We start from the raw sequence: 115,343 nt of genomic DNA on the forward strand, positions 1-115,343 counted from the left end.
CCGCCGACTCGCCACCGCCAGTGGGAAGACGGCGCGGGTATGGCAACTAGAGGAGGGCGACGATGGCTGAGCCGGACCGCATGCGCGCAGACCTCGTCGTTGACCACCGGATCACACGCGAACAGGAACAACTACTGACCGACGCACTGACCGCCCTCGGCTTCGCCCCCAGCGTTCGGGTACTGCCACCACGCCGGGTGGTTGAGCCGCTTTCCTTGCTGATCCTTGTCTCTCTGCCACTGCACGCCTTCCTGACCACTGTGGGAACCAAGGCGGCTGAGGCCGCCTACCACCGCCTTCAAGACGCCGTCCGCAACCTACGCACCTCCTCCGCTACTGCTATCGCAGCCGCACCACCGGAGCCGTCAAGCCCCGTAGTGCTCCAAGATCCGGCCACCGGCTTGCGCATCGTCCTGGATCCCGACCTGACCACCGGCGCCTACCAGCAGCTCCTGTCCCTTGACCTGACCCGGTACCGCCTCGGCCCACTGCACTACGACCACACCGGCAACCGCTGGCGCTCCCCACTCGACGAAGCCCAGCCCACTGACTGAAAGCGAACGCGTTGGTTCCGTCCGTCTCTCAGCAATGGATACGACGCAGGGGCCGACGCGGCGATGCCTACCCAACCTGAAGCCACTCGGAAGGGCGGTCACAGCCAGGTGAGTTCTGAGAGCCCGTCTTGATACCCCGACCCGAATTGAAGGTGCTCGTCGCCTTCTTTCAAGCGTCCGTCCATGAAACGGCCTGCTAGCCCGCATGAGGGAGCCAGACGGAAGGCAGGACAACCGTTTCGGGAACAGGACTGCCGAGGGCAGCGAGGAGCCCCTGGGGAACCTGGCCTGTCACGCCGTGGAAGGGCACGGTGGCGCCGGAGAACTCCGCCTCGGTGAAGTACACGGAGCGGCCGGGAAACTCCGCCTCTGTAAAGGACACGGCGCCGTCGGCGAACTGCGCCCCGCGGAAGGACACGACGCCGGGGAACTTCGCCTTGTCGAAGGACACGGTGGCACCGGCGAACTGCGCACCGTGGAAGTACACGGCACCGTCGTGGAACTTCGCCCCGGTGAAGGACACGGCGCCGCCAGGGAAATGCGCCCCCCGGAAGGACACGGTGGCGCCAGAGAACTTCGCCCAGCGGAAAGACACGGTGCCGCCGGAGAACTTCGCCTCGTCGAAGGACACAGTGCCGCCGGAGAACACCGCCTCGTCGAAGGACACAGTGCCGCCGGAGAACACCGCCCCGCGGAAGGACACTGTGCCGCCGGGGAACACCGCCCCGCGGAAGTCCATGTTGCCGTCGATGGTGATGCCAGTGAGGTCGAGATCGCAGCCCTGCCAGGAGCGGTGGGTTTCCTTGGGGCGTCGGTAGTGGTCGCCGATGAGGCGCAGGATGGTGTGCCGGACTTTGCGCAGGGCCAGGTAGCGGTGGTGTTCCTCCTGGTGGTCGGGGTCGGCGCCGGGGTCAGGAGTGTAGGGGAGCTGGAGGTAGGCGCACAGGACGTCGATGCATGTCTGGCGCAGGCTGTCGTCCGGGGCGTCATCGGCGAGGCCGGCCAGGGCGTGGACGCCGCCCAGCCTGACGGCCGGGGAGTCGGAGCCGAGTTTGTCGACGGCCTGGGAGAAGCGTTCGGTGTGCAGACGGGTGGCCTCGCGGTGGGCTCCGGCCTCGTCGACACGCTGGCGGCGGTAGGCGACGACCAGGGCGACGAGCGCACCGGCCCCGGCGACCACTCCGAAGGAGAGCTTCACGAGGTCGAAGAGCGTCTTCGCGTCGAGCTTCGTGCTGCGGTCGATCTCCTGGAAGTCCAGCAGTTCCACCAGCCCGTAGAAGACACCGCCCGCGGCCAGAACCGCAATGACGAAGGCGACCATCAAGGCCCGGCCGACCTTCCACAGCCGCAATTCACGATCACCCGGGCCGGAGCGAGGCCTCTTCTTGCCTGTCATGGAGAGGGAGACTCGGCAGACAGACCCGCGGTTGCAGACCCAGCCGTAGGGCCAAGGCCGCAAGCCCACCTGCGCCACGCACAGCTCCCGCCGTTGGGAAGGCGGATTCGGAGGGATCGAGACGGGTTCTGACCGCCCTTCCACAGAGGTTCAGCCTGTCACCGCCCCCGCGAGTGCCTTCAGCGACGAAGTCCGGCAATGCTCAGACGATTGAGGCGGCTTCCTGACCTGGACACACGCCGTCTCTCTGGCGTAGCCGTCACGGACGAGCGGTCAGAACCAACTGCGGCACTCAGTCGCAGTGAGACTGCCCGGTGCCACTGTGAACGGTGGCTGCCGGCCAGACACTTGGTGGGTGGATCACGGGGGTCTTGTGCCCGCCGATTCGCTGCGCCCCCGTGCGGGGTGGTTCCGAGGTCAACACCGTCGCGTGGTGCGGGCGTTGGCCTAACCGGCCCTGCTAGCCGCGTACGGGCAGCACACGCTCCACCGTGTCCTGATCGCCGCGTTCGGCATCGACGCCACCATGGACCACGACGAAACATGCCGACTGGTCGCGGAGGTCAACGGTGAACTTTTTCAGCGTTGCCGCTCCAGTGTGAGGACGGCTTTGGTGATTGACGTCATGCGGTGGGGGCTGCAGCGGGATCTACGGAAGATGCGCCAGGACTTCAGACGCGCGACGCCGCGTTCGACCGGTGCCCGTGCCGCCGCCAGGGTCTGGTTAAGAGTCTTTTCGGTGAGAGTGGGTTCCTGCAGGGGCTTGCGTTTGATGCCGGTGGTCAGCCAGGGGCCGCCGCGCTGGTAGGCGAGATCGGCCAGGATGGGAACGCCTTGGCGCTCTCAGATCCGGATGATCCGGTGGGTGCGAGCGGCGGTCAGGTCGTGGGTGCGGCCCGGCAGGGCGGGCGAGAGCCACAGGAACCGGCCGCCGGGGTCGGTGGTCACCTGCACGTTCACGCCGTGGCGCCGGTGTTTGTGGGAGTAGTCGCCGACCCGGTCGCACTCGGCGAGGGTCCCGTCGAGCAGGACGAAGTCGGGTTCGTGCTCGCGCGGGACCTTCAGCAGACCCGGTGCTCGTTCGGCGAGCAGGTGGACGACCGCACTGGTGTAGGCGTGGGCGGTGGACTCGCAGATCCCGAACCCGGCAGCGATCTTCGCCAGGGTGGTGTGTTCGCGCAGGTACACCAGTGCCACCATCGCGCGCTGAAACGGGCGGAGCTTGCAGCGCCGGTTGCCCTCGCGGGTGACGATCAGCATGGTGACCCACTCCACGAGTGCATGCGGAAGGTCGGGGGCGGCAGGATGGATGACCAACGAGGCCCCCGAATGGCGTGATGGAGATGTCAGGCATCTCGCTCAGCAATCCGGGAGCCCGCTCAATGCGCTTCACGATCCGTCACCGGATCGGTGGCCGACTCAGCGAGGCTCGCCCTCGCGTCTGTGTGTGCATGGGAACTGCAGTGCTCACACGATGTAAATGGAACTGATGCGGTCGTTCCAGGGAATGGTGACATTCTCCCAGTGGTTCGGCCCGGTGTTGCCTGGATACCAGTACCCACCGCCACCGGCGTTCTCAGCCAGATGCGCACTGCACGCGCCCGTCCAATAGGAAGACGTCTTGTTGTCAAATCCGTAAGCCGAGAGGTTCTGCCAGTATCCCCGGTCATAGAACTTGAGGTCTCGGCCAGTTCGGTTTGAGTGCTCATATACGTCAAGCGGCGTGGAGCACGATGCGGCGGCCACCCGGGGAGTTGCCTTCGCTTCGAGTCTGGCCGCAGCGACGTCGCGTTCCGCGGCAGTACGGAAGCATGACACGCCACCCTGACTCTTCCACACTATGCAGGATTTGGCGGCACTCCAGTCTTTCGACAGGTCTATCGTTCTCCCTTCGAAACTCGCCAGCACAGACGTGGCGGTCGATTCAGGTGCTGCCTGCGCGGCACCCACGCCGACCACGGACGCTCCCGTGATCAGTGCGGCGGCACTCAAGATGGAAAGAGTGGACCTTTTCACGAAGCTCTCCGGGAGTAGTCGTACGGCAAGGCGATTTACCTCGACAACTGTCGGTCTACCAGCAATTTGAGGTTGCCTGGAGAGGATCATCCAATTCAGGCCAACAAAAAGAGTGCCATCAACTCGATGCAGCAGATTACAGCGCTGACCACCAGCCAATGAGAAGTGCCGCGATCCGCCGCCAGGCCGATCCGCAGTCCCGATGATCATGCGGGTGTGCAGGTCGGAGCGCGTCAAGCGCAACCAACACTCGACCAACCGGCATGAGTCACATAAGTCGTCCGGAACCACGTGATTTCTTAGAAGTCATCTCATTTGGTGAGCCTGCGGTAGCAGATGAGAGTGCAGGCGATGCTCGTAAAGGTGAGGAAGTGTTCGGCTTTACGCTCGTAGCGGCGATGGAGTCGCCGACATCCGACGAGCCAGGGCATGGTGCGTTCAACGGTCCAGCCGCTGCGGGGACTCGACTCCCTTGCGGGCGATGCGGTGGGTGATGCCGCGCTCGCGTAACCATCGCCGCAGGTGGGCGTAGTGGTAGCCCTTGTCGGCGTGGAGCTTGCCGGGCTTGCGCCGTCGCCTGCCACGGCGCGAACGGATCGGCGGGATGCCCTTCACGAGCGGGACCAAGGCTGTCGTGCAGGCTGGCCCCGGAAACACCGACCCGACCGTTCCGCGCTCAGGTGTATCTTCGAGCCGTACTTGCCCCGGTCGACAGGATTCGGCCCCGGACTTCTTAGCGGACGTTATGTCCGATCTTCCTCGGTTCGTGATCGCTCGATCGCGGTACTGCGCGTCACGCAGGCCGCCTGGCGGGCATGTCCATGTTGAGATGCCCGGCATGGAGCGAAAGCCGTACCCGAGCGACCTAGAACGGCCAACTCGACACTCAGGCACACGGCCATCAGGACCAACCCACCTCATTGTGTTAGCCGTTCTAAGCCGATCTCCTGAGAGCCCTTATCCACAACAGTCCATCAAGGGTGACTGATGACGAGTTGAGCCGCCGTGCCACGATCCCCGACGGCCCAGCACCCCGCGCTGGGCAGACAGTTGACTCCAAGGAGGCGGGTGCGGTCGAAGAGCGTCCAGGATATTCCGCTGTCGTTGCTCACGTCGCTGCCGTTGGGGCCGACCGCGACAGCGGTGTGCCCGCCGCCGGGAACCCAGGCCACGCTGTTGCGGAACCCGCTGGGAGCGTCACCGAGCGACCAGGACGAGCCGCCGTCGGCAGTGGAGGCCGCCGCACCCGAATCGATCCCGCTATCCGGGTCGAAATCGCCACCGACGGCCACGCCGTGCCGGGGGTCCCGGAAGGACAGCGAGGCGATGCTCGCTGTCTCGCCGGGAATCGGGGTGTCGGCAGCACTCCAGGTCTTTCCGCCGTCGCTGGTATGGAACACCTGAGGGTTGTGGCTGGCTCCTCCGCGGGTCCCGGTCGTCCCGAACCAGGCGTTGCGCCGGCCGTGCGCGACCATGCACGTGCCAGTAGCCAGGGCACCGTCGTCGGGTGTCGCGGCAGGCATTCCGTCGGCGGGTGCCGGGCGCCACGTCCGGCCGCCGTCCTCTGTGGCCAGAATGGGGAACTTGCCGCCGACGGGGTCACTGACCGCAGGGCCGTGGCGGTCGTCGAAGAACGCCATGCAGTCGTAGAAGGCGTCCGGAACCGAGTTGCGGAACACCAGTTGCCATGTGATCCCACCGTCAGCGGTGCGATAGATCCGCGAGGGTTCATCCCCGTTGGGAAGTGTCAGGACGAGGGCGTGATCACGGTCGAACGCCTCGACGTCCCGGAACCTGTCGACGGCCCCGCCCGGCGGAGTGACGTTCCGCCAGGAACGTCCACCGTCCACCGTCCGCACCACGGTCCCGTCGTTGGTGGCGCCTCGGAATCCGCCACCCGCGGCCCACACCACTTCCCGGTCCACCACGTCGAGCGTGATCAACGCGTTACTCGTGGCGGTCGGCGTGAAGCGCCAGGACGGCAGGTCAGCCTGTCGAGCCGCCGGAACGGACTCGGCAGCCATCCCGGGAGCGACCAGAGCAACCACGAGTCCGACCACCACGAGCATCCGGACCGCGATCCCACGAACACCAAGTCCCATTCCAACAAGACTGGTTCGCCCTAGCGGGATCACCCACCCCTGTAACAGGCCATTCCTGGCGAGCGATTAGGGCACCGCTCGTGTCCCTTAGGCCGTTTCCTACACGGTCTAAGGGGACGTTGAGTCCGATCTTCCTCGGTTCGTGATCGCTCGATCGTGGTACTGCGCGTCACGCAGGCTGTCTGCCAGGCATGTCCATGCCGAGATGCTCGGCATGGAGCGAGAGCCGTACCCGAGCGACTTACAGGATCATCCGGATCTGAGAGCGCCAAGGCGTTCCCATCCTGGCCGAACTCGCCTACCAGGGCGGCGGCCCCTGGCTGACCACCGGCATCAAACGCAAGCCCCTGCAGGAACCCACTCTCACCGAAAAAACTCTTACCCAGACCCTGGCGGCGGCACGGGCACCGGTCGAACGCGGCGTCGCGCGTCTGAAGTCCTGGCGCATCTTCCGTAGATCCCGCTGCAGCCCCCACCGCATGACGTCAATCACCAAAGCCGTCCTCACACTGGAGCGGCAACGCTGAAGAGGCTCCGTATCTGGGACGGACAGCCGTTCCTATAGATCGGATCCAGCAGAAAGAAAGTGGGCAGCCTCAAAGGCCACCCACTTTCTCACCATGCTCGAATATGAATTACCGTCACGAAGCGCTAACGGCGCACTCGCGGCATCCCCAGTCCGATCCAGGAGATGATCTCGCGCTGGATCTCGTTGTTCCCGCCGCCGAACGTGAAGATGACCGCCGAGCGGTAGCCGCGTTCGAGTTCGCCGTGGAGGACCGTGCCCGCCGAGCCCTCCTTCAGGGCGCCTGCCGCGCCGACGACCTCCATCAGCCAGGCGTACGCGTCGCGGCGTGCTTCCGAGCCGTAGACCTTCACCGCGGAGGCGTCCTGCGGGGTGAGGGTGCCTTCCTGGACGGCGTTCACCATCTGCCAGTTGAGGAGTTTCATCGCGTCGAGCCTGGTGTGCGTCTTCGCCAGGCGTTGCCGGACCCAGCCGAGGTCGATGACGCGGCGGCCGTCGGCCAGCTTGGTGTCCATCGCCCAGCGCTGCACGTTGTGGAAGGCGCGAATCGCCATCGTGCCGTGGGCGGCGAGCGTGACGCGCTCGTGGTTGAGCTGGTTCGTGATCAGACGCCAGCCCTTGTTCTCCTCGCCGACGCGGCGGGAGACGGGGACGCGGACGTTCTCGTAGTAACTGGCGGTCGTGTCGTGCGAGGCGAGGGTGTTGATGAGGGTGCAGGAGTAGCCGGGGTCGCTCGTGGGGACCAAGAGCATGGTGATGCCCTTGTGGAGCGGGACTCCCTCTTCGGGGGTGGCGGTGCGGACGGCGAGCCAGACCCAGTCCGCCGTGTCGCCGTTGGTGGTCCAGATCTTCTGCCCGTTGACCGTGTAGTGGCCGGTCTCCTCGTCGCCCTCCCGTACCGCCTTCGTCTTCAGCGACGCGAGGTCCGTACCGGCGTCGGGTTCGCTGTAGCCGATGGCGAAGTCGAGCTCACCGGAGAGGATCCGGGGCAGGAAGTAGGCCTTCTGCTCGTCCGTGCCGAACTGCATGATCGTCGGGCCGACGGTGTTCAGGGCCATGAGCGGCAGCGGTACGCCCGCCTGCGCGGCTTCGTCGAAGAAGATGAACTGCTCCATGGGCGAGAGCCCGCGCCCGCCGTACTCCTTGGGCCAGCCGACTCCCAGCCATCCGTCCGAGCCCAGGCGACGCACGGTCTCACGGTAGAACCGCTTCTGAGCGGCGGGTTCGCCGTACCGCGCATAGGCGTTGTCCGGCACCAGCTCGGCGAAGTACGCACGCAGCTCGGTGCGCAACTGCTGCTGCTCGGGCGTGTATTCGAGGTGCACGGCCCCTCCAGGCTCTACTGGCTCCACTGGCTCACTGCTTGGCTCGCCACTCGGCTCGCTCGGTCCCGGACCTGACGGCGCACAGAGTAGAACCCGTTTCAGAAATAAGGAATGGGCAGCGCCTGGCTCTGGCTCCGACTGTCTGGCTGACTGGCTACGGCCCTGAGCTCTGGCTCTGGCTCTGGCTCTGGCTCTGGCTCTGGCTCTCTAGGTTCGGCTCCGGCTCCTGCGCAGAGCGCGCAGCAACAGCGGTGGCAACAGCGCGCATTGTGCCGCGACCCCCACCCAGAAGAGGCCCGCGTGGCCGGAGCCCTCGGCCCAGGCATAGCCCTCGCCTCCCGCGATGCCGCTGGCGAACGCGCCGATTCCCGCCGCCAGTCGCTGGCGGCCGAAGACGACGGCGGGCGAGCGGTCGGACCGGGACAGGGCTTCGAGGTCGTTCTTCAGGAAGAGGACTACCTCGCCGAGGCAGATGAGCAGGGCGCCGCCGAGGATTGCGGCGGGGTGGCCGAGGGCCAGCGCGGCCATGCCGGTGGCCAGCGCGGTGAAGCCGATGCGGAGGGCGCGGGGGTAGGGCAGGTGGGCGATCCAGTCCGAGAGGAGGGGCTGGGTGACCACGAGGAGCAGGGCGTAGAGCGCGAGGACGAGGCCGTAGAAGAGCGTCGAGGTCCTGCCCACGACGTAGAGCGCGAGGTAGTGCTGGAAGAACATGAAGACGTACACGCTCAGCGCGGTGATGGCGAAGGGGAGGAGGGGCAGCGTGGTGAGCGGCGGTTCGTCTTCACGGGGGCCGCCCGGCGGTGCGTCTCCGCGGTCGCCGCCCGCCTGCTTGCCTCCATGGCCGCCGCCCGCCTGCTCACCTCCATGGGCGCCGCCCGCCTGCTCATCCCCAGGTGCGCCACCCCGGCGCTCACCCCCACGTGCACCGTCCGGCCGCTCGTCCCCGAGGTCGGCGCCTGCCCGCATGTCACCAGGGTCGGCGCCTGCCCGTACGCCGCCGGGAGCCGCACCCGCCCGTACGTCGCCGGAGGCCGCACCTGTCCGCACGTCGCCGGAGCCCGCGCCCACCCCCTCGTCGCCGGGACGCCGACTCCCGGGCCGGTCTCCCTCTCCCACCTCCCCCACCGGACTCGCCCTCGGCAGCACCGCATGCCCCGCCGTGATCAACCCGAACAGCACGGTCACCGCGGCGAAGAGCCCCGCCGACGCCGTGAGCACGAACGGCGCGGCGGCGATCGGGCCCAGCGCGATGCCCGCGTTGAATGCCGAGCTGCTCGCGGAGAGGAGCGGGGCGCGGCGGTCCTCCTCCACGCCCGTGACCAGGTACGCCTTGTTCGCGGGCAGATAGAGCGCGGCCCCGCAGGAGACGAGGAACAGCGCGGCGACGGCCCACGTCGGACGGTTCAGCCCCGGCAGGAAGGTGGCGAACCCAGCCGTGCGGATCACCAGGGCCAGCAGCATGGTGCGCTGCAGGCCGATCCGCTCCGCCAGGGCCGCTCCCACCACCCCGCCCGAGAACTGCACGAACGAGGCGACCGCCAGTACGACGCCGACGGCACCGAGCCCCATGCCCAGCCGTTCGTGCAGCAGCACCGCCATGAAGGGCAGCACGGCGAAGCTGCCCAGGGGTATGAGGAACGATCCGGCGAGGAGGAAGTACTGAGGGCCCGTGAACTCGGTGAACGGTGTGAGGCGCGAACGCGAACGGGGCTGCAGTCGTGTCGTTCCCGTCATTCCCGGTCGTCGTCGCCGTCGTCGTCGCCCGCGACAGTCGGCCGTACGCTCCCGGCCGCACTGAGCGCCCTGTGCAGCGCCAACTCCGCGGTCGCGGCCTCGGTCAGCACGATTCCCGTGCAGCCGCGCTGATCGCTCAGGTGTTCCAGGCGCCGCCCGGGGACAGCCGTGGGGTACCACTCGGGCGAGCCCGGGAACGCGGACAGGCCGTCGATGCCGGTCCAGCCGGTGAGGGTGCCGGGGCGGTCGGGGTAGACGAGCACGAAGGCCGTCGCCGGGCCGGGGGCGGAACCGGCAGACACGGCGTCCAGCAGGGCGGGGCGCCTACCGAGTGCCGTGTCGACCATCGCGTCGTAGACGTTGGTGCCCAAGGCGCGGCACAGGGCCTCGCCGACGAGCGCGCCGCCGATGCGACGGTTGATCTCCACCAGTTCCGGGCCGTCCGCGGTGAGGACGAACTCCACGTGTGCGAAGCCGCTGTCGTGTCCCGCGGCGGCCAGCACGCGGCCCGCCCAGTCCTCGATGAGGCCGAGTTCGGGGAGGGGGAAGGCGACGGGGAAGGCCGCGGCCTCTTCGCGGACGGACGGCTCGGGTGACATCTGGCGGCTGAGGACACCGAGCAGCTTCGTCTCACCCTCCCAGCCGAGGGTTTCCGCGCTGTAGACGGGTCCGGAGAAGAAGCGCTCGGCGAACAGCTTCCCGTTGAAGGGGCGTTGGGACGCCTCGGCGAGCGCGGTGCGGAGCTGCCGCTCGTCGCGCACCGGCCAGACGTTGCGGGAGGAGGTGCCCGCGGAGTCCTTCAGGATGGCGGGCAGGCCGACCTCGCGGAGGATCTCGTCGGCCGAGGAGACATCGGCGGGCACGGCCAGCGCACGGCTGCCGCTCAGGCCCCGCTCGTGGAGAAGGGCGCGCACCCGGCCCTTGTCGCGCAGGATCCGTACCGCGCTCGGATCCGGGCCGGGCAGGCCGAACTTGGCGGCGAGGTCGGCGCCGGGCACGCTCCAGGTGTCGGTCGAGTTGATGAGCCCGCTGAGGTCGGGCAGGGCCGACAGGGCGGCCGCGCAGGCCCCGGCATCGGTGGTGTCGATGTCGACGATGTCGAGTGCCCCGGGGTCGAGGTGGGCGAGTTCGTGACGGTAGACGTCGCGGTCGCCGGTGAGCAGGCACAGGCGGTGCCCGGCGTTGTCCGCCGCCTCGACGAGGCGGGCAAGCCCGAAGGTGAGTGCTTCCAGTGCGGCGATGGTCACGGTGTCTGGTTCTCCCGGTCCGGTACGCCGAGCGGGCCGCTCGCGTGTGTGAGTGGTGAGTCTGTCGCCCGGCCGAGCTGGGCCTTCGCCGATGCGGGTGCGGATCCGGATGCGGGTGCCGATGTCGGTGCGGCTGCCGCACCGCCGCGTCGTACGTCATACGACCGCCGGTTCCACTCCATCGCCGACCACGGCGGGGTGAGGTCGGCCAGGCCGGTGATCTGGTGCGGTTTGAGGGTGCGCGGGTCGAGCGCCTCGCGGTGGCGGGCGAAGACGCGGTCGGTGTAGCGGTGTCCGGTGTCGGCGCCGATGACCAGATGGGTGCGGCCGGGGTCGCGGGCGGCCTCCCAGCCCGCGACGAGGTGGGCGGCGCCGGTGGACAGCCCGGCGAACACGGCGTGCTCGCGCAGCAGACCAACCGCACCGGCCATGGCGTGCCGGAAGTCGAGCCAGTGCAGGGTGTCGTAGAGGTCGTGGTGCACGTTGTCGAAGGGGATCGAGCTGCCGATCCCCGCGATGATCGCGTCCGGGTCGCTGAACCCCTCGCTGCCGAAGGTGACACTGCCGAAGGGCTGCACGCCCAGCAGCCGGACGTCGCGGTCGCGCCCGCGCAGCGCCTGGACGAGGCCGCCGCTGGAGGAGCCGGTCCCCACGGCCCCCACCACGGTCAGCGGTACGTCGGGCAGCGCGCGGTCGACGAGGGCGGCGAACTCCCGGTAGCCGGTGTAGTGGACGGCGTCGTGGTACTGCCGCATCCAGTGCATGCCGGGCCGCTCGGCCAGCAGCCGACGGACGCGCCGGACCCGGCCCTCCTGGTCGAGCCGCAGGTCATCGGAGGGCGGCATCTGGTCCACGGTGGCGCCGAGCACCTCCAGTTGGGCGCGCATCGTCGCGTCGACGGTGGTGGAGGCGACGATGTGGCAGTGCAGTCCGTAGCGGTGACAGGCCATGGCGAGGGCGAGGGCGTAGATGCCGCTCGAACTGTCGACGAGGGTCTGCCCCTGTTTCACCGTCCCCCGCTCCAGCAGGGTGCGGACCGCGCCGAGGGCGGCGTAGACCTTGAGGGTCTCGAAGCGCGCGAGTACGACGTTGCCGGACAGCCGGAGCAGGTCCGGGGCCTTTATCGCGTCGGTGATGTGGTCGTGGACCGGGGCGGTTTCGGGTGCGAAGTCCGGTTCGAGGAGGCGCTCGTCGAGCGGCGCGGCGTCGGCGGCGTGCGCCGTGTGCGTGGGGGTCACGGTCGCCGTCACCGCCCGACCGAACGCAGGTAGCGGCCCAGGTCCTCGGCGCCCGCGACATTGCGCGGGCCGCTGACGACATCGCCGTACGACATGATGTGGAAGCGGTTGTTCTTGACCGCCGGTACGGACTTCAGGGCGGGCAGCTTCTTCAAGTAGGCGATCTTTTCCTTCGCGGGCTGGTCCGCGTAGTCGACGATCACGATGACCTCGGGCTTGGCCTTGATGACCGGCTCCCAGCCCACCGTCGTCCAGCCCTTGTCGAGGTCGCCGAAGACGTTGGTGCCCCCGGCAGCGGTGATGATGTCGTCCGGCGCGGCATGCCGTCCCGCGGTGAACGGCTGGTCGGTGCCCGAGTCGTAGACGAAGACCTTGGCCGGGTCCTGGTCGGCCTTGTCGGGCCAGGTCTTCTTCAGCGCGGCGACCCGTTCCTTGAGGTCGCCGACGAGCTTGTCCGCCCGCTTCTCCACACCGAAGATCTTGCCCAGGTTGTCCAGGTCCGTGTAGAGCGCCTGGAGCGGTGACACGTCGACGTTCTTGTTGCCGTAGTCCCAGCAGGTCTCGGTGTGCAGATAGCTGTCGACGCCGACCTTGTCCAGCAGGGCCGGGGTGATGCCGCGTTCCTCGCTGAAGCCGGAGTTCCAGCCCGCGAGGACCCAGTCGGCCTTGGCGTCGACGACGATCTCCCGGGTGATGCGCTCGCTGCCGAGGCGGTCGACCTCGGAGTACTTCTTGCGCCAGGGCGAGCCCTTGATGGACGGGTCGCCGAGCTTGTTCATGACGTAGCCGCGCATGCGGTCGGCTAGGCCGAGGGCGAACATCTTCTCCGCGCCGCTCACGTCGTAGGCGACCGCGCGCTCGGGGCGGGTGTACGTGACGTCCTTGCCGCAGTTGGAGACGGTGACGGTACGGGGGTCGGACTTGCTGTCCGCCGTCGACTCGACCTCGGCGCCGCAGCCGGTGAGCAGGAGCCCGGTGGCCAGCACCCCGGCGGCGAGGGCTCGGGGGAACGGTGGTCTGGTCACGAGTGGGGTCCTTCCGGGGAAGCTTCTGCGGGGGACGGGCCGTCGGCGGTGGCCGGGGCGAGGTCGTAGAGGAGTTGGGGGATGCCGGTGCGCGGATGCGGTACGACGACGGCGTCGACGCCGAACACCTTGCGGACCAGCTCGGGGGTCAGGACCTCGGCCGGATCACCGGCGGCGACCAGACAGCCCGCGCCGAGCACGGCGATCCGGTCGCAGACCTGTGCCGCCAGATTGAGGTCGTGCAGGGCCGTGAACACGGTCAACCCCGAGCCGCGCAGGAAGGACAGCAGCTCCACCTGGTGGCGTACGTCGAGGTGGTTGGTGGGTTCGTCGAGGACCAGGAGGCGGGGCTCCTGGGCGAGGGCACGCGCGACGAGCACGCGCTGCCGCTCCCCGCCGGACAGGCTCAGCACACTGCGGTCCACGAGGTGCGACACGTCGAGGCGGTCCATCGCCTCCTCGCAGAGCTCCCTTTCGCGAGCGGTCAGGGGGTGGTTGCCCTGCGCGTGCGGGGCGCGTCCCAGGGCGACCACTTCCTCGACGGTGAAGTCGAGTTCGGTGTGGCTCTCCTGGGTCAGGGCGGCCACGGAGCGGGCGCTGTCGCGCAGTTTCAGCGCCGTCAGGTCGGTGCCGTCGAGCAGCACGGCCCCTGACGTCGGCTTCAGTGCCCGGTAGACGCAGCGCAGCGCGGTCGACTTGCCGCTGCCGTTGGGGCCGACGAGCCCGACGATCGAACCGGCGGCCACATCGATGTTGAGCCGGTCGACGAGGGCGCGCCCGGCCGCCTCGACCGTCAGGTCACGGAGGGAGAGGACCATTTACCGGCCTCCGAAGAGATAGCCGCGGCGGCGCATCAGGACGACGAACACCGGCACCCCGATCAGCGCCGTGATGACCCCGAGCGGCAGTTCCTCGGGCGCGAAGGCGGTACGGGCCACGAGGTCGACCCACACCATGAAGCAGGCTCCGGCCAGTGGCGCGACCGCCAGGACCCGTCGGTGCGTGGAGCCGACCCAGATCCGCACCACGTGCGGCAGCACGAGACCGACGAAGCCGATCGCGCCGCTGACCGCGACAATCAGCCCGGTGACGGCCGCGGTGAGCACGAACAGTCCACGGCGCAGCGCGTCCGCGTCCACGCCCAGGCTGGCCGCGGTCTCGTCGCCGAGCGACAGCACGTCGAGGGACCGGCTGTGCCGCAGCAGTACGACGATCGCGACCAGCACCGCCGCCGTCACCAGCGGCAGGGACTCCCAGGTCGCCGAGCCGAGGCTGCCGAGCAGCCAGAACAGCACGGTCCGCGCGGCCTGCCCGTTCGGCGCGAGGAAGACCAGGACGCTCATGAGCGCCTGGAAGCCGTACGCGAGCGCCACCCCGGTCAGCACGAGGCGCAGCGGCGTCAGCCCCAGCGGTCCGCGCGCGGCCAGGTACACCAGCACGGTCGCGCCGAGGGCGCCGAGGAACGCGGCGGCCGACAGGGCGTACACCCCGAGACCGGCGAAGATCCCGAACACGACGACTGCGGTCGCGCCCACGGAGGCGCCGGACGAGATGCCGAGGACGAACGGATCCGCGAGGGCGTTGCGCACCAGCGCCTGGATGGCGACGCCCACGACGGAGAGCCCGGCTCCCACGACCGCGGCCAGCAGGACCCGCGGGGTGCGCACCTGCCAGACGATGGAGTACCCCGTCGCGTCGTCCGCGCCGATGGTGCCGCCGGTGAGGGCCGCGGTGAGGAAGTGCACGACGTCGCCGAGTGGTACGACGGTCGGTCCCAGCGCGACGCCCGCCAGGACGGAGAGCACCAGGGTCACGGAGAGCGCCACCAGCGTGGTCAGCAGCCGCCCGCGGCCCGTAGGGCGCTCTCCCTCTACCCCTTGCCCGGGTTCGCCGCGCGAGCGGGCGGCGCGACGCGTGGGCGGCGTCGCGGACGCGGCCTCGGTCATGAAGTCCCCTCGTTCACCTGCGCGTTGGCGTGCGGGCCGTGCCCGGTGCCGCCCAAGGAGAGTTCCGGACGGGTGCCGCTCACGATCAGCCGCTTCGAGTGGTTGTCGTACGGGCCGCCGTCGAAGTCCCCGTAACAGCGCACGTCGGTGAAACCGGCCGCCTCGAAGAGCGCGCGCAGCTCGGCCGCGCTGTAGAGGAATGAGGTGATCGACGCCTCGCGCGCCTCGCCGTCCCGCACCAGCGTCCAGTCGGTGCGCAGCCGGGTCCAGCTGTCCAGGACGGTGTCGCGCTGCAGCACGTACGCGCCGCCGTCGAGCTCGACGACCTGAGGGCGGCCGATCCAGCCCGCGAGGACCTCCTTGCCCATCACGTCGATGAGCAGTCGTCCGCCCGGCACGAGCGAGTCGTGGGCGTTGCGCAGCACGCGCTCGTTGTCCCGCGGGTCGTCGAAGTAGCCGAACGAGGTGAAGAGGTTGAGCACCACGTCGTACGTCTCCGGCTCGACGTGGGTCAGCATGTCGCCCCGCACCAGCCGGACGTCCACCCCGGCCGCCTCGCACGCGGCGTCGGCCCGCTTCAGCATGACCGGGCTGAGGTCGACCCCGGTCACCGCGCAGCCGCCGCGGGCCAGCGGCACGAGGTACAGGGCGGGCCCGCAGCACAGGTCGAGGACCCGGCTCCCGGCCGGGAAGCGGAGCAGCGACGACTCGGCGACGAGGCTCTCGACCTCCGTGCGCCTGCGCTCGGAGAACATGGTCTCGGCGAAGTCCGACCAGAATTCGTCGTCCTCGTACCAGTTCATGCGGCTGCTACCTCGTTCCGGTGCGTGCTGCGCGGGGCTGCGCAGGGGGCTCTGGTGCAGTGGTCGGACGGAGATCCGTTCTGGTTCCCGGCCGGTGGCGGCCGTGTCCGGATGTGACAGGGAATCGTCATTGCGGCCATCGGGCGGGGCGGTGAGGATGGGGGCATGCCCCTCACCCACCGGGTGGTCATCACGGTCTTCCCCGATGTCGACCTCCTCGACGTCACCGGGCCCGCCGAGGTCTTCGCGCTGGCCAACCGCGAGACGGCGGGCCGCGCGGGCTACGAGGTCCGGCTTGCGGGACCCACCGCCGGTGCGGTCCGCACGTCGGCAGGTGTCCGGCTCCTCGCGGACCTCTCCTTCGAGGAGGTCGGCGCGGACGTGGACACCTTGTTGGTACCGGGCGCGGTCGACATGACCGACGAGGGGCCGGTGGCGCGTGTCGATCCCACCGTGGTGGCGTGGGTGAAGGAGACGGCCCCGCACGCCCGGCGCGTGGCGTCGGTGTGCGTGGGCGCGCATGTGCTGGCCGCGGCGGGGCTGCTGGACGGGAAGACGGCGACCACCCACTGGTCGACCGCCGCCCAGCTCGCCGCCGACCATCCGGGGGTCACCGTCGACCCCGACCCGATCTTCGTCCGCACCGACCGGGGGCGGCTGTGGACCGGGGCCGGGATCAGCGCCTGCCTGGATCTCGCGCTGGCCCTGGTCGCCGAGGACCAGGGCGAGCAGACCGCGCTGACCGTGGCCAGGCAGCTGGTTCTCTATCTGAAAAGGCAGGGCGGCCAGAGTCAGTTCTCGGTACCGCCGAGCCGCTCGGCCACCACGCGTCGTGACATCGACGAGCTATGTCTGTGGATCACCGACCACCTCGACGCCGATCTGTCCACGGGAGCCCTGGCCGCCCGGATGTGTCTGAGCGAGCGGCACTTCGCCCGTGTCTTCACGCAGGAGACGGGCGCGAGCCCGGCGTCCTACGTGGAGGCCGCGCGCATCGAGGTCGCCCGTCGTCTCCTGGAGACCACCGATCATCCGCTCGACCGGGTCGCGGCCGCGGCCGGGCTCGGCTCGGTGGAGACCCTGCACCGGGCGTTCCGGCGCAGGCTCGCCACCACACCGGTGGCATACCGCCGCCGCTTCCGCACGCAGGCCGACGCGGGACGGTGAGCCGGTGATCGCGAAGACGTTCCCCGACTCCTTCGAGACCGTCGCCTTCACCGCGCAGGGCCGTGAACCACGGCTACCGGCCGACCACCCCGCCCAGCCCTCAGCCCAGCGTCGTCAAGAAGGTGTCGCACGCCTTCGCGCAACGACGGCACGCCTCCGCGCAGCGGGCCGAGGCGGGGTACGGGTCGCACAAGGAGGCGCACTGGAGGCAGACGGCACGGCACCACTCGACCTGCATCCGGACCCGCTGCTCGTCCTGGTCGCTCTGTTCGGCGAGGACGCGGGAGGTCGCGTCGCAGACGTCCGCGCAGGCGGTGTTGAGGCGGGCCACCCCGCCGGGCTCGGCCGGGCCCGGTCGCCTGGCACACACGTGTACGCACTCGTCGCAGGCCTGCGCGCACGCGAAGCGGTCCTCCAAGTAGCGGACGAGATCCTGCTGGTTCAGTTCCTGGGGCCCTCTCTTCAACGGGGTGGCGGACGCGGTCGTGGTCGTGTCGTACGCGGTTCTCACGGGGCCCTCCCTTCGGATCCCGGACGGGTAGCCGCGGCGGGGCGGGCCAAACCGGTCGCCCGCGCCGTCCTCGTCCACGGCTCCCACCGAGGTAGAACGAGCGGCATGACGACTCACTCCGGAAGCCGTTCCGTGCCGACCTCGGAGATCGGTGACCGTCATCCGCTGTCACTGGTCCTCGTCACCCTCACCGCCGTCAGCGGCCTCGTCGACGCCATCTGCTACCTCGGTCTCGGCCGTGTCTTCACGGCCAACATGACGGGAAACGTCGTCGTCATCGGCTTCGCGCTGGCGGGGGCGCCGGGGTTCTCCGTGACCGGCTCGCTCGTGTCGCTCTCGGCCTTCCTGGTCGGTGCCGTGGCGGCGGGCAGGCTCGCGGGCGCCTTCCGCGACCGGCACCGTGTGCCGTGGGTCCGCACCGCGGTGTGGGTCGAGGCCGCGCTCCTCGGCATCGCCACCGCCCTCGCGTTCGCGTCGGGGGGCGAGCCGCCCTACCCGGTGATCGTCCTGGTGGCCCTCGCGATGGGGATGCGCAACGGCACCGTGGGCAGACTGGCCGTGCCCGCCATGACCACGACGGTCCTCACCGGCACCCTGGCGGCACTGGCCGCCGATTCACGCATCGCGGGAGGCACCGACCGGCGCGCCGTCCGCCGGGTCGTCGCCGTGACGGCGATGACCGCGGGCGCGATCCTGGGCGCCTGGCTCGTCCTCCACCACGGGATCGGCTGGCCCCTGCTGCTGAGCACGCTGACCGTCGCCGCGACAGCCGTCGCCTACCGCGAACACGACTGAAAAGGACCGGGGTACGCAGGTGGGCCCCGCCGCGACGGGGGAGACACGGCGGGGCCCACCCATCGAGTGCCCGCTGAGAAGACCCTCACACCCACGTGTCGTATCGATTTTCGAGCGCGCCGACCAACGCCCCGCGCCGGGCCCCCGTCACCGGGCCGTCGCATCCACCCGTGGCAAGTTCACGCCCACGCACCCCTCCAGGCGTCCCGACCGCACGGCCTCACTCGCACGCACGCACCCCCGTCGGGTCAGAAAGCCCCTGCGAACTCGTACTTGCAAAGCCTTTCTGGCCACGATTCAGACGAATGTGGGTCGCCCTTCCCGCACGCCTCTTGGCTCATTGACGCTGTTGTGCTGCGGGAGTAGGAATCCAGTAACATCCCGGGCCCATCCGGCGGTGGTCAATATTAGGGGGTAGCCCATGGCCATCGATCAGAAACAGCTGCTCCAAGGAATTTACGACGCGATCTTCGACGCACTCACCACCACTCCTTCCGGAATCGGTGGCGGGCAGCCAATTTTGCGGCGGGCACAGACTTACATGTCGCTGCAACTACCCGGAAACCCCGTGGACGCGGCGCAGTTCGCGAACCCGTGGTCCCCGAACAATCCGACCGGTTCCGTCGCGGCAAGCGAGAACTTCGCGACCCTGGTGGACCCCGTCCCCCTCCTGACACCGGCCTACGCGGTCGGCGGCGTCAGCACCGACAACGTCTACGGCGAGATCGTCCGCGCGAACGTGAATCCGCCACCCGCGGACCCCGAGGGGCAGAAGGCGTACGAGAAGGCGTTCAAGCTGCTGTTCGTGGACGGCCAGGACTTCGACCAGGACGGTCTTCCCGTCACGGTGAAAGTCGACTCTCCGCTGTATCGCAACTACAAGAACAAGATGCAGCTGTACACCGCCGCCCTGCTCAGCTACACGACGAACTTCCTCCAGTACGACCTGAGCAAACCGGAGGACCAGCGGAAGTGGGCCATCCTGGCGCCGGTGCTCAGGGCGCCCGTGGACCTCGCCTACCAGGACCTTCAGGCGGCCAGCCCCGGTGTGGTGGAGAGTGCCCTCGCCACCCTCGGGCAGTTCCAGCAGTCGAGTCTCGCGGGAATCTTCTCCCGGGCCCGCCAGACGTATCTGCAGACCAGGCGCGGAAGCCTCGTCGACGCCAACATCTTCTGGCACCTGTGCGAGGCGTTCCCCGGCAACTGGTTCACCGAATCGGGAGCCACGAACTTCTCGGCCTTGACGCTGACGTCCAACAGGCTCCGCATCAACGAGGAGTCGCGATTCTCCCGCTATGGCGCGGGCGGCGGGATCAATCTCGGTCTGTGGCGGGTCGGTGCCGCCGGATCCACGGAAAGGACGCAGTACAGCCTCCACACCGAGACATCGAACATGAACATCTCCTTCCGTTTCGGCCGGATCGAAATACGCCGCCGCTGGCTGGACTCATCACTGACGTCCTTGCGCGGCTGGAGCACGGCAGGCCGTCGCCCGGGCGACTATTCGACCGGCGAGATCAGCGACAAGAACGAGGGAGTCTTCTCCCTGCTGCCGACCGCCTTCATCGTGGCCAGGGACATCAAGATAAGCGCGGACTGGGGAACCACGGACCTGCAGCGTGCCACACAGGCCACGTCGATACGCAGCAGCGTCGGAATAGGTCCCTTCTCCCTTTCGGGCAGTTACCAGAACAGCTCGTCGACCCGTCGATTCGCGTCGTCCTTCGACGGCACGACACTCACGGTCCCCGGCATGCAGATCGTCGCCTGGCTGAGCAGTCTGGTTCCCTACTCGCCGCCGACCGACGGTCCGCCTTCGGCCAGGGCGGAGCAGTTGGCCCTGGCGGCGGCCCGGCAGCCGACGCGCACCAACGTGTACGCCATTCCGTGGCTGGAGCGCACGGGCAGTGGAGACGGCGAAGCCACCTCCGGCCAAGGCGCTTCGCCCGCTTCGGGCACCGAAAGCGTGCGGGAAGACGCGACCGAGGCAGCAGGTGTCATGGCCGCGCCCGCCCCCGACGCTCCCGACAGTCAGTTCATCTCGGCGGAATCATGAGCACCGTCGCCACTCCATAGCGACCCGCTCACACTGACCGCAAGGCCACGGCGGCCTTGCGGTCAGCTCTGCTCGATTCAGGTCGCGTGCTCACCGGACCGCTGCCTGATCGTCTGCACGATCGCGGAGAAGTCGCGGTCGGCCCCTCCCTCCTTGGCGAACTCCTCGTACAGTTCGGCGGCGCGCAGGCCGAGTGCGGCGTCCACGCCCGTCGCGCGCGCCGCCCCGGCGGCCAGGCCGAGGTCCTTCGCCATGAGAGCGGCGGCGAAGCCCGGCCGGTAGTCGCGGTTGGCCGGGCTCGCGGGGACCGGCCCCGGCACCGGGCAGTTGGCAGTGAGCGCCCAGCACTGGCCGGAGGCGGTGGAGGCCACGTCGAAGAGTGCCTGCGAGGTCAGGCCCAGGCTCTCGCCGAGTACGAAGGCCTCGCTGACGGCGACCATCGAGATGCCGAGGATCATGTTGTTGCAGATCTTCGCCGCCTGCCCGGCACCGGCGTCCCCGCAGTGCACGGCGCGCTTTCCCATGGCGGCCAGCAAGGGCTCCGCATCGGTGAACTCCCCCGTGCCGCCGCCCGCCATGAAGGTCAGCGTGGCGGCCTCGGCCCCGACCACCCCGCCGGAGACCGGTGCGTCGAGGGCACGGTGGCCCGTGGCGGCCGCGGCCTCGTGCGCGGCGCGGGCATCCGCGACGTCGATCGTGGAGCAGTCGACGAACAGCGTGCCCGGCGCGGCCGCGGCGAGCAGCCCCTCGTCCTGGTAGAGCGCGAGGACGTGCCGCCCGGCCGGAAGCATGGTGATCACCACGTCGGCGTCCGGCACCGCCTCGACGGCCGAGGCGGCGGGCACGACCCCCCGCTCCGCCGCGGCGGCGAGGGCGTCGGCCGACAGGTCGTGTCCGACGACGCGGTGCCCCGCCGCGACCAGGTTCGCGGCCATCGGCCCGCCCATGTTGCCGAGGCCGATGAAGGCGATGGTCCTCGCCTCCTGCGCCCCCGCGCCCGCGGTCCCGCTCACCACGCCACCTCCTGTGTCACGGCGCCGCCGTCCAGGGCGAGTTCCCCGTCTCCGGGCGGCGCGAAGAAACGTACGACGTCGTCCGCGCCCACCTCGGCGAGCGTGCCGGGGTGCCAGCGCGGCGAGCGGTCCTTGTCGATGACCTGGGCGCGGATGCCCTCCGCCAGGTCGGGCGAGGTGAGGGCAGCGGACGAGACGCGGTAGTCCTGGCCCAACACCGCTTCGAGCGAGCCGAGTTCACGCGCCCGCCGCAGCGCCTCCAGCGTCACTTTGAGGGCCGTGGGCGACCGGCCGAGCAGTGTCTCGGCGGCCTCCTTCGCCGCGCGCGAGCCGTCCGCCTGGAGTCGGTCGACGATCTCCTCGACGGTTCCGGCGGCGTAGCAGTGGTCGATCCACTCCCGCTCGTCCGCGAGTCGGCCGGGCGGCGCGTCCTGGACGTACCGCGCGAGGACCTCTCGTACCGGCACATGGGAGATGTCGGCGAGCAGGCCGGGCAGGGACGACGATGGTACGAAGTGGTCGGCGAGGCCGCACCTGAGCGCGTCGCCCGCCGCCACCTGCGCCCCGGTGAGGGCGAGATGGGCGCCGAGACCGCCGGGCGCGAGGCCAAGCAGGTAGGTGCCGCCGACGTCGGGCACGAACCCGATGCCGGTCTCGGGCATCGCGACCCGGGAGCGTTCGGTGACCACGCGCACGCCCGCATGCGCCGAGATGCCGACACCGCCGCCCATCACGATGCCGTCCATGACGGCGACGAACGGCTTGGGGTAGCGCGCGATGCGGGCGTCGAGGCGGTACTCGTCGCGCCAGAACTCCCGCGTTGCCGCGCCGTCGCCCGCCGTGACGTCCTGGTGGATGGAACGGATGTCGCCGCCCGCGCACAGGCCCCGCTCCCCCGCACCCGTGAGGACGACGGTCTCGATGGCGGGGTCCTGCTCCCAGGCGGTCAGCGCCTCGTCGATGCGGAGCACCATCGCGTGGGTGAGGGCGTTGAGGGCCTTGGGGCGGTTGAGGATCAGATGGCCCGCGCAGCCCTCGACGCGCAGCAGCACGGAGTCGACGGCGCCCTCGGCCGCCGTCATCGGACGGCCTCGGTCAGTCCGCGGGCCACGATCAGGCGCATGATCTCGTTGGTTCCTTCCAGGATCTGGTGGACCCGCAGGTCCCGGACGATCTTCTCGATGCCGTACTCGCTCAAATAGCCGTATCCGCCGTGCAGTTGGAGGGCGCGATCGGCCACGGAGTAGCCGGTGTCGGTGGCGAAGCGCTTGGCCATGGCGCACAGCTGCGGGGCGCGCGGGTCGCCCCGGTCGAGCGCGTCGGCGGCCTGGCGCACCAGCGCGCGGGCGGCGGACAGCTCGGTGGCCATGTCGGCGAGCCGGAACCGCAGCGCCTGGGCGTCCAGAAGGGACGCGCCGAACGCCTCACGGTCGGCGAGGTAGGACACGCTGCGGTGCAGTGCGCTCTGGGCGCCGCCCAGGGAGCAGGCCGCGATGCCGAGCCGTCCGCCGTTGAGGCCGGTCATGGCGATGCGGAACCCCTCGCCCTCGTCCCCGAGGCGGCGGTCGGCCGGTACGCGCACGCCGTCGAGGAGCACTTGGCGGGTGGGCTGGGCGTTCCAGCCCATCTTCCGTTCGTCGGGGCCGAAGGTGAGGCCGGGGTCGTCCCGTTCGACGACGAACGCGGAGATGCCGCCGGGCCCCTCCTCGCCGGTGCGCGCCATGACGACGTACACGTTCGAGGTGCCCGCTCCGGAGATGAACTGCTTGACGCCGGTCAGGACGTACGCGTCACCGTCGCGCTCGGCGCGGGTCGTCAGGGCCGCGGCGTCCGATCCTGCACCCGGCTCGGTGAGGCAGTAGCTGCCCAGGGACGCGGCGGTGCACAGCTCCGGCAGCCAGCGGGCGCGCTGGTTCTCGTCGCCGTACCGGTCGATCATCCAGGCGACCATGTTGTGGATGGAGAGGTATCCGGCGATGGAGGGGCAGCCGGTGGCGAGGGCCTCGAAGACGAGGGTTCCGTCGGTGCGACTGAGGCCCGAACCGCCGTGCTCCTCGCGTACGTAGACACCGCCGAGGCCCAGTTCGGCGGCCTTGCGGAGCACGTCCACGGGGAAGTGCTTGTCGCGGTCCCAGGCGACGGCGTGCGGTGAGAGGTGTTCCTCGGCGAAGTCGAGCGTCACCTCGGCCAGTGCGAGCTGGTCCTTGGTGAGGGCCGTGGCCATCGTGGTCATCGCCGTCATCCCATCGTCGGGATGGTGAAGTTCGCGCCTTCCCTGGCTCCGGAGGGCCAGCGCGAGGTGACGGTCTTGGTGCGGGTGTAGAAGCGGACGGCGTCGGGGCCGTGCTGGTTCAGGTCGCCGAAGCCGGACCGCTTCCAGCCGCCGAAGGTGTGGTACGCCACCGGGACGGGGATCGGCACGTTGACGCCGACCATGCCGGCGCCGACGCGGCGCGTGAAGTCGCGGGCGGTGTCGCCGTCCCTGGTGAAGATCGCGACGCCGTTGCCGTAGGGGTGTTCGCTGGGCAGGCGCAGGGCCGCCTCGTAGTCCGCGGCGCGGGCCACGCACAGCACCGGGCCGAAGATCTCCTCGCGGTAGATCCGCATGCGCGGCGAGACGCGGTCGAAGAGGGTGGCTCCGGCGAAGAAGCCGTTCTCGTGTCCGGGCAGGGTGAAGTCGCGTCCGTCCACGACGAGTTCGGCGCCTTCGTTGACGCCGATGTCCACGTAGCGGCGGACCCGGTCGAGGGCGTCCCGGCTCACCAGCGGCCCGAAGTCGGCCTCCGGATCGTCGGACCGCCCGATGCGCAGCTCGGCGACGCGTTCCTTGAGCCGGGTGACGAGCGCGTCGGCGGTCTCCTCGCCGACGGGGACGGCGACCGCGATGGCCATGCAGCGCTCCCCCGCCGAGCCGTACCCGGCGCCGATGAGGGCGTCCACGGCCTGGTCGAGGTCGGCGTCCGGCATCACGATCATGTGGTTCTTGGCGCCGCCGAAGCACTGGGCGCGCTTGCCGTGCGCGGCGGCGGTGGCGTAGATGTGCGCGGCGATCTGGGTGGACCCGACGAAGCCGAGCGCCTGGACGCGCGGGTCCTCCAGGAGGGTGTCCACCGCTTCCTTGCCGCCGTTGACGACGTTCAGGACACCGGGCGGCAGGCCCGCCTCCAGGAACAGCTCGGCGAGCCGGAGCGGCACGGAGGGCGCGCGTTCGGACGGCTTGAGGATGAAGGAGTTGCCGCAGGCCAGCGCGGGAGCCGCCTTCCACAGCGGGATCATCGCGGGGAAGTTGAACGGGGTGATGCCCGCGGTGACGCCGAGCGGCACCCGCAGGGAGTGCACGTCGATGCCGGTGCCTGCGTTGTCGGTGAACTCCCCCTTCTGCAGGTGCGGGATGCCCGCGGCGAACTCCACTACCTCAAGGCCGCGTTGCAGGTCACCGTGGGCGTCGGCGACGGTCTTCCCGTGCTCGCCGGAGAGCGTCCGCGCCAGCGACTCCCGCTCCCCTTCGACGAGTTGCAGGAAGCGCAGCATCACGCGAGCGCGCCGCTGCGGATTCCACTCGCCCCATTCACGCTGGGCGGACTCGGCGTCGGCGATCGCCGCGGCCGTCTCCGCCCGCCCGGCCAGCGGCACCTGCGCTTGTACGGAGCCGGAGTTGGGGTCGTACACGTCGGCGAAGAGCCCCGACGTCCCGGGGACGTGCTTGCCGCCGATGAAATGTGTCAGTTCACGGACCATGAGAGCCTGCTCTCGTCAGGTGAGTCCGGGGATGGCACGGCAGGCCGACGGCGCCACCGGGTGAGGTGGGCGGGCGGTTCTGTCGTGGGACGCGAAGGCCTAAGAGCCGTCGTGGAGTCGAGCGCCGACCGGGGCCGTCGCTCGCTTCGCCGGTTCACCTGGGTCGTGGGTACGGACCGGTGCCATGCGTGTCTGCTCCATCCTCGTGGACAACACGGAACACCCCACGGCCGGTATCCTGACTCCCGGATCAGCGCGCGTTCTCCCGCCTTCCCGACGGAACTTCTCCGTCAGTGGCGTATCGCTCGGCGAGAACGCACTCCCCGGTCACAGTGGCGGGACCGCGCCGGATTCACACCGGCTTCCCTGCACCGCGGGCTCTGGTCACGAAGATATAGTTGGACGTCCTAGTAAGTCCACCCCCACCTTTCGGCGACGGCGGCGGTTTCGTCGCGCGGGCGGCCTACGCGGCGGTCACTGACCGTCCTTCAGCTTGATGATCTTCCCGTTCTCGTCGAGCGTGTGATCGCTCCAGTACGTGTCCCACTTGTCCCCGACGTGCTCGGGGACCTTCCCCTCCGGGTAGCGGGCGTAGCCCTTCGGCGGCTCTTCCCCGTCGGGCTGGCACGCGGACCCACTGCTGCCCACCTGCAGAACGGGATACTCGCCGCCGCCGCAGATCGCGTCCTCCATGGAACAGCCGGTCAGCGCCGCGGCCGCCGCCGCGCCCGCCAGCGCGAGCCCCACGAGGGACCGCGCCGACCGCCTACCGGAGACACGGGACGCCGGGCGAACTCGGATGCTGCTGCGCACAGTCCTCTTCCTCTCATCGACCTGTGCGTCCAGCTTGCGCGAGCGGTGGGGTGCGGATCATGAGTACGAGTACTCAGACGGCCTGTGCGCCCTACTTGATCACGCCCGTTGGACACCCCGATGACGTAGTGGTCGATGAGCTGGTCACCGAGGTCTGGGCGCGCGGCCGCGCCTCACTGACGCGGGTCGGTTCGTTGCCCTCGGGGAGTTCCTCGTCGCTCGGATGACGGTCCGTAGAGTGCGGCGATCCCGGCGGCGCGGTCGTGCAGGGAGGTACGCAGCCACTGCGGGGCCAGGACTTCCGCGAGCGTGGAGAGCTGCCAGAGGGCCCAGGTGGCGTGCCGGGCATCCTGGAAGACCACGCTCAGCCGCAACCGGCCGTCCGCTTCGGCCCCTTCGGCTTCTTCATCTCCTTCGTCGAAGACCGCCAGCGCGGTGCCCACCAGGTCCTTCCGTCCCGCCGGGTCCACCCGTACCCGCACGGTGACTTGGTCGTCGCCACCGTTCCGGAACCGTGTGTTGCGCTCCTGCCAGGCCCGGTCCAGGTCGACCGTGGCCGGTCGCTGCGCGGGTTCGCCGAGCGCCTCGGCGCCCAGCACCCGGGACAGCCGGTAGGTGCGGTCGGCACCGGCGCGCGTGGCCAGCAAGTAGCCCTGGTTGCGGACGGTGACCAGGCCGATCGGGTCCACCGTGCGCCATTCCGGGGGCCGCCCCGGAGGCGCGTAGTGGATGCGCAGCTTCTGTCCGGCGAAGACCGCGCGCCGGACCTCCGCCACGGTCGCGTCGGGCACCTCCTCGGCGTCCACGCGACGCGCGAGGAGGTCCAACTCCGGGTCGATGAGCAGTCGCTGGGCCGCGCCTGCCGCAGTGCCGCGGAGGTCTTCGGGCAGCGCGTCGAACACCTTGAGCATGGCCGAGGCGAGCGCCGAGCCGAGGCCGAACAGCTGCGCGCCGCGCCGTGATCCGGCGACCAGCAGGGCGAGCGCCTCGTCGTGGTTCAGTCCGGTCAGCGCCGTCTGGAAATCGGGCAGCAACGAGAAACCGCCGTGTCGGCCGCGTTCCGCGTAGACCGGCACGCCCGCCGCGGACAGCGCCTCGATGTCGCGAAGCACCGTGCGGGTGGACACCTCCAGCTCGCGGGCCAGCGTGTCCGCCGTCATCCGACCGCGCTGGCGCAGAAGCAGCACCAAGGAAACCAACCGGTCGGCGCGCATGCGAAAACACTAGCGAAATACATGACTGGAGATGTCATGTATTGCTGGAAGGCTCCTTCACACGACGTCAGCGCGCGGCGATTGCCGGGCCGATGGACGTACGTACCGTCAGCGAACCCACTGAACCGAACGGAGCCAAAGCGGCGATGGAACGAATGGCAGTCAACCCGGTGTCCTGGTCGACGGAGCTGGGCTTCAACCAGGGTGAGGTCGTGTCCGGGCACACGCGCACCTTGTACATCTCGGGGCAGACCGCGATGAGCAGCGAAGGCAAGCCCGAGCACGACGGTGACATGGCGGCGCAGCTGGCGCTGAGCATCGACAACGTCAAGGCCGTGCTCGCCGAGGCCGACATGTCCCTCTCGGATCTCGTCCGGCTCAACGTCTACACGACCGACGTCGACCTGCTCTTCCAGCACTTCGGCGTGCTGGCCGGGCAGTTGGGCGCCGCAGGGGTCGCGCCGACCACCACGATGCTCGGGGTGACGCGGCTGGCGATACCCGGCCAGCTGGTCGAGCTGGAGGGCACGGCCGTCGCGTGAGGCGGCCTCCTCAGGAGAGCGTGCCGACCACGTCGCGCACCTGACCGGCGACGGATTCCGGCAGCGGCGCGTAGTTGAGCCTGGACAGGTCCTTCTGCCCCACCTTGCTCGCGGTGTAGGTCAGGAACGACTTGAGCCCGGGCAGGGTCGCCTTCTGGTTCCCCTTGTCGCAGACGATCTCGTAGGTGACCTGGACGATCGGATACGCGCCCGGGGTCGATGCGTCGTAACGGAACTTCAGCTTCATGTCGCTGCCCTGGCCCGCGACCCGGGCGGCGGCGATGCCTGCCGACGCCGTGGCGGGAGTCGGTGCGACCGGGGCGGGCGCGCCCGTGTCGATGCTCACGGTCTTGATCTGGCGGGCCCGCGCGAAGGACAGCTCGAAGTACCCGATCGCCCCGACTCCGGAGGTCACTTCCGAGGCGACGCCGCTGGACCCGCTCGCGGACGCGCCGCCCGTCCCCTGCCAGGCCTTGGCCAGCGGGTGGGTCCAGACCTCGGGGGCCGCGCCCGCCAGATAGGCCTGGAAGTTCTGTGTGGTGCCGGAGTCGTCCGACCTGTGCACGGGGCGGACGGGCATGGACGGCAGGTCGGCGCCGGGGTTGAGCCGCCGGATCTCCGGGTCGTCCCAATCAGTGATCTTCCGGTCGAAGATCTTGGCGAGGGTCTCGGCGTCCAGCGTCAGGTCCTCGACGCCCGGCACGTCGTAGCCGATCGCGATGGGGCCGCCGACCATGGGCAGGTCTATGGCCCGCCCGCCCCGGCAGACGTCCTTCGAGTGCTCGACCTCATCGGGCTTGAGCGCGCTGTCGGAACCGCCGAACGCGGTCGCACCCCGCAGGAACTGCGCGCCGCCCGCCCCGGACCCGATCGGGTTGTACGCGATCCGCACCCCCGGGCAGGCACTCTGGTAGTGCTTGATCCAGTACTGCATCGCGTTCTGCTGCGCGCTGGACCCGGTCCCCTGGACCTTGCCCGCGTCGGCACAGTCGATCCCGGCGACGGAAGCGGCATCGACGGACGACCGCGCGTCCCCGCCCCCGTCGTCACCTATCCCCGCGACACCGCACCCAGTCAGTGCCAGCGACAGCAGAGCCGTGAGGGAGACGACGACCGCGCCGCGTGCTCCCCCTGATTGGTGGTGCGTACGTCCTGGACGTGGGTGTTGCAACGTTGTCCCCTCGGGGTACCGCGAAGTGGAACTCGACCGGACCTCAGATGCTGGCCCATCCACGACGTCGGCGGGTAACACCGGGGCGAACATCGGACGACTTCCTGCTGTACGGCGGTGGGGCGGAGGCAGGGTTTCACTGTTGCGGCGTCGGCGCCGCTGCAGCCAGGGCGGCCGCCAGCTCCAGCAGCTCAGTGGCCTGCTCCGGACAGTGCTGGGCCATCCTGCGGAGACGAACCGCACCGGCGCCGCGCTGTACTTCGGAACCCTGCTCTGCGGCTTCCGCGATGAGATCGGCGGGAGTCGGGGCATCCGCGTCGGCACTAGCCGCACTCGCCGCGGAGAACACCGCACGTACGGCGAACAGATATGGAGTGACGAACGGTGTCTCTGTCAGGACCGGGGCGACGAGGATCAGGGGGACGAGCGCCTCCGGCCGCCCCTCCCCCACGAACGCCATGGCGGTGTCGACCGCCGTCGTGGGGTCGGTGATCGCGTCGTAGACGTCGGTGGCGGGAAGTCGGCCGACGAGTTGGAGGATGCCCAGGTGTTGGAGGGCGGCCGGGTCGTCCCTCCGGGCGGCGAGTACTTCGCGGATCAGGGGATCCGCGGTCAGTTGCTGGTGACGCTCCAGGAAGTCCAGGTCTTCCGGCCACGTGGGGGTGGCGAGCCACTGCTCGACCAGATCGACTCGGGAGTTGCTCTCGCCGAGTGCGTCCAGCACCTCCGCAAGTCCGTGCTCGCGGGCTGCGTACAGAAACTCCGCGAGCGCTTCGAGCCTTTCGTCTTCCGGGTACAGCGTGCGGGCGGCGGCCAGAGCGGCCTGCCCTTCCGGCGCTGAGAGAAGCGGATGTGCCTCGCGGAGGAAGGTTTCCCGGTCGGACCAACTCCGCAGGGAAAACCACTGGTCGAAGCGGTCGCGGAGCTCGGAGGAGAGCGGGGTGTTCGCCCATGCGGGGAAGTCGGGGAGAGCTGAATCCAGGTGGGGGCGCGCCGGTTCGCTCCGGCCCAGCTCCTCGACAACGCCTCGGACGGCGCGACGGGAACGTCCGGCCCAGGCGGGATCGGAGGTCGTATCAGCGCACTGAGCGGCAGCGAGCAGGACCGACACCGCTCCTGCGTGATCGTCGTGCTGGTGGAGCCACCATGCGCGCGAGGCGAGGAGTTCGGCTTGCGGTCCGGAGGGAAACTCCGAGATCACTTGATCGGAGGTGTGCCGTGCTTCGCCGAGGCTCTGACGCTCGTGCCCCTGGTGAAAGAGATCGTTCAGGGACACGGCGAGGTCGGCGAGGAAGGCTGCCGGATTGCTCCGGGCGAGACCACGACGGATCTCGACCGACTCGGTGATGGAGGCGTGGGCAGCCTCATGATCGGTCGCCTCGTGCTGCAGGACGGAGAGATTGGCGAGGGCCTTGGCAAGGTCGGGGAGGAAGGCTCCCGGGCTGCTCCGGGCGAGGGTTCGGTACAGGCTGACGGCCTCGCTGATGGCCGCGAGGGCGCCCGCAGGGTCTCCGGTGGCGCTCAGTCGACCCGACAGGTTGTTGAGGGTTCCGGGAAGGTCAGGGAGGAAGGCTGCCGGGTTGGTCCGGGCGAGACCACGACGGATCTGTAACGCCTCGTTGATGGAGACAAGGGCGGCCTCGTGGTCGCCGATCGTGCTCAGCCGGTTGGAGCGGTTGCTGAGAGCCGAGGCCAGGTCCGGGAGAACCCCGGCGGGGTTGGCCTCGGCGAGGGTGCGATACAGGTCGACGGCTTCGGTGATCGACGCAAGCGCCGCCTCTCCTTCGCCGACCTCGCCCTGTTGGACCGAGAGGTTGTTGAGCGAACCGGCCAGACCGTCGAGAAACGCGGCGGGGTTGGCCTCGGCGAGGGCGCGGCGGATCGCCACCGCCTCGCTGATCGAAGCCAGCGCCGCGTCGGGGAGCCCGGCCTCCCCCTGCTCGACCGAGAGGTTGTTGAGGGACGTGGCGAGGTCGGGAAGGAAGGCGCCCGGGTCGGTCCGGGCGAGGGAGCGGAAGGCGTCCGCTGCCTCGGTGGCCGCGGCAAGCGCGGCCTCACGGTCTCCGACCGCGCTCAGCCGCCCCGAGAGGTTGCTGAGGGACCCGGCCAGATCGGGGAGGAAGGCGGCTCGATTTGTCGCCACAAGAGCACGACGGATCTCTACCGCCTCCATCGCAGAGGTGAGGGCAGCCTCGCGGACACCCATTTCGCCCTGCCGGTTGGAGAGATTGTTGAGCACCATGGCGACGTCGGGCAGAAACGCAGCGGGGTTGGCCCGGGCGAGGGCCCGATAGAAGTCGACCGCCTCGGTGATCGCAGCAAGCGCCCCTTCGCGGTCCCCGGTATCACTCAACCAGTTGGAGAGATTGCTGAGGGAGCCTGCGAGGTCGGGAAGAAAGGCACCCGGATTGGCCCGGGCGAGAGATCGTCGGATCTCCACCGCCTCGGTGACCGAGGCAAGAGCAGCCTCGCTGTCGCCCATGTCGCCCTGCTGGTTGGAGAGGTTGTTGAGCACCATGGCGAGGTCGGGCAGAAAGGCAGCAGGGTTGGCCCGGGCGAGACCACGACGGATCTCGACCGCCTCGGTGATCGCAGCAAGCGCCCCCACGCGGTCCCCGCTTTCGCTCAACCGATTGGAGTGATTGTTGAGGGCCGTGGCAAGCCCGGCGCAGAAGACGATGGGATCGGCCCGGGCAAGGTCGCGAAAGAAATCGACGGCCTCAGTACTCGCTGCAAGGGCCTCGCCACGCCGGCCGGTCTCGCTCTGCTGGACCGAGAGGTTGCTCAGGGATCCGGCGAGATCAGGGAGGAAGGCGGCTCGATTTGTGCCCACGAGGGCACGGCGGATCTCGACCGCCTCGGTGATGGACGCAAGGGCCGCCGCACGGTCTCCGACATCTCTCTGCTGATTGCACAAGTTGTTCAGAGAGGAAGCCAGGTTGGGGAGAAAAACTGCCGGGTCGGCTTCGGCGAGGGTGCGATAGAGGGTGACAGCTTCGGTGATCGAAGCGAGCGCCGCCGCACGGTCTCCGGCATCGCCCTGCTGGTTGGAAAGGTTGTTGAGGGACCCTGCGAGGTCGGGGAGATGGGCGGCGCGGTCCCCTTCAACAAGAGCACGGCGGATCTCGACCGCCTCGGTGATGGACGCGAGGGCGGCGGCGCGGTCCCCAGTCTCGGAAAGCCGATTGGACAGGTTGTTCAGACAGGTGGCGAGGCTGGGAAGGAACGCGCTGGAATTGGTCTCAACGAGGGTCCGGTAGAGCTCGACGGCCTCCGTGACCGAAGCGAACGCCGCCGCATGGTCTCCGGTGTCACTCAACCGGTTGGACTGGTTGTTGAGGGACATGGCGAGGTTGGGAAGAAACGCGGCAGGGTCGGCTTCAGCGAGCACGCGGTGGAGAGCGACGGCTCCGGAAATGGCACGGAGAGCGTCCTCGCGTTCCCCCACCTCACTCAGCCGGACCGACAGGTTGTTCAGCCACGACGCCCGCGCCGCCCGTGCTTCCTCGGACGTGGCGTCGACGTCGTCGGGTTCGGAGCGCCTGGTGGCGATCAATGCGAGGTTGCGCAAGGTGCTGTGTCCGGCAGGGACCGTGGCGGCGAGTCGGGCCAGGGGCAGCGGCGAATCGTCGGTAGCGGCGAGTCGCTCAAGGGCTTCGAGGAAGATGCCTCCCTGAGACGCCGCCACCGTCAGCGCGGTCCGCCACAGGTCGGGAGCCGCGGCCAGCGCGGCCTGTGCGACGTCGCCCGCCGGGGATTCCTCACCCGCCGAAGCGGCGAACCGCGAGATGCTCACGCAGGCGTTGAGCCGCTCGTCCCGGTCCGCCTCCTTCAGGCACCCTGCGAGCAGTACCCGATCGGTCCCGAACACTCCGGCCGCAAGATGCGCACCGAGTGGGTCCGGCCGCACCGCCAGCGTGCCGTCCTCGGGTGCGGCGGGCAGCAGGTCGGTGAGCAGGGCCGCCATCTCGTCGCGGCGCCCGGCGTCGTCCGCCAGTTCGTTGATGGCCTTCAGGGTGTGGTCGAGCCGGGCCTCCCGGGGTGCCAGGAGGCTGAGGCAGGCGCCTGCCTCGCGCAGTACCTCCCTCGTCCTCCTCGAAGGCTTGCCGATCTGGGTTCTGTACGCCCGTACCCAGTAGCCCAGTTCGTGGTCGAGGACCTTCTCGTACAGCTCGTCCTCCGAACCCGGCACTCCCTCGGTGCCGTCCGCGCGGGCGGCGAGCCAGGCGAGCATGACCAGGTCCAGGGTGGTCCACCGGCCGGAGGCCGGGTCGGGAGGCGGGCTGCTGCCCATGGCCGTGGCCTCCGACCCGCCGAAGGAGCGCAACGCCGCCCGGTAGACGCCCGTGTGGCGTGGGTGGCGGGCCGCCAGAGGGCTGTCGTGCAGGTCATAGGGGTGGCCGTCCTCCTTGAGGGCCACCGCGATCTCCTCGTCCCACCAGCTGCTGATCGTCCGCGCGGTCAGTAGGAGGCAGGTGGGCGCCTCGCGGTGGCGCAGGGTGCGCAGCACGTTGATGACGTCCGCGGACTTGCGGTCCTCGGCGTAGTCGACGACGACCAGCAGCGGGGAGGCGACGTCGCCGAGCCAGGCCCGGTCCCGGGGGTCGGGTTCGCGGACGAGGAAACCCGCGTACCAGCCGGTGGTGGAGAGGCGGTGGGCGAGCTCCGCGGCCAGGCGGGTCTTCCCCGCGCCGCCGACGCCGTGCAGCAGCACGATCCTCGTACGCGGCCCCCGGGCGTCCGGCGCCTGGAACCAGCCCTGGAGGAAGTCGAGTTCATCCCGGGGGTGGAAACGGATGGCGTCGTGGCGGGCCCACAGGGACGGGAGCGGCCTGTTGCTTCCTGTGACTACCCCCAAGGGTTCCCCCGCCAGCTCCCCCATAGGTTCCGGCACCGGCAGGTAGGGCGCCGCCAGAACATCGGTACTCGGCCGGTAGGGCAGAGGATGCGGCTCGCAGTGCTCGTACCCCAGACCGACGTCGACCGTCACGCTCCAGCGGTCCTCGGAGGCTTCCCGCAGGAGCGCGGCGCCATGGGCCACGGACCGGTCCCAGGGCTGCTGTTCCCGGCGTCGGGGGTCCGTCGTGTCGACGCGGGAGGAGACGCCTGTGACGTCGATGGCGAGGAACGCGCCGGGAGAGTCCTCGGTCTCGGCGAGCTGGTCGATGAAGTCCGGTGGGAGGGTCTGCCAGTCGGGGTCCTGCTCGTCCCAGCGGTAGTCGCGGTGGGCGCGATTGGACCAGTTGCCGTCGAGCCAGACGGCGACCAGCGCATGGGCCGGGTCACCCGCCCCCGCACCTGCCAGGACGATGATCAGGGGGTGCAGTCCGGCGTCCAGACAGGCTCCGGCGAAGGTGACCGCGAGGTCGAGGCACGTGCCGTGGCGTGGTCGGCCGAGCACCTGGTCCGGCGGCCGGATGGTCTGGCGGCCGGGGTCGCTGGTGGTCGGTTCGTCCGCGTACTGGATGTGGAGGTCGGCGAAGGCCTCGTACAGAGCGCGTGCGCGGGCGGCTCGTGGCCCCTCGCCCGGCGCGGGCATCCTGGTACCGAGGAGGTCGCCCGGCGCCCCGCGCGCGCTGTCGCCCCGGTGCCCGCGCTGGACGTACTCGATCAGGGCCCTGGGATCGCCGCCCGCCCACCGGCGCCACGCCGTGCTCACCCCTCCGCTCCCAAGTGCTCGGTGTCGACCACGCCCAGGACGTCCCCGGCGCGAAGGCGGTCCACTGCCGGTACGCCGGTCGCCGCGATCTCCACCGTGTAGGTCCCGCTGCCCGGCGGCAGGAGTTCCGTCTGCCACCGGTCGTCACCGGACCTGACGCACGGCAGCCAGGACGCCCCCGCCCTGTCCCCGCCGTCGCCCGCACTCCCCTGGCCGTCCCGCGCGCGAAGCCGGACCCGTACCTGCGTCCGCTCGTCCGCCCGCACACCGTGCAGGGTCACGCCGACCGGCACCGGGGTGCCGACGGGAGCCGTTTCCTCCAAGTCGAGTCCGAGCCACGGGTGTTCGGGGGCGTCACCTCGTACCGCCGCGAGCGATTCACCGGCGTACTCGCCCAGTACGTCGACGACCGCGGACGAGGAGGCGAGCGCCATGTGGCGCTCCGCGACGGCCCTGCGGGCCCGCATGTCCTGCTGCTCGATGGGGATGGCGGAGATCGCCGGGACCGTGCCGTCGCCGAGCCAGTCGCGGTTGGGCAGCCAGTCCGGTGCCCCCTTCGCCACCGAGAGCCCGGAGGGCAGGAGCATGGCCTGCTGCAGCGTGGCGTGCCCCCGGCCGAACAGCGCGGTCACCTCCGGCGATTCGGGCCTGCCGGGCAGCTCGTTCCAGGCCGCTTCGATGTCCTGATGCACCGCGAAGGCCGCCTTCGCCCGCGGCGCGAACGCCGCGAAGACAGGGCCGCCCTCCGCCAGCTCATGGGGCCTGAGCGGTGCCGCACCGTTCGGCCGCCCCACCGCCGGGTAGCGCGGCAGGAGTTCGTACGCGGAGGGCCACTGACGCAGCACTTCGGAGAGTCCTGCCAGCCGCTTGGGCCCCACCTTCACCCCGTTCGTCAGGACCCCCAGCGCCTTGGGGGCGCCGCGGTGCGGGGTGCCGAGGGTGATCAGTGCCGCGCAGTCCGCGGCGCCGCCCAGGGGTCCCAGCCAGTAGCGGGCCACCAGGCCGCCCATGGAGTGCGCGACCACGATCACGCGCCTGCGGCGCGCTCCCGCGTGCTCACCGCTCAGCCGCGCCGACACGTCGGCGGCGAGCCGCTCGGCCGCGTGCTGGATGCTGTGCCGGAAGTCGTACGGGAAGAGGACCACGTCGGCGCGGTCGTCCGGGTCGCGCCCCGGCCGGGACACGTCGACCTGTACGTGGTCGAAGCGGTTGCGGATCCTGCGCACCAGGTCGTCGTAGCCGGGGACGACGAAGGGGCCGATCAGTGTGATGTCCGGCATCAGGCCGACGGGAACCAGGTCCGGGTGCGCGTCCAGGCCGAGCCGGTGCGGCCGGGTGGCCGCCGCGACGAAGCGTCGGCGGTGCTCGTCCCACCGCTTGGCCGCGTCGGGCGTCTGCAGCACGCTGCCCCCGATGCCGGGCACCACGACGACCAGATGCTTGAGTCGCGCCATAGCGCCTCCCCCGTTCCCACTGGTCGCCTTCAGGTGTGGAGGCACTCCCAGGGCAGCAACGGTAGGCCCGTCCTCGCGGCTACGCTAGGTAATCGGGCGACAAGTGCCTTCGATCTCAACGGACTTCGGGACTCTGCGGCCCGGTGCGGGTTGGGGGCGCCACCGGGTATTGTCGCCATCGCCCCGCACCTGCCAGGAGTTGAGATGCCCGGTCGCACTGGCACGCGCTGACGTTCAGGTCGTTCGACCCGTCATCGCGTGCTGCCCGCACCACAGGTAGTCGACGTAACCGCACGTGACCGCACGTGCCGACCACGCGCCTGCCCCCGTGCCGCGGCACAGCGAGCCCTCTCTCGCTTCTCGGCTCTCTCCAGGGGTTGTTGTGCCGTCCCTTTCGCCTGCCTCCGGCAGCGTGCTCCGCGACCGTGACTTCCGTCTGCTCTGGGTCGGCCAGGCCGCATCCCAGTTCGGGGCGCAGGCCGGTCTGGTCGTCCTGCCGCTCATCGCCGTCGTCACTCTCGACGCCTCCACCGGCCGCCTCGGTGCGCTGCGTGCGGTGGAGCAGGCGCCGATTCTGTTGTTCTCGCTGTTCGTCGGCGCGTGGGTGGACCGTCGGCGGGCCCGGGATGTGATGGTGCTGTCCGATCTCGGGCGGGTGCTTGCGCTGGCGGCCGTCGCCCTCGCGCATCCGCTGGGCGTCCTTGGGCTGCCCGCGCTGTTCGTCGTGGCGTTCGTCTTCGGTGTTCTCGGGGTGTTCTTCGACGTGGCCTACCAGGCGTGCCTGGTACGTCTGGTGACGCGCGACCAGTTGGCGCGGGGCAACAGCGCGCTGGAAGGCAGCAGGTCCGCCGCGCAGATCGGCGGGCCCGCGCTCGGCGGCGCGCTGGTGTCGTTCCTCTCGGCGCCGGTCGCCGCTCTGGCGAGTGCGTTCTTCTTCGCGGTGTCCGCGGTGTCGATCCGGCGTGTCCGGCGGCATGAGGCGCCGCCGATCGTGTCGAGCGCCGCATCGCGGAAGCGGCCCGTGGGGCTCTGGTGGCAGATAGTCGAAGGGCTGCGGCTTGTCGCCAGGCACCCCGCGTTGCGGGCCGTGGGGCTCGCCTCCGCCGCGTTCCAGTTCTGCTTCGCGGCCCTGATGACCTTGTACCTGCTCTACCTTCCCCGCGGTCTGCAGCTGTCGGGCGCCGCGGTCGGGCTGGCGCTCGCCGCCACCGGCCCGGGCGCGGTCGTGGGGTCACTGCTCGCCGCCCGGCTTCCCGGGCGGTTCGGTTACGGCCGGGTGCTGGTGGCTTCCGCGCTGCTCGGCGACGGCGTACTGCTCTGCGTACCCGCGCTGCACGGCTCCGGCATCGTGACGGTGTGTCTGCTGATGGGCATCAACCTGGTCTTCGGTGTTTTCAGCCAATTGGTCAACGTGACGGTCATGGCCGTGCGGCAGGCCGTCACGCCCGTCGGGCTGCAGGGGCGCGTCGTCGCGACGATCAACTTCGTCGGCATGGGTCTGACCCCGCTCGGTTCGCTGCTCGGCGGCTTCCTGGCCGATGAGTTGGGGCTGCGCGCGGGGCTGTTGGCGGCCGCCGTGAGCATGACGCTGTCGCCGGTGTGCATGGCGCTGTCCCCGCTGGCGCGCCTCGGGCGGACCTTGCCGGGCTGACATGGGTCTTTACCGGCCACCCGGCCGCCACGGGACGTACCGCACGCCACACTTGTCACCTCGTTCACATCAGCTCATGCACGTCAGTCAGTCATTCACGTCACCCCGCTTACCTCACCCCGATCACCACACCCCGCTCACGCCACGAAAGGATCCGACCCCACATGGCCGACCCCAGCCATCTGCCGGACCGACGCAGAGTGCTCGCCTACCTCCTCGCCGCCCCGACCCTCGCCGTGGGCGTGCGCCTGGGGGCCGACGGGCTCGCCGGACAGCCCGCCGAGGCCGTCGGGGCCGCCGGAGCCACGAGCGCCACCGGCGCCGCGGGCGTCACGGAGGCGGTCATACCGTCGCTTCCGCAGCCCGAGAACCTCTTCGACCTCGGCGATCTGCAGAACCTGGTGGCCGCCCCGACCGCCGGAATGATCACGATCCAGGTGCACACGGACGGCACCGCCTCGTTCGCGGTGCCCCGCGCCGAGGTCGGCCAGGGCATGACCACCGCCATCGCGATGATGATCGCCGAGGAGATGGACCTGCCCCTGGAGAAGGTGCGGGTCGCCCTCGCCGACGCGCGGCCCGAGCTGCTGATGAACCAGTTCACCGGCGGCTCCAACTCGATGCGCAGCATGTATCTGCCGGTCCGCACCGCGGCGGCCGTCGCCCGGCACCGGCTCGTCGCCACCGCGGCCGCCCAATGGGGAGTCGCGGCCTCCGAACTCACCACGGAGGACGGGGTGATCAGGCACGGGTCGACGCGCAGCGCCACGTACGGCTCCCTCGCCGAGAAGGCCGCGAGCGCCAAGGTCCGTACGGCGTCCGCGCCCCTCAAGTCCCAGGACGACTTCACGGTCCTCGGCACGCCGCGCAACCGCATCGACGCGCTGGAGATCGTCACCGGACGCAAGAAGTTCGGCATGGACCACGACGTGCCCGACGCCAAGCCGACCATGGTGCGCAGGCCGCCGACCATCAACGGCACGGTGCAGGCCGTGCACAACGCCGACGCGGTCCTGCGCATGCCCGGAATCACCGACGTCGCCACGGTCAAGCACGGTGTGGCCGTGCGCGGCGCGACGTTCGGACAGTGCATCGACGCGCTGCGGGCCCTGGAAGTGACCTGGGGGCGGGGCACCGTGGACGGGGAGTCGGACGACACCGTCCTGCGCAAGATCAAGGCGGCCGCGCTGCCGATGATCGTGCCGCCCCTGCTCACCAAGAAGATCGACGCCGAGTTCACCTTCGCGTTCGCCAGCAACAGCCCGCTGGAGCCGGACAACGCGATCGCCGACGTCCGCGCCGACCGCGCCGAGATCTGGGCGAGCCTCAAGGTGCCGATCGTGGCGCAGCAGGACATCGCGGCCCGCCTGGGACTGCCGCAGAAGGCGGTCACCGTGCACGTGGTGGAGGGCGGCGGGTCCTTCGGTCGGCACCTCTTCCACGACGTGGCCGCCGAGGCCGCGGAGATCTCCCAGAAGATGGGCAAGCCGGTCAAGCTGTCCTGGTCCCGCACGGACAACTTCCGGCAGGGCCGCACGCATCCGATGTGCGTCTCCCGTGTGCGGGCGACGTACGCCCTCGGCAGCGTGCTCAGCTACGAGCAGCGGCACACCGGTTCGCAGACCGACTTCGGGCACGGCCTCGGCGAGATGATCACGTCGGCGGCGGCGAAGCTGCCCGTCGCGGGCAATCTGACGTTCGCCGAGACGATCTTCCAGCTGACGCAGTCCACGCCGTACCACTTCGGAGCCACCACCCAGCTCCTCAACGAGGTGCCGCTGAAGTTCAACACGGGCAGCATGCGCAACATCTACTCGCCCAATGTGGCCTGTGCCCGTGAGCTGGTCGTCGATCAGCTCGCCGCGAAGATGGGCAAGGATCCGGTGGAGTTCCGCCGCACCTTCGTCAAGGACGAGCGGCTGCGCGCCGTCCTTGACCGGGCGGTCGAGGAGGGCGACTGGGGCAGGAAGCTGCCCGCGGGGATGGCGCAGGGCATCGGCCTGCACGCGGAGTACCGGGGCGCGGTCGCCACGCTCGTCGAGATCGACTGCCGACCCGGGACCGTCAACAGGAAGATCCGGGACGCGGTGACGGGGCCGCGCGTCACGAAGGCGCTGATCGTCGTCGACGCGGGGTTCGCCATCAACCCCCGTGGGCTTGAGGCCCAGATGATGGGCGGCTTCAACGACGCGCTCGCCATGGCCCTCACTTCCAGCCTGCACATCGAGAACGGCCTGCCGCTGGAGGGCAGTTGGGACAACTACTTCTATACGAGGCAGTGGAACACCCCGCTGGAACTGCGGGTCGTCATCATGCCCAGCACGGGCGACAAGCCCGCGGGGGCAGGCGAGTTGGGCGTCGCGCCCGCGTTCGCCGCCATCGCCTGTGCGTACGCGCGCGCGACGGACACGCTGCCCACGAGCTTCCCGATCAACCACGGCACGATCAGCTTCGACCCGCTCCCCCGCGAGCCCTCCACGCCCCAGTCTCCTACCGACGGTCTCGACCGCGCCTTCTGAGGAGCCCTGATCCCCTCCATGGCAAGCCACACCTTCAAGCTCAACGGCGAGCAGATCACCGTCGAGGCCGAGGACGACGTACGCCTCCTCTGGGTGCTCCGCGACCTGCTGGGCGTCACAGGACCCAAGTACGGCTGCGGTCTCGGCGTCTGTCAGGCCTGTACGTCGCACATCAACGGCAAGGCCTTCAACCCGTGTTCGGTCCCCGTCTCCAAGGTCGCACCGGACGACGAGATCACCACGATCGAGGGGCTGCCCGCCACCGTCGGCAAGGACCTCCATCCGATGCAGGAGGCCTGGCTGGACCTCGACGTCGCGCAGTGCGGCTACTGCCAGCCCGGCCAGATCATGACCGCCGTCGCCAAGGTCCGCCAGGCCGCCGCCGAGGGCCGTGAGATAGAGGACCGCGACCTCGACGAGATCCGCAACATCTGCCGCTGCGGCACGTACAACCGCATCCGCGACGCCATCAGGGCGGGTGCGAAGAAGATGTGATCCACGCGCGAGTCACTGTGCGAGTCACTGTCGGCGCAACTCGCTGAACCAGCGTTGCCCCTCGATCTGTGCGAGGCAGGTGTGGCGGGTGAGGCGGGCATGGCAGGTGAGGCGGAGGTGACCACAAGTTTCTCCAAACGTCGCTCATCAGCAGCGAGTTCAGCCTCATGTCTTCCGCGCCACGACGCACTGGTGCAGTCCCCCGGGCCTCCCGGTACCTACCCACCCACCCGGCGGGCGGCCGTCACAGCGGCCCGCCCCCAAGGAGCTGACCTCCGTCCACGACGAGGGTCTCCCCCGTGATCCAGCGGGCGCCGTCCCCGGCGAGGAACGCCACGGCCTCCCCCAGGTCCTCCGGTTCGCCGATCCGGCCCAGCGGGGTGGCCGCGGCGACCCGCGCCTCGTTCTCCTCCCACAGCGCCTCGGCGAGCTTGGTGCGGACGACGCCGGGGGCGATGGCGTTCACGCGGACCTTCGGGGCGAGTTCCAGGGCGAGTTGCTTGGTGAGGTGGATGAGTGCGGCCTTGGAGACGTGGTAGATGCCGACGTCCTGGGCGACCGAAAGGCCGCCGATGGAGGCGGTGTTGACGACGGACCCGCCGTGCTCACCCATCCACGCCTTCACCGCGAGCGACGTCCACAGGATGGGCGCCCACAGGTTGACGTCCATCGTCTTGGCGAAGCGTCCGTGGTCCTGGTCGATGACCGGTCCGTACGCGGGGTTCGTACCGGCATTGTTGACGAGGATGTCCAGGCTGCCGTACGTCGCGACGGTGTGGTCGACGCAGGCGCGCGCGGCGTCCTCGTCGGTGGCGTGGGCGCCGAACCCCACGACGTCGCCGCCCAGTTGGGCCGCCGCCTCCTTGGCGCGCTCCTCGCTGCGCGAGGTGACCACGACCTGCGCCCCGCGGTCACGCAGAGCGGCGGCGGCCGCGAGGCCGATGCCCCGCGAAGCTCCCGTGACGATGGCGACCTTCCCGGCGAGCGACCCGCCGGCGCCACTCGGGCTGCTCGGGCTGCTCGGGCTGCTCGGGCTGCTCGGAACGCTCATCGACCGCTCCGCTCGTTCTCGCGGCGGCGCAGCTCCCGCAGCGCGATCGCGCGCTTGTGCACCTCGTCGGGGCCGTCCGCGAGCCGCAGGGTGCGCAGATGGGCGTACATGCTGGCGAGCGGGAAGTCGTCGCTGACACCGCCGCCGCCGTGCACCTGGATCGCCCGGTCGACGACCTTGAGGGCGACCTCGGGGGCGGCGACCTTGATGGCGGCGATCTCCGTGCGGGCTTCCTTGTTGCCGACGGTGTCCATCAGATACGCGGCCCTGAGGGTCAGCAGTCGTGCCATGTCGATCTCGACGCGGGACTCGGCGATCCAGTCCTGGATGTTGGCCCGGTCGGCGAGCGGCGCGCCGAACGTCGTGCGCGACTGGGCGCGGTCGATCATCAGGTCCAGGGCGCGCTCCGCCATGCCGATCGTGCGCATGCAGTGGTGGATGCGGCCGGGTCCGAGCCGCGCCTGGCTGATCATGAAGCCGTCGCCCTCGCCCGCGAGCAGGGCGGTGGCGGGGACGCGTACGTCCTCGAAGAGCACCTCCGCGTGACCCTCGCGGTCCTGGTAGCCGAAGACGGGGAGGTTGCGCAGGACCGTGACGCCGGGGGTGTCGAGCGGGACGACCATCATGCTCTGCTGGCGGTGGCTCGGCCCTTCCGGGTCGGTCTTGCCCATGACGATGAGCACCCGGCAGTTCCTGTGCAGGGCGTTGGAGGTCCACCATTTGCGGCCGTTGAGTACGTAGTCGTCGCCGTCGCGGACCATCCGCATCTCGATGTTGCGGGCGTCGGAGCTGGCGACGGCGGGCTCGGTCATGGCGAACGCGGAGGCGATCTCACCGGCGAGCAGCGGCTTCAGCCACTTCTCCTTGTGCTCCTCGGTGCCGAAGACCGTGAGGACCTCCATGTTGCCGGTGTCCGGCGCGTTGCAGTTGGTGGCCTCGGGGGCGAGGTGCGCGCTGCGGCCCATGATCTCGGCCAGCGTGGCGTACTCCAGGTTGGTCAGGCCGGGGCCCCACTCCGGGTGGGGGTGGAAGAGGTTCCACAGGCCCTGCTTCCTCGCCTCGGCCTTGAGCTCTTCGAGGACCGGCGGGTGGAAGTGCGGATCGCCCGACTCCGCCATCTGCGCGTCGTACACCGCCTCGGCGGGGTAGACGTGCTCGTCCATGAAGGCGAGCAGCCGCTCCTGGTACTCCTTGGCCCTGTCGGTCACGTCGAACACGGGTCGTCCTCCAACGGTCTTGGGTCCGGCAGTCTTGGGTCCGGCAGTCTTAAGTCGGCGGTCTCAGGTCGGGCAGCCCTGGATCGGGCAGTCCCGAGTCCGGCAATCATGGCCCGGAGCCGAGTCTGAGCCCCGGGCCCGCCCTCTGGATACACCGCCGGGCGGGCGGGGCGTCGAGCCGTCGGGACGCCTCACGCGCCGGTGGCCGACGCGAGCAGCCGCGCCAGCCGCGCCGCCGTCGTGGGCGCGTCGCGGTGCACGACCCCGGCGATGCCGACCCGCTCCGCCGCCACGATGTTCTGCGGCAGGTCGTCCACCATCACGGTGTCCTCGGGCCGTACGCCGAGACGCTCACACGCGACGGCGTACGCGCGGCGCGACGGCTTGCGCACCCCGATGTCCCCGGACACCGTCACGGCGTCGAACATCGCGGGCAGGTCGAAGCCGTCGTAGCAGTGGTCGCCGAGCGAGTTCGAGAGCAGTCCCACGCGGTGCCCGTCGGCCCGGACCTTCGCCACCAGGGCGATCATGCCGGGGTCGGGGTGCAGCAGGGACTGGATGCGGCGCACCAGGCCCGGCCCCTCCGCCGCCGCTCCGTGGGCCCGCAGCCGCGCCGCGAACCCGTTCTCGAACTCGCGCTCGCCGATGCGGCCCTCCTCGTGTGCCACGAGCAGCGTGCGGCTCTCCTCGTCCCGGGTCAGGAGCCGGAGCAACAGCCTTGGATCGTCGGCCAGTTCCGTGCCGAGCTCCTCGAAGGCGGCGACGACGCTGGTGGTCAGGACCCCGCCGAAGTCGAACAGGACCGCACAGCGCGTCCGCTCCGCACTCCCCACGTCACTCATCGCACCGCACCTTCACTCGTCTCGGGTCCTGCCAACGTATTTGAATCCGGGTTCAAGTTCAAGGGTCCGGGAACCGCCGACGGATCGCGCCGCGACCGGGGCACCCCGGGCGCCCCGGTCGCCTGTACATTTGAATCCAACGTCAAGTTCATTGCGCTGAACGCGACCCCGGCCGCCGCGAGTCGGTCGCGCGGCCACCTGCGGACCACGGAGGTTCTGCACATGTCGACACACGTCACCATCGCCGAGTGGGAGAGCGTCGCGACGCGCGAGGTCACCTCGGGCGACGTCACGCTCCGCGTCTTCGACCACGGCGACGGACGGCCGGGCAGGCCCCCGGTGGTCCTGTGCCACGGCTTTCCCGAGCTGGCGTTCTCCTGGCGTCACCAGCTCTTCGCGCTGGCGAGTGCGGGGTACCGCGTCCTCGTCCCCGACATGCGGGGATTCGGCGGAAGCTCGCGCCCGGCCGACCCCGACGCGTACGACATCCTCACGCTCTGCGGCGACCTGACCGCGGTCCTGGACGACGTGGGCGCGGACGACGCCGTCTTCGTGGGGCACGACTGGGGCGCCGCCGTGGTGTGGCAGCTCGCGCTGGCCCATCCGGAGCGGGTGCGTGCGGTGGCAGGGATGAGCGTGCCGGTGGCGCGGCGGGCCCCGGCGCCCCCGATCCCGATCCTCCGCAAGCGCCTCGGCGACGACTTCTACATGGTGTGGTTCCAGGAGCCCGGCGTCGCGGACGCCGCCCTGAGCCGGAACGTGCGCAGGACGCTCACCGCGAAGGAGATCTGGTCGGCCCGGTGGGCCGGGCGGGACGAGGCGCCGGCATCGCCCCCGCCGTGGCTCGACGACGAGGAACTCGCCTACTACGTCGACACGTTCGAGCACACCGGATTCACCGGCGGGCTCAACTACTACCGGAACCTCGACCGCAACTGGGAGCTCACCGAGCACCTGGCCGACCGCCGGATCACGCAGCCCTCGCTGTTCATCACCGGGTCCAAGGACCCCGTCGGGCAGTTCATGCCGACGAAGGACCACGAGCTGATGCTCACGGACCAGCGGGGCCACCTCGTGCTCGACGGCGCGGGCCACTGGGTCCAGCAGCAGCGACCCGACGAGGTGAACGCCGCTCTCCTCGAGTTCCTCTCCACGGTCGGCTGATAACATCCGCTGCCTCCGATACGTACAGGTTCGACCGACAGTGAATGGATCGCAGTGGCTGCCCAGGCCCCGGCCGCAGACGGCGGTCAGAAGCAACCGATCACGCCCCGCAGCGCCCGTGGCGTCAGGACGCGCAACGCGCTGATCGCCGCCGCCCGCGAGGTGTTCGAGCGCGACGGATATCTGGACGCCCGCATCACGGACATCTCCAAGGCGGCGCACGTCGCCTCCGGGTCGTTCTACACGTACTTCAACAGCAAGGAAGAGATCTTCCAGGCGCTGGTCGAGCAGGTGCAGGAGGAGATGCTCCACCCGCACCTGCGCGAGCGCACCGGCATCACCGACCCCCGCGAGCTCATCGACGCGTCGAACCGCGAGTACCTGCGTGCGTACAAGAAGAACGCCCGCCTCATGGCACTGTTCGAGCAAGTGGCCCAGGTCGACGAGCAGTTCATGGCGCTGCGCATCGAGCGCGGCAACGCGTTCGCCCGCCGCAACGCCAAGCTGATCCGGACCCTCCAGGAGAACGGCCAGGCCGACACGAGCCTGGACCCCCTCGTCACCGCGCACGCCCTGTCCGTGATGGTGAGCCGCATGGCCTACATGGTGTTCGTGCTCGGGCAGCGCATCCCGTACGAGCGGCTCGTCACGACGCTCAACACGATCTGGGAGAACGGGCTGCAGCTGCGGGACCCGTCGCCCGGGGCCTGACACCGGCGGCTCCCCCGAAGCTCGGCCGACGGCTCCCCGGGCGCGCCCGCTACCAGCCGCGCGCGGACTCCAGCAGGTGGTCCCTGACCAGGGCGACGTGCGGGTTGTCCGCGGAGCCGGGCCGCTGGACGAGGTAGCCGGTGTTGATGGGCGGGTCGTCCGGGTCGTTGAGGAGGAGCAGCGCGCCCGACGCCAGCTCGTCGAGGCACAGGTAGCGGGGCAGCACGCTGAATCCCGCGCCGCCCACGACGGCAGCCTTGACCGCGCGCAGATCGGGCATGGTGACGGCGGGCTTGCAGACCAGGCGCTTGCCGAAGACATGGCGCCAGTAGCGGCGGACGATGGGCAGGTCCTCTGCGTACGCCACCAGCGGGACGCCGTGCAGCGCCGCGGGGCCGTCGGCGGCGATCCGCGCGGTCCCGCCGATCCGCTCCCCCCAGGCCGCCGTCGTGACCAGGACGAACTCCTCGTCGGCCAGGGGCACGGCGGCCAGCGCCCGGCCGCGGGGGCGAGCCGTGGCGATCAGCAGGTCGTGCCGTCCCGCGCGCATCTCCTCCAGGAGGTCGTCCGTCAGGCCGGTCGCGATCCGCAGCACCACGCCCTTCTCCACCAGCGGAGCGATCCGGGGCAGCACGCAGTGGGAGAGGAGCTCCGCCGGGCCCGCCACGTGGACCGGCTCGGCGGAACTGTCACCGCCGTGCCCCGCGACCTCGGCGAGGGCGTCCAGGGGCGCCACGATCCGGGACGCCAGCTCGTCGGCGAAGGGCGCGGGGGCCGCGCCGCGCGGCAGCCGGTCGAACAGTTCCCGGTCGAGCCTGCGCTCCAGGGAGCGGATCTGAGCGGTGACCGTGGGCTGGGACAGGCTCAGGAGGCGGGCGGCCGCGGTGAAGGATCCGGAGCGGTAGACCGCGAGGAAGGTGCGGAGCTGGTTGAGGTCCAGCGAGGCGGCACCGGTCGTACCGCCCGTGCCGTGCCCGCCGCCGAGTGCCTCCCCGGGCGCTCCGTCGGCGTCGGCGGCCCCATCGGCATCCTTATGTCCCATGCTCAGGAGCCTAAAGGGTGCCGATGGGGTGGGCGACCTGCCGCCAGGAGCGGCCGGTCGCTGATGCGCCCCGTCACGACATCAGCGGGCGCACCCCGTCCGTGACGAAGCGGATGAACCCCTCCGGGTCCGGCTCGTCGGCGGTGGGCTGCAGGACGACCGTGTCGGCCCCCGCCTCGGCGAGCCGCTGGACGGCCTTCGCCACGTCCTCGGCGTCCCCGGCGACGCCGAGCCCGGCGACGTCTTCCTTGCCCTCGCTCCGGAGCTCGGCCCGCAGCCGGGCCTCCGCGTCGGGTCCGGTCGCGGCGAGCAGGTAGACCACCACGCGGTGGGCGCCCGTACGCCCGGCCGACTCCCGTCCCTCGTCGATGAGTTGGCGGGCCCTGCGCACTCCGTCCGGCGTCGTGCTCGCGTCCAGGATGGTGCCGTCCGCGGACTCTCCGGTGAGCCGCAGCGAGCGCGGCCCCCGCGCGCCCGCGTACACCGCGGGGGCCGAGGCGGGCGGCCAGTCGAGCGCGACGCCGTCGAGCCGGACGTACCGCCCCTGCGTCGTGACGCGCTCGCCCGCCAGCAGGGCCCGCATCGCGTCGAGGTGTTCGCGCAGGAGCGTGACCGGCGACTCCGCCCGCGCTCCCACCTGCCCCATCCAGTCCTGCACGCCGTGCCCGACGCCGAGCATGACGCGGTCCGGGAACAGCCGGTGCAGCGTGGCCGCCTCCATGGTGGCGAGGGCGACGTTCCGCAGCGGCACGGGCAGCAGCCCGACCCCCACGCGCAGCCGCTCGGACCAGGCGAGGGCGGCGGCCGCGGCCGCGATGCCGCTCTCCAGGAAGCAGTCCTCCCAGAGCCACAGCTCCGCGAGTCCGGCGTCTTCAGCCGTGCGCACCATCGCGCGCAGGCGCTCGGGGGGAAGTTGCGGACGGAACACCACACCAAGAGTCGTCATGGCGCCTTCCTATCCCGCACCCTCGCCCGCGATCAACAGAGATTCGGCACCTACGTCCAGTAAGGGGCGCGGTGCCATCTAGTAAGGGTTGTGGTGTACAAGACCCTTACTGAAAGGTGATCGTCATGAACCAGCCCACCGGACAACTCACCATGCCCCGCACCGCCGTTCGCCGGGCGGTGGAGGCCGACCTTCCCGAACTCGTACGCCTGCGGGCACTGCTCTTCGCGACCCGCGGCGGCGAGTACTTCACCCCCGCGCCGGACGAGCCGGACCGGACCGACTGGCGTCACAACCTCGCCTCCGTGCTGAAGGCACAGCTGACGGCGGATGCCGCCCACATCCTCGTCGTGGACGGCGAAGACGGACTCGCGGCCTGCGGCATCGGCACCGTCGAACAGTGGTTCCCCGGCCCGCACAACCTCACCGGCCGGGTCGGCCACGTCATCGGCGTGGTCACCGACCCCGCGTACCGGCGGCGCGGCCACAGCCGGGCGATCATGCGGACGCTGCTCGACTGGTTCCGCGCGCAGGACGCCTCCCGGGTCGACCTGTACGCCTCCCACGAGGGCGAGCCGCTCTACCGGGACCTGGGCTTCGACGACCACCCGGATCCCGCACTGTACTGGCGTCCAGCACATCGGTGAGCCCCGCGGGCCGAGTCGGCCGAAAGGATTCCGGGCGCCGTCCCTCCGCAGCATCATGGGGAGGAGGCGAAACGGGGGTTCCGTCATGGGTGTTCGCTCTGGTTCGGGCGCCGATCGGGTGCCTGTCTGGGCCTTTGCCATCATGGGATTCGTCCTGGTGGTGGGGCTGTTCTTCGGGATACGGGGAGTCGCGTCGCACGACGGCGGGGTGCGCGGAGGCGGTGGTTCCACGGGTGGTGACTCCTCGGGCGGTGGCACCAGTACGGGGACGAGTACCGGCGGCGGTGGCTCCGACATCACGGGCGGGAGCGGCGGCTCGGGCGGGGGCGACGCGACCGGCGGGGGAACGAACGGGTCCACGGGAGGCTCCTGGCACACCGGTGGCGGCGACGGGGGCAAGGGCCGGGGCGGCAACAGCGGCGGCGGGGGCCGCGGGGGCGGGACTCCGCCCGGCTGGCTGCCCTGGGGGCCCAAGTCCCCCAACACGGACGACGCGCCCGAGCCGGACAGCATGTACGACCTGCTCCAGCAGGGCGATTGCCAGCAGCCCTACAACAGCGCGACCGACCCCGGGCAACGCCCCGAGAACTCGGGGACCCTGCAGGCCTGGAAGGTCATCGAAGGGCTTGCCGGGATCTGCAAGGCCGCACACGGCGAGCCGGGCGGGCTGGGCATCGCCACGCGGGCCGAAGCGGGGCTGCGCGCGGCGGGCTATCGGCCCGGGGCCACCGAATACCTCTGCAAGGACGGCGACGCCTTCGCGGTCCTGCAGCGCTTCGTCGCCTACTACCAGCGGCATCCCGGCAATCAGGTGGTGCTGCGGTCCTCCGCGACGGGGGCCGCGGCCTGCGACAACAAGATCGCCTCCACCGAGGCGAGCGTCGCGCCCGGCTCGACGCTCGGTCTCCAGGGCACCTGGCCCGACGTCCCCCGCGCCGTGGAACTCCGCGCCGCCGAGATGCCGGAACTGCTGGTCCTCAGGCCCTTCGGCGACGAGAACGAGAGGGAGAAGTGCTGCAAGGACGCGGCGGTCTCCGTGGACCTCCCGGGCCCCGACGGCTTCGGCGGCCGACGCCCGACGTCCATCGACGTGACGCTCGTGACGAGGAGCGGCGTGAGGGTGACCAAGCAGGCGGCGTTCACCCTGGACTGGAGCGGATTCCCCCGGTCCCCCGCGCCCTCGCTCTCGTCACGTTCGCCCTCCCCGCCCGAGCCGAGCGACTCCCTCACCCGATGAGCGACCCCCGCCCCTCGCCCCCCGAGCCACCTCCGGCACCCACACCGGACCCGAACCTGACACCCGCTCCGGACCCCGACCTGACACCCGCGCCCACACCGGACCCCGACCTGACACCGACACCAGCACCGGCACCAAACCCGCCCCAGCGCCCGGCCCCACACCCGGAACCTGACCCGGACCTGACACCACGACCGAACCCGGACCCGGACCCGCCCACGCGCCCGGCCCCGTACCCGGAACCTGACCTGACACGACAACCGAACCCGAACCCGGACCCGGCGCCAGCACCAGCACCAGCACCAGCACCAGCACCAGCACCAGCACCACGATCAAATCCGGACCCGCCCCCCGCACCCCAACCCGCCCCGCACCCACCCCCACACCCGGAACCTGACCCGAGCCCCCGCCCCACCCTCGTCCCACCCCACGGCCCCAGCCCCACCCCTGCCCCTGTCCCTGCACCTGCGCCTGCACCTGCACCTGCACCTGCACCTGCACCTGCACCCACGCCCACCCCGGCCCCAGCCCCAGCCCCACCCCCAACCCCAACCCCAACCCCACCCTCATCCCCCACCCCCTCCGACCCCCACGTCGGCTGGGTGGAGGTCCTCGGTGCCGTCGGGTCCCTCGTCACCCTCCTCACCGCCGTCCTCTTCTACTTCGGCTGGGCGAGCACCGACGCCGAGACCAAGGCGCTCGGGCTGCGCGACACCGTCTTCCACCTCTCCACCAGCGACTACCTGTTGCGCAGCGTCGGGGCCCTCTACCTCCCGGCCTGGCTCGCGGCGGGTGTCGCACTGGGCACGCTGGGGCTGCTGCGCTGGACGGCGGGCGAACCGGAAAGGCTGGCGCGCGCGGTGCGTGTCCTGCGTTTCGCCTGGGCCGTCCCGCTCGCCCTCGTACCGCTGTATCCGCTCAGCCCCTGGCTGTTCGACCTGGTGCTGCCGCTCACCGCGATCGGCGGCCTCGCGCTCAACGCGTACGCCCGCACGCGCGCCCGTCGGGACCTGCGGCTGTGGGGGCTCACCCTCTTCGTCTGCGTGCTGTCGCTGTTCTGGGCCGTGTCGGCGTACGCGGCGATCGCGGGCCGGGGCCGCGCGGAGCTGACCGAGCGGACCCTCCGCAGCGAGTTCCCCGCCGTCGTCGTCTTCAGCGAGAAGGACCTGATGATCCGGGGCGGCGGCAGCTGTTTCCAGCGGGTCACCGACAAGGGGAGCCAGTTCGCGTACGAGTACGGGGGGCTGCGGCTGTTCCACGTCTCCGGAGACCGCGTCTTCCTCGTGCCGCGCGACTGGACGCCCGACGACGGCACCCTCTACGTCCTCAAGGAGGGGGCGGGGCAGCGGGTCGACCTGCTCAGCGGGGCGAGCCGTCGGGCCGGGGAGTGCCGGGGCTGAGGGGGCGGTGTGGCGCCGCGTCCCGGCCCGGCGGATGATCGTTCCGTGAGTGGCAGCGACACGGAGGACCGGTGCGCCACGGCAGCGGGACGACGGCGGTCCTGGGTACGGCCCGTGGCCTGGGGTGTGCTGGCCCTGGCGACGTTCGTGCTGGTCCTCGCCGGGTGTGCCCGCGCGACGGTGCTGAACCGCGCCTTCTACCAGGCCGTACTGGATGAACAGGGCGCCTACGAGCGGCTGTACGACGAGGTGCTCGTGGATCCGGCGACGGCGCGGGTCACCCGTGACCTCCTCGGCAGGCTGCCGGTGCCCGAGGCACAGGTGACCGCGAACCTGAAGAACGTGCTGCCGCCCGCCACCCTGCGCACCCTGGTGGACGAGCAGATCGGTCACGCGGTGGGCTACCTGCGCGGGGAGGAGCCACACCTTCGTCTCTCCGTCGACCTGCGCCCCGTCCTGACGAACATCGGCAGCTTCGCCGAGATCTACCTGGGCGACCTGGTCGCCTCCGCCCAGGGGCGGCAGTCCCCCGACTTCGCCGCCTTCGCACGGGAGCTGACGGCCGCTCTGGACGACATCTCCCGCGGCCGCCGCCCCGAGAACCTCCCCGAGCTGCGCCTCGAACCCGCCACCGCGCGGCAGGCGGCGGACTGGCTGATGGGACCCGTCCCGGAGGACCGGCGGGCGGCCCTGCGTCCTCAGGTGGAGGCGTCGCTGGGGACCGGCGACGTGGCCTCGGCCCTCGCGGCCGTGGGGCCGTACGCGCTGGGCGACCGGGTGAGCGGCGCCGCCTCCGATCTGTCGGTCCTCACGGACGACGGCCACTGGAACGTCGTGCCGGACCTGGCGGCCGCGGGCGTCGACCTGGGAGCGGCCGAACAGGCCCGGCACTTCACCAAGCTCGCGCTGGGGTGGGTCCAGGGCATCGCCTGCGTACTCGCCCTCGCGTCGGGCGGTGTGCTGGCCTTCACCGGCTCCGCGTCCTGGCCGGTGCGACTGCGCCGCGTCGGCACGGCGCTGGCCGCGGGAGGCGCGCTGGCCGCCGTGGTGCTCGCCCTTGCGCGGTGGCAGGTCGGGGACCTGCTGGTCCGCCCGCCCGCGAGCTGGCCGCCGTCGGTCCGCGCCCTCCTCGACGACGTGCAGCACGGCGGCGCCGACGCCCTCACCTCGGTGGGGCTGATCACGGCGGCGCTCCCGCTGCTGGCCGGGCTGGCACTGACTGGGGCGGCATGGGCGTACGAGAGGGTGGTGGCGCGGCGCGGGGCGCGGCTGACGGGGCGGCGGCGGACCGCGGTCTTCGGCACGGCGGGCGGGGTCCTGGTGGCCGTCGCGGTGGTGGGTGCGGTGCTTGCCCCGATGGCGGCGGGCAAGGAGGCCCGAGAGCTGTGCCTGGGCTCGGAGTCGCTCTGCGACCGGCGGTACGACCAGGTCGCCTATCTGGCCACGCACAACTCCATGTCGACGACGGCCGACAGGTTCATCGGCCCGCTCCAGGACCCGGACATCGTCGCGCAGCTGGATGCCGGGGCCCGCGGCCTCCTGATCGACACCCAGACGTGGGAGACCCCCGCGGAGGTGTCGGAACGGCTCCGGGAGGCGGATTTCCCGCCCGACATTAAGCAGCAGATCACCCGGCTGGTCGAACGGGCCAACCCGCCGCACCCCGGTATGTGGCTGTGTCACGCGGTGTGCCGGGCCGGGGCGATCCCCCTGGTGGAGACGTTGCGCAAGATCGGCACCTGGCTGGACGAGCACCCCGGTGAGGTGGTCACCCTGGTCGTCCAGGACGCCATCGACGGCGAGCAGACGCGGGAGGCGTTCCGTCGGGCGGGTCTTGAGCGGCTGGTGTTCACGCCGCACGCCGACCCGGACAGGCCCTGGCCCACCCTGGGCGAGATGATCGGTTCGGGGCGACGTCTGGTGGTCTTCGCCGAACAGGCCGACGGGCCCGCGCCCTGGTACCGCAACTTCTACCGGTACGGCATGGAGACCCCGTTCGCGTACACCGCGCCCGAGCAGATGAACTGCGTCCCGCATCGCGGCGGCACCGGCAAGCGTCTGTTCCTGCTGAACCACTTCATCACCGACATGGGCGGCAGCAGGCTCGACGCCGCCGTCGTCAACAAGCGCGACTTCATCCTGGAGCGGGCCCGCCGCTGCGAGAAGGACCGCGGACGGCCAGTCAACTTCGTCGCCGTCGACTTCGCCACCATCGGCGACGCCTTGGGCGCCGTCGACACGCTCAACCGGCAGCGTTGAGCGGCAAATCGGGGGCGAGCAGGGCGTGTTCGGTGAACCGGCCGCAGGCGCGGAAGCCGAGACGGCGGTAGACGGGCTCGCCCTCGGCCGACGCCTGGAGGACCGCCAGGGAGTGGCCCTGGTCGCGGGCGGTGTGGAGCGCGGCGAGGGTGACGGCCCCGCCGTAGCCGCGTCCTCGGTGTGCGGCGAGCGTGCTGATGTTGTAGATCCCGGCGACTCCCGCGTGCGCGAACACCTCTGCGGAGCAGACCGCGAGGCCGTCCACGTAGCCGACGAGGTAGTGGGCCGGGCAGTCCGGGGCGAGTGCCTGGGCTGTGGTCAGGTCGTGGAAGTGGCGGACGGTTTCGGCGGGCGGGGTCCAGTTCGCGGCGAGAATCGTGGCATAGTCGGCGAGTTGCCGGGCCGTGGTCACGCGCTGGATGTCGAGTCCGCGCACGGAGGTCCGCGGTGGGAGCTCGTCGAGCTCCGCCCACATCGCCGTCTCGTGCTCCGAGGTCGGCAGCCCGGCGGCCGCGAGCCGCTCGGACAGGTCGTGCGGTGTCGACGCGGGACCGACCCACCAGGAGAAGGGGCGGCCCGTCGCGGCCAGCGCCCGTACGGTCACGGCGATGCGCGCCGGGGCGGTCTCGGCGGTGCAGCGGGCCATGGCGACGATGTTGAAGGTGTCGTCGTCGAGGCCGCTGTCGGCGATCAGGAGGTCCTCGGCCTCCACGACGGTCGCGCCCGGCAGGTCCCGGTGGAGGTGGCAGGCGTGCTCGGCCAGGTTCCGTTCCATCCGGTCGAGCAGGTCGGCCCGGTCGGCCTGCTCCAGAGGTGGCACGTCGTCGCGGCGATCGTCGTTCACATCTCCGTACCTTGCCGTGCCGCGGCCGGGCCTGCCACTCATTTTGGCCCGTCGGCCACCCCGTCGGCCACCGGGTAGGGCACGAACGTGCTGCTGTTCTGGTCGATGCGCAGGGGGCGGCCGAGCGGCGGTGCGGCTCGCTGCGGGCAGTCGAGGCGTTCGCAGACGCGGCAGCCCATGCCGATGGGTGTGGCGGCCGACGCGCTGGAGAGGTCGAGTCCGTCGGAGTAGACGATCCGGTGGGCGTGGCGGATCTCGCAGCCGAGCCCGATGGCGAAGGTCTTGCCGGGCTCTCCCCAGCCGCCGCGGTGCCGGGTGATGGCGCGTGCGGTCCACAAGTAGCGCTGCCCGTCGGGCATTTCGGCGATCTGTACGTGAATGCGGCCCGGCGCGGCGAAGGCCTCGTACACGTTCCACAGCGGGCAGGTGCCGCCGGTCCGTGAGAAGTGGAAGCCGGTGGCGGACTGCCGCTTGGAGAGGTTGCCCGCCCGGTCGACTCGGACGAAGGAGAAGGGCACGCCGCGCAGGCGGGGGCGTTGCAGGGTGCTCAGCCGGTGGCAGACGGTCTCGTAGCCGAGGCCGTAGCGGTCGGTGAGGCGTTCGATGTCGTAGCGGACCTCTTCGGCCGCCGTGTGGAAGGCGCGGTACGGCAGGACGAGCGCGGCGGCGAAGTAGTGGGCGATGCCGATGCGGGCGAGGGCGTGGGTCGGCGTGCCGGGCGTGAAGTCGTCGGCGGCCTGGCGGTCGAGGACGTCGCCGTGTTCGAGGAGCGCGAGCTGGGTGGCCATGCGGAAGGCGCGCTGGCCTGGGCGCAGTCGGCTGGACAGGTGGAGGGTGCGGGTCGCCTCGTCGTAGTGGTGGAGGCGGTCGCCGGTCTCGGCCGTCAGGCGGACGCCGTGGGCGTCGGTGAGCCGTGCGGTCAGGGCGCGGGTCACCTCGCCGGGGCGGATGCCCAGTTCCTCGGCCAGGTGCTCGGCGGCGAGGTCGGTGTCGTGGAGGTAGTTCCTGCGGCGGTAGAAGAAGTCGCGGATCTCCTCGTGGGGCGAGCGGGGCAGGTCGGGGGCGGCGCCGCCACGGCCGTCGGCGGCTTCCGCGAGCCGTTCGGACAGGAGTTGGCCGCGGCGGCCGAGGTCCAGCAGGACCTGTGCGACCGCGGGCATGCGTGAGGCGAGCTCGGCGAGGTCGGAGGTCGAGACGCGGGCTTCGGCGAGCTCGCCGACCAGTGCCTCCCGCAGGTCCGCCACGAGCCGTGTCTCGTCCCGCTCGGAGAAGAAGCCCGGGTCCACGCCGAAGGTCTCCGTCAGCCGGAGCAGGACGGGCACGGTGAGGGGGCGGGAGTCGTGTTCCATCTGGTTGAGGTAGCTCGGTGAGATGGCCAGGGTGCGGGCCAGCTCGGCCTGGCTCATCCGGCGCTCCTCGCGCAGCCGCCGCAGTCGCGCGCCCGCGTACGTCTTGCTCACCGTGTGGTCCTCCGTGATCCGGCGTGGGGCCAGGTGAGCGTCAGCGTACGGGAATCGGGGGCGCCGAATCGCCTTCGCAAGGTTGGCAATTCCTGGCTCGAAGATTCGCAGAAGTTGGCATACGTCCACGATTGATGGCACTGCGTGCCAATGCCAGAGTCTGAGTGCGGCCCACCGAACTCCCCTGGCATTGCTCGCCTTCGCCATTCTGCGGGAGACGGTGGGCCGCATCTCCGAGCAACACCGGAGGCATCAGAGACACGCCGTGCCACCACAATCCGCGAGGCCGTGGGGCATTGGCAGACGACACACGTACGACTCGGTCAAGGAGACGGTGACAGCAATGGCAGACGCGAGGAAGCCCGCGGCCGAAGAGCTCGCACGGCGTTGGGCCACCGATCCCCGGTGGCAAGGCATCGAGCGCACGTACAGCGCCGACGACGTCGTACGGCTCTCCGGCAGCGTCCGCGAGGAGCACACCCTGGCGCGCCGCGGAGCCGAGCGGCTTTGGCGGCAACTGCACGACCTGGACTACGTCCACGCACTCGGCGCGCTGACCGGCGGCCAGGCGGTCCAGCAGGTCAAGGCCGGTCTCCAGGCCATCTATCTGTCCGGCTGGCAGGTCGCGGCCGACGCCAACCAGGCGGGGCACACCTACCCGGACCAGAGCCTGTACCCGGCCAACTCCGTTCCGCAGGTGGTGCGCCGGATCAACAACGCGCTGCTGCGCGCCGACCAGATCGCCACGAGCGAGGGCGACGGTTCGGTGGACTGGCTCGCGCCGGTCGTCGCCGACGCGGAGGCCGGTTTCGGCGGCCCGCTGAACGCCTTCGAGCTGACCAAGGCCATGATCGCGGCGGGCGCGGCGGGCATCCACTACGAGGACCAACTCGCCTCCGAGAAGAAGTGCGGCCACCTCGGCGGCAAGGTGCTGGTGCCGACCGCCCAGCACATCCGTACGCTCAACGCGGCCCGGCTCGCCGCGGACATCGCCGACGTGCCGACGCTGATCGTGGCCCGCACGGACGCGCTCGCCGCCAACCTCCTCACCAGCGACGTCGATGAGCGCGACGCCGAGTTCGTGACCGGCGAGCGGACGGCGGAGGGCTTCTACCGGGTGCGGGGCGGCATGGCCCCGGTGATCGCGCGCGGACTCGCCTACGCCCCCTACGCCGACCTCATCTGGGTGGAGACCGGCACCCCGGACCTGGCGCAGGCCCGCGAGTTCGCCGAGGCGATCCACGCCGAGCACCCGGACCAGATGCTGGCCTACAACTGCTCGCCGTCCTTCAACTGGCGGGCCGCGCTGGACGACGACCAGATCGCCAAGTTCCAGCGGGAGCTCGGGGCGATGGGCTACAGGTTCCAGTTCATCACCCTGGCGGGCTTCCACTCCCTCAACCACGGCATGTTCGACCTGGCGCGCGGCTATGCGGAGCACGGCATGACCGCGTACGTCGATCTGCAGGAGCGGGAGTTCGCGGCGCAGGAGCACGGCTTCACCGCGGTCAAGCACCAGCGCGAGGTCGGCACGGGCTACTTCGACCTCGTGTCGACCGCGGTCAACCCCGCCTCCTCCACCACCGCGCTGGCGGGCTCCACGGAGGCGGAGCAGTTCCACTAGGCGCTCCGCCCGGGGGAACGCCGTGCGTCCGCGGGCGCGTGGGGAGCCTGCCGCGCAGGCCCCCCACGCGCCTCGAAGGACGCGTCCCCGTCCCCTTCCCTCCCTGCCACCCCCATCAGGAGACCCCGATGGCCACCAGCGCACTGACGCGCCGCGTCCACGTCCTCGCCTCGCCGGGGCACCGGCACGACGAGATCCTCACCCCGGCCGCCCTGGACTTCGTCGGTCACCTGGCCGCCGTGTTCGGTGAGCGCCGCAGGGAGCTGCTCAAGGAGCGCCGCCGCCAGGCACTGCGGCTCGCGGCGGGCTCCCCGCTCGACTTCCCCATGGTCACCTCCGCCGTGCGCGACGACCCGACCTGGCGCGTGGCCCCACCGGCCCCCGGCCTCACCGACCGCCGCGTGGAGATCACCGGCCCGCCGGACCGCCGTATGACGGTCAACGCGCTCAACTCCGGGGCGCGGGTCTGGATGGCCGACTTCGAGGACGCCACCTCCCCCACCTGGGACAACGTCATCGGCGGGCAGCTGAACCTGCTCGATGCCATCGAGCGGCGCATCGACTTCACCGCCTCCGGGGGCAAGGAGTACCGCCTCGCCGACCGCGACCGGCTCGCCACGATCGTGGTCCGCCCGCGCGGCTGGCACCTGTCCGAGGAGCACCTGGAGTTCGACGGCGAGCCCGTGCCCGCCTCCCTCGTCGACTTCGGCCTGTACTTCTTCCACTGCGCGCAGCGCCAGATCGACGCCGGTCACGGCCCGTACTTCTATCTGCCCAAGCTGGAGAACCGGTACGAGGCACGCCTGTGGAACGACGTCTTCGTCGCGGCGCAGGACCTCCTCGGCATCCCGCGAGGCACGGTCCGCGCCACCGTCCTCATCGAGACGATCACGGCCGCCGTGCAGATGGAGGAGATCCTCTACGAACTGCGCGAGCACAGCTCGGGGCTCAACGCCGGTCGCTGGGACTACCTGTTCAGCCTGATCAAGACCTTCGGGCACCGCACGGACTTCCTGCTCCCCGACCGCGCGAAGGTCACCATGACCGCGCCCTTCATGCGCGCCTACACCGAACTCCTCGTGCGCACCTGCCACCGGCGTGGCGCCCATGCCATCGGGGGCATGGCCGCCCAGGTGCCCTCGAAGGACCCCGCCGCGGACGAGGCCGCGTTCGCCTCGGTCCGGCTGGACAAGGAACGGGAGGCGGAGGACGGCTTCGACGGTTCCTGGGTCGCCCATCCCGCGCTGGTGCCGCTCTGCCGCGAGGTGTTCGACGCGGTCCTCGAAGACAGGCCGCACCAGCTCGACCGCACGCGCGACGACGTCGAGGTGACGGCCGCCGACCTGCTGTCCACGCGCCGGGTCGGCGGCCCGCCCACTCCCGAGGGCGTCCGCACGAACCTCGCGGTGGCACTCGGCTACTTCGCCGCCTGGCTGCGCGGCCAGGGAGCCGTCGCCCTCAACGGGCTGATGGAGGACGCGGCGACCGCCGAGATCGCCCGGGTGCAGATCTGGCAGTGGCTCAGGCACCGGGTCGTCGACCGCGAGACCGTCCTGCGGCTGCTGGACGACGAGCTCGCATCGCTCGGCGCCGACTATCCCTGGGTGGACATCGAGTCGGTGCGCGAGCTCTTCGAACGGACCACGCTCGCCGTCGAACTGCCGCAGTTCTTCACGCCGTACGCCTACTCGCGCCACCTCGTCCGGCACGCCGGGGCACGGTCGTGAGCGGGCACATCCGGCGCGTCGGCGTGGTCGGCGGCGGGCAGATGGGCGCGGGCATCGCCGAGGTGTGTGCGCGGGCCGGTGTCGACACCGTGGTCTGTGAGGCGGACGCGGTGGCCGCCCGCGCGGCGCGGGACCGGGTGACCGCCTCCTTCGACCGGGCGGTGCGCCGCGGCAAGCTGGATCCGGTCGCCGCGGGGGACGCCCTCGCCCGCATGGCCTTCACCGGCAGCCTGGACGACCTGGCCGACCGGCAGCTGGTCGTCGAGGCCGTGGTGGAGAACCCGGAAGCGAAGACGGAGGTCTTCGCGGCCCTCGACAAGATCGTGGCCGACCCCGGGGCGGTCCTCGCCACCAACACGTCCTCGCTGCCCGTCATGCGGCTCGGCATGGCGACCGGCCGCACGGACCGGGTCGTGGGCCTGCACTTCTTCAATCCGGTTCCGGTGCTGCCGCTGGTCGAGGTCGTGCCCTCCCTGCACACCTCGGCGGAGACCGTCGGGACGGTCGAGGACTTCGCGGCCCGCACGCTGGGCAAGACCGTGATCCGCTCGCAGGACCGTGCGGGCTTCGTCGTCAACGCGCTCCTCGTCCCCTACCTGCTGTCGGCGATCCGGATGGCGGAGTCCGGCTTCGCCTCCCCCACCGACGTCGACGCGGGCATGGAGCTCGGGTGCGCCCACCCCATGGGGCCGCTGAAGCTCGCGGACCTCATCGGCCTCGACACCGTCGCCTCGATCGCGGAGTCCCTCTACGACGAGTTCAAGGAACCCCTCTACGCCCCGCCCCCGCTGCTCCAACGCATGGTCGAGGCGGGCCTGCTGGGCCGCAAGACCGGCCGGGGATTCCATCGCTACGAAGACCTGGGCTGAGGGGCCCGGAGGCGGCCGCCCGCCGAGGGGGCGGTGGCCGCCCGCCAAGGACGGACGGGGAGTGCGGAGTGTGCCGCCTTCCCGTCCTCCTTGTGGCCTGCCTCCTCGTGACCTGCCTCCTCGTGGCCTGAAGTCCGGGGAACCGCTCCCGCGGCGCTAGCCGACCGGTGTCGGCATGGCCCGCTGGTCCGGCCCCGCGTACGAGGCGAGCGGCCTGATCAGATTTCGGCCGATGACGCGGATCGCCATCTCGGGGCCTTCCGCTGTCCGCGCGCCTTCGCCCGTATCCACACGGCAGGCCTCGAAGGCGACGCGGGTTTCTGTGCGGCGTGCGACGTCCCCTACTGCGCTCGGCACTGGCGCAACGAGGAGGCGGCCGCCCAGGGGACGACGCTGTGCCCGCTGGGACATCAGCGTTGACGGGCGGGCTCAGACGCCACAATCGGCCGTTGCCTCCGCACAGCCGAACGGATGCGGCTCCCGGGCCTCCGCGTCGGGCACCTGAGGCTCACCGCCCGCTTCGTTGAACGCGGTCAACGCCGCCACCAGAGCCCCGCGTTGCTCCGGGGCGAGCCGTTGCACGATGGCCGTGATCTCCTCGCGGCGCCGGGCGGTGACGGTCGCGACGGTCCGCCGCCCCTCCTCGGTGACCTGAAGCAACGTCTCACGCCGGTTGCCGGGATTGACCCGCCGGTCGGCCAGGCCCGTCGCGATGAGCCGGTCCACCATGCGCATGGCGGTCGAGGGCGCGACCTGCAGATGGTCGGCGAGGGTCACCAGTTTCGTGACGCCCCGCGTCGACAGGACGACGAGCATCCGCAATTGCGGCAGGGTCACACGGTCCTCGACCTCCGCGAGGGAACGCGCCGACACGGCGACCAGCAGCCTCGATGCCGTCAGGACCGCTCGGGTCACCGCGTCGACATCGTCCGCGCCTTCTTGGCAGTTCCCGGGTTCGACCATGTGTCCTTTCTACTCCTCCTGTGACCTTCTTCTGCCGCGTTCCGTCATGGCAGTGACGGCAAGCTGAAAGCCCTGAGGAGATGGTGATGGAAACACGTTCGATCACGGCGGAGACCCCGATGGTTCCGCGGATGTCCGAGGACCCCGCGGAGCTCGTTCCCGAGCTGGCGGAGGTGTCGGCGGCCCTGTTCAAGGTCACAGGCAACGGTTCCGTGCCGCGCTCCACCATCAGCTTGGTGCAGCTGCGTGCGGGCCAGCTCGTCGGCAGCACCTATCTCACCGTTCTGCACACGGGCTTCCTGCGGAAGGCCGGGGAGTCCGATGAGCGGATCACGTCGGTGGTGTCCTGGCAGGACTCCCCGTACTTCACTGGCGCCGAGCGGGCCGCGCTCGCACTTGTGGAAGCGGTGCTCCAACCGTCCGTGGACGGCGAGCGGGTCTCCGACACGCTGTATGCGCAGGCAGCCGAACACTATGCGCCCAAGGCGCTCGCCACGCTGATGTTCGCGATCGGCCAGGTCAACTTCTTCATCGCCGTGGCGCTCATCGCCAAGCCGGTGCCGGGCCGGTCGTTCACCGACCCGTGGAAGTGACGCGTCGGCTGCCCTGGGAGAGGAGAGCGGGCCGCGCTCGCCAGAGCGGCGAGCGCGCCCCACTTCCGAGGGGGACGGGCCCTACTTCACCGTCAGTTCCGCCACCCCCGGGTGCTTCTTCGCCCCCGCCTCACCGCGCACCGTCACCCGCACGTACCGCGCGAGCTGCGGGTCGTCCGCGTCCGCCCGGTGCCAGTTCCGGCCGTCGAGGGAGACCTCGACGGTGTGGGCGGCGGGCTTGGTGTCGCTCCAGGTGGGGGTGACCTTCTTGACGCGGACCGGCTTGGTGAGGTCCGTCGTCAGGGTGCCGCGGGCGCCGTCCGGGACCCAGGCCGTGGCCGAGTTGCCGTCGAACGCGGCGCCCGCGTACATGCCGGGCTGCTCCGAGGAGGCCTTGGCCGTGGTGCAGCGGGCCGCGTTGGTGGTGGGGATCAGATCGGGGCGGCGGGTGTCGAGGACGGCGGGAGCGTCCTTGGTGACGGTCCGCTTGCCCTGTGGCGTGTCGAGCGTCATCGGCGCGCCGTCGGTGAGGCGCACGGTCGTGCGGCGGGCACCGATCTCGATGTCGTACGTACGCCCCTGCCAGGCCAGGCCGCGCAGGGTGACGCCGCGGTCGAGCTGCGGCGGCAGCATCGGGTCGAGGTGGAGGCTGTTCTCACGCATCCGCATGCCGGTCAGACCGTTGGTGAAGGTCTGCAGGAAGCCGCCCTTGCCGGTGAGGAAGTCGTGCGCGGGCGAGCCCGACAGCGGGTCCTCGGCACCCGCCTTCTCGCCACGGGCCTCCGAGAACTGCGCGAACGGGCCACGCACGAACGGCTTGATGGAACGCTCCAGATAGGTGTACGTGGAGCAGCCCGGCTCACCGATTCCGGCGGCGTCGATGGCGTGCACCGAGTCCGTCATGGCCGGGCCGTCCGGGTCGGTGCGCGCCGCGTAGTAGTCGAGGGTCGCGGCCGCCGCGCCCTTGGGCATCTTCCACTCCAGCGGATACATCAGGAGGACCGTGTCTGCCTGCTTGATGGTGCTGCCCTTGTAGCCGTCGTACTGCTGGAAGACCTTGCGCTTCTCGTCGTACGGGATGCGGATGCCGTCGGCGACGGTCTGCCACTTGGCGGGGGCCCGCTCGCCGAGCAGTTCGGCGGCGCGGGTGGCGTGGCGCAGTGCGGTGACGGCGCCCGCGTTGGTGAAGACCGCGTCGTCGACGCCGTTGCTGTACTCGTCGGGCCCGGCCGTGTCCTTGATCGAGTAGCTGCCGTCCTTGTTGCGGCTGACGCGGTCCGCCCAGTACTCGGCGATGCCCTTCATCACCGGGTAGCCGCGCTCGCGCAGCCAGTCCGTGTCCTTGGTGGCCAGGTAGTACTGCCAGGTGGCCAGGGAGATGTCCGACTGGAGGTGGACCTGGGTGCGGCAGTGCGGCGGGTCGACGCTGTGGCACTCCTTGGCTAGGTTGCCCGAACTCCCGCTGTTCCAGGGGTAGAAGAGCCCCTCGTAGCCGAGCTTTCGGGCGTTCTCGCGGGCTCCCGCTCGGGTCCGGTAGCGGTAGTCGACCACGGACTTGGCGAGCTCGGGCCGGGTGGCGAGCAGGCCCGGGTACATCCACGTCTCGGCGTCCCAGAAGACGAGGCCCGCGTAGTTGTCACTGGTCAGGCCCGCCGGAGCGATGCTGTTGGCGGCGCCCTCACGGGTGTTGGAGAGCAGCCCGTACTGCGCGGACCGCACCCATGACTGCATCTCGCGCCGCCCGCGCACCTCGATGTCGCTGCGCCACAACCGGGCCCAGGCGGAGGTGTGGGAACGGAGCATGGCCTGCCAGCCGCGCTCGGCGGCCCGCTGCGAGGTGGCGGTGGCGTCCCGGCGCGGTGCGCGCGAGGTGAGGGCCGTGTCGACCCCGACGTACTTCGTGAAGTCGTACGACTGACCGCGCCTGACCGGCAGCGCCAGGGCCTGGCGGGCAGTCAGTTTCCTGGCGCCGCGTGCCTGTTGGGCCTTGGCTCCATGCGCTCCGCGGTCGGCGCGCAGCGTGGAGGCGACGGCTCCGTCGACCTTGGTGCCGTCCGTGCGGAAGGCCACGTCCATGCTCGGCGCGGTCCTGCTGTCGGCGCCGTGCCCGTCGCCCCCGCCACCCGTTCCTGTCCGGTCGCCGCCGCCGGTCTGCTGGATGCGGCGCGCTCCGCGGCCGTCCAGCATGTCGGTGACGGTCGCCCTGCCGCTCCAGTGCGGCGTCATGCTCATGCGGACGGCGCCGACGTGCGGGTTGGTGCGGTCGGCGAGCACCTCGTACGTGAGGTCGGTGCGGCGCCCGTCGGTGGCGGTCCAGGTCAGCGACGTACGGACGACACCGCAGTGCAGCAGGAGCGACTGGCGGTAGTGGGAGATGCGGCCGGACGGCGTCGAAGAGTTGAAGGTATCGCCCTTGTCTCCGCCCGTACTGACCGTGAGGGCGGTCCAGTTGGGCAGCGCGGCGACGGCCTGGCGGTTTTCGGCAGTCTTCTTGTTGTGCGCGTACAGGCCCGAAACGAAGGAGCCGTCGTAGCGCGGGGTGAACAACGGCCACCCCGTCTTGGCCTCGCTGTCGGCGTACCCGGCACCGTTGGGCGGCACGCGTTGCCCCAGGTAGCCGTTGCCGACGAAGGCGTGGGTGGTGTCTTTCGCCTCGGCCCGGGTGGTGGTGCCGAGCGTCCAGCCGTCACCGGTGCGGCAGTGCGCGGCAGGGGTGGTGTCGCCGTCCGGCGCCGTTCGGGCCGCGACCGACGGCACCGAGGCGACGAGGGTTCCGGCCAGCAGCACCGCGGTCAGTCGGGCGGCGCGTGGCCGCGCACCGAGGGAGTACGTCATTGTTCTCCGTCACTCTGGTTCACCTGCGAGGGTCCAGGGACCATAAATTTCCTGAACGAGTCACGTCAATAGATGCGCGTTATCAGTCAAGACTCGAAGACATGCAAGACATGGACGAAGGGTGACGGTACGCGGGTGAGGTGGCGCGGCGGAGTTTCGGGCCTGAGCCGTACGGGTGCGGCGCGCCGCGTTCAGCGTCGCGTGCTGCTCAGTCCGCACACCGCGAGTTCTTCGGGCGTGAGGGCCGGGCCCTGCTGTGCGCCACGGCCCGGCCCTCGGGCGACGCCGAGCAGGACCTGTGGCCTGGCCAGGCAGGTCAGGGGCGCGGAGAGGGTCATCAGATCGGTCAGTGCCCGCAGGACCGCGGGGTTGACGGTGGCGGTCCGCATCATCCGCTGGGTGTACCCGCTCAGCAGTCGGGCCGCGGGCGGCAGCCGCTTGCCCGTGGTGGCGGGGTAGTTGAGGTCCTCGCCGGTGGCCAGGTCCCAGGGGCCGCTCGTCGTGCGGGCCACCGACCGCTGGACGTGCCGGGCGAAGCCCTTGGCGCGGGCCCGGCGCTCGCCGAGGGCGCGGTCGAGCGCGGCCGCGCTGTGGGCGGCCACCGAGAGGCCCTGGCCGTAGACGGGATTGAAGGTGGCGACCGCGTCGCCCAGGGCGACGAACCCGTCCGGCGCGGCGGGCAGCCTGTCGAAGCGGCGGCGCCGGTTGGCGGTGCCGCGGGTGAAGTGGACGTCGGTCAGGGGCTCGGCGCGGGAGATCAGGTCGGCCACGAGCGGGTCGCGCAGGCTCCGGGCGAACGGCTCGAAGTCGGCCGCGTTCCTGGTGGGTTCGCCGCCGCGGGTGCCCGCGACGGTGACCAGCCAGCGGCCGCCCTCGACGGGCAGCAGGGTGGCGCCGCAGCCGGGGGTCCCGGATCGGGGGTCGGCCTGGATGCTGACGAGCGGGAAGTCCTCCGCGCCCGGCGGCGCGCGGAACAGCCGGGTGGCGTAGACCTGACCGGCGTCCACGGTCTCCTCCTGGACGGCGGGCAGTCCGAGCCTGGCGAGGTGCCGGGCGGCCTGCGAGCCGCGGCCCGAGGCATCGACCACCAGGTCCGCCTCCAGGTTCTCGACCGTGCCGCTTCCGGTGTCCCGGACGGCCACTCCGGTGACCCGGCGCTGGTCGCCGAGGAGTTGAACCGTTTCGGCGCCGTCGCGCAGGACCACCGGTCCAAGGGCCAGGACGCGCTCGCGCACCACCGCGTCGAGGAGGTCCCGGGTGCAGGAGACGAGGAATTTCGTGTCGGGCCGACGCGGGAACCAGCCCTGGGGCCCAAGCACGACGATTCCGTCCGTCACTCCCAGCTTCCGCGCCCCGGCCGCCACCCATGCGTCGACGGTGCCCGGCAGCAGGTCATCGATGACGCTCGCGCCGCCCGACATCACCATGTGCGCGTGGCGGGCCTGCGGCAGCCCCCGGCGCGGCGCCGCCGTCTCCGGCATGCGGTCCCGGTCGACGAGCACCACCTCGTCCACGTGGCCGGACAGGACCCCGGCGGCCAGCATCCCCGCCATGCCCGCCCCCAGGACCACCGCACGGCTGCCTCCGCCGGACTCCCTGCCCCGTGCCTTCATGACCACGACCTTCCAGGCGGGACCGCGGCGCCGGACGCCCAGGCCGCTCGTACGGGCCCGTGCCTTCCGGGGGCCGAGGCCAAACTCCGTCGCGGAGCCCGTACCGCACAAGCCATGAACCGGACTGGTCAGTGGAGTTCGGTGGTCGCGAGTTCCACCGTGGTGACGACGCGGGTCAGGGACGGCCGTCGGGGCACGGAGCCGAAGCCGAAACGGACCGGGGGATCCACCGCCGTCAGCGCTCCCAGCTCCCGCCCGTCCCACGTCGCCCGCGCCGCCGTGATCGTGCGCAGGTCCCTGGCCGCGTACCACTCCCGGCGTCCCCTGCCCGCGCTGCCGCGCGTCCGCACGCCCGGCATCAGCAGGCGCGCCGGTACGTCGCACAACCCTGCCCAGCCGGGGCTGCTCGCCAGGCGGTCCGGGACCAGGCGCAACAGTCGGCCCAGTACGGTGGACCGCCCGGGTTCGAAGGTGAGCCGCAGCGGTCCCGCGGCCACGGTCCATTGTTCGCGCGCGGGCTCGACGGCGACGGGGCAGATGACGATCTCGTCGAAGCGGTACGTGGCGGCGACGAACTCCGCGACCCGTTCCGACGGCGCGAACAGCACGCGGTGGCCGTTGGACCGTTCGACCATGACGTCGGCGAACGCGCCCAGCGGGGAGACCGGCCAGTGGCCGACGACCAGGCGCACGCCGCTGTCGGTGCCCAGCCCCGCGATCCATCCGTCGAAGCGCATACGGCGCGTGGTTGTGCGCATCAGGCCCCCGCCTCTCCGTGTCCTCGGAGGAGCGGGGGCCTCTGCCGTGCCCGGATCAACCGCCTGCTTCCTAGCCCTGCGGCGGGTCCTGCTGGGACTTGTCCGAGCCGAACTGATCCTTGAGCTTGTCCTGGGCGGTGTCGACCTGGCTGGAGTACTTGCTCTGGGTCTTGTCGTCGACGAAGTCGCCCGCCTTGTCGATGCCCTGTCCGGCCTTGTCCTCGTGTCCCTTGAGCATTTGCTTCAGCTTGTCCATGACCGTCATGGGCTGTACCTGCCTCTCGCCTCTCTGCGTTCCGCCCCCTCTCCAGATTCAGGGCGCAACGCCCGATCCGCATCCTGTGGCCACAACCGATCTCGAACACGTGGACGAATCCTCTCTGTGTACACGGCCGGAACAGCACCTTCCCCGTACGCGTGATGCGGGAATGTTGCGGGCATGACAACCCTGCCCGCCCTGCCCGTGACCCCGAAGCGCCGGAGGAAATCCCTTGAAGCCGAGCCGAGCGATCCGTAGAACGTCCCTGACCGTCGGCGGCGCCCTCACACTGGTGGTGGCCTTCGCGGGTTCGGCCGTCGCCGCCCCGCCGCAGGCCCTGCCCGCGAACGCCGACGGCACCGAGCAGACGTTCCAACCGGCGTACGACTACGACGGCGACGGCTGCTATCCGACGCCCGCCATCGGCCCCGACGGAACGGTGAACGGCGGCCTCAATCCCAGCGGTGCCGTCAACGGCCAGTGCCGTGACGCGAGCGACCTCGCCAACACCAACGGCTACGCCCGCACCAAGTGCAACAACGGATGGTGCGCCGTCATGTACGGCCTCTACTTCGAAAAGGACCAGGCCGTGGCCGGCAGCGGACTCGGCGGACACCGGCACGACTGGGAGCACGTGGTGGTGTGGGTGAAGGACGGGCGTGCCGAGTACGTCGCCACCTCGGCCCACGGCAAGTTCCGCATCCACCCGCGTGACCAGATGCGCTGGGACGGCACCCACCCGAAGGTCGTCTACCACAAGGACGGCATCGGCACCCACTGCTTCCGCGCGGCGACCGCGGGCGACGAGCCTCCCGAGAACCACCGCGGCGCCTGGCAGTTCCCGGCCCTCATCGGCTGGAACGGCTATCCGGCGGGCCTGCGCGACAAGCTGAGCTCCCATGACTTCGGCAGCGCCAACTTCGGCCTGAAGGACACGAGCTTCCCGAGCCACCTGGCTGCGGCGCTGCCGTCCGGCGTGCCCTTCGACGTCAACGCCTGACCGGACGACGGCCGGGCGCCGGGCAGCCGGGCGACGTACAGCCTGGCGACAAGCCTCCGCGCCGGGCACGCGTGCTACTTCGGGTCCACGTCGGTGTACAGCATGTGGTGGTCCGAGTACGCGGTCGGCCGCACACGGTGCTCGCGCGGGGCGAAGCCTCGTAGGAACACGTAGTCGAACTTGCTGTGCCAGTCGGTCGTCGGCTCGCAAGGACCGGTGGGCACGGGGCGGCACTCGGCGTCCGTGTCCTCGGCCAGCGCCCAGATGCGGGAGAGTTCGGGGGCCTCCGGCACGGCGTTGAAGTCGCCGAGGACGATGGCGCGGTCGTGCCGGGCGACGGCCGCGGCAAGCACGCGGGTCTGTCCCGCCCGGAACGACTCCTGCTGCCGCTGGGCGAGGTGCGTGTTGAAGACCCGGACGGACCGGCCGCCCACGGTGGTGGTGACCGCCATGTACCCACGGTCCTCGGATCCGCCGTCGGGATATTCCACATTCACCCGGTCCGTCATCGGCGCGGCCGAAAGGATCGCCTGGCCGAAGCCGCCCGGACTCCACGGCACTCCCCCGCAGCGGCCCCAGTCCTGGAGAACCGTCCCGTATTGCACGTGATAATCCAGTCCGTAGAAAAACTCCAGATAATCCCGGATCCGCTCGACGTCACGCGCACACGCCTCTTGCAGACCGATGACCTGAGGCGCGTACGTGGCGATCTCCGCCGCCCGGTCGATGTTGCTCACGTCGCAGGGATTGCAGATGTTCCACGTCATGACCCGGTTCGGGACGATTTCCTTGGCGGCGTCCACGGGCAGCGACCGCACGAAAAGGGCACCACCTGGCGCACTGGGGCCGACGAGCAGCATGAAGACCGCGAACACGGCGCCCGCCAGCAACCGCGTGCCCTTACGGAGCACCAAGCCTCCTCGATCCGGCATATCCCTGCACGAGATTATGGGACGGGGTCGGAAGACGGTGGGGAGTGTGATCAAACAACCGCTCATCGCCGAGCCACAACGTCCGGTTGTGCACGCCTAGGGTGATCCGGTGGACACCGAGGCATTGCGATCGTTCGTCCGGGCTGCCGCGCTCGGACGACTGCACCATGCGGCCGCTGAGCTGGGCGTGACGCAGCAGGCGGTCTCCAAGAGGATCGCCGCGCTGGAGCGCGAGCTGGCGGTCCGGCTGTTCACCCGCACCGCCCGAGGGGTCGAGCTGACGCCCGACGGCCGGGCGCTCCTCCCCCATGCGCGGAGCATCGTCGCGGGTGTCGATCGCGCCCTCGCCGCGGTCGGGCCTGGCTCCCGGGCCCTGCGGATCGACGTACTCGGACTGCGGAGCGCGCAGGCCGTCGTGCTGCACGAGTACTGGCGGTCGCATCCTGAGCTCAAGCTCGATGTGGTGACCCTCAGGGTCGACGACCCCCGGGTGGCGGTCGCCGCCGTCGAAGCGGGCGATGTCGACGCCTCGTTCCGTGCCGTCACCGATCCGGGCGCGCTGCCGCCCGACGTGCAGATGATCCACGCCTTCTGTAATCCACTGGAATTCGTCGTCGGGCCGGGGCATCCGCTCGCCTCCGCACCGATCCTGACGCCTCAGCAGCTGCGCAAGCACCGGATCTGGGTGCCGGGCATCGCGCCCGGCAGCGAATGGGCCGAGTTCTACGACCAGCTCGCCACCGCATTCGATCTGCGTATCGACGCGGCGGGCCCGCATTTCGGCGACGAAGTGCTCCTGGAAACGCTCGCGGACTCCGCGGAAGTGGCCACGCTCGTCGGGGCCCGGGACCGGTACGTCTTTCCGGCGCACTACGACCTGCGCCGCATCCCCCTCGTGAATCCGACCCTCGCGTACCCGCTCTCCCTCGTCCTCCCCCGCACGAATCCGCACCCAGGACTCCGTGGAATCATCGCCCACTTCGGAAGCCTGCCGAAGCTCCCCGGGACGGTCTGGCTCCCGTCCTGGGCAACCCCGTCACCGCACCACGCGAAAGGATCGTGACATTGTCCGGCGACCGCCTCCTGCGCATTCACAGCGACGATTTCCAGGCCATGGCCGAAAGGGTCCTGCGGGCCACCGAGCTCACCTCCCGCCTGAACGTCCTGCCCTTCGAAAACGAAGAGGGCAAGGCGGAATTGTTCCAACAAATCCTTGGCAAGCCGCTGCCGCCCAGAGTCACCATCTATCCGCCCTTCTACACGGACCACGGTCTCCACTTGGACCTCGCGGAGCGCGTGTTCATCAACCAGAACTGCACGTTCCTTGACTACGCAGGCATCCGGCTCGGCGAGCGCGTGATGGTCGGCCCCAAGGTCACGTTCATCACCGTCGGCCATCCGGTCGACCCCGTGGAACGACGGGAATGGCTGAGCGGCGGCCCCATCGACGTGGCGGAGAACGTCTGGATCGGCGCCGGTGCCACGATCCTGCCCGGCGTCAGCATCGGCCGCGATGCCGTGGTCGCCGCGGGCGCGGTCGTGGCCGACGACGTCCCACCGGCAAGCCTGGTGACCGGAAGCAAGGCGACCGTCAACCGCCAGTGGTGACGCAGTCTTCGGAGTCGCCTCCGAAGCCGCCTTCGGAACCGTGTTCGGAGCTCTGAGCGTCTCGGTTCCGGAACATGTGACGGGACGGGCTGGTGGGGACTGGTGGGGCTCATGGGGATGGGGTCGCTCGCGGAGTTGCTTCGGGAGCTCAAGGATCGGTCCGGGCTCAGTTACGGAGTACTGGCCCAACGGCTCCACATGAGTACGTCGGCGGTGCACCGGTACTGCAGCGGGGACGCCGTGCCTCCGGAGTTCACGACGGTGGAGCGGTTCGCCCGGCTCTGCAAGGCGTCGCCCCAGGAACTGCTGGAAGCACATCGGCGGTGGGTGCTGGCGGACGCGGAGCGGGGGCCGAGGGGCTCGCAGCTCGATGCTTCCGGTACGCCCGGTACTCCCCGTACCTCTGCCGCTTCCGCTCCTTCTGCCGTGCCCGATCCCGCGCCGGAGTTCGGGGCCGCCTCGGAGCCCGGGCCCCCGTCGCACCGGCGCCGTACCCCCGTCGTCCTCATCGCCCTCGCGGCCGTCCTCGCCACGGTCGTCGCAGTCGGGTCCGTCGCACTTGCCCTGCACAGCGACGGTGACAGCGACAAGCAGACGCAGCAGCACGTTGCCGGGCCCACCGCCCCGGCGAACCGGAGTGCCCCGAGCGCCTCACCGTCCGACCGCCCCGGGAAGGGCTCCGACAAGGACCGTCCCGACGGCAAGGACCGGTCCGACGCCAAGGACCGGTCCGACGCCGGAGCCGAAGGCAGCAGGGGCGACGCCTCCGCTTCGCCCTCCCGGAGCGGGAAGGGCGGCACGGCACCGGGTGCCCCTCGGAGCAAGGGAACCGCGCCCAGTGGCGCGCCGGGCAAGGCCCCCGGGAGGCCGCTGACCGCGCGCGTCAGGCCGTACCTCTACGACGGCTGTCTGCAGAGCTTCCTGGTCGACCGGGAGCCGGGCGAGATGCCGGAGCCGCCCGCGGATCAGGACGTGCCCGCCTGGGTGGGGCAACTCGACGCGGTATCGGCCCGCCGCCAGGACATCGAGGTCACCTTGCAGGGCACGGGCAGGGACAACATCGTCCTGCGCGCCATGCACGTTCGCGTGCAGAGCAGCGGCGCCCCACTGGCCTGGAACAACTTCCAGATCCGGACGCGCTGCGAGGAGGAGGTGTACGCCAAGTCCTTCGACGTCGACCTCGACGAGGCGGCGCCGCGTGCCACGCCCATGATGGGACAGCCCGACTTCCCGTACCGGGTCAGCGAGCGCGACCCTCAGGTCTTCCTCATCACCGCGGGCACCAAGCTGCACAACGTGCGGTGGTACCTGGAACTGGAGTGGTCCAGCGGCAAACGGCACGGCGTGCTGCGCATCGACGACCAGGGCAAGCCGTTCCGTACCAGCGGCTTGGAAGGGCGCCCCACCTACACCTGGCTGGACTCCGACGGGTGGGGAACGGAGACGCTGCCGGTCGTCGACTGAGCCGCAGCAGCCCGAGGCCGGGAAAATCGATCGACAGGCGAGCCCGGTCGACGCTGTGATGGCCGTGACCGCCCGCCGCATCGAGCTGGCCCACCGCAGGAGTTGTTCTTGGCGACCGGAAGAACCTCGGACCCCCGCCCCGCAGTCTTGGGCCCCCGCCCCGTGACCTCGGACCCCCGCCCCGCGATCGACGCCGCACTGGCCAGACGCCTGGTCGACGCGCAGTTCCCGCAGTGGGCCGCGCTGCCTCTCGACCTGCTCGACCCGGCAGGTTCTGACCATGTGATCTACCGTCTGGGCGCGGACCTGGCCGTCCGGCTGCCCCGCCACGAGGGGGCCATCGGGCAGGCCGCGAAGGAGGCCGAGTGGCTCCCCCGGCTCGCGCCGCGCCTGCCGCTGGCCGTTCCGGTACCGGTGGGAGTGGGCGAGCCCGACTTCGGCTATCCGTGGTCGTGGGCGGTGTCCCGCTGGCTGGGCGGCGAGGTGGCGACCACCGAGTCCTTGGCCGACTCGTCCCGGGCCGCCGTCCAACTGGCCGATTTCCTCACCGCACTGCAGACCTCCGTACCCGAGGACTTCCCGGTCGAAGGCGACCGCGAGGACCTGACCGGTGAGCCGCTGGCCGACCGGGACCACGCGACACGGGCCGCCATCGCGGAGCTCGACGGCGTGTTCGACACCGCGGCGATGACCGAGCTGTGGGACGCCGCGCTCGACGCACCCGGATGGGACCGTCCGCCGGTCTGGTTCCACGGCGACTTCCACACCGGCAACCTGCTGACCGTCGGCGGACGGCTCAGCGCGGTCATCGACTTCGGCGGGCTCGGCATCGGCGACCCGGCCTGTGACCTCACCATCGCCTACACGCTGATGTCCGCGGGGAGCCGGGCCGTCTTCCGTGCCGCGCTCGGCGTCGACGACGCCACCTGGCTCCGGGGCCGCGGCTGGGCCCTGGCCACCGGGCTGAACGCCTACACCTCGTACGCCGCCGTCAGCCCCCGGGTCGCCGCGCAGACCACCCGGCAGATCACCGAGGCGCTGATCGGCTGAGCGACTCCCGGCGCCGCTCGGCGCGATGGGCGAGGACATTGCGGTCGTCGATCTCCTGGAACCCTCCGACCGGCAGGCGAGCCGAGTCGAGGCTGTGCCGTTGTTCGTCATGCGGCCAGCCTCCAACCCTGACGCAGGGTCAGGGTCAAGCGCCCGGAAGGAAGAGGCAGAACGGGTGGCCGTGCGGGTCGCGGAGGACTCGTACGTCCTTCTGGGGCTGGTGCTCCTCCAGCGTCGCGCCCAGGGCGCAGGCACGCTCGGTCTCCGCTGCCAGGTCGTCGACCGCCAGGTCCAGGTGCGCCTGCATCTGCTGGGTACCGGGGCGTTGCGGCCAGGTCGGGGGCGTGTGGCCGGTCTCCAGCTGGAAGCTGAGGCCGGGGCGTTCCTGTTCCGGCGGCCGCAGGCGGACCCACTCCGGATCGCGTTCGACTTCCCGCCAGCCCAGCAGGGCGCGGTAGAAGTCGGCCAGGGCGGGCGGATCGGGCGTGCCGAGGACGAAGGCACCGAGCGTCATGGTCATGTCCCCACCCTGCCCCGGCTCCCGCGTCCGTGCACGGGCCGTGCTCCCGGACAGGGGTTGGCTCGTGGGTGCCTTCTCGGTGCCGTGGTGAATGTGTTCAGCTGGGATGTTGTACGTCGACGGGGGAGGCTGAACAGCTGTGGGGCGCCGAGAGAAGCCGATCGATCCCGGGGCCGGGCCGGTACAGAGTTTCGCCTACGAGCTGCGCAAGTTGCGGATCGAGGCGGGAACTCCGACGTACCGGACGATGGCCGAGGGGGCGGCGTACTCGGCCGCCGCTCTGGCGCGTGCGGCGGCGGGTGAGGCGCTGCCGTCCCTGGCGTTGGCGCTGTCGTATGTGCGGGCGTGCGGCGGGGACGCGGCGGAGTGGGAGCAGCGCTGGCACGAGGTGCAGGAGGAGGAGGCCGCTCAGCCCACGGCCGACGCCGAGGAGCCGACGGATTCGCCGTACCGCGGACTGGCCCGTTTCGAACCCGGCGATCACGCGCGGTTCTTCGGCCGGACCCGTCTCACGGACAGCCTCACCGCCCTGACCGAGGCGCACCGGTGCGTCATGGTCCTTGGCCCGTCCGGCAGCGGCAAGTCCTCCCTCTTGCGGGCCGGACTCGTGCCCTGGCTGCAGAACGCCGAGGACCCGGGGCTGCGTCCGGCGGCGATCCGCATCCTCACTCCCGGCCCCCAGCCGGTGCGTGACCACCGGAAACTGTTCGTCCCTGCCGCGGGTCCCGGCGACACCTGGCTGGTGGTGGACCAGTTCGAGGAGATCTTCACGCTCTGCCGCGACGCGGCGCAGCAGCGGGATTTCGTGGGGCTCGTGCTGTCGGCCCAGGAACCCGGGAGTCGGCTGCGGGTGGTGGTCGGAATGCGCGCCGATTTCTACGCGCGTTGTCTCGAACACGAGGGGCTGGCCCGGGTCCTCGGGGAGGCGAGCCTGCCCGTCGGTCCGATGACACCGGACGAGTTGCGTGACGTGATAGTCAAACCGGCGGCGGCCGCGGGGCTGATCGTGGAACGGGCCCTGACCGCCCGCCTCATCGAGGAGATACGCGGTGAACCAGGGGGCCTGCCGCTGCTGTCGCACACCCTCCTGGAGACCTGGCACCGGCGCCGCGGCCGCACCCTGACCGTGCAGGGCTACGAGGCCTCGGGCGGTGTCCACGGCGCCATCGCCCAGACCGCGGAGGACTTCTACACCCGCCTCGCCCCGGACCGGGCGGAGGCGGCCCGGCGCATCCTGCTGCGGCTGATCACCCCCGGCGACGGCGCCCCCGACACCCGTCGCCCCATCGGCCGGGGCGAGCTCGCCACCGCCCGCTGCGCGACCCCGGACTCGGACCCGGAGGCCGTGCTGCAGGAGCTGGCCCGTGCCCGTCTGGTCACGCTGGACGACGACACCGTCGATCTCGCCCACGAGGCGCTGATCACCTCGTGGCCCCGGCTGCGCCGGTGGATCGAGGACAACCGCGAGCACCTGCGCCGCCACCGGCGCCTGACCTCCGCGTCCCGCAACTGGCACGAGCGGAGCCGGGACAGCGGGGCTCTGCTGCGCGGCACCGAACTCGGCGAAGCCCAGGACGCGTTCCCCACCCCCGAACGACGCGACGAACTGACCGCGCTGGAAAGGGATTTCCTCAACCAGTCCACCCGCGCGAAACGACGACGCACCAGCCTGACCCGTCAGGTCATCGCGGCCCTCAGTGTGCTGCTGGCCCTGGCGCTCGTCGCGACCGCCGTCGCCGTGCGGAAGACGAACGCGGCCGATGCGCAGCGGCGCCTGGCGGTCTCCCGTGAAAATGCCGCCCGCGCCGACCAGTTGAGGCAGAACCGCCCCGAGGCCGCGATGGTCCTCGCCCTGCGGGGCTACCGGCAGGCTCCCACCAAGGAAGCGCGCAACAGCCTGCTGAGCGCGCAGGCCCGCTTCTACGCCAACCAGTTCACCGGGCACACCGACACGGTGGAGAGCACGGCCTTCGCACCCGACGGCAGAACCCTGGCCACGGCGAGCTTCGACCACAGCGTCAAGCTGTGGGACGTACGCTCCCACCGTCTCCTGGCCACCCTCACCGGCCACACCGATGCCGTCAACGGGGTGGCGTTCTCTCCCGACGGCGACACCCTGGCCACGTCGAGCAACGACCGCAGCGTGAAGCTGTGGGACGCACGCTCCCACCGTCTCCTCGCCACTCTGACAGGCCACACCGACATGGTCGAGGCAGTCGCGTTCGCACCCGACAGCCGCACCCTGGCCAGCGCCTCCAGCGATCGCACGGTGCGCCTGTGGGACGTACGCACCCAGCGGGAGCGTGCCGTGCTGACCGGGCCCAAGGATGCGGTGTACCGAGTGGCGTTCTCGCCTGACGGCCGCACGCTCGCCGGTGCGGGCCGCACGACCCGCTTGTGGGACGTGTCGTCCCACAAGACGCGCGCCGTTCTGGCCGGTGCCACGGGCGCCGCCGTCACCACGGTGGCGTTCTCCCCCGACGGCCGCACGCTGGCCACCGCGGGCGGGGAACACGCCGTGAAGCTGTGGGACGCACGCTCCTATCGCCTGCGGGCGACCCTGACCGGTCACACGAGCGCTGTGCAAGGGGTGGCGTTCTCGCCGAACGGAGACACCCTGGCCAGCGCGAGCGCCGACGGCACCGTCCGCCTCTGGCACCCGCAATCGCACCGGGCCCTGGCCACGCTGACCCTGAAGAAGCCCCTGTACGCAGTGGCGTTCTCCCCCGACAGCCGCACGCTGGCCACCGGGGGCCAGGAGCCCACCGTCCGCCTGTGGGACGTGGCATCGCACCGCACGACGGCCCGCCTGCCCGACCTCTCAGGGTCGATCACCCGACGGGCGCCCTTCGCGGACCGTCGGGCCCACCTCACGGTCGACCACGAGGCCCTGACGGCCCGCTGGTCCACCACACCCCCACGCCGTCGCCCGCTCCCGGTCCGCTTCCCGGAACGCGTCGTCTACTCCTCGGCCAGCAGCGACGGCCGTGTACTGGCCACGACCGATCGCGACCGGACCGTTCGCGTGTGGAACCTCGTGACCGGCAAGCGGATCATTACGCTCCGAAAGGCCACCTGGACCCTGCGGCAAGTGGGCATCACCCCCGACGGACGCACCCTGGCCGCAGGCGGGCGCGACGGCACGGTCCGGATGTGGGACGTCGCCACCGGCCGCCCCACGGCCGTCCTGCGCAACGCCCGTCCGGTGACCGCACTGGCGCTCAGGCCCGACGGCCACGCCGTGGCCTTCGTCAGCGACGACGGCATCACGCGCCTGTGGAACACCCGCCCCGGACAGGCCGCCAGGGCCCTGCCCGGCCCCCCGGACGCCAGCCTGGTCCTGGCCTTCAGCCCCGACGGCCGCACCCTCGCGGTCGGCGGCAACGACGGCACCATCAGGGTCTGGGACGCCGCCAAACGACGCAGAACCACCAACCTCACCGGGCACACCGGCGTCGTCATCGGGGTGGACTTCAGCCCCGACGGCTCCACCCTGGCCACGACGAGCACGGACCGGAGCGTACGGCTGTGGCGCATGCGCGGCGCCCGATCAGACGCCCACACCACCCTGACCGGCCCTGTCGCGGAGAACATCGACACGGTGCGGTTCTCCCCCGACGGCCGGGCGCTCGCAGCGGTCGACTCCCACGGGACCGCCCGCGCCTGGAGCATCGACGTCGACTTCGTCGCCCGACGCGTCTGCGGCCTCATCAAGGACCAGCATTGGGCCCAACTGCTCCCCGACCAGCCCGTGGAGGACGCCTGCCCGTCGTAGCGGACGGCTGACGCACAATGAGGCTCGGGCAGGCGACGCACGCCGAGTCCCATTTCATATGGCGCAGGTCACAGGAACTCCGCCGGTGCGGCGGAGAGGGAATGACTGTGAGGGACTCAGAGAACGATCTGCGCAAACGCGTGAGAGCAGGCGAACGTGACGCGTTCGCCGAGCTGTACGACCAGTACGCCGGGCACGTCCACCGGCATGCGCTGTGGCTCACCGGCGACTGGACGACCGCCGAGGACATCATGTCGGAGACCTTCCTGGCCGCGTGGCGGGCACGAGAGCGGCTCCACGCGGACGAGGGCTCCCTGCGCCCGTGGCTGCTGGGCATCGCCACCCACAAGGCGGAGAACACCCGGCGCGGCCTCCGCCGCCGCCTGGCGTTCCTGGCCCGCCAGCGGCAGCCGACCGTGGTCGCCGACTTCGCCCCCGAGGTCGTCGGACGCATCGACGACGCACAGCGGCTGCACGCCGTCCAGGCGGCGCTCGGCCGACTGAAGCGCCACGAGCGGGAAGTACTGACGCTGTGCGTGTGGTCGGGTCTCGACTACCAGCAGACGGCCGAGGCGCTCGGCGTGCCCGTCGGTACCGTGCGCTCGCGGCTGTCCCGGGCGCGGGCGAAGCTCGCCCGGTTCGCCGACGAAGCGGAAGCCGCAAGAAACAGGGAACCGCGCACCGCTCGCGGAGAGATGACTGGTGAAGCCGCACTCGCGGCCCTGCCCGTGCGGGAGGAAACAGCATGAACAACAGGGACACCGCTTCGAACTCCTCGAACTCCTCGAACTCCTCGAACTCCTCGAACTCCTCGAACTCCTCGAATGAGGCTCGGCGTTCGGACGCCGACGTCGAGGAGATCGCCCGGCTGCTGCCGCCCCCGGCCCATCGGGTCCTCCCGCACGAGCAGCACCTCCACCACAAGGAACGACTGATGCAACGGATCGACCGCGACCAGGCCGCCCGGACCGCCAGTACCGACAGGACCGACCGGGCCAACGGGACCGACCTAGCCCGCTCCGGCCCCCGCCCCGCCCGACGGCTGCTGCGCCCCGCCGTCCTGATGCCCGTCGCGGCACTCGCCCTGGGCGCCATCCTCACCGCGGGCATCGTCATCACCACGGACGACGGCGCGCCCGCCACCGCGGCGACCGGGCAGCACGACGCGCGGGACATGCAGCCCGCGGCGGCGCTCCTCGACCAGATCTCCACCGCCGCAGGCAAGGGCGACGCCCTGAAGATCAGGGACGACCAGTTCCTGTACACCAGGGAGAAGGTCCGCGACGCGGACCTCACCAGCGGCAAAGCGGTGGTGAGCCCGGTCAGGGACGTCGAGTCATGGGCCTCGCAGGAGCCGGGCCCGCTGCGCAAGCTCGGGCTCACTCGCGAGAACGGGGAAACCCTGCCGATCAATGCCGTACTGGGTGACACCGACGGCACGCCGGAGGGCCCCCACCGGGCCACCTACCACTGGCTGTCCTCCCTGCCCACCGACCCCGACAAGCTGTTGGCAGAGCTGTACGCCATGACGCCCAAGTCCGACGAGTCCGAGCGCGACCAAGCCGTCTTCGACCACATCGGGAGCATGGTCGGCGGGGTGATGCCGCCCAAGACGGCAGCTGCCCTCTACCGGGCCGCGGCCAAGATCCCCGGCGTCACCAAGTTGCCCACGGCCAAGGATCTGACCGGCAGGACCGGCGTCGCCATCGCCCGTGACGACAAGCAGTTCGGTGCCCGTACCGAATGGGTCTTCGACGCGAAGGACCTCACCTTCCTCGGGTCGCGCAGCTATCTCTTCAAGGACACCCGGTACGGCAAGGCCGGGACGCTCATGTCCGCCCGGGCGGTGATCGACCACGCGGTGGTCGACAAGGCGGGCCGGGCACCAGCCGCCTCGCGGGAGAGCTGAGGTCGGTGTGCGGCGGCGGTCGCCCCGGGCCTGCGACCGCCGCGTGCCGTCCAACGCTCGTGTCCTCGTGGTGGACGTTGTCCGCGTACGAGAGCATGCTTCGGAGGGAGTGGTGGCGCGAGACGTACAGAACGACTCGCCCACCCGACACGGGGGCGCCGGGAGGGGGACCGGCTGATCCCGCGCGCGACGCGGGGGTCGGCCCACCACCGTGACCCCCGCGGACGCAACGGGGGAAAGCATGAAGGCACAGAGCCGCAAGGCCTGGTTGTTCAAAGACCGCACCGGACGCCCACCGGGACCAGGCCCCGCCGCACAGGACACATCACCGCCATCCACCAGGCCCACCAGGTCCACCACGTGGCTGCATCGCACGCAGACCCGCATGTACGTACTGCGACACCAACTCGCCGACACGACAGGGCAGTCGCGGGTGGGGGCGGAGGAACTCCTCGACAAGGCAGAGGACTACATGCGGCAGGCCGCAGGCAGTCGTAACCTCCGCTGGAGGGTGGGCAGTTGGTGGAACGGGCTGGCATACGAGGGCACGCTGTCGTGCCTGCACGCGGCCGAGGTCGCGATCATCGCCCTGTCGCAGCCCGCCAGGGCGTGGACCCGGATCGACGCGTGCTCGCCCTGGCGGGGCCGCTCTGCCAGAAGGACCCGCGCCTCGCGCTGGTCGACGAGCTGAAACTGAAGGACTCGCCGGACGACGAGCGGGTGCCCTGGGCCGTCGCGGCCCTCTTGGAGGCCGCCTACGCGGTCCAGGAGGAACGAGGCGTACGCAGCCGCAACTTCCGTAACCGGCTCATCCGCTCCGGCAGCGTGCTGACGGTGCTGCTCCTGGTGACAGCCCTGGTGGCCTGGCGCAGCGCGGGGGCACTCCCGGTCTGCACGGACGGTTGCCCCGGCCCGGCGGAACCGGGGCTGCGCGAAGTCGGCCTTGTCATGCTGCTGGGGATGCTCGGTGCGACCGCGCACGTGGTGGGGCGGCTGCAGAAGATGGGCGGCAGCTGGAACCCGTACAACCTCCCCTTCTACCAGGAGCTCATCAAGCTGCCGATCGGAGCGCTGACGGCCGTGATCGGATTGCTCCTGGTGGACACCGAGTGGCTTCCGATGATCAAGGCACCCGACTCCTGGCGCAGCGTCATGGCCTACGCCGTAGTGTTCGGACTGGCCCAGATCGCCCTCACCCGGACGATCGACCAACGTGCGGAGAAGATCCTCGCGTCCGATCCCGACCCGGACGAGGTCCGGCAACTGGAGAAGGTCCCCGGCCCGGACACCAGACTGCAAGCGACTCCGGAGTTCTTGACTTGACGGCACACATCGGCGTGATCGCCTCGTACGACTTCACACGCGAGACGGAACTGCGCCGCTGGTTCCCGCCGAGCGTGGAGTGCACGCTGACGTTCACCGCGAAGGTCCCGCCGTACGCGGACAATCTGGATCTCGTCACCCGCCTGGGCAAGCCTGCGCTGCTGGCAGAGCCGACCCACGACCTGGTGGAACGCGGGGCCGAAGCGGTGGCGTATCTGTGCACGGCGTGCAGCTTCGTCGACGGCGTGACCGGTGAGCGGGCGTTGCGGGAAGCGATGATGGAACACGGCGCAAGGCAGGCGCTGACGACCAGCGGCGCCGCCATCGACGCGCTCCGAGCCGTCGGCGCCTCCCGCGTCGCCGTCGTACACCCCTACCAGGAACCGGTCGACCGACTGCTGTCCGCATACCTCACGGCGTCAGGCTTCGACGTCGTCGCGCTCACGCCACTGGACCTGGACGCGGTCGAGGACGTCTACGAGGTGGCCGAGCAGGACGTACTGGACACCGTCCTCGCCGGAGACCGTCCCGAGGCCGACGCCCTCTTCATCAGCTGCACGGCCCTGCCTACGTACGACGCACTCCCCCGCCTCGAACAACGCTTGGGGAAGCCCGTCATCAGCGCCAACCAGGCCACGGCGTGGGCGCTGATGAAGGCGGTGGGCGAACGGGCGCAGGGCCCGGGCCAGAGCCTCCTCGACGGTACCCGCACCGACCACCCCAGCGACTGACTGACCACCCCTCAGACGACGATGACCCGGCGCCCGCGGGTGTGACCGGCCTGGCTGTCGATGTGCGCCGCCGCGGCCTCGGCGAGCGTGTACGACTTCTCGACGGGGATGTGCAGCTTCCCCCGGGAGATGAGGTCGGCGGCCTCGGCGAGCGCGTCCGGCACGCTCCCGGCCACGCCGGAGAAGCGGACTCCGAGCTCCGGCGCACCCAGATCGGCGATGGAGACCACCTTCTGCGGATCACCGGTCAGCTCGACGAGTTCGCGGATCACGCCCGAGCCCGCCAGATCGAGAGCCGCGTCGACATGACCGAGCTCGCGCACCCGCTCGACCCACCCCTCGCCGTACGTCGTGGCGAGGGCACCAAGGCCCCGCAGGTAGTCCTGGTTCGCGGCCCCGGCCGTGCCGATCACCGCGATGCCACGGCCGCGGGCGATCTGCAGCACCGCTGATCCGACTCCCCCGGAGGCGCCGCTGACCAGCAGCGTCTGCCCGGGCTGCACGCCGACCTCGCGGATGATGCGCAGCGCGGTCTCCACCACGGACGGGTACCCGGCCGCCTCTTCGAACGTCAGGCCTGCGGGCATACGGCCCCAGGCCGACAACACGGCGAACTCGGCGTAGGTGTCCAAGCCCTCACCGAACACGTGCTCGCCGACCTCTACCCCTTCGACGCCGTCGCCGACCTCGTCCACGATCCCGGCGGCGTCCAGCCCGACCCCGGCGGGGAGCTCGGTCGGATGGGCCCCCAGCTTCTGACCCTCACGGATCCTCCAGTCGACGGGGTTCACACCCGCCGCCCGTACTGCGATGCGTATCTGGCCGGGACCCGCATGGGGCTCCTCGGCATCCAGGAGTTGCAGAACATCGGGACCGCCGAACTCGGCGAAGCTCACTCTCTTCATGCGACCGACCGTAACACTAACGGTTAGCGTTTTGTATCCGTTAGCTTTTCAGAACGGCTACACCTTCGTATTTGATAGCGTCAGCGCATGACCGCCGTGCAGCCCGGCCGCCGCGAGCGCAAGAAGGCCGCGACCCGCCAGAAGATCGCCGACACCGCCATGCGGCTCTTCCAGGAACGCGGGTACGACGCGGTCGGCATCCGTGACGTGGCCGCCGAGGCCGACGTCGCCGTGACCACGCTCTTCGCCCACTTCGCCTCGAAAGAGGCCCTGGTGTTCGAACTGGACGAAGACTTCGAGCAACGCCTCGTGCGGGCGGTCACGGACAGGGCGCCGCAGGAACCACTCATCCCCGCGCTGCGCCGCGAGATCCACGCGCTGGTGCGCCACTGCACGGCGGACGGCGCGGCCCCGACCTGGCACATGATCGACACGTCACCTGCCCTGCGGCAGTACGAGGTGTCGATGAGGCTGCGGCACGCGGAGTCACTGGCAACGGCGATCGCCGCGGACTACACCCGCGACTCCGGCTCCGGCTCGGATCCCAATCCCGATTCGGACCCGCCCCGGACCACGACGGCTTGCCGCACGATCGCTAGGTTCGCGATCGACGCGTTCTCACTGGCGCGCGAGGCACCTGATCCGCAGGCGGCGGTGGACGAGATCTTCCTGATGATCGAGGCGGCGTGGGAGGCCGGGCCTCGGATCCATTGATGACGAGGGGCCGATCAGGCCCCTTCGTTCACCGGCCTTGCGCCCCTGCCCCTGGGGCAGACAGCCCCGCTCAGCGGGCGGCGAGCCGCTCAAGGAGGGCGGCGCTGCGCGCCAGCAACGCCCGCTCCTCATCGGTGAGTTCGTCCTCGATGGCCTGCGCGAGCCAGCCGACCCTGCGGCCGCGCTCCGCTTCCAGCGCGGCGCGCCCGTCGTCCGACAGCTCGACCAGCGACTTGCGGCCATCGGTGGGATGCGCCCGGCGCGTGATCAGGTTCTGCTCCATGAGCAGCCCCACCGCACGGGCCATCGACTGGGGGCGTACGCGCTGATCGGCGGCGAGGTCGCTGGTGGTCATGGCGCCGTCGCGGTCGAGCGCACCGAGCACGGCGACCTGCCCCAGCGGGATGCTGTCCTCGTGCTTGACGCGTCGAGTGAGCTTGCCCATCGCGGTGCGCAGTTCGGCGGCGATGACGGCGGCTTCCGAGGTGGGCATAGGGCACTTTACCCCGCTGACCAGCAGAGCCGCGTACCTGCGCTGCACGACGCCCCGCACGACATCCCCGCACAAAACCCCTGTACCCCATCCCGGGAAAGCGTTCCCGCACCGCACCACTACACAGCAATGGTGCGCAGCAACACTGCACAGCCAAACTGATCAGCATTGCTGTAGGGTTTGCTGCTGTCGGGGCCAGCGCCAGCGTTGTCGCAGCCGGGGCCACGGCATACGACAAAGGGAAGGACCTCCCATGTCCGCAAAGGCAGTCGACACCATCGACGCCACCATCGAGACCGTCACCGCCCGCCGGATCATTGACAGCCGGGGCAACCCCACGGTCGAGGTCGATGTCGTCCTGGCGGACGGATCCCTGGGCCGCGCGGCGGTCCCCTCCGGCGCCTCCACCGGCGCCCGGGAGGCCGTGGAGCTGCGCGACGGAGACTCCGCGCGCTGGCACGGCAAGGGCGTCGACCGCGCGGTGGCCCACGTCAACGGGGAGATCGCGGCGTCCGTACGCGGCCGGGACGCGACGGACCAGGCGGGGCTCGACGCCTCGCTGGTCGCCCTCGACGGCACCGCCACGAAGTCCCGGCTCGGCGCCAACGCGATCCTGGGCGTTTCCCTAGCCACCGCCAAGGCCGCCGCGGCCGCCCACCGCCAGCCCCTCTACCGCTACCTCGGCGGCGCCGACGCCCACCTCCTGCCACTGCCGATGATGAACATCGTCAACGGCGGCGCCCACGCCGACAATCCGCTGGACTTCCAGGAGTTCATGATCGTGCCCGTGGGCGCGGACACCTTCGCCGAAGCGGTCCGCATGGGCAGCGAGGTCTTCCACACCCTGCGGCGCGACCTGCTGGCCGCCGGGCACTCCACGGGCGTCGGCGACGAGGGCGGCTTCGCGCCCGCGCTGCGTACCGCCGAGGAGGCGCTCGACTTCGTGATGACCGCCATCGAGCGCACCGGCTACCGGCCCGGCGCGGACATCGCCCTGGTCATGGACCCTGCCTCGTCGGAGTTCTTCCGCGACGGGGTGTACGACTACGCGGGCGAGGGAGTGCGCCGCACCCCCTCCGAGAACGCCGACTACCTGACCAAGCTCATCGACGCCTATCCCGTCGTCTCCATCGAGGACCCGATGGCGGAGAACGACCTGGACGGCTGGCGCGAGCTCACCACCCGCGTCGGCGACCGCTGCCAGCTCACCGGCGACGACGTGTTCTGCACCAACGAGACGCTGCTGCGCGAGGGCATCCGCACGGGCGTCGGCAACTCGGTCCTGGTCAAGGTCAACCAGATCGGCACCCTGACCGAGGCACTGACCGCGGTGACCACGGCCCACGATGCGGGCTGGACGGCCGTCATGTCGCACCGCTCGGGCGAGACGGAGGACACCACGATCGCGGACCTGGCGGTGGCGACGGGCTGCGGCCAGATCAAGACCGGCTCACTCTCCCGCTCCGACCGCACGGCAAAGTACAACCAACTGATCCGCATCGAGGAGGAGTTGGGCGACTCGGCGCGGTACGCGGGCCGCTCCGCGCTGCGCCGGGCGTGAGCGACGGGCGGCGGTAAGGTCCATGTGGGCCCCGATCGCGTGATCGGGGCCCACGCATCCGGATCCGCCTCGCCCACGGCCGACTCGTCATCAACCCCGGCAGCGTCGGCCCTACGGACGCGTCGGAGCCCACTGGGCGCTCCTGGGCCCCGGCGTCGAACTGCGGACCACGACCTTCGACATCGAGGCCGCAATCGCCCAAGTAACCCTGGACTCCTCCTATCCCGAAATCACCTGTTGGGCCGACTACTTCCTCCGGGCACAGGCAACCGATGCGATGCTCTCGCGACGTTCGGTCCACGTGACGGGCGTCCACAGTCCGTCACCGGATAGGGATGCTGGTGCTCCGGCTTGGCCATGAGCGTGGCCGAAGCCGGCGACCGATTCGTGGTCGGCTACGCACCTTTCCTCGTGGATCCACGCTGTCGAGCACGAGCGCAGGCACGAGCTCAGACTCGATCGGACGGCGCGGTCGAGGACCACACGCCGAACCACTGCTCGGCGCCGAACTCCTCGAACCGTTCCACCTCGGCGAACCCCAGCTTCGCCGCGAGGCGCATCGAGCGGTCGTTGGCGGTCTGGGTGCAGAGCACCACCGGCTCGCCGGGAAGCACGTCGGCGAACCAGTCGAGGGCCGCCGAGCACGCCTCGACGGCATACCCACGTCCCCATGCGTTCGGCAGGAACATGTAGCCGAGCTCGGCCTCTTCGACATCCGGACGGAGGTGCCCCGGGCGCTCCGCGGCGCGCCGATCGAGCATGACCGTGCCGATCAACGCGCCGTCGAGCTCGATCACGAAAACGCCGGGTCGGCGCCCGGGCACCTCCGGCACCGCGCCTTCCAGCTCAGCACGCGGTCGAGGCCCACCGAGATACGTACGCACCTCCGGCGATGCGAACAGCTCGATGAACGCCGCACGGTCCCCGGCCCGGGACTCGCGGAGCACGAGCCGTTCGGTCCTCATCGGGGCGGGCGGCCAGGCGACGGATCCGAGTTCAGCCATGGCGGGAAACCTAGCGCACGCCCGCCGCTCTACGGTGTGACCGGTCCAGGTGCCTCTTCGGATGGGGAAGGGGCGGGTGCAGGCGACGACGTGCTGTTGCTCGGGCTGGCGGGTGGTGGAGTGTCGGCGGGGGCCGATGGGGTGTCCTGCGAGAGGAGCCGCGGCAGCATGAGGAGGATGACTGTCACTGCCGCGGCCAGAAGGACCACCGCGGCCTTGCGCAGTCGGGGGTGGATGTCCGTCCGTGCGCGGGCCGATGGTGCGAAGTCCGGGCGGAGGGCGGTGACTTGGCTGGCCCTGGCATCAAGTGTGGCGCGAAGGCGGTCCTCGATGGCTGTCATGGCGTCTCCTTCAGTCTTCTGGCCAGCGCCGTGAGTCCCCGGCTCGCGGTGGACTTCACTGCACCCCGGGAGAGGCCCAAGGTTGCTGCGATGTCCGCTTCGGACATGTTCGACCAGTACCTGAGGACGAGGACCTCCCGCTGGCGCACGGTGAGCAGCCTCAGTGCTCGTAGCACTTCCTGATGCTCTTCCTTGAGGAGGAGCTCTTCTTCCGGTGGCGGTACGGGCAGGATGCGCGGGGGGATGTAGGCGCGCACGGTGCGCCTCCTGCGCAGCACGTCCCTGGAGGCATTGACCACGCTGCGCCGTATGTAGGCCTCGGGGTCGGCAATGGTGTCGAGCGATTCGCCGTGCCGTCGGTACAGGGCTGCGAAGGCTTCCTGGACGACGTCCTCGGCTGTGGGGATGTCGTCGACCAGGAGGACGGCCAGGCGCACGAGGTCGAGCCTGCGGTGGCGGTACAGCCTGTCGACTTCTTCCGACGCCGTGCCGGACAGATGGCCCTTGAGGTCCGATCTGTTGCGGTCCTGGAAGAGGCGGGCCAGTAGCCATCGCCACCGGCTGCGCGGGAAGGCACCTTCACAGGGGGAAACGGCAGCCATCAGCGCCTTTCCCCCACGGGCTGGATGCTGCCGCGGATGGTTTCCCAGCGGGTCATTTCTGGCATATGCGTCAACCTGTTGCGTGAATCGAGCGGTTCAGGGCTTTCAAGGGGTGTCCTCTACTAGGGAGGACGTGTGGGACGTCGACAGGTTGCAGTTCACTGCGCGGTGCGGGCGGGCGGGCAGGTGGGCGTGCGTGCTTGCGGCTGTGGCGTGGGCCTGTCCGTCGCCCGCTTCCGCTTCAACTGCCGCTTCCGCCTCCGGAACATTGATCGTCGCGGCCTGCAACCTCGGGTAGGGCCGCACGTCTGTCAAGGCGTAAGGGATGTTCCGCCCTGGTGCGGACGACGTGCGTGTCCGGCGTGCGCGGGCCACGTCGCGGTCGGATGTGAGACCTGAGGAAGACTGTGCTGAAAGTCAGAGTTGCCGCTGCCGCCGTGCTGGTGTGTCTGGGCCTGGTGTCGGGTTGTGCGAGCTCGGCCGACGAGTCCGGGCATGACTCGGAAGCGGAAGCCGCGACGTCCACCGCGCCGGTGCCCTCCGGGGCACGAGAGGTGCGAGGGGCGCGAGGGGCGCGAGGGGCGCAAAGCAGCGCTCCCGCGGCGCCGCCGGATCATGAGCCGGTCTCGTACAAGCCGAGTTGGCCCGACACCACGGTGCGCACGGCACGGGGGCACCGCGTCAACAGGTGCGTGCCCCAGGACCTGAGGAACAGAGCGACCACGCTGACGACCAGCGACAAGGTGCATCTGTCGGCGCTGGTCCTGGGGGACGGACCCGACGGTGTTCTTCTGGATCACGAGCAGGGCTACAGCATCTGCTCGTTCGTAGACATCGGGCGGCAGCTGGCCAAGCGTGGCTACCACGTGGTGATCCCCGAGTACCGCAATCACGGCGCGTCTGAGGAAGTGGCCGAGAACGAGCACATCGACCGGGATGCCCGTGCCGGGCTGGCGGAGCTGCGACGCGTCGGCGCGAAGAGGGTGTTTCTAGCGGGGGCGTCGTGCGGGGGCACGACGGCGTCGGTCGCCGGGGTCGATACGCCCTTGCGGGTGGTGGGCCTGTTGATGATGTCCTCGCCTGCCCGGTGCGGCGGGGTGGACGGTGTGGCGGCGGTCAAGAAGCTGAACGTTCCGACGCTTCTCGTGGTGTCGCCCGGTGACATGCAAGGCAACGCGGAGAAGCAGGTCCGTGAGGTCTACGCGGCCTCCGTTGCCCGCAAGAAGGAACTGGTCATCCAGAAGGGCGAATGGCACGGAACGAGCATGATCAAGCGGGCGGGTGCGTCGGGGGCCGCATTGCAGGACCGGGTCATCAAGTTCGTGGTGGATTCCTACGCCGCCGCCCGCTGAGGACGTCCCTCCACCCCGAGGCAGCCACGAGCGCGAACCCACGCTCCGGGCCACCCCTGTATCTATACCGAACTCACCAAGAGAGACATGTTGATGAAGCGACACAAACGCACGAGGACTTCGGCTCGTCTGCTGGGCCTGTCGGCGGCGGTGCTGTCCGCCGCGGCGGCAGCCTTCACGTATACGGCCGCAACCGGCGCCGCGGCACCGAACGAGGCGACGGGACAGAGCGCGGCGCCTTCGTCCGGGGCCACCAGGACGGTCCGCTACGACCTGGGCAACAAGGCCTGGCACCTGCCACAGACGGGCGAACCGAGCGAGCTGACCGGAGTGGTGCACTACCCCACCGACCTGGGCACGGGGCGGCATCCGCTGATCGTGATGCTGCACGGCTTGCACGACACCTGCGCCGACCGGAAGGCAGCGGCGGCACGCACCGCCGCCGAAGCCAGTGGGGACGATGCCGCGTACGAAGCCGCCAATGCCAAGCTCTCCGCCTGGCCGTGTGCGCTGGGAACGCCCGCCCTGCCGAGCGAGCGCGGATATGACTACCTGGGCCGCAAGTTGGCCGCTCAGGGGTTCGTCGTGGTCTCGGCCGGAGCCAACGGCATCAACGCTTCCTCCGTGATGGGCGATGACAATGCCGCCGCGCGGGCGGATCTCATCAACCGGCATCTGCGCATGTGGCAGAAGCTCAGCTCCAAGGGAACGGGTGAGCTCGCAGGGAAGTTCACCGACCCGGCGACCGGAGGGGCGCGACGCGTCGGCTTCGCCCACCACGTGGACATGGGCAACGTCGGGGTGATGGGGCATTCCAGGGCAGGGGCCGGGGTCACGTGGCAGGCGGCCGACAAGCATCGAGGGCAGTGGCCCAAGGGCGTCGACGTCAAGGCGGTGGCGGCGTTGGCGCCCGCCTACAACGTGATGACGGAGGACATGTCGAACTACGCGATCACCAACACCCCCTTCGCCGTCTTCCGGGGAACATGCGACGGACAGGTCGGCGGTGAGGCACTCTCGTTCGCGGCCGACGCGGCCAAGGGGAACCGGAGCGACTTCCACCGGTTCGCGATCCGCGGGGCGAACCACAACTACTTCAACACGCAATGGTCGCCTCAGAGCGGTCAGGTCGCGGCCTTCGACGACGCCACGCCGGTGAAGAAGCACCCCGGGCAGTGCACCGACCGTGAGGGCTCGGCGCCGCTCAGGCAGCTGACCGAGCCGCAGCAGCGCCATGTCGCCACCATGTACCTCGGTGCCTTCTTCCGCCGCTACCTCCTCGGCGACACCGGGCAGAACCAGGCACTGACGGGGGCGCGCCATCCCGACGCGGTTAGGGAGAGTTGATCTCCGGCTGACACTCCCCCCTCCCCCCCCGGCCGAGGATAAGCCGCGACTGCTCCGTAGGCAGCGTCCAGTCAGGGCTTCACCGCTACTGCGCCGAACTGGGGAGTTACGTCCGCGGATTCCGTCTCGACGCGCCACTGCGAGCACGACACCAGTCCGGGCGGGAGGAGGTCCATCCCCTCGAAGAACGCACTGATCTCTGCACGGCTTCGGGCGGTGATCGGTGGCGTGGCGTTCTCGTTCCAGAACTTCATGGCCTCGACGTTGCCCTCGCCGCCGAGGTCGGCGTCGGTGGTCGGGTGCGTCACCACGAGATAGCTGCCGGAGGGGACCGAGGCCATGACCTCGCGCACGATTTCCTGGGCCCGTTCCGTGTCGAGGATGAAGTTGAGGATGCCCAGCATCATGACGCCAACGGGCCGCTCGAAGTCGAGAGTTGCCGAGGCGCCCTCTATGACGCGGTCGGGATGGTGGATGTCGGCGTCGATGTAGTCGGTGGCTCCCTGAGGGGTGCCGACCAGCAGGCTGCGGGCGTGGACGAGCACGATGGGGTCGTTGTCGACGTAGACGATCCGGGAGTCGGGCGCGATCCGCTGGGCGATTTCGTGGGTGTTGTCCAGGGTCGGCAATCCGGTGCCGATGTCCAGGAATTGCCGCACTCCGCAGTCGGCGGTCAGGAACCGGACCGTGCGGCCCAGGAAGCCGCGGTCTGCGCGGGCCACGTCTCGGATCACCGGGAACATCGTGGAGACCTGGTCACCGACCTGCTGGTCGACCTCGTAGTGGTCTTTTCCGCCGATCCAGTAGTTCCACACCCGTGCGTTGTGCGCGAGCCGGGTGTTCAGTCTGCCGGACACATCTGACGGGTGCTGTCTTGCACTCACGTCTTCCCCTTTCCACGCGCCCACACGATGTCCTGGTCCGCAGTCCGCAGCCACCGTGGCGACAGCGGACCGTGTTGCCATTGTGGTGGTCCTGGATCACGGTGTCCGGGAATCCGGCTGACCCGCGCGAGGGCCCGGCGGGAACTGGGCGAGAGCTGAGTGAGAGCCGAGTGGGAGCTGGGCGAAGCATCGATGTGGCTCGTGGCATCAAGTGCGGCGGGCGGCCCAGACGGTGCGCTCGGTGCGTACCGTCAGATCGTCGCGGCGCAGGATGCTGTGGGAGCTGCTGGTGTCGAGGAGCCGGTCGAGCGCGGCGAGATCCTCGGGGGCAACTGTGTCCGCGATGGCGCTGCGGATCCGCTGCAGGACGCCCAGGGGATCGGCAGGGACCTCTTCCAGCAACGGAGGCGCGGTGACGCCGGGGTAGACCAGGATGCTGGGCGCGTCGTCGTGCAGAGCCACCATCGGCCTGGGCCACAGGACGGACGGCAGAAGCACCACCCCGTGGCCCGCCAGGGCGACCTCGGCGTCATCGGGTCGGGGGAAGACGAGCGTTGTTCCTTCCCATCTGGCGCCGACCGGTGAACTCGAGGACGAAGAGGGCGGCCAGGAACGTCGTCAGGCACGAAGTGGCCGCTCCGGCTGCCCGCTTGGTCCGCCCTGCAAAGTCGCCGAGCCCCAGGAGCAGTCGCACCGGAGTGGTGAAGAGACCGGCGAGGATCCCGCAAGGGAGAGACAGCAGTACGGCCCAGAACAGCGCGCTCAATCCATCGAACTCGATCAGGTCGCTGAACAGCGCCGTGACCACCAGGACCACAAGCAGGAGGAAGAGCGTGACGAGGGCTGCGACACCGAGACCCAGCCCGGTGAACCCGACCGCGGCAAGGACCTTTCCTCCGGTGCTGAAGGAACCCCATGTCGGCTCATGCTCATCATCATCTGGCCGACGTTCGTCACTCATCGCTGACACCTTCCTGGCGCACATGTGCGAGATGAGGTCGCGCACGTCGCTCACTGCCGCACGTGTGCTCCCGCGCGCTCAGTTCGGCCGCTCGTATTCGTCGATCGTCCCGTCTCCGTTGTCGTCGTACATGTAGTCGTAGGCATCGCCGTAGTTGTGCCGATAGCGCATACACGTGCCCTCGGCGCGCAGTTCGGGCTCGCCGTCGTAGTAGTCGAGGTGGAGGGTGACCCGGATGCCGTCGTCGAGGGTGGTGGCGATGCCGTTGTCGACCTTCTCGACGGTGCGGCCGTCCTTGCGCCAGGTGGCCCGGAGAGATGCCAACGCCGCGCGGTAGTCGTCGTCGCCGGCGAAGTCCAGGTCCCAGGTGAGGATGGGCTCGTCCCGGCTGACGCCGGTGTCGTCGAAGCCGAAGTCGTCCACGCACGAGGAACTGCCCTGCCGGGAGGCGTACGGCTCCTTGGCCGGTGCCGGAGACAGCGCGCGGTAGGTATCCTCACCGGCCCGGGCGGTGGCCCGGACATGGGCGCGGAACTCCTCGGTGCTGTGAACGGGCCCGCCTTGTATGTTCTCGCACGCCTTGGCCGTCAGCCCGATGAGAGCCACGAGGGCGACACCGAGCACAGGGACCACGATCTTCGACTTCATGCTGTAGATCAAAGCCGCCGGCCGGAATGCGAGGCAGAGCTCTGCTACTCAGCCGGTCTGAGCAGTAGCACCCAGAGCGGGTTATCCGGACACGGCGGGGCGGGGCTTGTCTTACGTGACGTTCGAGGTCGGGCGCGGGGAGATCCGGCCACACCTTCACCCGCCCTCACGACCGCGCCTCTGCCATGCCGGTGCCTCCTGTGCTTCCGGTGTGGAGGCCAGAGCCCGCAGGAAGTCGCCGGGTACCTGGTAGCGGTCCGCCGGGTCGTGGGCCAGGCAGGTGCCGATGACTTCGCGCATGGCTGGGGAGACGGGCAGGTCGGTGACGTACACGGGATCGTGGAAGATGGAAAAGGCCACGTCCAGGGCGTTGGTGCCGGTGCGGAGCCGCTGCCCTGTGACGCACTCGTGGAGGACCGTGCCCAGGGAATACAGGTCCGACCTGATGTCCGCAGCAAGTGCGGAGCGGATCTGCTCGGGTGCCATGTAGAACACCGTGCCCACGACATCCCCGGACTGCGTCCTGCGGTCGTACGGGGCCTGGGGGTGAGCGAGGCCGAGGTCGATGATCACCGGGCCGCGGGTCGGGTGGGCGATGATGTTGGACGGTTTGAGGTCGATGCGGGAGATGCCCATGGAGTGCAGATAGTCCAGTGCTTCACCGACGCCGCGCGCCACCCCGGCGACATCCGCCAGGGACAGGTGCCCCCTCTCCAGCAACTGGCTGAGCGACTGTCCCTCGATCAATTCCATGACGAGTGCCGGTTCTGGGGACTCGATGGCCTCAAAGGACCGTACGACGTTGGGATGGCGCACGCGGGGACCGATCTCGCATTCCCGCCGGAAGCGCAGCACGGCGGCCTCGTCGTCGGCCAACCAGGCGTGCAGCAGCTTGATCGCCACGGCTCCCCCGGTGCGCAGGTCACGGCCGCGATAGACCGCGCCCATGCCTCCGGCCCCGATCATCCTCTGCACCTCGTACCGATCGTTGAGCCGGGTGACCGGAGGGAGGGACGATTGAGGGTCCGTGGGGCGGGCGGACTGCTGCGGGACCAAGACGGCCTCGCCGTTCGGCCGCGCGCGCAGGAGCACGGTGGTCGGGGCGCTCCATCCGCTCGGCGACGCGGGCGATGAAAGGCCCAGGTCGGCTCTCTCGTCCTCATTGTGGAGAGCCAGTCCGGCGATCTTCCGGGAGTAGGTGTCGGTGAGGCGGTAGTACGTGATCGCCGCGTCCGCCGCGTTTCCGTACAGGGTGGCATCCGCCCGGCCGGGCTCACTCACCACCTCGAGGACACCGCCCCGTACGAGATCGCGCAGCAGCCGCTCCGCCGTGGGTCCGTCCACCTTCAACAGCGGGTCGAGTTGGCCATCCGCAGTGATGTCCTGGGTCGCGAAGACGCGGCCGCGGCTGCGTAATGCCCAGTCCGCCACGTGATAGGCGCCCAGCCGCCACCGGTCCTCGTTGATGGGCACGGGAGACAGCGGATTCGTCGTGTCGGAGGAGATGGTTTCCGAGAGGAGCGCATTCAAGTGGTCGTAGAACTGGACCCGTTGCCAGTCCCGCTCACCTATGTGCAACCAGGGAAGCCCTGTGTCGTCCCACGTCACCAGGGAGTTGAACTCCTGCAGCAGCCGCCTCGGGACACCGCGCGACTTGAAGTTCAAGTGGGCGATCAAGGTGGCGAGTTGGAGCGTTTTACTTTCGGGGCCGTTCAAGTCGACGGTGAGGTCCGCGCCCCGGTCAAGGTCCGCGTCCGGGCCGAGGTCCGGGGCCAGGCCCACGACCCGGGTCGGCTCCGGCGGCAGCCCGAGTTCCGTCCTCCCCCGTTCGGACAGTTCCCGGACCAGCCGCCTCGGCGCCGCCCAGAGGCAGGGCACGTACATACGCCAGGCGAATACGCTCTCGTACAGGCCATTGCCCCGGTCCACGTCCGTCAGCGCCCGGTCGTGCAGATCGGGTCCCGCGACCAGGATGAAGTGGGCTCCACGCGTGGTGAGCACGTTCTTGAGCGAACCGAGCAGCCGCTCCAGGTCCGCGATCGCTTCCTCGTCGTTGTCGGTCAGCTTGTCGACCTCGTCGAGCACGATGACCGGATGGACCCTCAACCGCGGGCGACTGCGAAACAGGCGGCCCCGGGTGGGCCGGGGACGGCGGCCGCCGAGCAGCTGGACGATGCGCATGAGGTCGTGCTCGACGTCCGTCTCCGAGTAGGCCAGGAACGCGGCCTCGGTCGTACGGGTCCGTGTGCGCCTGCCGGTCAGGCCCAGCGTGGGGGCGGCCGACGCGAGGGGCCCCTGCGGAGCCACGCCCAGGGTGGCACCGCGCTCGCTGCCCTCGGACTGCGTCTGAGTGAAGGACAGCGAGGTTCGGGTGTAGGACAGGAGCAGTGATTCCTGTACGTCGGGCGGCAGTTGCCCGAAGAGCCCTTCGTCATCCAGCGCCTCGAAGATGCGGCGCACGATGGCGAAGAGCAGCTGGTCAGGATCCATCCTGCGGGCGACGCTCAGATGCACGGCGAGCAGCGCGACACGCTCGCCGTCCTTGCCAGGACTGCCAGGACTGCCTGGGCTGCCTGGACTACCGGCCCTGCCAACACTGCCCGTTCGGGACGCCGCCAGCGCAAGCGCACGCATCACCAGGGTCGTCTTCCCGACGCCCCGGAATCCGGTGACCAAGAAGGTGCCGCCGTGCGAGTACATCAGGCGCTCGTGCAACGCCCCGACGAGTTCCTCGTTCCCGAGCACCGGTATTGAGGTGTCGCCGACGGGCAGCGGCTCATGGATGAACCGGAAATCCCGGGTCAGCGGCACACGCAACACGGCGTCCCCCTTCGCCTCGTGATCCACGTTCCCTGCTCCCTGGATCACCGTACGAATCTAGCCGGTGAACGTCACCGCGCAGGATCGAATCCGCATGCTCGGGTGGGACGGATCAGCGCAGTCCGGCGAAGAGATCACTCTCGGGTACGGGCGCACCCGTGGCGTCCTGGACACGTACGAACGTCTCCATGCCCATCAGCTCGCCGAACCGCTCCTTGCCCATCTTGAGGAAGAAGATGTTCTCACCCTGACTGGCGTGCGCGGCCAGTGAGTCGAACTTCTGGCCGCTGAACGCGGTGGTGTCCACCCACGTGGTGATCTCGTCGTCGGGGAGGCCGATCTCGGCCATGGCGGCGGTCTCGGCAGGGTCCGGCTCCGGCATGTCCTCGTGGAGCTCGCGCATGATCTGCCCGAACTGCTCCATCATCGAGCGGGGCATCGTCGTCCAGTAGACCTTGGGCGTCAGCCCTGTCATCTCCAGCGCCCTCATCGTGATGCGGTTGGCCTGGATGTGGTCCGGGTGGCCGTAGAAGCCGTTCTCGTCATAGGTGACGACCACATCCGGCTGGTAGTGCCGCATCAGCTCCGCGAGTCGGGCGGCGCCTTCCTCCACGGGGGTCTGCCAGAAGGATCCGGGGGCGTCATTGCTCGGCCAGCCCATCATCCCGGAGTCGGCGTAGTCCAACATCTCCAGGTCGCTGATCTTCAGGACCTCGCAGCTCGCCTCCAGTTCCTGACGGCGCATCGAGGCGACGGCCGCCGGGTCGTGACCGGGATCTTCGGGCTTGACACCCCCCGGCCCGTCGCCGCAACCGCCGTCGGTACACGTCACGAGAACCGTGCGAATGCCTTCCGCCGCATATTGGGCGAGGATCCCTCCGGTGCTGGTGGCCTCGTCGTCGGGGTGGGCGTGCACTGCCATGAGCGTCAAAGGCCGGTCAGCCATGAAACAGTCCTCCTGCGGACAATGTAGTGAACAAAGGTTCGATATTGGTGTGCGGCGGGGAGCACCGCGGTCCCGAGGGCCCGTGCTCGGACCCTGTCGGGGGGAGTGACCATCCTGAGGCCTCCATGTTCCCCCGCTGCCGCGCCGGTCCCCCGGTCGATCAACAGTGCCGGCAGGATCGGTTGTTCCCGCTCGTCCCCAAAGCTTTCGAGCTTTCGAGCCGCCGACAGCGGGTTACGGCGTCGTCGCCCGGAAGAGGGCGAGGAGGGCCTGGGACTGCGGAGTGTCCGCGTCGAAGTGCTGCGTGGTCAGCGAGGGCGGGACGGTCGCTCCATGCATGCGCATCTCGTGGCAGCTGAAGCAGAACGCCGCCTCGAAGAGGACAAGATCGAGGGAGTCCTCGTACGCGCGAATGCCCCAGCCCGGCGAGAAGCCGCAGCGGTGCTGTTCGCCGCCGGGCAGTTTCCCGATCAGGGCCAGGGCATCGGCAGCCTCGTCCCCAGCCCAGTGGCCGACCACCCTGCCGGGATACGGCTCGCCCGGTTCGGCGGAAAGGCCGGAGACCGGAAAGCCGGAGATCCGTACGACCTCGATCAGCGCGGTGGCGGCCACGGCTTCGACGGGGATCTGCATGAGGGCAGTCTCCCTGCACTCATGCAGACTCCTCTATCTGCTGCGGACGCCTCGAAAATATCGCCTTGTCGTTCAGCCGCCCCTGCAAGGATCATGGCGTGACGTGACGGTGAAGGCTCGCTCTGTGGAGGCCATGGGTGACAGTCTCGATCCGACCGGCTCGGCCCGGCGAAGCAGGCCTCCTGTCCGATCTGGCGTTGCGCTCCAAGGGGCACTGGGGGTATGACGCGGAGTTTCTTGAGTCGTGCCGCGACGAACTCACACTCAGAGATGCGGAACTTGCCGGGCGCCGAACGGCGGTGGCCGAGCGGGACGGCAGCGTCGTGGGCTTCGCGACGTTGGAGGGTGTGCCACCGCAGGGCGTGCTGGGCATGATGTTCGTCGACCCACGTGCAATCGGGGAGGGCATCGGCCGTCTGTTGTTCGCTCATGTCGTCGAGACTGCTGAGGCGCTGGGGTTCACCCGGTTCACCATTGACGCGGACCCGAACGCTGAGCCCTTCTATGAAGCCATGGGGGGCGTCACCGTGAGCCGCGTTCCCTCCGGGTCGATTCCTGGCCGGACCCTCACCCAGTTCCTGCGCAGGATTCCAGGCTGACGAAACGGCCCTGCCTCTCGCCGCGTAGGCGGGCTCCACCATTTCACCGCAGCCCCGCCCCCTCCACCGCCTCCCACAACAGCTCCACCGGATGCCACGCGTTCCGCTCGGTCCCGTGGAAGATCTGCTGGCGGCAGGAGACGCCCGTGGCGACCACGACCGTGTCGGCCGCCTCCGCCTCGATCGCGGGGAACAGCCGGTCCTCGCCGACCGTCATCGACACCTCGTAGTGCTCGGACTCGAAGCCGAAGGAACCCGCCATCCCGCAGCACCCGGCGTCGAGTTCGGACACCGTCACGCCCGGGATGCGGTTCAGGAGCGTGACGGTCGCGGCCGTGCCCACCTCCGCCTTCTGGTGACAGTGACCGTGGTAGAGCAGCTTGCGCCCGGCCAGCCATGAGTCGGCGCGCAGTCGCAGCCGTCCCTCGTCGATGGCCTCCACGAGGAGTTCCTCGACCTGGCGCACCCTGCCCGCGATGTCCTTGACGGCGGCGTCGTCGGGCAGCAGCGACCGGTGCTCGTCCCGCAGTGTCATCAGGCATGAGGGTTCGCAGCCCACGATCGGCGAGCCGGACCCCGTCGACTGCGCCAGGGTATGGGCGAGTTGGCGCGCCTTGTTCTTCGCGTCGTCGACCAAGCCCTTGGAGAGGCTGGACCTGCCGCAGCAGCCGCCGCTCTCCAGGCGCACCTGCCACCCCGCCCGTTCCAGGAGCTGGATGGCCGCGCGGCCAATGCCGGGCTCGGTGAACGTGGTGAAGGAGTCGGCGAGGTACGTGACCGTGCCCTGGGTGACCAGGCGCGGGGCGGACGTCCGGCGCCGACGCTTGTGCCAGCGCAGCAGGTTGCGGCGCGCGAACACCGGCAGCGGGCGCTGGGGAGCGATGCCGAGGACGCGGTCCATGAGCCGACGGACCGGTGCGATGCGGCCCGGGAGGTTGGACAGCGGTGCCGTCGCCGACCCCAGGCGGTTGAGGAGCCGGATCGCTCCGAACAGGCGGGTGCGCAGCGGCACTCCGTGGGTGTCGTGGTAGTGCGAGAGGGTCTCGCTCTTGAGGGTGGCCATGTCGACTCCGAGCGGGCACTCGCTCTTGCACGCCTTGCACATCAGACACAGGTCGAGGATCTCGTGCAGCCGCTCGTCCCCGAGCGCGGCCTTCGGGTCGGGCTCGGAGAGGGCCTTGACCAGGGCTCCCGCCCGTCCGCGGGTGGAGTCCTCCTCCTTGCGGGTGGCCATGTACGAGGGGCACATGGCGCCGCTGCCCGACTTGCGGCACAGGCCGATGTTCATGCACCGGTCGGCCGCCGCGCGCATGCCACCACCAGCACCGCCCCCGCCCACGACCTCGAAGGACAGTCGGGTGCGCAGGGGCTCGGCAGGCGGCAGGGCCGCGTCGCGGAGGCTCTCCGTCATCGGCGCCGCGTCCACGATCTTGCCCGGGTTGAGCATGCCGTCGGGGTCGAAGAGGCGCTTGACCTGGCGCATCGCCTCGTACAGCTGCTCGCCGAAGATCTCCCGGTTGAACTCGCTCCGTGCGAGTCCGTCGCCGTGCTCGCTGGAGTTCACCCCTCCGTACTCGGCGACCAGATCCTTGATCTCCTCCGCGACGGCCCGCATCCGGCCGATGTCGGCCGGGTCGGTGAGGTCGAGGTAGGGCCGGATGTGCAGACAGCCGACCGAACAGTGGCCGTAGAAGCCCGCCGTCATGTCGTGCCGGTCGAGGACGTCCTTGAACCTCCGGGTGTAGTCGGCGAGATGCACCGGGTCGACTGCGGTGTCCTCGACGAAGGCGAGCGGGCGCCGGGTGCCCTCACTGGCCGCCATGAGCAGCCCGAGTCCTGCCTTGCGGACCTTCAGCAGGGACGACTGCTGGGCCGGGGTGACCGCCTGAAGGGTGTGATAGCCGTGCCCGTGCCGGGCCCAGAGCTTCGTGAGGCGGCGCATCCGGTCCAGGAGTTCGCCCTCCTCGTCGCCGGTGAAGGACACGAAGAGGAGGGCTTCGGGTTTCCCTTCCAGGATGTCGCCGAGCGCCGCGTACTCGATCTTGCGCCGGGACAGCTCGAGGATCGTACGGTCCATCAGCTCCACGGCGGCCGGATCGCAGGCCAGCGCGTCCTGCGTACCCGCGATGGCTCCCGCCACCGAGGTGAAGTGGCCGACGGCGATCACCGTGCGGCGGGGCTTGGGCACCAGGTCGACGAGGGCGCTCGTCGCGACGGCGAGGGTCCCCTCCGAGCCGACGACGAACTTGGCGAGGTCGAAGGGGGCGTCCTCGCGGGCCAGCCGGTCGAGGCGGTAGCCGCAGGCGCGCCGCCAGTGCTCCGGGAACCCCTCGGCGATGGCCGTGGCGTTGGCCCGCACGATCTTGGGCAGCTCCCTGTAGAGGGCGCCCTCCAGGGTCGGCTGTTCGGCGCGGTGGACGCGTTCGGCCTCCTCGACCCGGCCGAGGGGCACCCGGCTGGCGTCCGCGAGCACGACGTCGAGTTCGCGGACGTGGTCGATGGTCATGCCGTAACGCACCGACCCGCTGCCTGCCGAGTTGTTGCCGATCATCCCGCCGATGGTGGCGCGATTGCTGGTCGAGGTGTCCGGGCCGAACGTCAGGCCCCACGGGTCCGCGGCGCGGTTGAGCTGATCCTGTACGACGCCCGTCTCGACCAGGGCCGTTCCGCTTCCCGGGTCGAGCTCCACGATGCGGTTCATGTGGCGGGAGAGATCGAGGACGAGGCCGGGGCCGACGGTCTGGCCCGCCAGGCTGGTCCCGGCGCCGCGTGGCACGACGGGCACCTGGTGGGCCGCTGCGGCGGCGACCGCCGCGGCGACGTCGTCGGCGTGCCGGGGGAAGACCACGCCCATCGGCGTGATGGCGTACATGCTCGCGTCCCTGGCGAACAAATGCCGTGTGTACGCGTCGAATTGGACCTCTCCGTCGAGGTCCCGGACCAGGTCCTGCCGGAGCCCACGGGCCTGGTCCCCGGACTCGGCGCTTTCATTCGCACGGTTGTCGTGCGTGGGGCTGTCGCCCTCGGTGACGGTCATGTTCGGGGGCCTCCTCGGCGGGATGGGGAGTTCGGCGGGCGCGCGGCCGCCGTCACTCGGCGCGCAGGACGTCCAGGGCGGCGGCGAGACCGCCTGGATCGATGCGTACGCCCGCCAGCTGCAGACCCATCTGCACCCCGGCGAGCGTGCCCGCGAGCGTCAGGTCGTTGAAGTGGCCGAGGTGGCCGATGCGGAAGATCCGTCCGGCGAGCCTGCCGAGGCCCGCGCCCAGAGACATGTCGAACCGTTCGAGGACGATCTCGCGCACCTTGTCGGCGTCCTGGTCCTCGGGCATCAGCACCGCGGTCAGCGAGGACGAGTACTCGCGGTCGTCGGCGCAGAGCACCTCAAGTCCCCATCCGTGCACGGCATTCCGGGTCGCCGCCGCATGCCGGTCGTGCCGGGCGAAGACGGCGGGAAGTCCTTCCGCCCGGAGCATCCGCAGCGCTTCGGCGAGGCCGTAGAGGAGGTTGGTGGCGGGGGTGTACGGGAAGAACCCGCGCCGGTTCGCCTCGATGATCGGCTGCCAGTCCCAGTAGGACTTGCGCAGCCGTGCCGTGCGGGAGGCGGCGAGGGCCTTCTCGCTCACCGCGTTGAAGCCGAGCCCCGGCGGGAGCATCAGCCCCTTCTGGGACCCGGCGACGGTGACGTCCACGCCCCACTCGTCGTGCCGGTAGTCGATCGAACCCAGCGAGGAGATCGTGTCCACGAGCAACAGCGCGGGATGGCCGGTCGTGTCCATCGCCTGCCTGATCTCGGGCACTCTGCTCGTCACGCCGGTCGACGTCTCGTTGTGCACCACGCAGACGGCCTTGATCGTACGAGCGGTGTCGGCTGCCAGGCGTTCGGCGACGGCCTCGGGGGACACTCCGTGGCGCCAGTCGCCAGGCAGGAAATCGACGTAGAGACCGAGAGCGACCGCCATCTGCTGCCAGAGCGTGGCGAAGTGGCCGGTCTCCACGTGGAGCACCCGGTCCCCGGTGCTGAGCGTGTTGACCAGGGCCGCCTCCCAGGCGCCGGTGCCGGAGCCGGGGAAGACCACGACCGGGCCCGAGGTGCCGAAGACCGGCTTCAGCGAGGCGAGCAAATCCGTGGTGAGCGCGGCGAAATCGGGACCGCGGTGGTCGATGGTCGGCGCCGCCATGGCGCGGAGCACCTGGTCGGGGACGTTGGTGGGGCCTGGTATCTGCAGGAAGTGCCGCCCGGGTCGAGAGGTCACAGTGGCCAACTCCCTTGAAATTCGTGCCACATGGTGGCACGGTGTGTCGTAAGGTGGCACGGGGAGCGTAGGGCCGACCCGGTGGGGAGTCAACGGATGCAGAGCGTTCTCAACGCACTTCGCGTACTGGAAGAGGTCGCCGCGCGGCAGCCGATCGGCGTCGCCGACCTGGCCAGAAGCCTTGAGCTGCCCAAGAGTTCGGCGCAGCGCGCCCTGCGCACGCTGCACGAGGCGGGCTGGATCCGCCCGGCCGCCGGCGAGGTCACCCGCTGGGTCGTGACGACCAAGGCGTTGCAGGTCGGGCGCCGCGCCACGGGCGAGTTGAGCCTGCGTGACGTCGCCCTGCCGCTCATGGAGGAGCTGCGGCGGCGCATCGACGAGACGGTCCATCTGACCGTGCCGGACGGCGACAAGGTGGTGCTGATCGAGCGCCTGGAGACCTCAAAGCCGGTGCGGATCATCCTGGCCCTCGGCACCCAACTGCCCATCCACGCCTCCGCGAACGGCAAGGCGGTCCTCGCGGCCAGCCCACCGGAAGTGATCGGCCGTCACCTGGACTCGGGCCTCGAGGGGTTCACGGATTCGACCATCACCGACAAGGACCGACTGCTCGCCGAGCTCGCACGGATCAGGGAGCGGGGGTACGCCACCAACGGCGGCGAGTGGCGGGACGACGTGTCCGCGGTCGCGGCCGCCGTGCGGGACGAGTCGGGCACGCCGGTCGCCAGCATCAGCGTCAACATGCCGACGAGCCGGATGACGCCGGAGGCGAGCGCCACGTACGGCGCGCTGGTGAGCGAGACGGCGCGCCAGGTCAGCGCGGCTCTGGAGCACACCGCGAGCCCTACCCCGAGACCTACCCCGAGGCACACGCGGCCGGGTGGCGCGGGCGGCCCCGAGGCGGGGCTCTAGCAACCTCCGCCCTCCGCAACGCATTCGGACGTCCCTCTTGACGCCCCCGGAAGCCCGCTCCAATACTCCCCATTGCGAAAGTTAGATTCCGCCAGACGGAATCACCCATCTGCCTGGGCTCCTTCGGTCCATGGGCGGACGTCCGTGCGCGCCGCCACCCGCCGCGCACTCCCCCGCGCCACGCGCACCCTTCGTCATGTGCCACGGCGCTCCGCGAATGACCATCGGCCGACGGCAAGGGAGCCCTCGTGTCAGATCAAGTCATCTCCATCATCGCCCTGGTCCTCGTCTTCGCCATCGCCACCTTCTCCGCCGTCCACCTGGGCGTCCTCGCGCTCGTGGCGGCATTCATCGTCGGCGCCACCGTGGCGGACGAGTCGACGGACGACCTGTTCTCCGGCTTCCCCGGCGACTTGTTCGTGGTCCTGGTAGGCGTCACACTCCTCTTCGCCATAGCGAAGAACAACGGCACGGTCGACTGGCTCGTCAACGCGGCCGTGAAGGCGGTCAGAGGCCGGATCGCCCTGATCCCCTGGGTCATGTTCCTCGTCACCGCAGGACTCACCGCGGTCGGCGCGGTCACCCCGGCCGCGGTCGGCATAGTGGCCCCCATCGGCCTCGGCTTCGCCGTCGCGTACGGCATCAACCCCGTGCTCATGGGCCTGCTCATCGCCAACGGGGCCAGTGCGGGCGGCTTCTCGCCGATCGGCGTGTTCGGCAGCATCACCAACAACGTCGTCGAGCGGAACGACCTGCCCGGCAATCCGACCCTCCTGTTCACCGCCTCGTTCCTGTTCAACGTGGCGCTGTGCGTCATCGTCTTCCTCACCTTCGGCGGCCGACAATTGCTCGGGCAACGTGCGGGGCACCACAAAGGCGGTGGCGACGGTTACGCCGAGGGCACGCGCCCGGACGCCCCGGCGCCGCCCGACGGTCAACTGATCGAGGCGGGCGCAGCGCCCCGTCGTACTCTCGCCGCCACCGGGACCGCGACCGCCGCACCCATGGCGCAGGAAGAACCCCTGAAGCTCGACGGCCCGCGCACGCTCACCCTCATCGGCCTGCTCAGCCTCGTCGCCGGAGCGCTCTTCTTCGACCTCGACGTCGGCCTGATGGCACTCACCATCACCGTCGTCCTGTCCCTGGTCTCCCCGAAATCGGTCACCGGTGCCGTGGACCGGTGCGCGTGGTCCACCGTCCTGCTGGTCTGCGGCATCGTCACGTACGTGAGCCAGATGGAGCGCATCGGCACCATCGACTACCTCGGTAAGCAGGTCGCATCCATCCACGCACCGCTCGTCGGCGCCCTCCTGATCTGCCTCATCGGCGCCCTGGTCTCCGCCTTCGCCTCGACCACCGGAATGCTCGGCGCGCTGATCCCGCTGGCCGTGCCCTTCCTGCTCGCGGGCGAGGTGGGGGCCGTCGGACTCATCACCGCACTGGCCATCTCCGCGTCGGTGGTGGACGCCTCCCCGTTCTCCACCAGCGGGGCGCTCGTGACCGCCAACACCCCGGCGGAACAACGCGACTTCGTCTTCCGCCGCCTCATGGTCTGGGGGCTCGGCATCAGCCTGGTCGGCCCTCTCGTCACCTGGGGGCTGTTCGTCGTGCCGAGCTCGCTGTGAGCAGGCACGGGTAGGCACGACGACGGCCTGTGGGGCCCATACCCCGTTACGGGTCAGGTGTGGTGTCGTCGGCGGCGGAGCCACGGCAGGAAGCCTCGGCTCGGCTGCGGGGCACCGTCCGTAGCGCCCGCGGCGCCCGCACCGCCCGCGGCCGGTTCAGCGGGGAGAGGTGCAGGCGCTGGGCTGGGCATCGGCGGTACGTGTGGAGAAGGCCGTTCCTCTTCTTCTTCGACTGGGGAGTGCTGTTCTTGGGGCTCGTCGTCGGGCGGCGGGGTCAGGGTGGGGGCCGGAGGGGTCGAGGGCGCCGGGGACGTGGCCTCGGCAGGCGGGGCGAGGGCGTCCGGGGCTGGCACAGGTGCTTGCTTGGGCGCTGGCGTCGTTGCTGGCTTCGGGGCTGGCTCCGGCGCAGGGTCGGGGAGCGCTGTTGTCCGGTGGGGAGGCTCAGGCCGGGGCGGCGCTTGGGGGGCTTCGGGGCGGGCCGTGCGCGGGGCCGGTTTCCGCCAGCGGTCCAAGGCCTGCTCCTGGGATTTCACTGGTGCAGGGCAGCTGGGCGGAGTGGTGGTACCCGCTTCGTCGTCCTGCCAGAACGCCAGCTGCCAGTGGGCGTCGGCCCATAGGCGCAGGGCGGGCGTGGAGCCGCGGGCGTAGATATCCCATCCGCCGACTGCCAGCACGTGGGTGCCGACGGTCAGGGGTTCCATGAGGCTCGCGAAGCCGGAGCGGATCGTCACGTGGAACTGTCCGCCCTGGGACGGAACGTCGACGGCGAGCAGAGCGAAGGGACTGTAGTTGCTGTCCCGGCTGACGCTCTCGACCGTGCCCACGACAGCGATCGGGTGGGTGAGGACGGGGGTGGCCCGAAGGCGGGCGAAGAGCCGCGCGTAGGAGTCGTGCTGGGGGCCGTAACAGAAGTCCGCCCACGGAATGAGCCGACCGTCGCGCGTTCGGACGCGGAACCGAGAGGCGATCTCCGGGTCGTAGTCGTGCAGTTGCAGGAATTGGGCGATCTTCGCTGCGGTGCCGACCGCGGGCGGCGGATTGGGCCGGACCGCGGTGACGGAATGGCCCACACCGTCGTCCCGGATGCCGACTTCGGCGTCAGGCCCGGGGGACGGCACTTCGTCCAGTCGGTGGGGCAGGTTGAGCCGCAGCGCCCCGCTCGAATCCACGTCGGCCATGCCGTGGGATCCGTGGGCGATGTGTGTGGTGACCGTGTCCGGATTGAGCGGACACGTCTCGTCGTGCTCGGCCCCGAGGAGCCGGTACTGCGCCCGCACCGGATTGCCCTTGGGCGAGTGGGCTCGTACCGGTCCGAAGGGGGCCGTACATTTCCAGCAGATCAGGTCGCCGTTGAAGTCATGGGGCGGTCCGATGTGACGCCGGAAGACATGGCGGTCCGTGTCCTTCTCGCGAGCGCGGTGCACGCGTCATCCCTCCCCTTGTACCGAATCTCTGCGCCACCGTCCGACCATCGTGTGAGCCGGACCTGATGTGTCAGCACCTGCAGCCTGTCATGCCTGGGGAAGGTTCTCGTGGTGCGGGGGTGCGGGGGTGCGGCGGTCCGGGGATACGGAGGTACGGGTCTCCGCGCTTGCGCAGCATCCGCAGGCAGTGGCGGAAACCGGGCGGGCCGTAACCGTCTCTACTCCGCGAAGAAATCGCCGAGCGCGCGACCGATCCGGTCAGGCGCATTCTCCGTGGGGATGTGATCCGCATCGGGGATGCGGATGAGCGTGGTGTTCGGGATCTCCGAGGCGAACCGCTCGGCGAACTCCACCGTCTCGTGGAGGTCGTCCTCGCCCCAGATGAGCAGCTTGGGTGTGGTGGACCGCTGCAGCACGGGGACGAGGTCGAGGGTGTAGCGGTTGTCGGCCGCACCGGCCAGGGCCACCCAGGAGCGGCGAACCCGCGCATCGGTCCACGGGTCCACGTAGTCCGCGATCAACGGCTCGCTGGCGACACCGGCCAGCACTCTTGCCACCGCCTGCCGACGGCTGTCGAGCACGCCCTCAGCCGTGCTCGCACCCCGGAAGCTGGCTACGTGGGGCGCGGGCCAGGAGTCGTAGAGGACGGAGTTGACCAAGGCGAGGCGGGAGATCCCGCAGCGGTTGTGGGCGAAGCGGTCGTGCGCGAGGAGATGCTGGGCGATGGCGCCGCCGATGTCATGGCCCGCCAAGGCGATCGGTCCGGAGAGCTCCAGCGCGGACGCGAAACGCGTCACCCAGTCCGCGAGGGCCGGAACCGTGGCGGTCTCCGGCGTGAGCTCACCTCCTGAGCGCCCCAGTCCGGGGAGATCGACCGCGATCGGCCGCAGCCCCGCGTCAGCGAGGTGGTCCAGTACCGGGAGCCAGACCCGGCTCCAGTACGTTCCGTGCAGCAGCAGTACGGGGCACCCGTCCGCCCTCCCGGCGGTCAGGTAGCTGGCGACCTCGCCGTCGACCTGGACTGCGCGCCTGACCGCTGTCGATTCGGTGCTTTCACTCATGAGACCACTGTGGCCGGGGTCGATCTCCCTGCCGAGAGTCCGAAAAGACACCTGGGAGTACATTCCTGCCATGAGCCGTAGAGGCGGGCACCATGGTCCTGCCCCGCACCGGGAGGGCAGCCGATTCCAGTACGCCGCACAGCTCACCCTGCGAGGACGGACGAGTCACTGGCACCTGCTGGAGTGGGCCACCTCCCAGACGTCAGCGCAGGGCGTCGAGCGCGGCGATGATGTCGGCGGGCTCGGCACGCTTGATGTAGTCGGTGTCGGCGAACGCCCAGCGGACGGTGCCGGTCCGGTCGATGACGTACGTCGCGGGGAGCGGGAGGGTGCGCCGGTGGCCGCCGTTGACGCGGTGGAGGTCGAAACCCAGCTTGTCGTAGGCGGCGGCGAGGTCGTCCGGCAGGTCGAAGGCGAGACCGTACGCCTTGGCGGTGTCGGAACCGACGTCGCTGAGGACGGCGAAGTCCAGGTCGTGCTTCTCGGTCAGGGACAGTGATTCGTCGGGGATCTGCGGGGAGATGGCGACGAGTTGGGCGCCGCGGTCGGTGATGGCGGCCTGGTGCTGCTGGAGGGAGCGCAGCGCAAGGTTGCAGAACGGGCACCACGCGCCGCGATAGAAGGTGAGCACGACCGGGCCCTGGGCGAGGAGCCGGTCGAGGGCGACGGTCTCACCGGTCGCGGAGGGCAGCGCGAAGCGCGGCGCCTGCGCGCCGACGGCGAGGGCGCGGTCGACCTGGCCGGACGCGGCGAGTTCGGCGTCGGCCCGCTGCATGATCTCCCGTATCTCGGCGGGGATCTGATGACGGCGGGCTTCGTAGAAGGCGCGCAGTTCTGCGTTGAGGGTCATGAGGTTGGTGCCCTTCCCGTATGGGGGCAGGCGTGAAGGACCCACCCCAGGAACTTGGAACGCTCGTTTCAAGATAGTGGAAGGAGCGGTATCTTGAAACCACTGTTCCAAGATGGTGGTGAGGTGAGGCATGGCGGACATCAAGCACTTCGATCCGGACGCGACCCTGGAGACGGCGCTTCGCCTGTTCTGGAAGCAGGGCGTGGCGGCCACCGGCGTGCAGGACATCGTGAATGCCACAGGGCTCAACCGATCCAGCCTGTACTCCACGTACGGCGGCAAGCAGCAGCTCTACCTCGCCGCGTTGAACCGCTATGTGGCGACCCGCTCTCAGCCCGCCTTCCGGCAGATCGCCGAGGACGAGCGAGGGCTGCCCGCGGCCGCGGACTTCTTCCACGGCCTGATCCGCGTGCGTACATCGGGAGAACACGCGCGCTGGGGCTGCCTGGTGGCCAACGCGCACACGGGCGCGCAGAGCGACGACCCGGAAGTGCGGGCCGTCCTGGACCGGCACCACCAGGAGCTCTGCGACGCGATGCGCTCCGCGCTCGAAACGGCGCAACGGGAAGGGCAGTTGGCAGCTTCCACCGATCCGTCCTCGGTGGCCGAGCTGCTCGCGCTGCTCGCGTACGGGGTGAACATGCGGTCGCGGGCGGGCGGCGACGCACGCTCCCTGAACCGCACCGTCGATACAGCTCTCGACTCGATCCGGAACCCGGAACGAGAACGCCGGGGCTGAGAGCGCCGGGCCTCACTTCGCGGCGACCGTCCCGCCACGGTGCCCATGGCCACCACGCCCAAGACTGCCCCATCCGCCGTGCGGAGTTCAGCGCGCCCGAGGCAATCCCCCGGCTCTCAGTCCGCGTCCCGCCGACGCAACAGGTTCATCGCGGTGAGCGTGAGCACGACCTCGCCGCGCTGGTTGAGGACCTCGATGTCGGTGTGCACCAGGCCGCGATCCGGCTTCGAACGCGAAAGACGGGCGGCCCGGGTCGTCGTCCGGATGGAGAGGCTGTCGCCGGGACGCACCGGCTGAACCCAGCGCAGCTCGTCGACGCCCGGCGAGGCCAGGCTGGCGACCTTGCTGACGTAGTGATCGGCGTACAGCCGCATCATGACGGACGCGGTGTGCCAACCGCTCGCGATGAGCCCCTTGAACGGGCCTTCCGCGGCCGCGGCCGGGTCGGTATGGATGCCCTGCGGGTCGAACTCACCGGCGAACCTGAGGATGTCCTCCTCGGTGAGGGTGACGCTGCCGTAGGTGTACGTGGAACCTGGCGCGTAGTCCTCGAAGTAGCGTTCTTGGACTGGGGTGTTGAAATCAGAACCGAGGGCGGAGGTCGGTGGTGTCGTCATCGACGACACGATAGTGAGCACGATCCCACAGCCTTGATCCGCCCCGGAAGCTGGAGAGCTTGTTCGTCAGCTGGCCCAGCAGCCATCGCGCGGCAGGTGGCGGCCGTGCCGGTTCCGTGGCGGTTCCCGGACCGGCCCGCCGACACGATCAAGAATTGCGGGCGAAGTGCGGCCCGGCCCACCCGGTGGCGGCCACCACCTCCCGCGCGATGTCAACTACGAACCGCCCGTCGGTAGCCACACGCACCGTCTCCGCAGGGGCCCGCTGGTCCAGAAGTCGTGCCTTGCGGGCACTTCCTTCCAGCTCATGCTCCAGCTCCGAGCCGAGTTCTCGTCCCACCAGCCGCTCGCGGGCTGTGGCGTCGGAAGCGGTGAGCAGGACTCGTACGATCCCCGCTCCGGCCCCCAACGCACGCTCGAACATGCCTGCCGCCTCCGGCAGCACACTCACGGTGTTCGTATAGATCAGGCGTCGGTAGCCGAGCTGGGCGAAGTTCGCCCACACGGCGGTCAGATTGCTCTCGGTGATCTCCGCGCGGTGAGGGTCCCCCACGGGTGCTGGATGCACCTGCCCCATGAAGTCACCGTCGATGATCGCGTGAGCGACCGACTCGGACCGCAGCAGCGCCGAAACCTCCCACCCCACCGTCGTCTTGCCGACACCGGCACGTCCCCCGATGAGCAGTACTTCCGCATGATCCATGGGGGCACAGTGCCAGCGCCCGACCACCTCACGCGATCCAATATCGATCCAGCCGTCCAGGACCTGTTGCGAAAGTGCCGGTCGCTGCCGTTCGTTGAGGACCGCGACCAGCACGGTCGCCTCGTAGCGGACCGCGAGCCTGTCATACCGCGTGGCTACAGCCCGGTGGCGCTATAGGCGGTTGCGAACGCGGTCCGTCGGGACCGGGGTCCACTTGCTTGGAGTGCACTCCAAGGTCATAGCGTTGAGACAGCTGAACCGAACACCCGACGCGTCGACGCATCGTCCCGCACAACCAACGAGAGTGGCGGCAAGTGGCAGACAACCAATTCACCACGCATGCAGAACTTTTCGATCTGCGGGGAAAGCGCGCACTCGTCACCGGTGGCACCCGAGGCATCGGAATGATGATCGCGCGTGGCCTTCTCCAGGCGGGCGCCCGCGTGGTCATCAGCTCGCGCAACTCAGAAGCGTGCGCTCAGGCGCAGGAACAGCTGTCCGAATTCGGTGAGGTGCGGGCCATACCCGCCGACCTGTCCCGCCACGACGAGTGTCGGCGACTGTCCGACCTCGTCACCGCCGACTCGGAACGTCTCGACATCCTCGTCAACAACGCGGGCGCCATGTGGGACGAGCCGCTGGCGTCGTTCCCGGACGCGGCCTGGGACACGGTCGTCGACCTCAACCTGAAGTCGCCGTTCTGGCTGGTCCAGGCGCTGCTGCCCACACTTCGCAGGGCGGGCACCGCCGACGATCCCGCGCGGATCATCAACATCGGCAGCATCGCCGCCATCCATATCCCCCAGCGGCCCAACTACTCGTACTCCAGCAGCAAGGCCGCACTGCATCAACTCACCAGAGTGCTCGCCAAGGAACTAGGACCGCAGCACGTCACCGTGAACGCCGTGGCGCCGGGACCGTTCCCGTCGATGATGATGGCTGCAACCCTGGATGAGTTCGGCGAGGCGATCGCGGCGTCGGCCCCACTACGCCGGATCGGCCGCGACGACGACATGGCGGGTGTCGCCGTGTTCCTCGCAAGCCGGGCAGGCGCATACCTGACAGGCACCGTGATCCCCGTCGACGGCGGCATCGCCACAACCGCGTAGGCCGCCTGAGGTCTGCTTGCGAAAGTTGATCTTGATTGTTGATGATCATGCCCTGCGGGACGTGAGGATCCGACGCACGGCCAGCGGGGTGATTCGCCTCGGTTCGAGTCGGTCCTGGAAGCGGTCTGGGCACCCCGGCTCGGAGTCGGCAGGCCGCGCAAACGGCCGGACCGGGTCCAGGCCGACAAGGCGTACGGCTCCCGCAGCAATGGCGTCTACCTGCGCAGACACGGGCGAGTGCGGGATCAACCGCCTCAAGCGCCACCGGGCTGTAGCCACGCGGTACGACAAGCTCGTGGTCGGCTCCGGAGAACACCCACGTATCGTGCAGACGAAGACGGCTTACGCGACACGACTCGGAGGGACCGCCATGATCGGTATCGAGGAGCTGGAGGCCGCAGCGGCCAAGATCACCGGTCATGTGGTGCGTACTCCCACACTGCCCAGTCCGGGCCTGACCGCGCTGCTCGGTGTGCCGGTCACGGTCAAGCTCGAACTGCTGCAGCGCAGTGGCTCGTTCAAGGCGCGAGGTGCCGTCCACAAGCTGCTCACGCTGACCGGCGAACAGCGCGCGGCGGGCGTGGTGGCGGTGTCCGGCGGCAATCACGGCATCGCCGTGGCGGAGATGTCGGCCGCGCTGGGCGTGCGAGCCACGGTGGTCATGCCGCAAGCCGCACCGGCAGACTCCGTGGCAAAGGCCCGTGCTGCCGGAGCCGACGTCCGACTGACCCCCACCATGGCCGAGGCGTTCGCCCTCATGGAGCGGCTGGAGGCCGACGGACTCACGCTCCTGCATCCCTTCGCCGACCCGGTGGTGATCGCGGGGCAGGGCACCGTCGGACTCGAACTCGCCGCGGACGCGGGTGAGCTGACGGATGTGCTGGTCTCCATCGGCGGTGGTGGGCTGATCGCCGGTGTGGCGGCGGCACTGCGGGCGCGGCGACCGGATGTGCGGGTGTGGGGTGTGGAGACCACCGGCGCCGACGCGATGTCACAGGCACTGACCCACGGCGGGCCGGTACAGGTGGAAGTGGACTCCCGGATCACCACGCTCGGTGCGCCCACCGTGTCACCGCTGACGTACACCATGGTGCGCGACCTGGTCGACGAGGTACTGGTCGTACCCGAGGCAGATGCCTTTGCCGGAGTCCGGGAGCTGGCCGAACACGCCAAGGTGTGGGCCGAGCCCGCGGCCGGTTGCCTCCTCCCGGCCGCCCGCCGCGTCCTCGCCAAGACCGGGGACGAGACGCGGCTCGGCCTGGTGATCTGCGGCGGCAACGCCTCGGTGGATGACGTGACCGCGTACGCGGGCCAGGTGTATTGATCACGAGCGTTGTTGACACCTGCCGACGAAGCGGCCTGGAAGCACTACGTCGCGACGGTACGTGAGGAGGCCAACGCCGACGGCAGCATCACGTTGCACTGGTCTGCATGACCGACTACACGCCGTCCTGTGCCCCTGTTTCGCTTTGGCGCGACGAAGGCACGTTCCTGGTGCCGAGGTCGGCGGCGGGGACGCGGTGCCGGACCTGGGAGTAGCGTTTCGTTATGACGCCAGCGCTGCCCCGGTTCCCTCCCTATCCGATCCGTGGCGTCCGCGTGCTGCACCAGAAGCAGAACTGCGCGCCGCACTTCGCGGAGATCGAGGTGGACTTCGAGCCCGCGGCCGAGGGCTTCACCTTCGATGTGGCCAAAGGGCTGACGGTGGAGTACGAACCCGCCGAGGACCTGCCATGCTTCTTCGCGGCCGCGTCCGCGGGAATCGAAGAACTGCTGCGCTCGTCCGAGCATGAGTTCGTGATCGCCACGCGGGTGGTGCTGCGGCGCGCCCGCGCCGATACGTTCGGCTCCCACGAACTGGCGTTCAAAGTCGCGGGCTATCTCGCCGCCCGCAGCGCCGTGGAGAGTACCGGGGACCCGCGCATCTCAGCCAACGGTGAGGGCGCCGCCGACGAACGTCCGTTCTGGCAGTGACGCCACGAGTTCGACCATGGTGCCCGCGCGGAGGTCATCGCCCACCACGCGCGTGATCGCGTCAGCGAGCCCCGTGCCGAGGCGCGCGGTGATCTCGGCGACTTCGGGGCGGTCGAAGACACCGGCGCGGACGCCCAGGACCACTGACGCGTTCGTCCACCGCCTTGCCGCCCTGCGCATAACGGCCTGCGGGCACTCCGGCCAGGCGGACACTCACGAGGTCGCGGGCCCACTCGCCGTACACGTCGACGTCGGACGGTCCAGCCGTCGACGAGGCCGTCCGCACCCTGCTGTTGCTCCTGCCACGGCTCGTCGGCCGCGCCAAAGGTCTGCCCATCCCCGCGGCGCTCCAGGACCTGAACCTGGCGCCGCGCCACCTCGCACTCCTTGCCCACTTGGAATGCGACGGCCCCACCGGCGTCAACGAGCTGGCTGCCCGACTGGAGGTGGACCCGACAACCGTCAGCCCTACGAGACCGCCTTGGAACGAGCAGGCGACCAACAATCCCGACGTGCATCCGCGCTAGCGGGTGAGGGTGAGTCTTTACGCAGCGCATCCGCCGGTGGACATAAGCCCGTAGTCTCCACTGACCGCGCATGAGTTACTGCCGTTGCAGTTGGGCAGTCAGCATTCAGGGATGCTCTCAGGTGCGCCCTCACCAAAGTGCTCCGTTCCGAGCACTACCCGCCACCCGCACAAACGCGTGCACTCACGATGAGGTCATCGCCATGTCAGACGTTCAGCCGGAAACTGCCGGAGTGCAGGCTCAGTACGCGGCCCGAGTCGCCGCGGATCTGGAGATCAACCGCAAGGAACAGGAGCGCGTCGGAGCTGAGGTCGCAGCGCTGCAGGAGCAGTTGCAGGCATTGGAGAACGACCACGCGGTACTGCTGAGCATGCAGCAGGCACTGGGCTCCCCCGGTAGCCCGGCAACCGCCGCCAGGAAAGCAGCCCTTCGCAAGAAGGCAGTGCCAGCCCCACGGGCAAGTGCCAACAATGCCCGTGGGGCCAATGCCCGTACGAGCCGATCGAAGAAGCCCGTAGCGGCCAAGGACAAGGCAACCACGGCTGCGCCCAAGGCCTCCGGAAAGCAACCTGCCGTGCCGACGCTGGTCGAGCTGATCGACAACCACCTCGGCCAGCACAACGAACCGCGTTCCGCCGCCGAGATCACCACCGCACTCGCCCAGGCTGTCCCCGACCGCACCATCAAGACCACCGTCGTGCGCACCACGGTGGAAGGCCTGGTCGCCAAGGGCCGAGTCCAGCGAACCAAGCAAGGTTCCTCGGTCTTCTACACCGCAGCAGCCCCAGCAGAACAGTCCGCTTCACCACAGCCAGAGACCTCCGCCAGCTGAACTGTCCCGCAGGTGACAACCAGCAGCCTGCGGCCGACCGGTGACGGCTCGGCCGCAGGCGGTGTGGTTGGTGTACCTGGTGTAGATGCCATTCCAGCAGCTCAGCCGGTAGAGCAGGACGCCGGGGACTTACTGGCTCTTACAAAAGCGGTTGATCATGCGGCTGTGGGCTTGTTGGCTCGGTGGTCTGATTGTGGCGAACGATGCCGGTGTGCAGGACGAAGAGGATCCCGCACAGGGCTTGCCGGTCCGGCACCCGCGGTCTGCCCTCGACCTGCTTCGGAGCGGGCTTGGGCAGCAACGGCTCGACGAGCGACCACAGTTCGTCCGACACGATCCATGGTCGCGGCCGACGGCCGCCTGGAACCAGGCCGACGTCTGGGATCGGCTGCACGGAGCGCTGCTCAAAGAGCTGCGGTCAAAGAACCAGCCGGGCTGGCCGCGGGCGGTGATCGACTCCTCCCACGTCCGGGCCGCTCGCAAGGCCCAAAAGCGGGCCCAGCCCGGTCGACCGCGCACGGCCGGGCAGCAAGCACCACCTCATCGTCGACGGCCAAGGCATCCCACTCGCAGTGACCCTGACGCGCTCCTGGCAAACCGTGGCTACGACCACGACACATACCGACGCCTGCTCTGGCAGCACGGGATTCGACCGGAGATCGCGGATCGGGGCCAGCCGCACGGCACCGGCCTGGGCATCTTCCGCATGCCATCGCGCGCACGATCTCCTGGCTGCACGGACCTGCTTGTCCCGCTGGGCCGCCGCCGTCGGCTTCCGGTGCCGACCGCGGCCCCGCCCCAGCCCCGGCGGGCGGTCCTACTGGACAGGTTTCTCCTCGACCGGCTGGGGCGGATGCAGCAGCGCCTGCGTGACGGGAGGATCAGCGACGACGTCGACCGTCTCCCACTGGGCGCCGGGCGCTTCTGGATCACCCGCGGGGCCTGCGGTGCGGCCCCTGGGTGAGCGGCACCGCCCGCAACTCCCCCTTCAAGGCGGCCCAGCGCTCCTCGCGCCTGCGCGCCCAGTCCTCCAACAACTCCTCGTGCATCGCAGCATGGTGGCGCAGCCGCGCCCGCGCCCGCCATCCTTGACCCACGGCCGCGGGGCGACACAAGCACGCTCCGAGGCCATGGTCCGGCGTCCCAATCCCGCTCGGAAGGAACGCCATGAACGCTCCAGCGCCATCCCGCCGCACCGTAGGTCTCGTAGTCGGTGCGGTCCTCGTCATTGTGGTCGCCATTCTCGCTTCGATCTCCGTGTTAGGGGGCAGCGCCACGCCTGACCCCGAGTCGTCCCGTCCGCCCACGGCCCAGCCGACCAGCCCCGCCAGCAAGCCGAAGGACGGCGCGAGCGCCGAGCCGACTACGGAGGCGAGTTGCCTGCTGTACGACTTCGAGTGCCAGGCCGGAGGTGGCTCCGCAGTGGTACCCCGGCAGTCACCTGTGTCACCCGCCGGGACGGGTGGCACCGGGGGGGGTACGGCAACCTCGTCGGCGGCACGGGCTGACCACTGTCACAGTTCGCGGCCGTGCGCCGCCGAGCACCGCTTCACGGAAGCAGGTACCTGTGCCCGGGCCTCTGCTACTCCTCGAACTGCATGACGGCCTTGTCCAGGATTGGCAGCTTGCTCGGGCGGTGCTTCTTAAAGAGGGCGCGGTAGGCATCCTCGGCTGCCTTGCCAGCCCTGACATCGGGCATTCCTTTGTTGGACGCAAGGTTGCCGATGGCGAGCAGATCAGCGCTGGCCTCCGCGACTGCGGTGGCTTCGTCCTCGCGCTTGGCGCCCGTCTGCCCGCTGCCGTGCTGCGCGCAAGACGGGC

General features: G+C 70.1%; 96 protein-coding genes, 8 pseudogenes and 1 riboswitch. Of the genes and pseudogenes, 45 read left to right on the forward strand and 59 right to left on the reverse strand.

The genetic code is table 11. The features are described from left to right. The first annotated feature begins 62 nt into the window (after positions 1-62). Entirely contained in the window at positions 63-554 is a 492-nt protein-coding gene (locus AC068B_RS23410) for a hypothetical protein (protein ID WP_478673612.1), read from the forward strand. 196 nt (positions 555-750) lie between these two features. Here AC068B_RS23410 and AC068B_RS23415 read toward each other — a convergent pair whose 3' ends face one another. From AC068B_RS23415 to AC068B_RS23435, 5 genes and pseudogenes are all read right to left on the reverse strand, one after another. Continuing rightward, positions 751-1,950 (reverse strand): pentapeptide repeat-containing protein, encoded by a 1,200-nt coding sequence (locus tag AC068B_RS23415; protein ID WP_478673613.1) that lies wholly within the window; start codon positions 1,948-1,950, stop codon positions 751-753. A 579-nt stretch (positions 1,951-2,529) separates the two neighbouring features. Continuing rightward, positions 2,530-3,267, reverse strand: a pseudogene (locus AC068B_RS23420) (transposase). A 150-nt stretch (positions 3,268-3,417) separates the two neighbouring features. Then, on the reverse strand, positions 3,418-4,203 hold the full coding sequence (locus tag AC068B_RS23425; protein WP_478673614.1) for a hypothetical protein: 786 nt from the start codon (positions 4,201-4,203) through the stop codon (positions 3,418-3,420). Between the two features lie 74 nt (positions 4,204-4,277). Continuing rightward, positions 4,278-4,691 (reverse strand): annotated as a pseudogene (locus AC068B_RS23430) (transposase); the annotation flags it as partial. A 249-nt stretch (positions 4,692-4,940) separates the two neighbouring features. Beyond that, complete coding sequence (locus tag AC068B_RS23435; protein WP_478673615.1) at positions 4,941-6,068, reverse strand: oxidoreductase; 1,128 nt, start codon at positions 6,066-6,068, stop codon at positions 4,941-4,943. A gap of 239 nt (positions 6,069-6,307) precedes the next feature. On the opposite strand from AC068B_RS23435, the pseudogene AC068B_RS23440 reads away from it, so the two are divergent. Then, positions 6,308-6,595, forward strand: a pseudogene (locus AC068B_RS23440) (transposase family protein); the annotation flags it as partial. Positions 6,596-6,719: 124 nt separating this feature from the next. Here AC068B_RS23440 and AC068B_RS23445 read toward each other — a convergent pair. From AC068B_RS23445 to AC068B_RS23480, 8 genes are all read right to left on the reverse strand, one after another. Then, a complete protein-coding gene (locus tag AC068B_RS23445; protein ID WP_356255005.1) occupies positions 6,720-7,919 on the reverse strand; it encodes an acyl-CoA dehydrogenase family protein in 1,200 nt (399 codons plus the stop codon). Positions 7,920-8,126: 207 nt separating this feature from the next. Beyond that, positions 8,127-9,653 carry an MFS transporter gene (locus tag AC068B_RS23450; protein ID WP_478673616.1) on the reverse strand — a complete coding sequence of 509 codons (1,527 nt, stop codon included), beginning with the start codon at positions 9,651-9,653 and terminating at the stop codon, positions 8,127-8,129. Continuing rightward, on the reverse strand, positions 9,650-10,900 hold the full coding sequence (locus AC068B_RS23455) for an ATP-grasp domain-containing protein (RefSeq protein ID WP_478673617.1): 1,251 nt from the start codon (positions 10,898-10,900) through the stop codon (positions 9,650-9,652). The genes AC068B_RS23450 and AC068B_RS23455 overlap by 4 nt, the downstream gene beginning before the upstream one ends. After that, a complete protein-coding gene (locus tag AC068B_RS23460) occupies positions 10,897-12,036 on the reverse strand; it encodes a pyridoxal-phosphate dependent enzyme (protein WP_478673758.1) in 1,140 nt (379 codons plus the stop codon). Before AC068B_RS23460 ends, AC068B_RS23455 begins: the two co-directional genes overlap by 4 nt. A 110-nt stretch (positions 12,037-12,146) precedes the next feature. Continuing rightward, positions 12,147-13,163, reverse strand: a complete 1,017-nt coding sequence (locus AC068B_RS23465) for an ABC transporter substrate-binding protein (protein WP_478673618.1) — start codon at positions 13,161-13,163, stop codon at positions 12,147-12,149. After that, on the reverse strand, positions 13,160-13,981 hold the full coding sequence (locus tag AC068B_RS23470) for an ABC transporter ATP-binding protein (RefSeq protein ID WP_478673619.1): 822 nt from the start codon (positions 13,979-13,981) through the stop codon (positions 13,160-13,162). Before AC068B_RS23470 ends, AC068B_RS23465 begins: the two co-directional genes overlap by 4 nt. Beyond that, entirely contained in the window at positions 13,982-15,001 is a 1,020-nt protein-coding gene (locus AC068B_RS23475; protein WP_478673759.1) for a FecCD family ABC transporter permease, read from the reverse strand. It abuts the gene before it with no gap. Between the two features lie 104 nt (positions 15,002-15,105). Further along, positions 15,106-15,912, reverse strand: a complete 807-nt coding sequence (locus AC068B_RS23480) for a class I SAM-dependent methyltransferase (RefSeq protein WP_478673620.1) — start codon at positions 15,910-15,912, stop codon at positions 15,106-15,108. Between the two features lie 165 nt (positions 15,913-16,077). Between AC068B_RS23480 and AC068B_RS23485 the strand changes: the two genes are divergently transcribed. Next, complete coding sequence (locus tag AC068B_RS23485; RefSeq protein WP_478673621.1) at positions 16,078-17,079, forward strand: GlxA family transcriptional regulator; 1,002 nt, start codon at positions 16,078-16,080, stop codon at positions 17,077-17,079. Between the two features lie 100 nt (positions 17,080-17,179). On the opposite strand, the gene AC068B_RS23490 is transcribed toward AC068B_RS23485, so the two are convergent. Then, positions 17,180-17,590: a four-helix bundle copper-binding protein gene (locus AC068B_RS23490; RefSeq protein WP_478673622.1), complete on the reverse strand. Its 411-nt coding sequence runs from the start codon at positions 17,588-17,590 to the stop codon at positions 17,180-17,182. Positions 17,591-17,695: 105 nt separating this feature from the next. Between AC068B_RS23490 and AC068B_RS23495 the strand changes: the two genes are divergently transcribed. Both AC068B_RS23495 and AC068B_RS23500 read left to right on the forward strand, forming a co-directional pair. Then, positions 17,696-18,385, forward strand: coding sequence for a YoaK family protein (locus AC068B_RS23495; protein WP_478673623.1), 690 nt, complete (start codon positions 17,696-17,698; stop codon positions 18,383-18,385). Between the two features lie 421 nt (positions 18,386-18,806). Next, entirely contained in the window at positions 18,807-20,441 is a 1,635-nt protein-coding gene (locus AC068B_RS23500) for a hypothetical protein (RefSeq protein WP_478673624.1), read from the forward strand. A 77-nt stretch (positions 20,442-20,518) separates the two neighbouring features. On the opposite strand, the gene mmsB is transcribed toward AC068B_RS23500, so the two are convergent. From mmsB to AC068B_RS23530, 6 genes are all read right to left on the reverse strand, one after another. After that, complete coding sequence (mmsB, locus tag AC068B_RS23505; protein WP_478673625.1) at positions 20,519-21,454, reverse strand: 3-hydroxyisobutyrate dehydrogenase; 936 nt, start codon at positions 21,452-21,454, stop codon at positions 20,519-20,521. Continuing rightward, a complete protein-coding gene (locus AC068B_RS23510) occupies positions 21,451-22,536 on the reverse strand; it encodes an enoyl-CoA hydratase/isomerase family protein (RefSeq protein ID WP_478673626.1) in 1,086 nt (361 codons plus the stop codon). Before AC068B_RS23510 ends, mmsB begins: the two co-directional genes overlap by 4 nt. Next, positions 22,533-23,687 carry an acyl-CoA dehydrogenase family protein gene (locus tag AC068B_RS23515; protein ID WP_478673627.1) on the reverse strand — a complete coding sequence of 385 codons (1,155 nt, stop codon included), beginning with the start codon at positions 23,685-23,687 and terminating at the stop codon, positions 22,533-22,535. Before AC068B_RS23515 ends, AC068B_RS23510 begins: the two co-directional genes overlap by 4 nt. 5 nt (positions 23,688-23,692) lie before the next feature. Further along, positions 23,693-25,192 (reverse strand): CoA-acylating methylmalonate-semialdehyde dehydrogenase, encoded by a 1,500-nt coding sequence (locus tag AC068B_RS23520; RefSeq protein ID WP_478673628.1) that lies wholly within the window; start codon positions 25,190-25,192, stop codon positions 23,693-23,695. Between the two features lie 211 nt (positions 25,193-25,403). After that, a riboswitch (cobalamin riboswitch) is annotated at positions 25,404-25,583 on the reverse strand. A gap of 83 nt (positions 25,584-25,666) precedes the next feature. Further along, a complete protein-coding gene (locus AC068B_RS23525; RefSeq protein WP_478673629.1) occupies positions 25,667-26,005 on the reverse strand; it encodes an SCO0607 family lipoprotein in 339 nt (112 codons plus the stop codon). A gap of 173 nt (positions 26,006-26,178) precedes the next feature. Next, positions 26,179-27,219, reverse strand: a complete 1,041-nt coding sequence (locus tag AC068B_RS23530) for a helix-turn-helix transcriptional regulator (RefSeq protein ID WP_478673630.1) — start codon at positions 27,217-27,219, stop codon at positions 26,179-26,181. 146 nt (positions 27,220-27,365) lie between these two features. On the opposite strand from AC068B_RS23530, the gene AC068B_RS23535 reads away from it, so the two are divergent. Beyond that, positions 27,366-27,761 (forward strand): RidA family protein, encoded by a 396-nt coding sequence (locus tag AC068B_RS23535; protein ID WP_478673631.1) that lies wholly within the window; start codon positions 27,366-27,368, stop codon positions 27,759-27,761. 10 nt (positions 27,762-27,771) lie between these two features. Here AC068B_RS23535 and pstS read toward each other — a convergent pair whose 3' ends face one another. The 3 genes from pstS to AC068B_RS23550 form a co-directional block, all read right to left on the reverse strand. Beyond that, entirely contained in the window at positions 27,772-28,932 is a 1,161-nt protein-coding gene (gene pstS, locus AC068B_RS23540) for a phosphate ABC transporter substrate-binding protein PstS (RefSeq protein WP_478673632.1), read from the reverse strand. Positions 28,933-29,068: 136 nt separating this feature from the next. Then, positions 29,069-34,591 carry a tetratricopeptide repeat protein gene (locus AC068B_RS23545; RefSeq protein ID WP_478673633.1) on the reverse strand — a complete coding sequence of 1,841 codons (5,523 nt, stop codon included), beginning with the start codon at positions 34,589-34,591 and terminating at the stop codon, positions 29,069-29,071. Beyond that, the gene (locus tag AC068B_RS23550; protein WP_478673634.1) at positions 34,588-36,045 is read right to left on the reverse strand and encodes an esterase/lipase family protein; all 1,458 of its coding nucleotides are present in this window, start codon (positions 36,043-36,045) and stop codon (positions 34,588-34,590) included. The genes AC068B_RS23545 and AC068B_RS23550 overlap by 4 nt, the downstream gene beginning before the upstream one ends. A 382-nt stretch (positions 36,046-36,427) precedes the next feature. On the opposite strand from AC068B_RS23550, the gene AC068B_RS23555 reads away from it, so the two are divergent. From AC068B_RS23555 to AC068B_RS23565, 3 genes are all read left to right on the forward strand, one after another. Next, on the forward strand, positions 36,428-37,696 hold the full coding sequence (locus tag AC068B_RS23555) for an MFS transporter (RefSeq protein ID WP_478673635.1): 1,269 nt from the start codon (positions 36,428-36,430) through the stop codon (positions 37,694-37,696). Between the two features lie 164 nt (positions 37,697-37,860). Continuing rightward, entirely contained in the window at positions 37,861-40,215 is a 2,355-nt protein-coding gene (locus AC068B_RS23560) for a molybdopterin cofactor-binding domain-containing protein (protein ID WP_478673636.1), read from the forward strand. Between the two features lie 18 nt (positions 40,216-40,233). After that, the gene (locus tag AC068B_RS23565; protein ID WP_055567650.1) at positions 40,234-40,710 is read left to right on the forward strand and encodes a (2Fe-2S)-binding protein; all 477 of its coding nucleotides are present in this window, start codon (positions 40,234-40,236) and stop codon (positions 40,708-40,710) included. A 244-nt stretch (positions 40,711-40,954) separates the two neighbouring features. Here AC068B_RS23565 and AC068B_RS23570 read toward each other — a convergent pair whose 3' ends face one another. From AC068B_RS23570 to AC068B_RS23580, 3 genes are all read right to left on the reverse strand, one after another. Then, complete coding sequence (locus AC068B_RS23570) at positions 40,955-41,761, reverse strand: SDR family oxidoreductase (protein WP_478673637.1); 807 nt, start codon at positions 41,759-41,761, stop codon at positions 40,955-40,957. Further along, complete coding sequence (locus tag AC068B_RS23575) at positions 41,758-42,978, reverse strand: acyl-CoA dehydrogenase family protein (protein WP_478673638.1); 1,221 nt, start codon at positions 42,976-42,978, stop codon at positions 41,758-41,760. The genes AC068B_RS23570 and AC068B_RS23575 overlap by 4 nt, the downstream gene beginning before the upstream one ends. Before the next feature lie 191 nt (positions 42,979-43,169). Next, positions 43,170-43,820 carry an HAD family hydrolase gene (locus tag AC068B_RS23580; RefSeq protein ID WP_478673639.1) on the reverse strand — a complete coding sequence of 217 codons (651 nt, stop codon included), beginning with the start codon at positions 43,818-43,820 and terminating at the stop codon, positions 43,170-43,172. Positions 43,821-44,042: 222 nt separating this feature from the next. Between AC068B_RS23580 and AC068B_RS23585 the strand changes: the two genes are divergently transcribed. Beyond that, positions 44,043-44,984: an alpha/beta fold hydrolase gene (locus tag AC068B_RS23585; protein WP_478673640.1), complete on the forward strand. Its 942-nt coding sequence runs from the start codon at positions 44,043-44,045 to the stop codon at positions 44,982-44,984. A 54-nt stretch (positions 44,985-45,038) separates the two neighbouring features. After that, the gene (locus AC068B_RS23590; RefSeq protein ID WP_478673641.1) at positions 45,039-45,695 is read left to right on the forward strand and encodes a TetR/AcrR family transcriptional regulator; all 657 of its coding nucleotides are present in this window, start codon (positions 45,039-45,041) and stop codon (positions 45,693-45,695) included. Between the two features lie 49 nt (positions 45,696-45,744). Here the strand turns inward: AC068B_RS23590 and AC068B_RS23595 are convergent, their stop codons facing one another. Both AC068B_RS23595 and AC068B_RS23600 read right to left on the reverse strand, forming a co-directional pair. Next, complete coding sequence (locus tag AC068B_RS23595) at positions 45,745-46,737, reverse strand: LysR family transcriptional regulator (protein WP_478673642.1); 993 nt, start codon at positions 46,735-46,737, stop codon at positions 45,745-45,747. 73 nt (positions 46,738-46,810) lie between these two features. After that, positions 46,811-47,683 (reverse strand): LLM class flavin-dependent oxidoreductase, encoded by an 873-nt coding sequence (locus tag AC068B_RS23600; protein ID WP_478673643.1) that lies wholly within the window; start codon positions 47,681-47,683, stop codon positions 46,811-46,813. A 125-nt stretch (positions 47,684-47,808) separates the two neighbouring features. Here AC068B_RS23600 and AC068B_RS23605 point away from each other — a divergent pair, with 125 nt between their 5' ends. From AC068B_RS23605 to AC068B_RS23620, 4 genes are all read left to right on the forward strand, one after another. After that, positions 47,809-48,330, forward strand: a complete 522-nt coding sequence (locus AC068B_RS23605; RefSeq protein ID WP_478673644.1) for an N-acetyltransferase family protein — start codon at positions 47,809-47,811, stop codon at positions 48,328-48,330. A 142-nt stretch (positions 48,331-48,472) separates the two neighbouring features. Continuing rightward, a complete protein-coding gene (locus tag AC068B_RS23610; RefSeq protein WP_478673645.1) occupies positions 48,473-49,567 on the forward strand; it encodes a hypothetical protein in 1,095 nt (364 codons plus the stop codon). A 602-nt stretch (positions 49,568-50,169) separates the two neighbouring features. After that, positions 50,170-50,967: a hypothetical protein gene (locus tag AC068B_RS23615; RefSeq protein WP_478673646.1), complete on the forward strand. Its 798-nt coding sequence runs from the start codon at positions 50,170-50,172 to the stop codon at positions 50,965-50,967. Positions 50,968-51,012: 45 nt separating this feature from the next. Next, positions 51,013-53,226 carry a phosphoinositide-specific phospholipase C-related protein gene (locus AC068B_RS23620; protein WP_478673647.1) on the forward strand — a complete coding sequence of 738 codons (2,214 nt, stop codon included), beginning with the start codon at positions 51,013-51,015 and terminating at the stop codon, positions 53,224-53,226. Here the strand turns inward: AC068B_RS23620 and AC068B_RS23625 are convergent. Next, positions 53,210-54,001 carry a GNAT family N-acetyltransferase gene (locus AC068B_RS23625; RefSeq protein WP_478673760.1) on the reverse strand — a complete coding sequence of 264 codons (792 nt, stop codon included), beginning with the start codon at positions 53,999-54,001 and terminating at the stop codon, positions 53,210-53,212. The two genes, AC068B_RS23620 and AC068B_RS23625, sit on opposite strands and share 17 nt — an antisense overlap. A gap of 107 nt (positions 54,002-54,108) precedes the next feature. Further along, positions 54,109-55,530, reverse strand: a complete 1,422-nt coding sequence (locus AC068B_RS23630) for a short-chain fatty acyl-CoA regulator family protein (protein WP_478673648.1) — start codon at positions 55,528-55,530, stop codon at positions 54,109-54,111. A 343-nt stretch (positions 55,531-55,873) separates the two neighbouring features. Here AC068B_RS23630 and aceA point away from each other — a divergent pair, with 343 nt between their 5' ends. From aceA to AC068B_RS23645, 3 genes are all read left to right on the forward strand, one after another. Further along, positions 55,874-57,154 carry an isocitrate lyase gene (gene aceA, locus AC068B_RS23635; protein WP_478673649.1) on the forward strand — a complete coding sequence of 427 codons (1,281 nt, stop codon included), beginning with the start codon at positions 55,874-55,876 and terminating at the stop codon, positions 57,152-57,154. A 128-nt stretch (positions 57,155-57,282) separates the two neighbouring features. Then, a complete protein-coding gene (gene aceB / locus AC068B_RS23640; protein ID WP_478673650.1) occupies positions 57,283-58,881 on the forward strand; it encodes a malate synthase A in 1,599 nt (532 codons plus the stop codon). Continuing rightward, a complete protein-coding gene (locus AC068B_RS23645; RefSeq protein WP_478673651.1) occupies positions 58,878-59,750 on the forward strand; it encodes a 3-hydroxybutyryl-CoA dehydrogenase in 873 nt (290 codons plus the stop codon). Before aceB ends, AC068B_RS23645 begins: the two co-directional genes overlap by 4 nt. A 156-nt stretch (positions 59,751-59,906) precedes the next feature. On the opposite strand, the gene AC068B_RS23650 is transcribed toward AC068B_RS23645, so the two are convergent. Continuing rightward, positions 59,907-60,041: a hypothetical protein gene (locus AC068B_RS23650; protein ID WP_478673652.1), complete on the reverse strand. Its 135-nt coding sequence runs from the start codon at positions 60,039-60,041 to the stop codon at positions 59,907-59,909. Positions 60,042-60,179: 138 nt separating this feature from the next. Beyond that, on the reverse strand, positions 60,180-60,713 hold the full coding sequence (locus tag AC068B_RS23655) for a MarR family winged helix-turn-helix transcriptional regulator (protein ID WP_478673653.1): 534 nt from the start codon (positions 60,711-60,713) through the stop codon (positions 60,180-60,182). 86 nt (positions 60,714-60,799) lie between these two features. Between AC068B_RS23655 and AC068B_RS23660 the strand changes: the two genes are divergently transcribed. Next, positions 60,800-61,306, forward strand: a complete 507-nt coding sequence (locus tag AC068B_RS23660; RefSeq protein ID WP_478673654.1) for a carboxymuconolactone decarboxylase family protein — start codon at positions 60,800-60,802, stop codon at positions 61,304-61,306. Between the two features lie 81 nt (positions 61,307-61,387). Here AC068B_RS23660 and AC068B_RS23665 read toward each other — a convergent pair whose 3' ends face one another. The 4 genes from AC068B_RS23665 to AC068B_RS23680 all read right to left on the reverse strand — a co-directional run bounded on the left by AC068B_RS23665 (position 61,388) and on the right by AC068B_RS23680 (position 66,777). Then, complete coding sequence (locus AC068B_RS23665) at positions 61,388-64,141, reverse strand: discoidin domain-containing protein (protein ID WP_478673655.1); 2,754 nt, start codon at positions 64,139-64,141, stop codon at positions 61,388-61,390. Positions 64,142-64,332: 191 nt separating this feature from the next. Next, complete coding sequence (locus AC068B_RS23670; protein ID WP_478673656.1) at positions 64,333-65,754, reverse strand: NAD(P)/FAD-dependent oxidoreductase; 1,422 nt, start codon at positions 65,752-65,754, stop codon at positions 64,333-64,335. Between the two features lie 128 nt (positions 65,755-65,882). Further along, complete coding sequence (locus AC068B_RS23675) at positions 65,883-66,512, reverse strand: hypothetical protein (RefSeq protein WP_478673657.1); 630 nt, start codon at positions 66,510-66,512, stop codon at positions 65,883-65,885. A 70-nt stretch (positions 66,513-66,582) separates the two neighbouring features. Continuing rightward, positions 66,583-66,777 (reverse strand): antitoxin, encoded by a 195-nt coding sequence (locus AC068B_RS23680; RefSeq protein WP_478673658.1) that lies wholly within the window; start codon positions 66,775-66,777, stop codon positions 66,583-66,585. A 226-nt stretch (positions 66,778-67,003) separates the two neighbouring features. Here AC068B_RS23680 and AC068B_RS23685 point away from each other — a divergent pair, with 226 nt between their 5' ends. Continuing rightward, a complete protein-coding gene (locus AC068B_RS23685) occupies positions 67,004-67,771 on the forward strand; it encodes an NPP1 family protein (RefSeq protein ID WP_478673659.1) in 768 nt (255 codons plus the stop codon). 74 nt (positions 67,772-67,845) lie between these two features. On the opposite strand, the gene AC068B_RS23690 is transcribed toward AC068B_RS23685, so the two are convergent. Further along, positions 67,846-68,703: an endonuclease/exonuclease/phosphatase family protein gene (locus AC068B_RS23690; protein WP_478673660.1), complete on the reverse strand. Its 858-nt coding sequence runs from the start codon at positions 68,701-68,703 to the stop codon at positions 67,846-67,848. 109 nt (positions 68,704-68,812) lie between these two features. Between AC068B_RS23690 and AC068B_RS23695 the strand changes: the two genes are divergently transcribed. From AC068B_RS23695 to AC068B_RS23710, 4 genes are all read left to right on the forward strand, one after another. Further along, positions 68,813-69,766: a LysR family transcriptional regulator gene (locus AC068B_RS23695; protein WP_478673661.1), complete on the forward strand. Its 954-nt coding sequence runs from the start codon at positions 68,813-68,815 to the stop codon at positions 69,764-69,766. A gap of 2 nt (positions 69,767-69,768) precedes the next feature. Beyond that, the gene (locus AC068B_RS23700; protein ID WP_478673662.1) at positions 69,769-70,311 is read left to right on the forward strand and encodes a DapH/DapD/GlmU-related protein; all 543 of its coding nucleotides are present in this window, start codon (positions 69,769-69,771) and stop codon (positions 70,309-70,311) included. A 111-nt stretch (positions 70,312-70,422) separates the two neighbouring features. Continuing rightward, positions 70,423-71,775 carry a helix-turn-helix domain-containing protein gene (locus AC068B_RS23705; RefSeq protein ID WP_478673663.1) on the forward strand — a complete coding sequence of 451 codons (1,353 nt, stop codon included), beginning with the start codon at positions 70,423-70,425 and terminating at the stop codon, positions 71,773-71,775. 162 nt (positions 71,776-71,937) lie between these two features. Then, complete coding sequence (locus tag AC068B_RS23710; RefSeq protein ID WP_478673664.1) at positions 71,938-72,825, forward strand: aminoglycoside phosphotransferase family protein; 888 nt, start codon at positions 71,938-71,940, stop codon at positions 72,823-72,825. Positions 72,826-72,970: 145 nt separating this feature from the next. Here the strand turns inward: AC068B_RS23710 and AC068B_RS23715 are convergent, their stop codons facing one another. Beyond that, positions 72,971-73,345 carry a VOC family protein gene (locus AC068B_RS23715; protein ID WP_478673665.1) on the reverse strand — a complete coding sequence of 125 codons (375 nt, stop codon included), beginning with the start codon at positions 73,343-73,345 and terminating at the stop codon, positions 72,971-72,973. Positions 73,346-73,484: 139 nt separating this feature from the next. Between AC068B_RS23715 and AC068B_RS23720 the strand changes: the two genes are divergently transcribed. The 6 genes from AC068B_RS23720 (at position 73,485) to AC068B_RS23745 (ending at position 81,083) form a co-directional block, all read left to right on the forward strand. Next, positions 73,485-77,120: a WD40 repeat domain-containing protein gene (locus AC068B_RS23720; protein ID WP_478673666.1), complete on the forward strand. Its 3,636-nt coding sequence runs from the start codon at positions 73,485-73,487 to the stop codon at positions 77,118-77,120. Positions 77,121-77,221: 101 nt separating this feature from the next. Then, positions 77,222-77,869 (forward strand): RNA polymerase sigma factor, encoded by a 648-nt coding sequence (locus AC068B_RS23725; protein WP_478673667.1) that lies wholly within the window; start codon positions 77,222-77,224, stop codon positions 77,867-77,869. After that, complete coding sequence (locus AC068B_RS23730) at positions 77,866-79,029, forward strand: CU044_5270 family protein (protein ID WP_478673668.1); 1,164 nt, start codon at positions 77,866-77,868, stop codon at positions 79,027-79,029. Before AC068B_RS23725 ends, AC068B_RS23730 begins: the two co-directional genes overlap by 4 nt. A gap of 385 nt (positions 79,030-79,414) precedes the next feature. Next, positions 79,415-79,720 (forward strand): hypothetical protein, encoded by a 306-nt coding sequence (locus AC068B_RS23735; RefSeq protein WP_478673669.1) that lies wholly within the window; start codon positions 79,415-79,417, stop codon positions 79,718-79,720. Continuing rightward, positions 79,657-80,352, forward strand: a complete 696-nt coding sequence (locus tag AC068B_RS23740; protein WP_478673670.1) for a hypothetical protein — start codon at positions 79,657-79,659, stop codon at positions 80,350-80,352. Before AC068B_RS23735 ends, AC068B_RS23740 begins: the two co-directional genes overlap by 64 nt. Beyond that, positions 80,349-81,083, forward strand: a complete 735-nt coding sequence (locus AC068B_RS23745) for a maleate cis-trans isomerase family protein (protein WP_478673671.1) — start codon at positions 80,349-80,351, stop codon at positions 81,081-81,083. Before AC068B_RS23740 ends, AC068B_RS23745 begins: the two co-directional genes overlap by 4 nt. A gap of 11 nt (positions 81,084-81,094) precedes the next feature. Here the strand turns inward: AC068B_RS23745 and AC068B_RS23750 are convergent, their stop codons facing one another. Next, the gene (locus AC068B_RS23750; protein ID WP_478673672.1) at positions 81,095-81,988 is read right to left on the reverse strand and encodes an NADP-dependent oxidoreductase; all 894 of its coding nucleotides are present in this window, start codon (positions 81,986-81,988) and stop codon (positions 81,095-81,097) included. An 87-nt stretch (positions 81,989-82,075) separates the two neighbouring features. Between AC068B_RS23750 and AC068B_RS23755 the strand changes: the two genes are divergently transcribed. Next, positions 82,076-82,702 (forward strand): TetR/AcrR family transcriptional regulator, encoded by a 627-nt coding sequence (locus AC068B_RS23755; RefSeq protein WP_478673673.1) that lies wholly within the window; start codon positions 82,076-82,078, stop codon positions 82,700-82,702. Between the two features lie 70 nt (positions 82,703-82,772). On the opposite strand, the gene AC068B_RS23760 is transcribed toward AC068B_RS23755, so the two are convergent. After that, the gene (locus tag AC068B_RS23760) at positions 82,773-83,195 is read right to left on the reverse strand and encodes a MarR family winged helix-turn-helix transcriptional regulator (protein ID WP_478673674.1); all 423 of its coding nucleotides are present in this window, start codon (positions 83,193-83,195) and stop codon (positions 82,773-82,775) included. Between the two features lie 253 nt (positions 83,196-83,448). Between AC068B_RS23760 and eno the strand changes: the two genes are divergently transcribed. Together eno and AC068B_RS23770 are read left to right on the forward strand one after the other, a co-directional pair. Beyond that, entirely contained in the window at positions 83,449-84,756 is a 1,308-nt protein-coding gene (eno, locus tag AC068B_RS23765) for a phosphopyruvate hydratase (RefSeq protein ID WP_478673675.1), read from the forward strand. A 62-nt stretch (positions 84,757-84,818) separates the two neighbouring features. Then, positions 84,819-85,089: pseudogene (locus AC068B_RS23770) on the forward strand (metallophosphoesterase family protein); the annotation flags it as partial. Positions 85,090-85,205: 116 nt separating this feature from the next. On the opposite strand, the gene AC068B_RS23775 reads toward AC068B_RS23770, so the two are convergent. Further along, positions 85,206-85,760, reverse strand: a complete 555-nt coding sequence (locus tag AC068B_RS23775) for a GNAT family N-acetyltransferase (RefSeq protein ID WP_478673676.1) — start codon at positions 85,758-85,760, stop codon at positions 85,206-85,208. Between the two features lie 337 nt (positions 85,761-86,097). Next, a complete protein-coding gene (locus tag AC068B_RS23780; protein ID WP_478673677.1) occupies positions 86,098-86,703 on the reverse strand; it encodes a SigE family RNA polymerase sigma factor in 606 nt (201 codons plus the stop codon). A 692-nt stretch (positions 86,704-87,395) separates the two neighbouring features. Between AC068B_RS23780 and AC068B_RS23785 the strand changes: the two genes are divergently transcribed. Next, the gene (locus AC068B_RS23785) at positions 87,396-88,055 is read left to right on the forward strand and encodes an alpha/beta hydrolase (RefSeq protein WP_478673678.1); all 660 of its coding nucleotides are present in this window, start codon (positions 87,396-87,398) and stop codon (positions 88,053-88,055) included. Between the two features lie 93 nt (positions 88,056-88,148). Continuing rightward, a complete protein-coding gene (locus tag AC068B_RS23790; protein ID WP_478673679.1) occupies positions 88,149-89,402 on the forward strand; it encodes an alpha/beta hydrolase in 1,254 nt (417 codons plus the stop codon). 71 nt (positions 89,403-89,473) lie between these two features. Here AC068B_RS23790 and AC068B_RS23795 read toward each other — a convergent pair whose 3' ends face one another. The 7 genes and pseudogenes from AC068B_RS23795 to AC068B_RS23825 form a co-directional block, all read right to left on the reverse strand. Next, positions 89,474-90,286: an SAM-dependent methyltransferase gene (locus AC068B_RS23795; RefSeq protein WP_478673680.1), complete on the reverse strand. Its 813-nt coding sequence runs from the start codon at positions 90,284-90,286 to the stop codon at positions 89,474-89,476. 207 nt (positions 90,287-90,493) lie between these two features. Next, a pseudogene (locus AC068B_RS23800) lies at positions 90,494-90,652 on the reverse strand (SAM-dependent methyltransferase); the annotation flags it as partial. Positions 90,653-90,815: 163 nt separating this feature from the next. Further along, positions 90,816-91,301 (reverse strand): hypothetical protein, encoded by a 486-nt coding sequence (locus AC068B_RS23805; protein ID WP_478673681.1) that lies wholly within the window; start codon positions 91,299-91,301, stop codon positions 90,816-90,818. Positions 91,302-91,325: 24 nt separating this feature from the next. Next, the gene (locus AC068B_RS23810) at positions 91,326-91,895 is read right to left on the reverse strand and encodes a hypothetical protein (protein ID WP_478673682.1); all 570 of its coding nucleotides are present in this window, start codon (positions 91,893-91,895) and stop codon (positions 91,326-91,328) included. Between the two features lie 156 nt (positions 91,896-92,051). Further along, a complete protein-coding gene (locus tag AC068B_RS23815; RefSeq protein ID WP_478673683.1) occupies positions 92,052-94,742 on the reverse strand; it encodes a serine/threonine-protein kinase in 2,691 nt (896 codons plus the stop codon). A gap of 85 nt (positions 94,743-94,827) precedes the next feature. Continuing rightward, positions 94,828-95,661, reverse strand: a complete 834-nt coding sequence (locus AC068B_RS23820; RefSeq protein ID WP_478673684.1) for a PIG-L family deacetylase — start codon at positions 95,659-95,661, stop codon at positions 94,828-94,830. 234 nt (positions 95,662-95,895) lie between these two features. Then, entirely contained in the window at positions 95,896-96,294 is a 399-nt protein-coding gene (locus AC068B_RS23825; protein ID WP_478673685.1) for a hypothetical protein, read from the reverse strand. 137 nt (positions 96,295-96,431) lie between these two features. Between AC068B_RS23825 and AC068B_RS23830 the strand changes: the two genes are divergently transcribed. Next, the gene (locus AC068B_RS23830) at positions 96,432-96,893 is read left to right on the forward strand and encodes a GNAT family N-acetyltransferase (protein ID WP_478673686.1); all 462 of its coding nucleotides are present in this window, start codon (positions 96,432-96,434) and stop codon (positions 96,891-96,893) included. Between the two features lie 43 nt (positions 96,894-96,936). Here AC068B_RS23830 and AC068B_RS23835 read toward each other — a convergent pair whose 3' ends face one another. Then, entirely contained in the window at positions 96,937-99,930 is a 2,994-nt protein-coding gene (locus tag AC068B_RS23835) for an FAD-binding and (Fe-S)-binding domain-containing protein (protein ID WP_478673687.1), read from the reverse strand. A 52-nt stretch (positions 99,931-99,982) separates the two neighbouring features. Next, positions 99,983-101,149, reverse strand: coding sequence for a pyridoxal-phosphate-dependent aminotransferase family protein (locus AC068B_RS23840; RefSeq protein WP_478673688.1), 1,167 nt, complete (start codon positions 101,147-101,149; stop codon positions 99,983-99,985). Positions 101,150-101,245: 96 nt separating this feature from the next. Between AC068B_RS23840 and AC068B_RS23845 the strand changes: the two genes are divergently transcribed. Next, the gene (locus AC068B_RS23845; protein ID WP_478673689.1) at positions 101,246-102,061 is read left to right on the forward strand and encodes an IclR family transcriptional regulator; all 816 of its coding nucleotides are present in this window, start codon (positions 101,246-101,248) and stop codon (positions 102,059-102,061) included. A gap of 248 nt (positions 102,062-102,309) precedes the next feature. Beyond that, positions 102,310-103,686 (forward strand): SLC13 family permease, encoded by a 1,377-nt coding sequence (locus AC068B_RS23850; protein ID WP_478673690.1) that lies wholly within the window; start codon positions 102,310-102,312, stop codon positions 103,684-103,686. Between the two features lie 53 nt (positions 103,687-103,739). On the opposite strand, the gene AC068B_RS23855 is transcribed toward AC068B_RS23850, so the two are convergent. The 3 genes from AC068B_RS23855 to AC068B_RS23865 all read right to left on the reverse strand — a co-directional run bounded on the left by AC068B_RS23855 (position 103,740) and on the right by AC068B_RS23865 (position 107,021). Next, positions 103,740-105,110 carry a hypothetical protein gene (locus AC068B_RS23855; protein ID WP_478673691.1) on the reverse strand — a complete coding sequence of 457 codons (1,371 nt, stop codon included), beginning with the start codon at positions 105,108-105,110 and terminating at the stop codon, positions 103,740-103,742. Between the two features lie 218 nt (positions 105,111-105,328). Further along, a complete protein-coding gene (locus AC068B_RS23860) occupies positions 105,329-106,171 on the reverse strand; it encodes an alpha/beta fold hydrolase (RefSeq protein WP_478673692.1) in 843 nt (280 codons plus the stop codon). A 202-nt stretch (positions 106,172-106,373) separates the two neighbouring features. After that, entirely contained in the window at positions 106,374-107,021 is a 648-nt protein-coding gene (locus AC068B_RS23865) for a peroxiredoxin-like family protein (RefSeq protein WP_478673693.1), read from the reverse strand. A 130-nt stretch (positions 107,022-107,151) separates the two neighbouring features. Between AC068B_RS23865 and AC068B_RS23870 the strand changes: the two genes are divergently transcribed. Next, positions 107,152-107,760, forward strand: a complete 609-nt coding sequence (locus tag AC068B_RS23870; protein ID WP_478673694.1) for a TetR/AcrR family transcriptional regulator — start codon at positions 107,152-107,154, stop codon at positions 107,758-107,760. Between the two features lie 116 nt (positions 107,761-107,876). Here AC068B_RS23870 and AC068B_RS23875 read toward each other — a convergent pair whose 3' ends face one another. Next, on the reverse strand, positions 107,877-108,377 hold the full coding sequence (locus AC068B_RS23875; protein ID WP_478673695.1) for a MaoC family dehydratase: 501 nt from the start codon (positions 108,375-108,377) through the stop codon (positions 107,877-107,879). 148 nt (positions 108,378-108,525) lie between these two features. Continuing rightward, positions 108,526-109,080, reverse strand: a complete 555-nt coding sequence (locus AC068B_RS23880; protein ID WP_478673761.1) for an ATP-binding protein — start codon at positions 109,078-109,080, stop codon at positions 108,526-108,528. Between the two features lie 314 nt (positions 109,081-109,394). Here AC068B_RS23880 and AC068B_RS23885 point away from each other — a divergent pair, with 314 nt between their 5' ends. The 4 genes and pseudogenes from AC068B_RS23885 to AC068B_RS23900 all read left to right on the forward strand — a co-directional run bounded on the left by AC068B_RS23885 (position 109,395) and on the right by AC068B_RS23900 (position 112,163). Further along, positions 109,395-110,189 carry an SDR family oxidoreductase gene (locus AC068B_RS23885; protein ID WP_478673696.1) on the forward strand — a complete coding sequence of 265 codons (795 nt, stop codon included), beginning with the start codon at positions 109,395-109,397 and terminating at the stop codon, positions 110,187-110,189. Between the two features lie 72 nt (positions 110,190-110,261). Continuing rightward, a pseudogene (locus AC068B_RS23890) lies at positions 110,262-110,481 on the forward strand (IS5 family transposase); the annotation flags it as partial. 78 nt (positions 110,482-110,559) lie between these two features. Continuing rightward, entirely contained in the window at positions 110,560-111,513 is a 954-nt protein-coding gene (locus AC068B_RS23895) for a threonine/serine dehydratase (RefSeq protein ID WP_478673697.1), read from the forward strand. A 224-nt stretch (positions 111,514-111,737) separates the two neighbouring features. Then, positions 111,738-112,163 carry a hypothetical protein gene (locus AC068B_RS23900; protein WP_478673698.1) on the forward strand — a complete coding sequence of 142 codons (426 nt, stop codon included), beginning with the start codon at positions 111,738-111,740 and terminating at the stop codon, positions 112,161-112,163. On the opposite strand, the gene AC068B_RS23905 is transcribed toward AC068B_RS23900, so the two are convergent. Next, positions 112,116-112,307: a hypothetical protein gene (locus tag AC068B_RS23905; RefSeq protein ID WP_478673699.1), complete on the reverse strand. Its 192-nt coding sequence runs from the start codon at positions 112,305-112,307 to the stop codon at positions 112,116-112,118. The two genes, AC068B_RS23900 and AC068B_RS23905, sit on opposite strands and share 48 nt — an antisense overlap. Positions 112,308-112,450: 143 nt before the next feature. Here AC068B_RS23905 and AC068B_RS23910 point away from each other — a divergent pair. Both AC068B_RS23910 and AC068B_RS23915 read left to right on the forward strand, forming a co-directional pair. Further along, positions 112,451-112,630: pseudogene (locus AC068B_RS23910) on the forward strand (MarR family transcriptional regulator); the annotation flags it as partial. A gap of 262 nt (positions 112,631-112,892) precedes the next feature. Next, a complete protein-coding gene (locus AC068B_RS23915; RefSeq protein WP_478673700.1) occupies positions 112,893-113,522 on the forward strand; it encodes a BlaI/MecI/CopY family transcriptional regulator in 630 nt (209 codons plus the stop codon). 202 nt (positions 113,523-113,724) lie between these two features. Here the strand turns inward: AC068B_RS23915 and AC068B_RS23920 are convergent. Both AC068B_RS23920 and AC068B_RS23925 read right to left on the reverse strand, forming a co-directional pair. Continuing rightward, a pseudogene (locus AC068B_RS23920) lies at positions 113,725-113,859 on the reverse strand (transposase); the annotation flags it as partial. 592 nt (positions 113,860-114,451) lie between these two features. Then, positions 114,452-114,571: a DUF6087 family protein gene (locus AC068B_RS23925; protein ID WP_478673701.1), complete on the reverse strand. Its 120-nt coding sequence runs from the start codon at positions 114,569-114,571 to the stop codon at positions 114,452-114,454. Positions 114,572-115,343: the final 772 nt, after the last annotated feature.

The organism is Streptomyces sp. NPDC042371 (genome assembly GCF_056437465.1).

Excerpts from the sequence above, each read along its gene's own strand:
- AC068B_RS23510 (WP_478673626.1), bottom strand. The coding sequence starts at position 22,536 with ATGACGGCGGCCGAGGGCGCCGTCGACTCCGTGCTGCTGCGCGTCGAG.
- AC068B_RS23550 (WP_478673634.1), bottom strand. The coding sequence starts at position 36,045 with ATGGCGCGACTCAAGCATCTGGTCGTCGTGGTGCCCGGCATCGGGGGC.
- AC068B_RS23870 (WP_478673694.1), top strand. The coding sequence starts at position 107,152 with ATGGCGGACATCAAGCACTTCGATCCGGACGCGACCCTGGAGACGGCG.
- AC068B_RS23895 (WP_478673697.1), top strand. The coding sequence starts at position 110,560 with ATGATCGGTATCGAGGAGCTGGAGGCCGCAGCGGCCAAGATCACCGGT.
- AC068B_RS23880 (WP_478673761.1), bottom strand. The coding sequence starts at position 109,080 with ATGGATCATGCGGAAGTACTGCTCATCGGGGGACGTGCCGGTGTCGGC.
- AC068B_RS23435 (WP_478673615.1), bottom strand. The coding sequence starts at position 6,068 with ATGGGACTTGGTGTTCGTGGGATCGCGGTCCGGATGCTCGTGGTGGTC.
- AC068B_RS23915 (WP_478673700.1), top strand. The coding sequence starts at position 112,893 with ATGTCAGACGTTCAGCCGGAAACTGCCGGAGTGCAGGCTCAGTACGCG.
- AC068B_RS23480 (WP_478673620.1), bottom strand. The coding sequence starts at position 15,912 with ATGAACTGGTACGAGGACGACGAATTCTGGTCGGACTTCGCCGAGACC.
- AC068B_RS23900 (WP_478673698.1), top strand. The coding sequence starts at position 111,738 with ATGACGCCAGCGCTGCCCCGGTTCCCTCCCTATCCGATCCGTGGCGTC.
- AC068B_RS23665 (WP_478673655.1), bottom strand. The coding sequence starts at position 64,141 with ATGACGTACTCCCTCGGTGCGCGGCCACGCGCCGCCCGACTGACCGCG.
- AC068B_RS23865 (WP_478673693.1), bottom strand. The coding sequence starts at position 107,021 with ATGACCCTCAACGCAGAACTGCGCGCCTTCTACGAAGCCCGCCGTCAT.
- AC068B_RS23655 (WP_478673653.1), bottom strand. The coding sequence starts at position 60,713 with ATGGTCGAACCCGGGAACTGCCAAGAAGGCGCGGACGATGTCGACGCG.
- AC068B_RS23925 (WP_478673701.1), bottom strand. The coding sequence starts at position 114,571 with ATGCACGAGGAGTTGTTGGAGGACTGGGCGCGCAGGCGCGAGGAGCGC.
- eno (WP_478673675.1), top strand. The coding sequence starts at position 83,449 with ATGTCCGCAAAGGCAGTCGACACCATCGACGCCACCATCGAGACCGTC.
- AC068B_RS23530 (WP_478673630.1), bottom strand. The coding sequence starts at position 27,219 with ATGCGCGCCGACCGGTTGGTTTCCTTGGTGCTGCTTCTGCGCCAGCGC.
- AC068B_RS23750 (WP_478673672.1), bottom strand. The coding sequence starts at position 81,988 with ATGAAGAGAGTGAGCTTCGCCGAGTTCGGCGGTCCCGATGTTCTGCAA.
- AC068B_RS23470 (WP_478673619.1), bottom strand. The coding sequence starts at position 13,981 with ATGGTCCTCTCCCTCCGTGACCTGACGGTCGAGGCGGCCGGGCGCGCC.
- AC068B_RS23790 (WP_478673679.1), top strand. The coding sequence starts at position 88,149 with ATGAAGCGACACAAACGCACGAGGACTTCGGCTCGTCTGCTGGGCCTG.
- AC068B_RS23410 (WP_478673612.1), top strand. The coding sequence starts at position 63 with ATGGCTGAGCCGGACCGCATGCGCGCAGACCTCGTCGTTGACCACCGG.
- AC068B_RS23610 (WP_478673645.1), top strand. The coding sequence starts at position 48,473 with ATGGGATTCGTCCTGGTGGTGGGGCTGTTCTTCGGGATACGGGGAGTC.
- AC068B_RS23725 (WP_478673667.1), top strand. The coding sequence starts at position 77,222 with ATGACTGTGAGGGACTCAGAGAACGATCTGCGCAAACGCGTGAGAGCA.
- AC068B_RS23595 (WP_478673642.1), bottom strand. The coding sequence starts at position 46,737 with ATGGGACATAAGGATGCCGATGGGGCCGCCGACGCCGACGGAGCGCCC.
- AC068B_RS23565 (WP_055567650.1), top strand. The coding sequence starts at position 40,234 with ATGGCAAGCCACACCTTCAAGCTCAACGGCGAGCAGATCACCGTCGAG.
- AC068B_RS23670 (WP_478673656.1), bottom strand. The coding sequence starts at position 65,754 with ATGAAGGCACGGGGCAGGGAGTCCGGCGGAGGCAGCCGTGCGGTGGTC.
- AC068B_RS23415 (WP_478673613.1), bottom strand. The coding sequence starts at position 1,950 with ATGACAGGCAAGAAGAGGCCTCGCTCCGGCCCGGGTGATCGTGAATTG.
- AC068B_RS23605 (WP_478673644.1), top strand. The coding sequence starts at position 47,809 with ATGAACCAGCCCACCGGACAACTCACCATGCCCCGCACCGCCGTTCGC.
- AC068B_RS23485 (WP_478673621.1), top strand. The coding sequence starts at position 16,078 with ATGCCCCTCACCCACCGGGTGGTCATCACGGTCTTCCCCGATGTCGAC.
- AC068B_RS23500 (WP_478673624.1), top strand. The coding sequence starts at position 18,807 with ATGGCCATCGATCAGAAACAGCTGCTCCAAGGAATTTACGACGCGATC.
- AC068B_RS23760 (WP_478673674.1), bottom strand. The coding sequence starts at position 83,195 with ATGCCCACCTCGGAAGCCGCCGTCATCGCCGCCGAACTGCGCACCGCG.
- AC068B_RS23690 (WP_478673660.1), bottom strand. The coding sequence starts at position 68,703 with ATGCCGGATCGAGGAGGCTTGGTGCTCCGTAAGGGCACGCGGTTGCTG.
- AC068B_RS23580 (WP_478673639.1), bottom strand. The coding sequence starts at position 43,820 with ATGAGTGACGTGGGGAGTGCGGAGCGGACGCGCTGTGCGGTCCTGTTC.
- AC068B_RS23875 (WP_478673695.1), bottom strand. The coding sequence starts at position 108,377 with ATGACGACACCACCGACCTCCGCCCTCGGTTCTGATTTCAACACCCCA.
- AC068B_RS23450 (WP_478673616.1), bottom strand. The coding sequence starts at position 9,653 with ATGACGGGAACGACACGACTGCAGCCCCGTTCGCGTTCGCGCCTCACA.
- AC068B_RS23585 (WP_478673640.1), top strand. The coding sequence starts at position 44,043 with ATGTCGACACACGTCACCATCGCCGAGTGGGAGAGCGTCGCGACGCGC.
- AC068B_RS23730 (WP_478673668.1), top strand. The coding sequence starts at position 77,866 with ATGAACAACAGGGACACCGCTTCGAACTCCTCGAACTCCTCGAACTCC.
- AC068B_RS23660 (WP_478673654.1), top strand. The coding sequence starts at position 60,800 with ATGGAAACACGTTCGATCACGGCGGAGACCCCGATGGTTCCGCGGATG.
- AC068B_RS23820 (WP_478673684.1), bottom strand. The coding sequence starts at position 95,661 with ATGGCTGACCGGCCTTTGACGCTCATGGCAGTGCACGCCCACCCCGAC.
- AC068B_RS23835 (WP_478673687.1), bottom strand. The coding sequence starts at position 99,930 with ATGACCGTCACCGAGGGCGACAGCCCCACGCACGACAACCGTGCGAAT.
- AC068B_RS23560 (WP_478673636.1), top strand. The coding sequence starts at position 37,861 with ATGGCCGACCCCAGCCATCTGCCGGACCGACGCAGAGTGCTCGCCTAC.
- AC068B_RS23535 (WP_478673631.1), top strand. The coding sequence starts at position 27,366 with ATGGAACGAATGGCAGTCAACCCGGTGTCCTGGTCGACGGAGCTGGGC.
- AC068B_RS23625 (WP_478673760.1), bottom strand. The coding sequence starts at position 54,001 with ATGGAACGGAACCTGGCCGAGCACGCCTGCCACCTCCACCGGGACCTG.
- AC068B_RS23860 (WP_478673692.1), bottom strand. The coding sequence starts at position 106,171 with ATGAGTGAAAGCACCGAATCGACAGCGGTCAGGCGCGCAGTCCAGGTC.
- AC068B_RS23825 (WP_478673685.1), bottom strand. The coding sequence starts at position 96,294 with ATGCAGATCCCCGTCGAAGCCGTGGCCGCCACCGCGCTGATCGAGGTC.
- AC068B_RS23705 (WP_478673663.1), top strand. The coding sequence starts at position 70,423 with ATGGGGATGGGGTCGCTCGCGGAGTTGCTTCGGGAGCTCAAGGATCGG.
- AC068B_RS23715 (WP_478673665.1), bottom strand. The coding sequence starts at position 73,345 with ATGACCATGACGCTCGGTGCCTTCGTCCTCGGCACGCCCGATCCGCCC.
- aceB (WP_478673650.1), top strand. The coding sequence starts at position 57,283 with ATGGCCACCAGCGCACTGACGCGCCGCGTCCACGTCCTCGCCTCGCCG.
- AC068B_RS23780 (WP_478673677.1), bottom strand. The coding sequence starts at position 86,703 with ATGGCTGCCGTTTCCCCCTGTGAAGGTGCCTTCCCGCGCAGCCGGTGG.
- AC068B_RS23570 (WP_478673637.1), bottom strand. The coding sequence starts at position 41,761 with ATGAGCGTTCCGAGCAGCCCGAGCAGCCCGAGCAGCCCGAGCAGCCCG.
- AC068B_RS23675 (WP_478673657.1), bottom strand. The coding sequence starts at position 66,512 with ATGCGCACAACCACGCGCCGTATGCGCTTCGACGGATGGATCGCGGGG.
- AC068B_RS23680 (WP_478673658.1), bottom strand. The coding sequence starts at position 66,777 with ATGACGGTCATGGACAAGCTGAAGCAAATGCTCAAGGGACACGAGGAC.
- aceA (WP_478673649.1), top strand. The coding sequence starts at position 55,874 with ATGGCAGACGCGAGGAAGCCCGCGGCCGAAGAGCTCGCACGGCGTTGG.
- AC068B_RS23735 (WP_478673669.1), top strand. The coding sequence starts at position 79,415 with ATGTACGTACTGCGACACCAACTCGCCGACACGACAGGGCAGTCGCGG.
- AC068B_RS23845 (WP_478673689.1), top strand. The coding sequence starts at position 101,246 with ATGCAGAGCGTTCTCAACGCACTTCGCGTACTGGAAGAGGTCGCCGCG.
- AC068B_RS23515 (WP_478673627.1), bottom strand. The coding sequence starts at position 23,687 with ATGACCACGATGGCCACGGCCCTCACCAAGGACCAGCTCGCACTGGCC.
- AC068B_RS23775 (WP_478673676.1), bottom strand. The coding sequence starts at position 85,760 with ATGGCTGAACTCGGATCCGTCGCCTGGCCGCCCGCCCCGATGAGGACC.
- AC068B_RS23755 (WP_478673673.1), top strand. The coding sequence starts at position 82,076 with ATGACCGCCGTGCAGCCCGGCCGCCGCGAGCGCAAGAAGGCCGCGACC.
- AC068B_RS23600 (WP_478673643.1), bottom strand. The coding sequence starts at position 47,683 with ATGACGACTCTTGGTGTGGTGTTCCGTCCGCAACTTCCCCCCGAGCGC.
- AC068B_RS23810 (WP_478673682.1), bottom strand. The coding sequence starts at position 91,895 with ATGAAGTCGAAGATCGTGGTCCCTGTGCTCGGTGTCGCCCTCGTGGCT.
- AC068B_RS23520 (WP_478673628.1), bottom strand. The coding sequence starts at position 25,192 with ATGGTCCGTGAACTGACACATTTCATCGGCGGCAAGCACGTCCCCGGG.
- AC068B_RS23495 (WP_478673623.1), top strand. The coding sequence starts at position 17,696 with ATGACGACTCACTCCGGAAGCCGTTCCGTGCCGACCTCGGAGATCGGT.